Source organism: Flavobacterium sp. Leaf359 (assembly GCF_001423985.1).
Lineage (GTDB): Bacteria > Bacteroidota > Bacteroidia > Flavobacteriales > Flavobacteriaceae > Flavobacterium > Flavobacterium lindanitolerans.
The window spans coordinates 451,552-566,894 of record NZ_LMPW01000001.1; the positions used below are offsets into that span (position 1 = coordinate 451,552).

The 115,343-nt window shown below is 37.7% G+C and carries 93 protein-coding genes, 1 tRNA gene and 1 other RNA gene (1 of these 95 running past the window's edge); 36 read left to right on the plus strand and 59 right to left on the minus strand.

Annotated features, from left to right (window positions below):
• On the minus strand, positions 1 to 820 hold an 820-nt coding region (locus ASG38_RS02025), incomplete at its 3' end, for a sensor histidine kinase (protein WP_162239637.1).
• Positions 821 to 995: 175 nt separating this feature from the next.
• Here ASG38_RS02025 and ASG38_RS02030 point away from each other — a divergent pair.
• Complete coding sequence (locus ASG38_RS02030; RefSeq protein WP_056066402.1) at positions 996 to 3,371, plus strand: outer membrane beta-barrel family protein; 2,376 nt, start codon at positions 996 to 998, stop codon at positions 3,369 to 3,371.
• Between the two features lie 128 nt (positions 3,372 to 3,499).
• Here ASG38_RS02030 and ASG38_RS02035 read toward each other — a convergent pair whose 3' ends face one another.
• Complete coding sequence (locus tag ASG38_RS02035) at positions 3,500 to 4,717, minus strand: hypothetical protein (protein ID WP_056066405.1); 1,218 nt, start codon at positions 4,715 to 4,717, stop codon at positions 3,500 to 3,502.
• 242 nt (positions 4,718 to 4,959) lie between these two features.
• Positions 4,960 to 6,405, minus strand: a complete 1,446-nt coding sequence (locus tag ASG38_RS02040) for a PLP-dependent aminotransferase family protein (RefSeq protein WP_056066408.1) — start codon at positions 6,403 to 6,405, stop codon at positions 4,960 to 4,962.
• An 86-nt stretch (positions 6,406 to 6,491) separates the two neighbouring features.
• Here ASG38_RS02040 and ASG38_RS02045 point away from each other — a divergent pair, with 86 nt between their 5' ends.
• A complete protein-coding gene (locus tag ASG38_RS02045; protein WP_056066411.1) occupies positions 6,492 to 6,938 on the plus strand; it encodes a GNAT family N-acetyltransferase in 447 nt (148 codons plus the stop codon).
• Between the two features lie 49 nt (positions 6,939 to 6,987).
• Here ASG38_RS02045 and ASG38_RS02050 read toward each other — a convergent pair whose 3' ends face one another.
• Positions 6,988 to 7,623 carry a hypothetical protein gene (locus tag ASG38_RS02050; protein ID WP_056066414.1) on the minus strand — a complete coding sequence of 212 codons (636 nt, stop codon included), beginning with the start codon at positions 7,621 to 7,623 and terminating at the stop codon, positions 6,988 to 6,990.
• 78 nt (positions 7,624 to 7,701) lie between these two features.
• Positions 7,702 to 8,274 carry a Crp/Fnr family transcriptional regulator gene (locus ASG38_RS02055; RefSeq protein WP_056066417.1) on the minus strand — a complete coding sequence of 191 codons (573 nt, stop codon included), beginning with the start codon at positions 8,272 to 8,274 and terminating at the stop codon, positions 7,702 to 7,704.
• A gap of 154 nt (positions 8,275 to 8,428) precedes the next feature.
• On the opposite strand from ASG38_RS02055, the gene ASG38_RS02060 reads away from it, so the two are divergent.
• Positions 8,429 to 9,715, plus strand: a complete 1,287-nt coding sequence (locus ASG38_RS02060) for an erythromycin esterase family protein (protein WP_056066419.1) — start codon at positions 8,429 to 8,431, stop codon at positions 9,713 to 9,715.
• A gap of 98 nt (positions 9,716 to 9,813) precedes the next feature.
• On the opposite strand, the gene ASG38_RS02065 is transcribed toward ASG38_RS02060, so the two are convergent.
• A complete protein-coding gene (locus ASG38_RS02065) occupies positions 9,814 to 10,725 on the minus strand; it encodes a ClpXP adapter SpxH family protein (protein WP_056066751.1) in 912 nt (303 codons plus the stop codon).
• Between the two features lie 239 nt (positions 10,726 to 10,964).
• Between ASG38_RS02065 and ASG38_RS02070 the strand changes: the two genes are divergently transcribed.
• On the plus strand, positions 10,965 to 11,330 hold the full coding sequence (locus ASG38_RS02070; RefSeq protein ID WP_056066423.1) for a helix-turn-helix domain-containing protein: 366 nt from the start codon (positions 10,965 to 10,967) through the stop codon (positions 11,328 to 11,330).
• Between the two features lie 48 nt (positions 11,331 to 11,378).
• Here the strand turns inward: ASG38_RS02070 and ASG38_RS02075 are convergent, their stop codons facing one another.
• From ASG38_RS02075 to ASG38_RS02090, 4 genes are all read right to left on the minus strand, one after another.
• Complete coding sequence (locus tag ASG38_RS02075; protein ID WP_056066427.1) at positions 11,379 to 11,675, minus strand: hypothetical protein; 297 nt, start codon at positions 11,673 to 11,675, stop codon at positions 11,379 to 11,381.
• A gap of 36 nt (positions 11,676 to 11,711) precedes the next feature.
• Positions 11,712 to 13,223, minus strand: coding sequence for a S41 family peptidase (locus ASG38_RS02080; RefSeq protein ID WP_056066429.1), 1,512 nt, complete (start codon positions 13,221 to 13,223; stop codon positions 11,712 to 11,714).
• Positions 13,224 to 13,251: 28 nt separating this feature from the next.
• Entirely contained in the window at positions 13,252 to 13,800 is a 549-nt protein-coding gene (locus tag ASG38_RS02085; RefSeq protein ID WP_056066432.1) for a GNAT family N-acetyltransferase, read from the minus strand.
• Positions 13,801 to 13,941: 141 nt separating this feature from the next.
• Positions 13,942 to 18,129 carry a fibronectin type III domain-containing protein gene (locus ASG38_RS02090; protein ID WP_056066435.1) on the minus strand — a complete coding sequence of 1,396 codons (4,188 nt, stop codon included), beginning with the start codon at positions 18,127 to 18,129 and terminating at the stop codon, positions 13,942 to 13,944.
• A gap of 566 nt (positions 18,130 to 18,695) precedes the next feature.
• On the opposite strand from ASG38_RS02090, the gene ASG38_RS02095 reads away from it, so the two are divergent.
• Positions 18,696 to 19,241, plus strand: a complete 546-nt coding sequence (locus ASG38_RS02095; protein ID WP_056066438.1) for a hypothetical protein — start codon at positions 18,696 to 18,698, stop codon at positions 19,239 to 19,241.
• Positions 19,242 to 19,581: 340 nt separating this feature from the next.
• On the opposite strand, the gene ASG38_RS02105 is transcribed toward ASG38_RS02095, so the two are convergent.
• The 3 genes from ASG38_RS02105 to ASG38_RS02115 form a co-directional block, all read right to left on the minus strand.
• Positions 19,582 to 21,036: a S41 family peptidase gene (locus ASG38_RS02105; RefSeq protein WP_056066444.1), complete on the minus strand. Its 1,455-nt coding sequence runs from the start codon at positions 21,034 to 21,036 to the stop codon at positions 19,582 to 19,584.
• 210 nt (positions 21,037 to 21,246) lie between these two features.
• Positions 21,247 to 21,570 carry a nuclear transport factor 2 family protein gene (locus tag ASG38_RS02110; RefSeq protein WP_056066447.1) on the minus strand — a complete coding sequence of 108 codons (324 nt, stop codon included), beginning with the start codon at positions 21,568 to 21,570 and terminating at the stop codon, positions 21,247 to 21,249.
• Positions 21,571 to 21,588: 18 nt separating this feature from the next.
• Positions 21,589 to 22,383 (minus strand): SDR family oxidoreductase, encoded by a 795-nt coding sequence (locus tag ASG38_RS02115; RefSeq protein WP_056066448.1) that lies wholly within the window; start codon positions 22,381 to 22,383, stop codon positions 21,589 to 21,591.
• A 124-nt stretch (positions 22,384 to 22,507) separates the two neighbouring features.
• On the opposite strand from ASG38_RS02115, the gene ASG38_RS02120 reads away from it, so the two are divergent.
• The 8 genes from ASG38_RS02120 to ASG38_RS02160 all read left to right on the plus strand — a co-directional run bounded on the left by ASG38_RS02120 (position 22,508) and on the right by ASG38_RS02160 (position 34,148).
• Positions 22,508 to 22,873, plus strand: a complete 366-nt coding sequence (locus ASG38_RS02120; RefSeq protein ID WP_056066451.1) for a helix-turn-helix domain-containing protein — start codon at positions 22,508 to 22,510, stop codon at positions 22,871 to 22,873.
• Between the two features lie 257 nt (positions 22,874 to 23,130).
• Complete coding sequence (locus tag ASG38_RS02125; RefSeq protein WP_056066753.1) at positions 23,131 to 24,528, plus strand: MFS transporter; 1,398 nt, start codon at positions 23,131 to 23,133, stop codon at positions 24,526 to 24,528.
• A gap of 398 nt (positions 24,529 to 24,926) precedes the next feature.
• A complete protein-coding gene (locus tag ASG38_RS02130; protein WP_082482129.1) occupies positions 24,927 to 25,982 on the plus strand; it encodes a two-component regulator propeller domain-containing protein in 1,056 nt (351 codons plus the stop codon).
• On the plus strand, positions 25,982 to 27,034 hold the full coding sequence (locus ASG38_RS02135) for a two-component regulator propeller domain-containing protein (protein WP_056066457.1): 1,053 nt from the start codon (positions 25,982 to 25,984) through the stop codon (positions 27,032 to 27,034). Before ASG38_RS02130 ends, ASG38_RS02135 begins: the two co-directional genes overlap by 1 nt.
• Positions 26,973 to 28,892 carry a serine hydrolase gene (locus ASG38_RS02140; protein WP_056066460.1) on the plus strand — a complete coding sequence of 640 codons (1,920 nt, stop codon included), beginning with the start codon at positions 26,973 to 26,975 and terminating at the stop codon, positions 28,890 to 28,892. The genes ASG38_RS02135 and ASG38_RS02140 overlap by 62 nt, the downstream gene beginning before the upstream one ends.
• A 259-nt stretch (positions 28,893 to 29,151) precedes the next feature.
• Positions 29,152 to 29,880, plus strand: a complete 729-nt coding sequence (locus tag ASG38_RS02145; RefSeq protein ID WP_157485978.1) for a hypothetical protein — start codon at positions 29,152 to 29,154, stop codon at positions 29,878 to 29,880.
• A gap of 18 nt (positions 29,881 to 29,898) precedes the next feature.
• Complete coding sequence (locus ASG38_RS02150; protein ID WP_056066467.1) at positions 29,899 to 30,525, plus strand: hypothetical protein; 627 nt, start codon at positions 29,899 to 29,901, stop codon at positions 30,523 to 30,525.
• Between the two features lie 446 nt (positions 30,526 to 30,971).
• Complete coding sequence (locus ASG38_RS02160; protein ID WP_056066472.1) at positions 30,972 to 34,148, plus strand: DEAD/DEAH box helicase; 3,177 nt, start codon at positions 30,972 to 30,974, stop codon at positions 34,146 to 34,148.
• Positions 34,149 to 34,288: 140 nt separating this feature from the next.
• Here the strand turns inward: ASG38_RS02160 and ASG38_RS02165 are convergent, their stop codons facing one another.
• The 4 genes from ASG38_RS02165 to ASG38_RS02180 are packed head-to-tail and all read right to left on the minus strand — an operon-like array spanning position 34,289 to position 39,833.
• The gene (locus ASG38_RS02165) at positions 34,289 to 35,161 is read right to left on the minus strand and encodes a hypothetical protein (RefSeq protein WP_056066476.1); all 873 of its coding nucleotides are present in this window, start codon (positions 35,159 to 35,161) and stop codon (positions 34,289 to 34,291) included.
• Between the two features lie 23 nt (positions 35,162 to 35,184).
• On the minus strand, positions 35,185 to 36,387 hold the full coding sequence (locus tag ASG38_RS02170) for a hypothetical protein (protein WP_056066479.1): 1,203 nt from the start codon (positions 36,385 to 36,387) through the stop codon (positions 35,185 to 35,187).
• Between the two features lie 12 nt (positions 36,388 to 36,399).
• On the minus strand, positions 36,400 to 38,109 hold the full coding sequence (locus ASG38_RS02175) for a UvrD-helicase domain-containing protein (RefSeq protein ID WP_056066481.1): 1,710 nt from the start codon (positions 38,107 to 38,109) through the stop codon (positions 36,400 to 36,402).
• Entirely contained in the window at positions 38,109 to 39,833 is a 1,725-nt protein-coding gene (locus ASG38_RS02180; protein ID WP_056066484.1) for an ATP-dependent endonuclease, read from the minus strand. Before ASG38_RS02180 ends, ASG38_RS02175 begins: the two co-directional genes overlap by 1 nt.
• A 312-nt stretch (positions 39,834 to 40,145) precedes the next feature.
• Here ASG38_RS02180 and ASG38_RS02185 point away from each other — a divergent pair, with 312 nt between their 5' ends.
• The gene (locus tag ASG38_RS02185; protein WP_235498547.1) at positions 40,146 to 40,910 is read left to right on the plus strand and encodes a hypothetical protein; all 765 of its coding nucleotides are present in this window, start codon (positions 40,146 to 40,148) and stop codon (positions 40,908 to 40,910) included.
• 157 nt (positions 40,911 to 41,067) lie between these two features.
• Here the strand turns inward: ASG38_RS02185 and ASG38_RS02190 are convergent, their stop codons facing one another.
• The 11 genes from ASG38_RS02190 to ASG38_RS02240 form a co-directional block, all read right to left on the minus strand.
• Positions 41,068 to 42,288 (minus strand): site-specific integrase, encoded by a 1,221-nt coding sequence (locus ASG38_RS02190; protein ID WP_056066490.1) that lies wholly within the window; start codon positions 42,286 to 42,288, stop codon positions 41,068 to 41,070.
• A gap of 438 nt (positions 42,289 to 42,726) precedes the next feature.
• A tRNA-Ser gene (locus ASG38_RS02195) sits at positions 42,727 to 42,811 on the minus strand.
• Between the two features lie 157 nt (positions 42,812 to 42,968).
• Entirely contained in the window at positions 42,969 to 44,105 is a 1,137-nt protein-coding gene (gene ribB, locus ASG38_RS02200) for a 3,4-dihydroxy-2-butanone-4-phosphate synthase (RefSeq protein WP_056066492.1), read from the minus strand.
• A complete protein-coding gene (locus ASG38_RS02205; protein ID WP_056066494.1) occupies positions 44,105 to 45,565 on the minus strand; it encodes an LptF/LptG family permease in 1,461 nt (486 codons plus the stop codon). Before ASG38_RS02205 ends, ribB begins: the two co-directional genes overlap by 1 nt.
• A gap of 7 nt (positions 45,566 to 45,572) precedes the next feature.
• Positions 45,573 to 46,217 (minus strand): outer membrane lipoprotein carrier protein LolA, encoded by a 645-nt coding sequence (locus ASG38_RS02210; protein ID WP_235498549.1) that lies wholly within the window; start codon positions 46,215 to 46,217, stop codon positions 45,573 to 45,575.
• 1 nt (position 46,218) lies between these two features.
• The gene (locus ASG38_RS02215) at positions 46,219 to 48,699 is read right to left on the minus strand and encodes a DNA translocase FtsK (RefSeq protein ID WP_056066500.1); all 2,481 of its coding nucleotides are present in this window, start codon (positions 48,697 to 48,699) and stop codon (positions 46,219 to 46,221) included.
• A gap of 40 nt (positions 48,700 to 48,739) precedes the next feature.
• Entirely contained in the window at positions 48,740 to 49,114 is a 375-nt protein-coding gene (locus tag ASG38_RS02220) for a diacylglycerol kinase family protein (RefSeq protein WP_056066505.1), read from the minus strand.
• 14 nt (positions 49,115 to 49,128) lie between these two features.
• Entirely contained in the window at positions 49,129 to 49,626 is a 498-nt protein-coding gene (gene tpx / locus ASG38_RS02225; RefSeq protein WP_056066507.1) for a thiol peroxidase, read from the minus strand.
• A 775-nt stretch (positions 49,627 to 50,401) separates the two neighbouring features.
• Positions 50,402 to 50,659 (minus strand): hypothetical protein, encoded by a 258-nt coding sequence (locus ASG38_RS02230; RefSeq protein ID WP_056066510.1) that lies wholly within the window; start codon positions 50,657 to 50,659, stop codon positions 50,402 to 50,404.
• Between the two features lie 30 nt (positions 50,660 to 50,689).
• On the minus strand, positions 50,690 to 50,998 hold the full coding sequence (locus tag ASG38_RS02235; protein WP_056066513.1) for a co-chaperone YbbN: 309 nt from the start codon (positions 50,996 to 50,998) through the stop codon (positions 50,690 to 50,692).
• Positions 50,999 to 51,068: 70 nt separating this feature from the next.
• A complete protein-coding gene (locus ASG38_RS02240; RefSeq protein WP_056066516.1) occupies positions 51,069 to 51,704 on the minus strand; it encodes a peroxiredoxin in 636 nt (211 codons plus the stop codon).
• Positions 51,705 to 52,000: 296 nt separating this feature from the next.
• Here ASG38_RS02240 and ASG38_RS02245 point away from each other — a divergent pair, with 296 nt between their 5' ends.
• Positions 52,001 to 53,935, plus strand: a complete 1,935-nt coding sequence (locus ASG38_RS02245; protein WP_056066519.1) for an amino acid permease — start codon at positions 52,001 to 52,003, stop codon at positions 53,933 to 53,935.
• A gap of 52 nt (positions 53,936 to 53,987) precedes the next feature.
• Here ASG38_RS02245 and ASG38_RS02250 read toward each other — a convergent pair whose 3' ends face one another.
• Positions 53,988 to 56,171: a DPP IV N-terminal domain-containing protein gene (locus ASG38_RS02250; RefSeq protein ID WP_056066522.1), complete on the minus strand. Its 2,184-nt coding sequence runs from the start codon at positions 56,169 to 56,171 to the stop codon at positions 53,988 to 53,990.
• A 579-nt stretch (positions 56,172 to 56,750) separates the two neighbouring features.
• Positions 56,751 to 57,974 (minus strand): aminotransferase class V-fold PLP-dependent enzyme, encoded by a 1,224-nt coding sequence (locus tag ASG38_RS02255; RefSeq protein WP_056066525.1) that lies wholly within the window; start codon positions 57,972 to 57,974, stop codon positions 56,751 to 56,753.
• Positions 57,975 to 58,142: 168 nt separating this feature from the next.
• Here ASG38_RS02255 and ASG38_RS02260 point away from each other — a divergent pair, with 168 nt between their 5' ends.
• The 7 genes from ASG38_RS02260 (at position 58,143) to ASG38_RS02290 (ending at position 66,703) form a co-directional block, all read left to right on the plus strand.
• Positions 58,143 to 58,601, plus strand: a complete 459-nt coding sequence (locus tag ASG38_RS02260) for an Lrp/AsnC family transcriptional regulator (protein ID WP_056066528.1) — start codon at positions 58,143 to 58,145, stop codon at positions 58,599 to 58,601.
• Between the two features lie 92 nt (positions 58,602 to 58,693).
• Positions 58,694 to 60,049, plus strand: coding sequence for a Na+/H+ antiporter NhaA (gene nhaA / locus ASG38_RS02265; protein ID WP_056066531.1), 1,356 nt, complete (start codon positions 58,694 to 58,696; stop codon positions 60,047 to 60,049).
• Positions 60,050 to 60,168: 119 nt separating this feature from the next.
• Complete coding sequence (locus tag ASG38_RS02270; RefSeq protein WP_056066533.1) at positions 60,169 to 60,381, plus strand: hypothetical protein; 213 nt, start codon at positions 60,169 to 60,171, stop codon at positions 60,379 to 60,381.
• A 193-nt stretch (positions 60,382 to 60,574) separates the two neighbouring features.
• Positions 60,575 to 61,981, plus strand: coding sequence for a dihydrolipoyl dehydrogenase (gene lpdA, locus ASG38_RS02275; RefSeq protein ID WP_056066537.1), 1,407 nt, complete (start codon positions 60,575 to 60,577; stop codon positions 61,979 to 61,981).
• Between the two features lie 115 nt (positions 61,982 to 62,096).
• Entirely contained in the window at positions 62,097 to 63,383 is a 1,287-nt protein-coding gene (locus ASG38_RS02280) for an anthranilate synthase component I family protein (RefSeq protein ID WP_056066756.1), read from the plus strand.
• A 39-nt stretch (positions 63,384 to 63,422) separates the two neighbouring features.
• On the plus strand, positions 63,423 to 64,727 hold the full coding sequence (tilS, locus tag ASG38_RS02285) for a tRNA lysidine(34) synthetase TilS (RefSeq protein ID WP_056066540.1): 1,305 nt from the start codon (positions 63,423 to 63,425) through the stop codon (positions 64,725 to 64,727).
• On the plus strand, positions 64,724 to 66,703 hold the full coding sequence (locus ASG38_RS02290; RefSeq protein WP_056066543.1) for a protein-disulfide reductase DsbD: 1,980 nt from the start codon (positions 64,724 to 64,726) through the stop codon (positions 66,701 to 66,703). The genes tilS and ASG38_RS02290 overlap by 4 nt, the downstream gene beginning before the upstream one ends.
• 113 nt (positions 66,704 to 66,816) lie before the next feature.
• Here the strand turns inward: ASG38_RS02290 and ASG38_RS02295 are convergent, their stop codons facing one another.
• Together ASG38_RS02295 and ASG38_RS02300 are read right to left on the minus strand one after the other, a co-directional pair.
• A complete protein-coding gene (locus ASG38_RS02295) occupies positions 66,817 to 68,175 on the minus strand; it encodes a CoA-disulfide reductase (RefSeq protein WP_056066546.1) in 1,359 nt (452 codons plus the stop codon).
• A gap of 66 nt (positions 68,176 to 68,241) precedes the next feature.
• Positions 68,242 to 69,444 carry a GAF domain-containing sensor histidine kinase gene (locus ASG38_RS02300; protein ID WP_056066549.1) on the minus strand — a complete coding sequence of 401 codons (1,203 nt, stop codon included), beginning with the start codon at positions 69,442 to 69,444 and terminating at the stop codon, positions 68,242 to 68,244.
• Between the two features lie 202 nt (positions 69,445 to 69,646).
• On the opposite strand from ASG38_RS02300, the gene ASG38_RS02305 reads away from it, so the two are divergent.
• Entirely contained in the window at positions 69,647 to 71,182 is a 1,536-nt protein-coding gene (locus tag ASG38_RS02305; RefSeq protein WP_056066551.1) for a YifB family Mg chelatase-like AAA ATPase, read from the plus strand.
• A 7-nt stretch (positions 71,183 to 71,189) separates the two neighbouring features.
• On the opposite strand, the gene ASG38_RS02310 is transcribed toward ASG38_RS02305, so the two are convergent.
• The 7 genes from ASG38_RS02310 to ASG38_RS02340 form a co-directional block, all read right to left on the minus strand.
• Positions 71,190 to 71,723 (minus strand): GNAT family N-acetyltransferase, encoded by a 534-nt coding sequence (locus tag ASG38_RS02310; RefSeq protein WP_056066759.1) that lies wholly within the window; start codon positions 71,721 to 71,723, stop codon positions 71,190 to 71,192.
• A gap of 74 nt (positions 71,724 to 71,797) precedes the next feature.
• A complete protein-coding gene (locus ASG38_RS02315) occupies positions 71,798 to 74,224 on the minus strand; it encodes a glycosyl hydrolase family 28 protein (RefSeq protein WP_056066554.1) in 2,427 nt (808 codons plus the stop codon).
• A 60-nt stretch (positions 74,225 to 74,284) separates the two neighbouring features.
• Positions 74,285 to 75,145, minus strand: a complete 861-nt coding sequence (locus tag ASG38_RS02320) for a neutral zinc metallopeptidase (protein WP_056066557.1) — start codon at positions 75,143 to 75,145, stop codon at positions 74,285 to 74,287.
• A gap of 94 nt (positions 75,146 to 75,239) precedes the next feature.
• Complete coding sequence (locus tag ASG38_RS02325; protein WP_056066560.1) at positions 75,240 to 75,614, minus strand: hypothetical protein; 375 nt, start codon at positions 75,612 to 75,614, stop codon at positions 75,240 to 75,242.
• A gap of 27 nt (positions 75,615 to 75,641) precedes the next feature.
• The gene (locus ASG38_RS02330) at positions 75,642 to 76,466 is read right to left on the minus strand and encodes an N-acetylmuramidase family protein (RefSeq protein WP_056066565.1); all 825 of its coding nucleotides are present in this window, start codon (positions 76,464 to 76,466) and stop codon (positions 75,642 to 75,644) included.
• On the minus strand, positions 76,463 to 78,610 hold the full coding sequence (locus ASG38_RS02335) for a hypothetical protein (protein WP_157485979.1): 2,148 nt from the start codon (positions 78,608 to 78,610) through the stop codon (positions 76,463 to 76,465). Before ASG38_RS02335 ends, ASG38_RS02330 begins: the two co-directional genes overlap by 4 nt.
• 79 nt (positions 78,611 to 78,689) lie before the next feature.
• Positions 78,690 to 80,699, minus strand: a complete 2,010-nt coding sequence (locus ASG38_RS02340; protein ID WP_056066571.1) for a hypothetical protein — start codon at positions 80,697 to 80,699, stop codon at positions 78,690 to 78,692.
• A 280-nt stretch (positions 80,700 to 80,979) separates the two neighbouring features.
• Between ASG38_RS02340 and ASG38_RS02345 the strand changes: the two genes are divergently transcribed.
• The 4 genes from ASG38_RS02345 (at position 80,980) to ASG38_RS02360 (ending at position 83,546) form a co-directional block, all read left to right on the plus strand.
• Positions 80,980 to 81,492: a hypothetical protein gene (locus tag ASG38_RS02345; RefSeq protein ID WP_235498550.1), complete on the plus strand. Its 513-nt coding sequence runs from the start codon at positions 80,980 to 80,982 to the stop codon at positions 81,490 to 81,492.
• A gap of 110 nt (positions 81,493 to 81,602) precedes the next feature.
• Positions 81,603 to 82,139 (plus strand): hypothetical protein, encoded by a 537-nt coding sequence (locus ASG38_RS02350; RefSeq protein WP_235498551.1) that lies wholly within the window; start codon positions 81,603 to 81,605, stop codon positions 82,137 to 82,139.
• Between the two features lie 86 nt (positions 82,140 to 82,225).
• Positions 82,226 to 82,903 carry a sensor histidine kinase gene (locus ASG38_RS02355; RefSeq protein WP_235498552.1) on the plus strand — a complete coding sequence of 226 codons (678 nt, stop codon included), beginning with the start codon at positions 82,226 to 82,228 and terminating at the stop codon, positions 82,901 to 82,903.
• Positions 82,890 to 83,546, plus strand: a complete 657-nt coding sequence (locus ASG38_RS02360; RefSeq protein ID WP_056066579.1) for a response regulator transcription factor — start codon at positions 82,890 to 82,892, stop codon at positions 83,544 to 83,546. Before ASG38_RS02355 ends, ASG38_RS02360 begins: the two co-directional genes overlap by 14 nt.
• A gap of 58 nt (positions 83,547 to 83,604) precedes the next feature.
• On the opposite strand, the gene ASG38_RS02365 is transcribed toward ASG38_RS02360, so the two are convergent.
• The 5 genes from ASG38_RS02365 to panB all read right to left on the minus strand — a co-directional run bounded on the left by ASG38_RS02365 (position 83,605) and on the right by panB (position 88,790).
• Positions 83,605 to 84,405, minus strand: a complete 801-nt coding sequence (locus tag ASG38_RS02365) for a hypothetical protein (protein ID WP_056066581.1) — start codon at positions 84,403 to 84,405, stop codon at positions 83,605 to 83,607.
• 58 nt (positions 84,406 to 84,463) lie between these two features.
• A complete protein-coding gene (locus ASG38_RS02370; protein WP_056066584.1) occupies positions 84,464 to 85,789 on the minus strand; it encodes an aldehyde dehydrogenase in 1,326 nt (441 codons plus the stop codon).
• Between the two features lie 11 nt (positions 85,790 to 85,800).
• Entirely contained in the window at positions 85,801 to 87,138 is a 1,338-nt protein-coding gene (locus tag ASG38_RS02375) for a DUF5723 family protein (protein ID WP_056066585.1), read from the minus strand.
• A gap of 88 nt (positions 87,139 to 87,226) precedes the next feature.
• On the minus strand, positions 87,227 to 87,916 hold the full coding sequence (locus ASG38_RS02380; RefSeq protein ID WP_056066589.1) for an RluA family pseudouridine synthase: 690 nt from the start codon (positions 87,914 to 87,916) through the stop codon (positions 87,227 to 87,229).
• 55 nt (positions 87,917 to 87,971) lie between these two features.
• Entirely contained in the window at positions 87,972 to 88,790 is an 819-nt protein-coding gene (gene panB, locus ASG38_RS02385) for a 3-methyl-2-oxobutanoate hydroxymethyltransferase (RefSeq protein ID WP_056066593.1), read from the minus strand.
• Positions 88,791 to 88,900: 110 nt separating this feature from the next.
• Between panB and ASG38_RS02390 the strand changes: the two genes are divergently transcribed.
• Positions 88,901 to 89,362, plus strand: coding sequence for a nuclear transport factor 2 family protein (locus tag ASG38_RS02390; RefSeq protein ID WP_157485980.1), 462 nt, complete (start codon positions 88,901 to 88,903; stop codon positions 89,360 to 89,362).
• A 1-nt stretch (position 89,363) separates the two neighbouring features.
• Here the strand turns inward: ASG38_RS02390 and ASG38_RS02395 are convergent, their stop codons facing one another.
• The 10 genes from ASG38_RS02395 to ASG38_RS02435 all read right to left on the minus strand — a co-directional run bounded on the left by ASG38_RS02395 (position 89,364) and on the right by ASG38_RS02435 (position 99,933).
• Positions 89,364 to 91,094: an ATP-binding protein gene (locus ASG38_RS02395; protein ID WP_056066598.1), complete on the minus strand. Its 1,731-nt coding sequence runs from the start codon at positions 91,092 to 91,094 to the stop codon at positions 89,364 to 89,366.
• A 119-nt stretch (positions 91,095 to 91,213) separates the two neighbouring features.
• The gene (locus ASG38_RS02400) at positions 91,214 to 91,570 is read right to left on the minus strand and encodes a four helix bundle protein (protein WP_056066601.1); all 357 of its coding nucleotides are present in this window, start codon (positions 91,568 to 91,570) and stop codon (positions 91,214 to 91,216) included.
• Between the two features lie 58 nt (positions 91,571 to 91,628).
• Positions 91,629 to 92,759: a sensor protein KdpD gene (locus ASG38_RS02405; RefSeq protein WP_056066604.1), complete on the minus strand. Its 1,131-nt coding sequence runs from the start codon at positions 92,757 to 92,759 to the stop codon at positions 91,629 to 91,631.
• Between the two features lie 18 nt (positions 92,760 to 92,777).
• The gene (locus tag ASG38_RS02410) at positions 92,778 to 93,863 is read right to left on the minus strand and encodes a porin (protein ID WP_056066607.1); all 1,086 of its coding nucleotides are present in this window, start codon (positions 93,861 to 93,863) and stop codon (positions 92,778 to 92,780) included.
• Positions 93,864 to 93,865: 2 nt separating this feature from the next.
• Positions 93,866 to 94,426 (minus strand): K(+)-transporting ATPase subunit C, encoded by a 561-nt coding sequence (locus ASG38_RS02415; protein ID WP_056066610.1) that lies wholly within the window; start codon positions 94,424 to 94,426, stop codon positions 93,866 to 93,868.
• 12 nt (positions 94,427 to 94,438) lie between these two features.
• The gene (kdpB, locus tag ASG38_RS02420) at positions 94,439 to 96,484 is read right to left on the minus strand and encodes a potassium-transporting ATPase subunit KdpB (RefSeq protein ID WP_056066612.1); all 2,046 of its coding nucleotides are present in this window, start codon (positions 96,482 to 96,484) and stop codon (positions 94,439 to 94,441) included.
• A 17-nt stretch (positions 96,485 to 96,501) separates the two neighbouring features.
• Positions 96,502 to 98,190, minus strand: a complete 1,689-nt coding sequence (gene kdpA / locus ASG38_RS02425) for a potassium-transporting ATPase subunit KdpA (RefSeq protein WP_056066614.1) — start codon at positions 98,188 to 98,190, stop codon at positions 96,502 to 96,504.
• Positions 98,191 to 98,193: 3 nt separating this feature from the next.
• Positions 98,194 to 98,307 carry a potassium-transporting ATPase subunit F gene (locus ASG38_RS17320; RefSeq protein WP_082482130.1) on the minus strand — a complete coding sequence of 38 codons (114 nt, stop codon included), beginning with the start codon at positions 98,305 to 98,307 and terminating at the stop codon, positions 98,194 to 98,196.
• A gap of 48 nt (positions 98,308 to 98,355) precedes the next feature.
• Entirely contained in the window at positions 98,356 to 98,637 is a 282-nt protein-coding gene (locus tag ASG38_RS02430) for a hypothetical protein (protein WP_056066617.1), read from the minus strand.
• Positions 98,638 to 99,036: 399 nt separating this feature from the next.
• Positions 99,037 to 99,933 (minus strand): winged helix-turn-helix domain-containing protein, encoded by an 897-nt coding sequence (locus ASG38_RS02435; protein ID WP_056066620.1) that lies wholly within the window; start codon positions 99,931 to 99,933, stop codon positions 99,037 to 99,039.
• Positions 99,934 to 100,105: 172 nt separating this feature from the next.
• On the opposite strand from ASG38_RS02435, the gene ASG38_RS02440 reads away from it, so the two are divergent.
• Positions 100,106 to 100,648, plus strand: a complete 543-nt coding sequence (locus ASG38_RS02440; protein WP_056066622.1) for a hypothetical protein — start codon at positions 100,106 to 100,108, stop codon at positions 100,646 to 100,648.
• Between the two features lie 56 nt (positions 100,649 to 100,704).
• Here the strand turns inward: ASG38_RS02440 and ASG38_RS02445 are convergent, their stop codons facing one another.
• Together ASG38_RS02445 and ASG38_RS02450 are read right to left on the minus strand one after the other, a co-directional pair.
• Entirely contained in the window at positions 100,705 to 102,057 is a 1,353-nt protein-coding gene (locus tag ASG38_RS02445) for a sigma-54 dependent transcriptional regulator (protein ID WP_056066626.1), read from the minus strand.
• A gap of 120 nt (positions 102,058 to 102,177) precedes the next feature.
• Positions 102,178 to 103,602 carry an L-serine ammonia-lyase gene (locus ASG38_RS02450; protein WP_056066628.1) on the minus strand — a complete coding sequence of 475 codons (1,425 nt, stop codon included), beginning with the start codon at positions 103,600 to 103,602 and terminating at the stop codon, positions 102,178 to 102,180.
• 238 nt (positions 103,603 to 103,840) lie between these two features.
• On the opposite strand from ASG38_RS02450, the gene ASG38_RS02455 reads away from it, so the two are divergent.
• From ASG38_RS02455 to ASG38_RS02475, 4 genes are all read left to right on the plus strand, one after another.
• Positions 103,841 to 106,342 (plus strand): M14 family zinc carboxypeptidase, encoded by a 2,502-nt coding sequence (locus tag ASG38_RS02455; protein ID WP_056066631.1) that lies wholly within the window; start codon positions 103,841 to 103,843, stop codon positions 106,340 to 106,342.
• Positions 106,343 to 106,383: 41 nt separating this feature from the next.
• Positions 106,384 to 107,358, plus strand: coding sequence for an endo alpha-1,4 polygalactosaminidase (locus ASG38_RS02460; protein WP_056066764.1), 975 nt, complete (start codon positions 106,384 to 106,386; stop codon positions 107,356 to 107,358).
• Between the two features lie 144 nt (positions 107,359 to 107,502).
• Positions 107,503 to 109,395: a molecular chaperone DnaK gene (gene dnaK, locus ASG38_RS02470; protein WP_056066637.1), complete on the plus strand. Its 1,893-nt coding sequence runs from the start codon at positions 107,503 to 107,505 to the stop codon at positions 109,393 to 109,395.
• Between the two features lie 119 nt (positions 109,396 to 109,514).
• A complete protein-coding gene (locus ASG38_RS02475) occupies positions 109,515 to 110,150 on the plus strand; it encodes a hypothetical protein (protein WP_157485981.1) in 636 nt (211 codons plus the stop codon).
• A gap of 42 nt (positions 110,151 to 110,192) precedes the next feature.
• Here the strand turns inward: ASG38_RS02475 and ASG38_RS02480 are convergent, their stop codons facing one another.
• Together ASG38_RS02480 and ASG38_RS02485 are read right to left on the minus strand one after the other, a co-directional pair.
• Positions 110,193 to 110,876, minus strand: a complete 684-nt coding sequence (locus ASG38_RS02480; RefSeq protein ID WP_056066644.1) for a carboxypeptidase-like regulatory domain-containing protein — start codon at positions 110,874 to 110,876, stop codon at positions 110,193 to 110,195.
• Positions 110,877 to 110,882: 6 nt separating this feature from the next.
• Positions 110,883 to 111,944 carry a glutaminyl-peptide cyclotransferase gene (locus tag ASG38_RS02485; protein ID WP_056066766.1) on the minus strand — a complete coding sequence of 354 codons (1,062 nt, stop codon included), beginning with the start codon at positions 111,942 to 111,944 and terminating at the stop codon, positions 110,883 to 110,885.
• An 89-nt stretch (positions 111,945 to 112,033) separates the two neighbouring features.
• Here ASG38_RS02485 and ffs point away from each other — a divergent pair.
• The 3 genes from ffs to fsa all read left to right on the plus strand — a co-directional run bounded on the left by ffs (position 112,034) and on the right by fsa (position 113,788).
• An RNA gene (gene ffs / locus ASG38_RS17325) (signal recognition particle sRNA small type) lies at positions 112,034 to 112,132 on the plus strand.
• Positions 112,133 to 112,259: 127 nt separating this feature from the next.
• Complete coding sequence (locus ASG38_RS02490; RefSeq protein ID WP_056066647.1) at positions 112,260 to 113,063, plus strand: SDR family oxidoreductase; 804 nt, start codon at positions 112,260 to 112,262, stop codon at positions 113,061 to 113,063.
• Positions 113,064 to 113,131: 68 nt separating this feature from the next.
• Positions 113,132 to 113,788 (plus strand): fructose-6-phosphate aldolase, encoded by a 657-nt coding sequence (gene fsa, locus ASG38_RS02495; protein WP_056066650.1) that lies wholly within the window; start codon positions 113,132 to 113,134, stop codon positions 113,786 to 113,788.
• Between the two features lie 157 nt (positions 113,789 to 113,945).
• Here the strand turns inward: fsa and ASG38_RS02500 are convergent, their stop codons facing one another.
• Positions 113,946 to 115,343 carry the 3' portion of a thioredoxin-like domain-containing protein gene (locus ASG38_RS02500; protein WP_056066654.1) on the minus strand. Its footprint extends 12 nt past the window's final position, so the window shows 1,398 of its 1,410 coding nt (coding positions 13–1,410); its start codon lies beyond the right edge, outside the window; it ends in the stop codon at positions 113,946 to 113,948.

The following is a 115,343-nucleotide window of genomic DNA, read 5'->3' on the forward strand; positions in this document are numbered from 1 at the left end:
GAATACCGTGTTTAAAGCCATTTTCTACAAACGGAATCAGTAACAAAGGAGGAATGCGGCATTCCGGATTTTCGATATTTTTCTTAAAAAACACCTGCGCATCGCCTGAAATCCGCATGGTTTCTAAAGCAATAAAATTTTCTATGTAGGCTATTTCACGTTGCAATGCAATAGTTTCATTTTGGCTCTCATAGGTCATATAACGCATGAGTCCGCTCAATTGCTCAACAGCCGGAAGTGCTTTTTCTGATTTTTCGAATATCAGATAATAAATATTGTTCAGGGTATTAAATATAAAATGCGGATTGATTTGCGATTTCAGGAAATTGATTTCGGTCTCCCGCTTGCTTTCCAATAAAGCGAGTTGCTCTTTTTGCAGGCGTAACATGTTTACAATAAACCATAAGACAGAAGAAGCCATAATAGGAAGGCTGCTGTACGCTAAATTATCATAGATATAGTAAGTAACGGTTACTCCTTTGTAATAATTATGGAAACCAAACAGAATGTCAAACAAAACTTCTTCTATCAAATAGCGCATTCCGATAAAAATGATAAACAGGGCCAAAAATGACAATGCAATGCGTTTTACATTTTTTACATCAAAAAACTTTGGCATAAATACTAAGTAATTCAGGTAAAAAACAAAAATATAGATTGCTGTAAATGAGAGCATCAGGAGATATTCCGGTTTATTGAAATCGAAAGCCAGTATTGGAAAAGAAATTTTTTGTTGCTTAAAGTCGAATACAGTCAAATCCTGCATTATATAATACAACCAAAACAAAAGGTGTAGCAGAATCACATATTTTTTTTTCATTTCAGGGCTATTTTTGAGATTGGAAAAGTAGGGCATTACGCAATAAGAAAAAACTTTTTTTCGACAAACACTCCATTTTCTCCGACCAACCCATTGGTCGGATTTTTGACCGGGCTGGTCGAAATAAAAAAAATAAAAACAATAAAAGCCGAAGATTTGCTGAAAAATAATACACATGAAAACAGCATCACATTTTTTAGTTTGGATTTCAATTCTATTTACCACTTCACTTTTTGCACAGACACATGAAATAAAAGGCATAGCACAAGCCAATGGCGAGCCTGCAGCATTTTACGATGTTCTGTTGATAGCTAAAGATACTCTTAGAGGCAAGACTGCCGAAAATGGTTCTTTTGCCTTACAGGCACAAACGGGCAATTACCGTTTAGAGGTTTTGTATTTTGATGAAGTGGTATACAAACAAGAACTTTCGTTAAAGAGCAATACTGATTTAGGAGTGATTGCGTTTGAAAGCAAAACAAAACTCGATGAGGTGGTAATTGAAGCTCCTAAAAAACTGATGGAACGCAAAGCAGACCGTTTTGTATATCATGTAGCCAATGCAACATCATCTACAGGAGGTACTGCTATAGACGCACTCAGAACGACACCCGGTGTTACGGTGACCCAGGAAAGCATCAGCATTTCGGGTAAAAATTCGGTTATGGTGTTAATTGATGATAAGCCAACTTATATGGAACAGGCGGAACTGATGAATTATCTGGAGAGTATCAGCGCGTCGAACTTGTCAAAGATTGAAGTAATTACGACACCGCCAGCCAAATATCAGGCCGAAGGCAATAGCGGCATTATCAATATTGTTACGAAAAAGGTTAAGAAAGACAGTTGGAATGGGTTAATTGGCGGAGCTTATCAACGCGGACATAGAAATACACAACAGTACAATACCGCTTTCAACTTGCAAAAGAATAAGCTCACATTCAGAAGTTCTGCCAGCACAGGAATACGACGTTCATTAATCAATTGGGATAATGATATTTATTACTCTGATGCTTTTTGGCAGAATGAAAGCAGCTCCGATGGTAAAAACCGCTATTTCAACGGACAGTTGGCTCTGGATTATCAACTGACAAAAAAATGGACAATTGGCACAAAAGTTTCTGCCTACACTTCTAAATTTACGGATATGCAGCCACAGCTTACGACTATTTTTGACCAAAAAGGAGGAGCTATTCAGCAATTTATGAAGAATAATGCGACATCAAATGATAAAACCTATCAGCAGATTTACAACCTGTATTCAGAATATAAGCTGGATACTTTGGGCAAAAAAATGATGGTGGATGTTGATTTTGTGAACTATCACACGCCAACTTTTAATCGTTATGCCTATGCCAACTATAATCCGGCAAACGAACTGATTGCCAATTCCCAACATGCCGGTATTAATGATGTCGATATTAGAATACAAAATTTGTCGGCTAAAGTAGATTTTGAATTGCCAACCAAAATAGCCGATTTTACCGCTGGTGCCCGATTTTCCAATTCAAAATCTGATAACCTGATTAATGCTTTTAAACAGGACGAAAACGGTGAAATGGTATATGATACCAATCTGTCGAATTATTTTGAATACACCGAAAAGAATGAGGCATTGTATATTTCCGGAAATAAAAAGTTCAATGATAAATGGAACATTCAGGCGGGCTTACGTTTGGAAGCTACCCAGACGGATGGATATTCGAGAGAGGCCAATAACCGACATAAGAATGATTACCTGAAATTGTTCCCTACGTTGTATATTTTGCACCAGTTTACAGAAGATAAAAGCCTTGGATTCAATTATTCCCGCCGTATCCGCCGTCCGAGTTACGAAAGCCTGAATCCATTCCGTACGATAAACAACGAATTTAGTTACAATGAAGGAAATCCGTTTTTAAGACCGTCATTTACGCATAATTTTGAAGTGACATTTACGTATAAGACATTTGATTCACGACTCAGTTTTTCAAGTATGAGAGATGGCGTAAACCAGGCTTCTATCCTGAATCCGGATACCAAACAGAACAATTATATCTGGATGAATTATGTAAATGAAGACATGCTTAGCTTTACGCAGAGTTATACGGCAAAACCAACACCATGGTGGACCAGCGTAAATAGTCTTAGTTTGAGTTATTCCGAATCCGATATTGCAGTTTCTGACAGGAGAAATAAGGGAGCGTCTTCGTCTTTTTTCACAACCAATGATTTTACCTTAAACAAAAACAAAACGTTTTTCCTGAGTATTAGTTATTTTCAGAATTTTGGAGAAACTTTCCAAAACTCAAGCCTAAAACCGTATGCCAAATTTTATGCGACGGTAAAATACCAAATGCTGGATAAAAAATTAGAGTTAGGCATTAGCGGAACTGATATTTTTAACGGGCGTGAATATTCAAAACAGAATATGTATGGAGTAACTCAGGAATTTAAAAATGTTTGGGACACACAGCGCATCCGTTTTTCATTGACTTATCGTTTTGGTAATAGAAATCTTAAAACAAGCGAACGTCAATCTGGAAATTCTGAAGAGTTAAACAGATTGTAGCCAGAAGTGATAAGAATAACCCGTTGATTTGTCAACGGGTTTATTGCTTTTTCCGTATCGTCAATATATTGTTAGTCAAGGGATTTTGGTCTGGATCTAAATTAATAAGTAAATAAATCTTTTGGTAATTATGGAATAACAATCCATTTTGTTCCGGTACTTTGCACTACTATAGAACCGGTTGCTGAGGTAATAACTGATCCGTCTTTTGTAATATCTGTTCCGGTCGCATTCAGGTTTACAGAACCTCCTGTAACATCGCATACTATATTATAAATTCTTCCAACATTACTGCTGTCTGCTGTTGGAAGTGTTACTGTGATTCCGGAAACAGTATAAAGTACAGTATAATCTTTGTCTGTGAGCGAGTAATTGATATTGGTGCTTTTGATTGCCGCACTAAAAGAACCGGTAATTTGCAGTGTACTGTTTGGGGTTGTGTTGCCAATTCCTACATTAACCGCAGCAGAACCAGTTCCTCCCAATATCAGACTGTTATCTGCCTCAACCGTGGCCATGTAGCCAATAGCGGTTGCATTTTCTAAGTTATTTAGAGTACTGCCCGAAAATGAACCTACAAAAGTATTTCTGTTACCACTTAAAAGAGTTAAGCCGGCATTTTCACCTATACCAATATTGTGCTGACCACCATTTAGCACAGGCAGAACTCCAAAACCAATACCAATATTAGAAAAACTGCCAGTATTGCTTGACAGTGTTTGATTTCCAATGGCAATATTTACACTGCCAGATGTAGTTGCCTGTAATGCATTCCTACCAATGGCTATATTTAATTGACCGCTATCAATATTTGCAAGAGCAGATTCACCCATAGCTATATTGGCGACTCCTGAAGTAGTCTCATTCCCGCCTTCTAAAAAGATGTTTGGAAATAGCGGGTCACTGCTGGTATTCGAAAAATCTAATCTTCCCCGCTGTGTAATTCTTAGGCGTTCCGTATTATTTGTTCTGAAAGTGAGGTCTTGCGCGTCTGTAGTACCTAAAAAGTCCGCGTTGGCATCGGTTCCGGCATTTCCGGTTAATTGCCATCCATTACCGCGACCGTCCATGCGTTGCCATTTTCCAGCCAACCAGTAATAATAGCCAGGCGTAATGTCGGCTACAGTTGCGGTATTGAACAGGAGCAAACCATCTACGTTTCCTGTAGTAATTGTTGAGGTATCTGTTGAACCGGTTAGTGCTACTCTTGGAATCAGGATACCTTTGTCTGTAGCTGTAACATCCAGGGCAGTAGAAGCATCCGGGTTAATTGTTCCGATACCAATTTGGGCATATGCTGTCCCTAAAAAGACTAGCATAAGCATAGTCAAGTAGCTTTTGTTCATGGTTTCCTAAATTTAACTTGATAGTTGTTTGTTGGACAGAGATTATACAATTTCTATCCGTAAAAGTATCCATGAAGAAATCCATGGGGAGTAAGGAAACCGTTGTGTATAGCCATGGGGTAGGTGTATTACACAGCAGGTTAAATATTCTTTAGGGCTACTTTTTTCTATTGTAAAATTAGGAAAAAAATGAAATCACATATTGGGAATTGGATTTTTTTATTTGAAAAACAAGCGAAAATTTAGTTTTTCAATGCTGCTTTTAAACATAAAACAGCTTCCTCAAGTTCTGGTTCATTCATTGAGGCAAATCCAAAGCGAAAGGCATTTTCCTGAGTATGAATCCGTTTGATATGCAATTGATGGATTGATGTTAATTTATTTACAGAAAACATTGGATTTATTTTTATCCAGATTGCCATTCCGCCATCAGGGAGAGAGTAAGAAACAGAGTTGCCTAAATGTTTTTTTAGGAGCACATCCAGATAGTCTCTACGTTGATGATAGCTTTTTTTTGTTTTTTTAAGACATCTGCTCAAGTCTCCGTTTTTAATAAGTTCTGCCAATGCATTCTGCATATATCCGTCGCCTCCAAAGTCAATTTCTTCCCGAAGCATTGTGCATTGTTCAATAAAGTTTTTAGGCGCTATCATGAAACCAATACGTATTGAAGGTCCCAAAATTTTAGAAAAAGAGCCAATATAAATTATATTGCCGTTATGGCTTCCGCTGGCTATAGGCAAATAGGGAGAGGAAGCATAATGGTAATCGTAGTCATAATCATCTTCAATAATAGCAAAAGAATATTGATGGGAGAGTTCCAAAAGTTTCATTCTTCTTTGCACACTCAATGTCACGGTTGTTGGATAGTGGTGATGGGGAATAACATAAACTGCGGTTATTTTTTTCTTTTTGCATATTTTTTCCACTGCAGCCATATCCAGTCCATTTTCATCAACAGCGACTTCAATTAGCGTTGCTTTGGTTCTTGCAAATGTTTTGTTAGCTATAGGATAATCGGGATTACCGGTAATAATAGTAGCGTCTTTATCTAACAGCAATTGCGAAGCCAGATAAATACTCATCTGGGCGCCATGTGTAATTAACAGATTATCGGCTGTGATATTCAGTCCGCGGGTTTTGGATAAATAGTTGACGAGTTCATTTCTTAGTGTCAATGTGCCTTGCGTGGTTCCTACAATAGCATTTTTGACGGCATATTTCCGTGTTGTGTAGGACCTGTATATTTTTAACAGGTCTTCTATGGGTGAAAGTCTTATATCGGGATAGCCGTCATCAATAAGAATTTCAGGAGCGGTTAGTATTTTCTTATCAGACGTTTTTTCTTCTGCTTTATGAAAAGGAAGGCTGAAAGCATTTTGATAGGACGATGAGTTTTTTTCCTGACTCCAGTTCTTGGCTTTTAATACCGGAATCTGTTTCGATACAGTCACCTGTTTTCTTGGAATGACAACTATCCAGTCCTGGGCATGCAGTTCATCATAGGCTGCAATTACTGTTTTACGGTGTACGCCCAGTAATTTAGAAAGCTCCCTTGTTCCTGGCAAGGGAGTTCCGGCTTTTAATGTTCCCGTTCTTATTTCATTGATAATTGAGATGGCAATCTGTCTGTATAAAGGAGTCTTACTCTCTTTATCAAGGGTAATGATATTTTGAAACGGAAACATCTGGACTACTAATTAAGTTAAATCTGGATTACAAAGGTAGTCCAAATTGAAGATACTTTAGCCGGATAATTTAAATACATAACAACATGAATTATCAAATTAAAAAAGCAAGTCTGGAAGACTTGAATGAAACCGCCGTTTTGTTTAATCTCTACAGAGTTTTCTACCGGCAGGAATCCGATTTGGAAAGAGGCAAGACATTTTTAAAAGAAAGGTTCCTAAACAGCGAATCCGATATTTTTCTGGCTATAGTCGATGGTAAAGCAGTGGGATTTGTACAACTGTACAAACTTTTTCATTACACCAAACTACAGAAACAATGGTTATTAAGTGATTTGTTTGTACATCCGGATTACAGAGGGAAAGGACTTTCTGTAGCCTTAATTGACCGTAGTAAACAATGGTGTGAAGAAACCGGGGCTTGCGGATTAATGCTTGAAACAGAAAAGACAAACGATATTGGAAACCAACTCTATCCGCGTTGTGGATTCGAGTATGACGGATTGCATAATTACTACCATTGGTGGAAATAGGTAGAAGAACGGCAGATTAGTAATCTGCCGTTTTTAAATCATTTCAAAATTAGTACTGATAGCGCAGTTTTCGTGCCAATAAAAGTAACGAAGCCGGTACGAAAAGCGAAAGGAAGAGCAAAACAAATTTTATTACAGTAATCCATCCAAGCGACCCGGCTATAAAAGGATGTTGCTTCGGTAATTCGGAAAGGAGATAAAATACAGTTGCATTTTCAAGCATATCAAACCCAAACCATATCCACGGAAGTAACCCGGCTATTTTGAAGAAATATTTTGGAAGTTTTATCCGTTGCAATGTGAATTTGGAAAAAGTATGCAGAAATGCCAGCATAGATAAAGGAAAAACAACATCAATAGTATATGTAAAACGTTTATATACCTGTATTCCTATCTCGGTAAATGACTGCATATAGTGATATACTGCATCGCTCCCGAATATTGGCTTTTTGTCGAATATTTCCAGTCCGCCCAATAACATACTTACCTGTTTGGAGCCTGCGGGAATAGTAAAGGTATGTGTAATCACAAACACGATAAGAAAAATCAGGAAAACCAGTCCCAGTTTTTTTGCGCTCACCTTACCATCTGCAGGTGCTGTATCTTTATTATTACTCAGCAGTATTCCAAAAATAAGACCCAATAGAAAAATTGTGGGTATATAAAATAGGTGTTGAAAAGTCATAACCTTATATTTTTACCGTTTAATGAACACTTCAAAGAACAGTTATTTTTCCGGTAAAAAAATTGGTCTGCACCAACGTCAGAACCGCACGGTATTCATCAGCTTGCTAAAGTTGGTCGGGTCTATTGCCAGATAGGCGGCTATATATTTTTGGGGTACTTGTTGCAATAGGTGTGGACTCCTTTGGCAAAATATCTTAAAACGCTCTTCAATAGTAGTAGAGCGGAGTTCCATCTGTCTGTTGAGAAGACCTATAGACAGGTTCTCAGATAATTTTCGGAATAGCCGTTCTACCTGTCGGGACTGCTCAAAAATTTCCTGTAAAGCAGCATAGCTCAGATAGCTTAACGTACTGTCTGTAATACAGGTTACATTATAGGTTGATGGTTTCTGAAAAATAAACGATTCCATTACCACACAGAGGTTTGGAGGATAGGCAAAGCCCAGAATATTGGTTTTACCCTGTGTATCAAAGTTATACATCTGGATGCCTTTTTCAACAAAGTAGATATTGCGCTGTGTTTCGCCCTCGCACACTATATAATCGCCTTTTTTGAAGTGCTTCGTCTGGAAATCTTTTGTCAGAAGCTCAAAATCACTAGGGGCAAAAACAGGATGTACCGTGCAGAAATAGTTATATAATGAGTTCATAATACAAATTAAAAAAACAAAAGAATCATTACCCGCAATATAGGATATAAAAAGGATGTAAAATTGTAGTTGTAGTATAAATTACTCCTGTTTGCGTATTAGTGCCCAGAAGCAACTTTTTTATTTTTACATTTACCCAAAACCAAAATAAACTATGTATAGAGCTTTTTACTGTTTAGGATTTTTGTTATCGATTAGCTTGAATGCACAAACCAGCAATGTCGTATCCTGGCTAAATACCAACGCAATTGTTGTTGAAGATGCAAATCCTGATACAGAGCTAGTGGCATTTACACAGAATGAACCTCAAGGCTTTAAAGAAGCAAGAATTTATGGGTTTGGTGAAGCTACCCATCATGCTAAAGAATTTTTTGACCTGAAAGCCAAGTTTTTTAAATACCTGGTTGAGCACAATGGTGTGAGGATTTTTATTATGGAGGAAAGTTATCAGGCTGAACAAGCTATTAATGAATGGATAAGTGGCGGTCCTGGAGATAAAGCTAGTCTTATAAAAAATTTTAGACATTTTTTATGGCGTACTACTGAAGTAGCTGATTTGCTGGAATGGATGCGTGATTACAATCAGGGAAAACCCCGGGAGGCACAGATACGATTTTATGGAATAGATAACCAAATGGGAGATGATATTAATAAAAGGCTAAGAAGCTACGTTCAAAAGTATAATATTAATATTGATGAAAACCTGTTAGCAGCAGCAGACAGTTGTTCGGTAGCAGAATATGGGCATGTAAAAATAAAGGAATGGGCAAAGAAAATGCAACCGAAACTACAGCAGTTAACCCAATTGCTAGAACAGGATTCAACACGCTTAAAGGCTGCAAATGCAAATGAATATATTGATATGATGCGAGGGTTGGGCTATCTGGAAGATTATACAGCTTATATTTCATGGCCGGCTGCAGATGTGCGTGATAATGCAATGTATGAGAATGTTTTAAAGATAATGAATATAGAAGTGCCAGATAGTAAGGTATTTATATGGGCACATAATGAGCATATAAATAAAAAAGATTTGGGTATGACGGTACCAAGCTTGGGCAGCAGGCTTAAAGAACACTTTAAGGATGACTATTATGCTATGGGATTTGATTTTGGAAGCGGTAAGATGTTGGGCTTTATTATTAAAAATGAGCAGGTATTAGGATCGGAATACCGTCTACTTGACAAACCTTATAATAAAACGTATGCAGAAACTTTTTTTCAAGCCCAGCCTGATATCTATTTTGTTGATATTGCCACAGCTGTTAAAAATCCTGAGATGAAAAAATTCTTTGGTACTAAAATGAAGCAGCTTTTTATAGGGGGACCAGGATTTGACCCGAAGGACCCGAAGTTTTTTTCAAGAAAATATGAGGAAACCTATGATGGTATTATTTTCTTGAAAAAAATTTCACCTAGTGTTCGTCAAAAACAAACATAGAAACAATTTGTATATTTGGAGGTGTCAGTAAGAACAAAAAACCTGTAAATCTTATGGTTTACAGGTTTTAAAACTAGATTGTGTTTGAGCTTCAGTAACTAATTCTTTTTTGTCCAAATAGAACCATTTTTAGTTGTCAGCTTCTCTAATTTGCCTTTTGCTACAAGTTCATTTAATTGCTTTTCGCTATCTGCTCTTGGTGTTCCGGAAAGTTCAGAAAATTCTTTTGCCGTTAAAGAAGGATATTTTGAAAAAAGCACTTCCCAATTTTTATAATACTCGCTTTTGGTAGCTTTTGAGTGAAGTTTTAAAATAGCACTTTCATAAAATACATATGGTTTTGAACCATAAACGGTTTCCTTCTGTCCTGTTGCATCTATAAAGAAGATAGTTGGAAATCCTCTGACACCATTTTGTTTTGCAAAATGCAAATCTTCCTCAAAAAGTACTTTGGCTTTGCCATTAAAATCGGTTGTAAATTGTTTTACATCCAATCCCACTTTTTTAGCGGCTATTTCTAAATTTTCCCATTTGGCAATGTTCTTTTTTTGCAGGAAAACCATTTCCCGGATTTCCCTTAAAAATTGAATAGCTTTTTCTTTGCCCTGCATTTCTGCGGCTTTAAAAGCTATCGATGGCGGATAGGAGGATGGTAGCGGGTCTTCCAACCAAACATCACCATCAATTGGCATATCATAATAAAGACTCACTTCATCCCAATGATGTGCTACATCAGAAGGTTTGCTGATACCGCCGCTGTTATAGCTCCAATCCGGTAATAAACCACCCATTCGGTACTCAATTTCGATACTATTACCGTATTCCAATTTTAGTTTTCGGATTTGTGGTTCTATTCCCCAGCAAGAAGAACAAATAGGGTCTGTGAAATAAATAACCTTTACTGGTTTTTGGGTGTTTTGCGTTACAACTTTTCCTGATTCTGCATTATCGGGTATTCCACAAATACCTTCAACAGGATCACATAATAGGGGGTTGGTATTGTTTTCCATTTTTTTATCTGTTTGAGCCTGACAACCGAAGTTAGCCAGCATTAATACTAGTACTGTTATAGATTTTAATTTCATTTTTTTTGAATACTATTTCAGAATAGGCTTACAATTTATACCCACAAAACTACGCTACATTCGATGTATATTTGCTATGGGTTTCCCTTTGGAAACTACTTTCCTTTTAGAAAGTGTCTGATGGATTGCATAACTTTGTAAAACATACATTTAATTCAAAAACGATGAAAAAAACCGCCGAAATAAATGCTACACCTATTTGTCAGGTTCGAATGCAAGCTATTAGTGATACGATGAGCCTGTTATCCGGAAAGTGGAAATTTCATATATTGGGAACACTAATAGAAGGCAATACATTGGGATTTATGGACCTGTTACGGGAAATCAACGGAATCGGAACAAAAATGCTCTCAAAGGAACTTCAGGATTTGGAAGTAAATAATTTAGTCAATCGAAGAGTAATGAACACAAAACCAATAACCGTTGAATATTCAATTACAGAATATGGCAAGACACTTTCGCCATTAATTGATGAAATGGCAAAATGGGGAATTGATTACAGGAAGAAGGTTTATTTTCAAGAGGTCTAAGGTACTGAGGCTCTAAGTGGCTAAGGTTAGGTGTTTCATTAATAAATATTATTTTCCTTTATCAGTATAGATTCCTAACGCTCCACTTTTAATATCTTTTAATGTAAGTTTGTTTTCCGTTCCGGGTAAGTAGGTTGTTTTTAATTCTATTATAACAGCGAAAGGCTTTGAGTCTTTATAAATAGTATCATTTTGTATTTTTAAATTTTGATGTTCAAAACTTAAAAAATCTCCAATATGATAACCTCCTGCGTATTTCCAATTGCTGTTTATTTTTTCTTCTCTGGATTCGCAACTGCATAAAGCCAGAAAAAATAGAGTTATAAATAATGTATAAGATTTCATTTTGAGCCATATTGGTTAATGCTTACGGCTAGCTAATTACTTTATCAGTTCCATAGCTTTTTCAAGATCACAATCTTTTTTAGTTATAATGTCTGATGGAGCATACTCCACTTTGTAATCCGGCATAATTCCCCGACCACGAATTGAATTTAGGGCTACAGATTCGACACGCATCCAGGGGAAGTCAATCCTTATCTTGGTGTTTGGTAACGTTAATTCCTGCATGACCATACCATTGCATCCTTCTTCACTGCCGGCAGTTTCTCTCCCAATGAATTTTACATTTTTACGTTGTGATTTAAGCGCTGCTGTAAAAAGAGCACCCGAAGAAAAAGTGGCTCCATCAATTAAGACATATAAATTGCCATCAAAATGATACTCTTTTGCTAACGGAAGCGGACCGTATACTGTGCCCATTGCAGGTGTCGTCTCTACATGATACCATAAACCTTCTTTATTGGTGATTTTATATCCCTGTAAAAAATCATTGGTACGATCTTTATCAAAATAGTTGGCAGACTTATTAAAATCCGGGTTTTGTAACCGCGACTTGACATCTTTAATGATAGAAAAAGGTGAGTCTGCGAGATAGGACAACAATTGAATTGCAACACGGATGTCACCTCCCGTATTGTGTCGCATATCCAGTATCAGATTCTTTATTTTTTTAGACTCGATCTGCTTAAAAGCCTCTTTATAAGTAATGGTGTCCTGATAGGAGAAAGGCTTTGTCTCAAATAATGCAGTCTGAGAATCATTAAAAAACCGAAGCTTAAGATTTCCTGTGTTTTTTGCCGTAGTCCAGTTTGTATAATTATCAAGAAGCGAAGCTTGGGGGTCGTTCAAGATTATTTCATCTGTATCTATAGTCAAATCTTTAAGTTCGCCTTGCCTGGTTCGTATCTGCATTTTATAAGCACCTTTCCAATGGTAATATTTATTGCAGGCGTCCGCAAAACCGCCGTATTCACTTAAAAACAATTCTTTAAAGGTTTGATTATATCCGTCAGTAGAATACAAGTCAAAACCATGTTTGATAATTTCTTTTACAACAACGTCATTGATACTGATAATTTCATCCCCGGTTCGTAATACCTCTGTTTGATGGGTAGTTATAAAAACCTTACCATTAGTGACAAGTACTTCAAATGGTATATAGGCAGGATGCAGACCCTGAGGATCTTTATGTCCTACAGAATGTTTTATCTGTGTATGCCCACATCTTAATTTACAGATAAATGGGTATAGCTGAGAAATAAATTCACTTTCATATAACGGTTTACTGATTGATGAATAGGTCTGATCATAAACTTTGCGGAGACTGTCAGCTGAGGTATAATAATTATATCCCGGATGCATCTCTTTTATTGCCGACCACAGGATAGCCATATCGGCCTGCATATTTTTTACAGAGAGCTTTGTTGCAACACTCTCTTTTTCAGAAGATTTATGACTTCTTTCCTGGCCTTTAACGGGTAGAGTAGCCCCTATAAATAAAGTAATAACGATTATATTGAATAGAGTTTTATATTTTGTGTCTGGTTTCATTATTTAAGGCTATGGTTATTGATAATTCTTATCTGTTTAATTTAGAGTAGATTACAGTGTCAATAAATTCTCCGTTATAAAATTCATTTTCCTTAAAATGTGCTTCCTTAACAAAACTGCATTTTTCCAATACTTTGGCCGACGCTATATTTTCAGGATCAATCATTGCCTCGATAGAATGTAATCCCATTTTAGTAAACCCATAGTCGACAACCCCATTAATGGCTTCGGTAACATAACCTTTTCCATGAAAGTCAGGAAGCAGCATATAGCCAATTTCTGCCCGGTAATGTTCCGGCTTCATACGGAAATAGCCAATAGTTCCTATCATTTTAGGATTGTCTTTCAGCGTAATGGCCCAGTTAATCATCTCATTGTTGCTGATTTTTTCATCCATCATTTTGAAGTGTTCTGTTGCTTCTTCAAGTGATGTAGCTACCGGACGCGGAATATATTTCATGATGTTTGGGTCAGAACGTAGTGCAAATAGTTCATTGACGTCATTTAAATCAGCACGTCGGAGTTTCAGCCTCTGGGTTTCCAATTCAGGAAAATCTGAAAAATTTATGATAAGCATTTTTCGTTTTGTATTTCTGTAAAGTTATAGTTTTTTCGTTTAGAAACTAAGTGGCAGTTCCAAACTTCAACTTGATAGCTATAAAAATAAAACCCCGCTAAAAGCGGGGTTTTAAGTTTAAGCCAGAGTAATTTATAAAAATTAGTTCTTTTTAAGAGCCAGTTTTTTAGTAACACTCTTATTCTGGTAATCTATTTTCACATAATAAATACCTTCTGCAAAACTATCTATCGATAAATCCGATTTTGACAGAGATGGTTTGAAAGTGGTGATTACTCTTCCAAGGTTATCTGTAATTGTAATGTTATCAGCTATTACACTTCCGGTTTCTACAGTAAACTGACCATAACTTGGGTTAGGATAAATAGTAACATTATTTTGAGCAAACTGATCAATACCAAGAGGATTTCTACAAGTAACTGATTTAACTCGAACGGCATCCTGAGAACCACAGTTTGCATTAGTATGTACATAATAACGGATAACACCCACATTGCTGCCAGATGACCAGTTCAATGGCGAAGGTCCGCTTGCCAAAACGGTCATTCCATTATCATCTGTGATAGTAATATAATCCGTTGCTACTGAAGTTGAGAAGGTATATTGCTGACCATAATTGATGTAAATTTTTGTAAACTCACCGGCAAAACCTTGAGAAACTACCTCTGCAGATCCCATACAGGCTATTTGAATTGCTTCTGCAGGATTAGGTCCAAATGTAGCACCATTACATCCAACAGCAGGGATAGCATCAAAACTTCCGCCATAAACCCAGTCTCCTTTTGTAGAACCACAATTAGCTCGTATCCAATAGCTGTAATTTGTTGCAGGACTTAGTCCGCTAACAACCATTGAAGTGTAGTTATTAGAAACCGTATGTGTTGGTGTGCTATTGTATGTTGGAGCAGTATTGCTTTGCACCACATATAAGTCATATCCTGACGAAGGTGTTGGTGATGGAGCAGTCCATCTGATCAGGGCAGAGTTTGATGTTACATTAGATACCGAAACGTTGCTTGGCAGACCGCAACCTCCGATAGGAGTACTGCTGCAGTTAACCGATTTTACTCTGATGGCATCTTCAGCTCCACAGTTTGCATTGCTATGTACATAAAAACGGATAGATCCTACATTGCTTCCTGATGACCAGCTTAGTGGTGTAGTTCCACTTGCATAAACTGTCATTCCAGTAGCATCCGTAATGGTGATATAATCTGTTGCTATTGAACTTGAGAATACATAATACTGACCAAAATTGATGTAAATTTTTGTAAACTGCCCGGCAAGACCTTCAGCAACTATCTCAGGGCTTCCGGTACAAGGGATTTGAAGCGTTTCTGTAGGGTAAGAGCCATATATAGCGCCATTACAACCAACAGCAGGAATAGCATCAAAACTTCCGCCATAAACCCAGTTTCCTCTTGTGGAACCGCAATTTGCACGTACCCAATAGTTATAATTGGTTGCAGGACTCAATCCGGTAATAAGTCTTGAGTTGGTAGAAGACAAGTGTGTAGGATTACTGTTTGCCGTTGGAGCAGTATTGCTTTGTACAACATACAAGTCATATCCCATAGGAGCAGGAGTTGGAGCCGTCCAGATAATTCGGGCTGAGTTTGATGTTACATCGGTTACTGAAAGGTTAGAAGGTGCACCGCAACTTGGGGTAGCGTCAACACACTTGATAGAACGTACTCTATCTGTGTTTGCAGTTCCACAGCTCGCATTGGTATTCAAGTGGTATCTTACAACTCCTGAAGTAGAACCAGAGTTCCAGTTTAAAGGCGTTACTCCGCTAGCCAAAACTACCGTTCCATTCGCATTTGTAATGGTAATATAATCTGTAGCAACAGAACTTGTAAATGTGTACTGTTTGTTATCCATTATATTGACATTTGAATATTCTCCTGCCCAGGAGTCAGAAGCGATTTGTTCATTAGCTCCGGTACACGCTGGCGTGAAAGTTGCATTAGGATACAATCCGTTAGTAGCACCGTTACAGTTTAGAGCAGCAATAGTCGTAAAACTTCCACCAGATACCCATGCACTTTTTGTACCACCACAATTGGATCTGATCCAGTAATAGTAAGTTGTAGAAGCATCCAATCCTCTTAAAACACCCACACCGGCAGTAGTACTTGTAACAGTAGCTGCAGTATTGGCATTTGGTGCCGTATTTGTAGTAACGATATAAATATCGTATGAAGCAGGTGCAGTTGCAGGCGCAGTCCAGGTTAATCGGATTGAGTTTGATGTTATGTTGGTAACCGATAAAGCACTTGGCACACCACAACCTCCTGTTGGAGCATCAACACACATAACAGAACGCGTTCTATTTGTGTTTGCAGTTCCACAGCTAGCATTCGTATTCAAATGATATCTTACAACTCCTGTAGTAGAACCTGAAGTCCAGTTTAAAGGAGTTACTCCACTTGCCAAAACTGTTGTTCCGGCAGCATTTGTAATAGTAATATAGTCTGTAGCAACCGAGCTTGTAAAAGTATATTGCTTATTTGCCACTACATTCACATTTGAGTATTCTCCTGCCCAGCAGTCAGTAGCTATTGGTTCATTAGCTCCTGTACATGCAGGTGTGAAAGTTGCATTAGGATACAATCCGTAGATAGCACCGTTACAGTTCAGGGCTGCAATGGTTGTAAAATTTCCGCCAGATACCCAGGCACTCTTTGTAGATCCACAATTGGATCTGATCCAGTAGTAATAAGTTGTAGAACCTTCCAATCCGCTTAAAACGTCAACTCCGGCAGTAGTGCTTGTAACAGTAGCAGCCGTATTTGCAGTAGGAGCCGTATTGGCAGTAACAATATAAAGATCGTATGAAGTAGGTGCTGTTGCAGGTGCAGTCCAGCTTAATCGGCTTGAATTTGAAGTTATGTTTGAAACCGATAAAGCAGTTGGCACACCACAAGTTGGTTCCGCAGCTGTACATTTTATGTAACGTTGTCTGTTGATGTTTTGTGTACCACAACTTGAATTAGTGTGTATGTAGTACCTGATAACACCAGACGTAGAACCTGAATTCCAAACTAATGGAGAAGGACCGGTAGCTATTGCTGCATTTCCAACCGGATTCGCAATAGTGATATAATCATTTACATTCGAACTTGAAAAAGTATATTGTTTATTTGCCGTTACATTGACATTTGAATATTCGCCGGCATAGGCGTCGTTAACAATCATTTCAAGAGAGCCGGAGCAGGCAGGAGTAAATGTAGTTTGTGGATGAAGCTCTCCAACGGTACATCCTCCTACAACACCACCACATTTAATCGATTTGATTCTTGCTGTATTCTGTGTACCGCAAGAAGAATTGGTATGCAGGTAATATCTGATAGTTGCCCAGTTGGAGTTGTTAACCCATACTAACGGAGTTTGTCCGGAAGCATAAATGGTAGCTCCGGTAGGATCAGTAATAGTAATAAAATCTGTTGATACAGAACTGGTGAATGTGTATTGCTCATTAGGAGTTACATATACGTTTGTATATTCACCTGCATGGGCATCGGCAGCAATTTGCTGAACAGTTCCGTTACAGGTTACATTGACAGTGGCTTCAGGATACAGTCCAAAAGGAGCACCGTTACAGCCTGCAGTACCCGTTCCGGAAGCAGTAGTCGTAAAAGAGCCACCAGGAACCCAAACTCCTCTATCGGAAACACATTGAGTACGTACCCAGTAGTAGTGTGTTGTATTAGGAGCTAATCCTGATACTTGAGCTTCTCTGGAACCGTTAGCCTCCGTAGTTGGAATTGTATTCGTAACAGGAGAAATTCCAGTAGTGTTTACATAAACATCATAGGATGTAATCTGCCCTATAATTTGAGCGTTCCAACTCACTTTACAAGAGTTTGATGTGATATTCGAAACCGAAAGTGTATTAGGCGAATCACAGGAACTGTCTATTGTGGTAGTTTTTAAATATACTTGTCTATCTGTTATATCACCACTCTCGCACTGTGAGCCGGTGTGAATGTAATAACGAATCGTCTGAGGATAAGGAGGTGTAAAGTTCAGACCATTCGAACCCGAGAGTCCGCTCACAAATACCTGTGCACCATTAGCATCGGCAATTGTGATATAATCTGTGGCACGTGTGCTTTTGAATGTATATCGCGTAGCCGTTGAAAATGTTTTTATCAACAGATATTCGCCCGGACGTATCCCATTGAAGATAATACGTTCATTGTTGTCATAAACGGGGGTAATTGCTTGGGAGGAAGTCAGACTTCCGTAAGTGCATTGCGCACTGACCTTCTGGATAAAGCATATAAGTGCCAGAAGGTACAGAAAAGTAATTTTTGTTTTCATAGTTTATATTTAAGGTTTGCTTTTAAATTTTCAGAGGCTAATTTAACCGACGTTATTTTGACCGTAAGGACTTCTAATTTCATAGTTTAGGGTTTTTTCAGCATACAATAATAAATCAAAGAAAAATCATAATCTCAACTGATGTATAAGCGAAGCTTTTTTGGATATTAACGTAGTAATCCGGTGTAGCATCGTTTTATGAAAAAAAGAAGCTCGCATTTTTTTGGACAATTACACTAACATCTGCAAAGAATAGACTGCCTGATTTCAACTCGTTTCAAAGCGACCAGGAAATCAGAAATTGGAAAAAAAAATTTTGATGACCAGAAGTCAGGGGAGATGTCGACAAGAGTTCGGTAGGATCGAAGGGTAGTTTGTCGGATTGATAGGTTTTAGGCATTGGGCTTGTTGATTTGGCTGGAAAATTAATATTAATCTTTTTAAAATGCTAAAAAAATCTTAATAAAATTTGTCAACGACTTAGAGGGGAATTGAGTATTTTAGTTAAATTCGCCAGCAGTCGATATTCGTCTTTCTACAACATATTTCACCATAAAAAATAGTAAATGAAAAAACTGTTATTACTACTTGTAATTTTTCCTCTGTTTGTTTCTTGTAATGATCCAAAAGAAAAAAAATTAAATTGGGATTATCCTGATGAAAACGCAGAAATTAAAACCTTTAATACTAAAGCAATAGATGATAAGGAACTGATTTCACGACTTGAAGAGGATTTCAGAAAGGGAAAGTTTAAAATTGAAAGCAAAGAAGACAAAAAGGAAGAGTCTTTTTCCAACTGCAATGATAATTTAATACTTAAAATCAAGGGTAACGGTATAAGACGTTATTATGTTAAGCGTACCGAAGCAAAACCAAAAAATTACTATCCGGATTTTATGATGTTTATTTATGAGTTTGATAGCGAAGCAGAAGCCGAAGACGTTGAAGAAGAAATTCGGGAAGCATTTTATTCCGGAAATGGATTTTGCAATGGAAAAGGTCATGACTATTTAGTCAGGTATAAGAATAAGGTTGTCCAATTAGCTACTCGGGCCCACATGTTTATGGATTACACAAAAGAGTATGCTGAAAAAATAAAAAGCTATCGTTAGGATTTAAGAGAAAGCGATAAAGTTCTGTAGGGAGTGAGTAATATGATTAAGGTTTTAGTCAAGAATTTACAATAATCGTTTATTAAAATTTGATTTTTTTTTAAAGGCAGTAAGCGGATTTATTCCTATTAGAGATTGAATTTTCATAAAAAAATCAAGTTGACTAAGCAATTAGCTATTGCGATAAACAGCACTTACATGCTACAGTACGGAACAATCGTTAAAAACAATATTAGTACTTTTTTCATAGGAAGAGTTTTTAAAGTTATAGTTGGGAAAATTGCCATTAATTTGTATATATTCGAAATAAACATTCTTTGAACTTCCAATCAGTAAATTGTCAAAAGTCCTGAATATTTTTCCGGATCGTATTGGTTGTAAATTCCATGGATTCAGTAGTATTCACCTTTACATCAGGAATAATTCCGTGCATGTCCTTGTCTGTAGAACCGATAGTGTAGAATTTTTTGGTTGATATAGACAATGGCATTCCGGTAAAAGGGAGTTCAGTCATCACCTTATCCCCATAAGAAACGATCCAGCCTCCGGTTTCTTCACCTATAATAGTTCCCATTTTATAATGCTTGAAGCACTGCGCAAAGTTTGCAGCCGACGAAAATGTCCTAAGCCCTGTCAACAGATAAATTTTCCCATTAAAATGGACCGGATTATCATAGGGAATGATTAAATTTTCATTTTTAAGGTTTTGCATATTCCCATCTTTTTGATCTGATAAAAACCTAAAAGTTTCGCAATAATTGCTATCCTGACTGCATTTCTGTTTGTAGAAATCTTTTTGAAGTTTGCTGTATTTTACTGTTGTAGAAGCATACTGAGTGAATGGCTTAGGGGATAAGTATTTAAGAAGCTGATCTCCCAAAGCAGAATTTCCACCTCCATTATTTCTAAGATCAATGATTAGGTTATGAATGTCTGCTTTGCTAATTGTATCAAATGACTTTTTTAAAAATTGTTTAAAATTTTCTTCACCATCAAAATATCTCACATCCATAATAGCTGTTTTAATATTGGCGTCAATGCGTAGCGAATAATCTTCAGGTATATTTGTTGAAGGCTGTTGAGGCCTTTTTTGATTTTTGGAAAAGTCCATCAATGCCTTGAAGGTTATCGGCTCAATGATTGTATATTCAATTTTATCACCAATTTTATATTTAACATGGAAATCACCTTCAAAATCAAAGTATGTTTTTAATACTATTCCGAAAAAATAAAAGTCGGAACCCATTTTCAATCTGTATTCATTACTTTCTCCGCTGGTATTGTCGATAATCTTCTGAATGATTTGTGCGCTGGTTACATTATTGATACTTATAATTTCAGCACCTGACGGAATTTTGGCTTCCACACCGGCATAGTCGTCAATAGTTATAGACTTGTTCTTAAAATTACAGGTCGCGGAACAGGGAAATAAGGTACTTGATTCCTTTAAAATCAACCTGCCAGGAAATTTGAGAGAGGTGTGTCCATCAGAAAGAGAAGCGACAAGTGGGGCCACAAGCTTATAAAAATCACGGTAATTAAGACTGTCCCTCAGATTTGATTTTATTTGCTTAACATTTTTTAAAAAAATTCTTTTTGATTCGATTGTGAAGGGATCCGGGTGTGTTTCAATAATTGAGTTTACTAAATATTCGAGGTCGGTGCTGAGTTCGCTTTTGGTGAATTTCCTGTCGCTAAGGACATTTTGGGAAAATCCGGTAAAAGAGCAAAATAAGGCAGTTATAGCTACTATAGTTTTTCTTATCGAGTAGGGGTGAGTTGTTTGATTTTTCACGATGATTTTTGATGATGATTTAGCAAATATATGATAAACCACATAATGTTATAGTTTTTGTAAAAGCAAAAAACCTCGTAAATCATAGGTTTACGAGGTTTTTTAATTTTCAGCGGAGAAAGAGGGACTTGAACTATTGCCCTAGAGCTAATTATGAAATTTGTTTTATAATAGATTGCAAGTTCTACATCAGAAGAGGGACTTGGCAATTTACCCCGTTACTTTCAAATGCTGAATTAATCCATCAACAAAATCAAAATGAAATTTTAATACAATCGGACTCCCCGGGAATGTACCGGAACATTCTGCAGATAAAACACTTGAAGTGCCATTTTCAGTATATTCAAGAGGTTTCATCACTGATCTGTATTTTTCGTTTGATTCTTCTATCCAATGCTGGATTTCGACTCTTCCGTTATGCGTTTTGCCCTCATCAAACACCACGGCGGTTTCAGAAAAGCAATTGGTGTAGGCAATGCTATCGAAGCTGTTTTGTGCATTAACCAAGTCTGTTATTATTTTCGGTAAGTTCATTTTTATTTTTTTAGATGATTAAATTGTTGGTACTGTACCACCATCGATTATAAATTCTGTTCCCGTTAAATAATTGGCCCTTGGTGAAACGAGAAAACCAACCAATTCGGCTACTTCTTCCGGTTGGGCGGGCCTACCATAAGGTATTCCTCCCAATGCATCCATGACACCCTGTTGGGCTTCTTCTATGGTACTGTTTGCGTTTCTTGCAATCTCGCCCAGCCACGCTTCCGATGCTGTTGTATTTATCCATCCTGGTGAAACAGTAAGCACGCGAATACCTTTGGGTGTTACTTCATTTGATAAACTTTTACTATAATTGATCAGTCCTGCTTTTGCAGCGGCGTAGGGCAAAGTAGAATCATATAAAGGCAATCTGCCCTGAATTGAGGCAATATGGATAATGACACCGCTTTTTTGACTTATCATTTGTGGCAGAAATCCCCTGTCCAACCGCACAGGAGCCAGTAAATTAGCTTGTAGGGTTGATTCCCAGTCTTCATCGCTCAATGCGGTAAAACCACCGGCGGGTGTTGTTGAAGAACCAAGGTTGTTCACAAGGATGTCAAGCTTTCCGTAAACAGATAACACCTCGCGGATTACCTTTTGCGTTCCTTCTGCCTTACTTAAATCGGAAGGAATAAAATGCAGTCTGCTGTTTTCTTTTTCGGGTGCGTTCCTTGCAGTAATAATAACGGTTGCGCCAGCCTGTAGCAGTCTTTCTGCAATTGCCTTTCCGGCTCCTTTTGTACCTCCGGTTACCAAAGCAATCTTGCCGGATAACTCGTTGTTGAAATTAAATGTTTGTTCCATTGTTTTATATTTTTGTACAAAGTTGGGATGTATATAACTATCTGGCAATAAGGGAAAATCGAATTGCATAGGGATAATTTTTTCCCCTATTGTACAATTTGGAACATTGCACTAGCTTTGCTATATGTACGAGAGAAAAATACCTTTAAATCTGAATTGCGGCCTTGACCTTATTGGCGAAGTCCTTTATGGAAAATGGAAAATGCGTTTGTTGTGGTTTATCAACCAGGGACATAAGCGCCCCAGCGAATTGCAACGTAAAATTCCGGATGCCTCAAGAAGAGTGCTGACGATTCAGCTGAAAGAGTTGGAAGACCATGAATTGATTTCAAAGGTGATCTATCCTGTTGTGCCTCCTAAAGTTGAATATAGCCTGACAGATTTTGGAAAAACGCTGATTCCCGTAATTGCAGCAATTGGCGGATGGGGAGATGAACATGAAGAGCGTTTGCGGTCGCTCATTTTGAAACGTTTAGATTCAAAGTCATGATCAAAAAAAATGGTAAGTAGGCGAAGATTACACTATTTTTTTGCAGAATAGTTTTAATTCCACTTCCCGTAAAACTCTGTTATATCAAAAACGAACGAAACGGTATCTTTTTTAGGAATTGTTTCAATCCAGATAAGATCAAACTTTTTTTGTTTTCATCGCTGAAAATAACCATGTTTGAATTCTTTCATTCTAAATTTCATTGATTATATTTTTTTACAAGCCATTTTAAAAGTGAAATTTAAAATTTGATGCTTATGAGCAAACACATGGACACAGATTCCGTTAAAAGATTTCTTCCATTGATATTAGCAACTGCGATTTTCATGCAGATGCTGGATTCCACGATTCTCAATACATCTTTACCGGCCATCGCCAGAGATTTGAATGAATCACCGCTGGATATGCAGAACGCAATCATAAGTTATGTTTTGACATTGGCTTTGTTTATGCCTGTCAGCGGTTTTTTAGCGGATAAATTCGGGACGAAAAATGTTTTTATTACTTCGTTGTTTATATTTTCTTTGGGTTCGTTATGCTGTTCGTTGTCACAAAATCTAACCCAATTGGTTATTTCCAGGGTAATTCAGGGTGTTGGCGGAAGTTTAATGACGCCAGTTGGAAAATTAGCACTCATCAAAGCATTCAACAAGAATGAATTGCTCAAAGCAATCAATTATGCCATTATTCCGGCCTTGATTGGACCCGTTTTAGGACCTTTGGTTGGCGGATATCTTGTTGATTACTTATCCTGGCACTGGATTTTTCTGATTAATATTCCAATTGGCGTTTTGGGAATTATTTTAGGTTTAAAATATATGCCTAATTACAAATCACCGGTCTTCAATTTTGATTTGAAAGGCTTTCTCATTTTTGCAATGGCGTCTTTGTTACTTTCCATTTCATTGGAATTACTAGGAAATGCGAATAATATTACACCAGTTTTATTAGGGTTTGCTTTCGGTTTTCTGATGTTGTTTTTTTATTACAAACATGCTAGAAAAAACAATAACCCTATTTTTCCTCTTAATCTTTTTCAGGTTCGTACATTTCGAGTTGGAATTTTAGGGAATCTGGCGACAAGGTTAGGAATCAGTTCTATTCCGCTCTTGGTTCCGCTGATGATTCAGATTGCTTACGACCGGTCGGCATTTACTTCCGGCTGGATTGTTGCACCCATGGCACTTACCTCGATTTTTGCGAAATCAGTCGTAATTAAGATTTTGGATAAATTTGGTTATCGCTCAACATTGATGGTCAATACCTTTGTCATCGGTGTCCTGATTTGTTGCCTGGCAATACCGGGTATTCACCATTCCATTTATTGGTATGTACCGATACTGTTGTTGCTTGGATTTTTCAATTCAATACAGTTCACGTCAATGAATACGATCAGCATTGCTGACCTTAGAACTTATCAGACGAGTAGTGGTAATTCTTTGGTTTCTGTCAATCAGCAATTTGCAATAGGATTCGGGATTGCATTTGGACTGATTATTCTGAAATTTTTTGAAGGCGATACCAAGCTCATTCATAACGAGATTCACAATGCTTTCCGATATACATTCCTCGTAGTCGGTTTTCTCACGATTCTGTCCGGCCTGGTTTTCCGGAGACTTAACTTCAGAGACGGCGGTAATCTGAACCCGGTATAACTGACACGCTATTGGAGCGATTACAAGTTGATTCAACGATACTTACAATAAATTAGAAAGTCAAAATATTTTATTTGTAAATATGCCACATCCTGTCTATTTGAGGCAATTTTAAATCTCTATAGGACATGAAAAGCATTGGGGAAAACCACCCTTGGACACTAATTTAAACGAGAGAGTGCTATCATAATCAGTCAAATGGACTCCTTCAACAGAACCGCCTTAATAGGCAAGTTTAAAGATTAATAAATCCGATTGCTTTTAGAAAGCTAAAGCTTTTAAAGATAAATAATAGCGCCAATGCAACTACATGTATAGTATTTTTATAATTTAGGTACGCAAATAAATAAGTTATCAGCTATTCTACAACAGCCATCACTAACCCATAAACAACCCTAATGAAGTTAACAACATTCTTATCTTGTAGTATTCTATCCATTTTGACTTCATGTAATGGACGGGCGTCCAATTCGAAGAACCAATCTGTCGTTCCAAAAGAAATAAATGTAAAGGGTGACACTGTAAAAGAACCTGGAAGTAGTATTATGGTAATTTACCAAGACAGGAAAAATAACTATTGGTTTGGTAGCTGGAAAACAGGAGTGTACAAATATGACGGTAAAACTTTGATCAATTACACCACAAAACACGGTTTGTATACCGATAGAGTTGATGATATCAAAGAAGATCAATCGGGTAATCTCTATTTCTCGGGTATGAACCCGGATGCTACTATCACAAAGTTCGATGGAAAGTCATTTACCAATATAAGGGCAACCCCAAGTGATGAATGGAAACTGGAAGCGAGTGATTTGTGGTTATTAAATCCCCAGCAGGACAAACAAAAAGTTTACCGCTTTGACGGAAATAGGTTTTATGAGCTGACTCTTCCAAAGCCTCCGCAACTGAACCATCCATTTGATGTTTATAGCATTTATAAAGACAGGAAAGGTAACATTTGGTTTGGTACCAATCCGGTAGGAGTATGTCGTTATGATGGAAAATCATTTGAATGGATTACAGAAGAAGATGTGACAGAATTTCGCGATGGAGGGAAAAACGGCGTGCGGTCCATTACGGAAGACAAAAATGGCGATTTTTGGTTCAATACAGAAAACCGTTATAGTGTTTATGACAGCATAACTTTAAAAAGCAATAAGTTTTATACCAGGCACGAAAGCATAGGCAGTTTAGATGGGAAAAATACAATTGGTCTGAATGAGTACCTTTCAACGGTAAGAGACAACGATAATAATTTGTGGTTTGTAACGTATCGTGATGGTGTTTGGAAATATGATGGAACAAAAATTACGCACTATCAAGTTCAAGAACAATCAACAAATATTAAATTATTCAGTATTTACAAAGACAACAAAGGCGACCTCTGGCTTGGAACACACGAAAATGGTATCTATAAATTTAATGGAAAGACATTTGAAAAGTTTAAACCCTAATGACGAAAAAAATAAAATTGATCTATCTGCTAACCCTATTGACACTAAATTTTTCTTGCGTTGAAAAGAAATCAACAGAAAAAGAAACGAACAGGCCTGAATTGGTAGTAAACCAAAAAACCGATACCTTAAAATTTACTTCGGGAATACGTGCTATTTTTCAGGACAGTAAAGGCAACTATTGGTTTGGAAGCCATAATGAAGGCGTAAGTGTTTATAATGGAAAATCATTTGACTACTTAACAGGTTTACCGGACAATCAAATCCGTTCCATCCAAGAAGACAAGAATGGCAAAATCTGGATTGGTACTTCAAAAGGAGCAAGTGTGTATGACAAAGGAACGTTGACTAATTATCCGATAAAAAACAACGAACCGAAACAAGAATGGAATGAAACCAATGGCGATTTATGGTTTTATGCAGGTGAAGAAGATGGAATATACCGTTTTGATGGGCAGCATATGAACTATCTGATTTTTCCAAAATCCAAAAATGAAAACCCGGATAATGCTTATGGTGTTACGGGTATCTCAAAAGATAAAGACGGTAAAGTTTGGATGGCAACCTATGCAGCACTATTCAGCTATGATGGTAAAATGGTAACTATTTTTGACGGCAAGAAGTTAAACCTGAAAGATAATGAGCTATTGCATATCAGAAGTGTATTGGCAGATTCAAAAGGACGGATTTGGATAGGGAACAATGGAATTGGCGTTTTGCTAGTGGAAGGCAATACCGTCATAAATTTTTCTGAAAAGAATCATTTAATCCATCCGACAAGCCAAAGAAGAGGAGGTAAATCACAACCAGGCACACTTGAGCACGTTTTTGCCATTGAAGAAGATGCAGAAGGCAACATTTGGTTTGGAGATCGGGATACAGGAGCCTGGAAATATGATGGCAAAAAGTTGACTAACTACCAAATTGACCCAAAATTGAACACTCAAATGATTTGGAGCATTTATAAAGACCAAAACAAAAACTTGATTTTTGGAATGGCAGAAGGTGGCGTTTATAAATTCAACGGTAAAACATTTGATAAACAATTTTAAAAATATAAATGCAAAGCAATGGTTTCGTAAAATGATTGGGTCCCTTTTTTTAAAGTTTGTTATGGTAGTTAAAAAAAATCTAACATTCAATCCGCTGTTTGTATTTGATAACCTTAGGAAAAATTTTTGCGATATGAAGATGCTGTTATTGTTCTTTGTGCTAATTACCTCCAGTGCTATTGCGCAACAACCGACTGATCAAACCGATCTTGTCAAAACTTCGGAACAATATTTTAACGAAAAAATGGCATCTGACCAAATTGTCGGACTGAGTGCTGCAATCATACTAGACGGTAAGGTCATCTGGAAACAGGGGTTTGGTTATGCCGACAGGGAAAACAAAATTGCGATGACGCCGCAGACGGTGGTCAATATCGGTTCCGTCACCAAAACCTTTACCGCATTGGCCCTAATGCAGCTTTACGAACAGGGGAAGCTTGATATCAATAAACCGTTAAAAACCTACCTGCCCCAGTTTAACCCGATGGCAGGGCCGGGCATCAACCTCGACAAAATTACGGTGAAAGCGGTAATGACCCATACTTCGGGCATCCAATCAGACATCTGGAAAAATTCTGACCTGGAAAGCGGAAAATATACTGATATCCCTGACTTTGTTAACCATACCTATTTGTTATACCCAGCTGGTATGGTAGGGCTTTATTCTAATGCGGGCTATAACCTCCTAGGTAATGTTATTAAGGCCATCAGCAAAGAGGACTACACTGATTATATTCACCGCCATATCCTTGATCCATTAGCGATGTCTCACAGCGGATTCGCTATGGACAGCTTGCGTAATCGGAGCGATATATATGCCTACGGGCAGAAATTCAAGGCGTTTGAACTCCGTGATATCGCTTCTGGCGGTATCTATGCGGACTTGAATGACTTTATCAAATACGCAACTGGCTTGCTGAAAGCTTACCGGGGCGAAACCAATTCTTTGATTAAAGCGAGCACCCTTCATCAGATGTTCAGCCTCCAGAATGCTTCCGTCCCGATAGAAACCAACAAAAAAGGTCTAGGCTGGTTTATGTTCAAAAACGACTCAACCTTTGCCGTTTACCATGCGGGCAGTGCCGGTTTTGCCCATGCCAAATTGCTGCTCTTTCCCGAAAAGAATGCTGCTGTTGTCGTGATGACCAATACAGCCGAGGGCGGACAGGCTGCAGAAGACTTTTGCTTTAAACTACTGCCAAAGTTCGGCCTGCGTATTTCTGATCTATTTCCCGCTCCTATAACAGGTTCAGTCAATGACACTTCTGCTATTGTTCAGCTATCGCCATCAGCGCTAAAGAAACACGTGGGCAGCTACGCCAAAGCAACGTCTTATGCGACTATTTCCGTAGCGGATAAATACCTTAAGATGAGTGAGAACGGTAAAAGAACCATCTTAAAGCCGCTCAGCGCAAATCAATATGTGCCTTATGAGATCATCGGCACTGATACGCTAATGAAAAAAGATGGACAGCGCTTTTTCTTTACCAACATCAAGGGGTATCATTATCTGATCCAGCGCAGGGGCGAAAGGGAGTATAATTGGGGGTATCAAATGAAACCGGTTGATGTCAGTCATTGGCAGAATCGGACAGGATTATACCATCAATACGGTTACCAAATGCTGATCGGCGACAGCAAGTTTAAAAGCATTGAACTTTATATTACCCCTGATCGTGTACTGATGTGCCGGCTCAAGACGATGGGCAGTACCAATGAAATCCCTTTAGATGTTATCGACAATAACCACGCCCTTTCTTCGGGTGTTAATGCTGGATTTGGGGGTTTTACGGTTACCTTTAAGGCAAATAATGGGGAGCAGTTGGTAGATTTTGCTGGTATTACATTCCGGAAATAATGTAAGCCTTTGGTGAACTGCATCTTTGTGAGTTATATTTTTTTATAAGTTTGAAAATCAATCTCAACTAATTGTGTGGTCAGCAATGTGCTTCATAACATGTTTCAGTAGGTACATCATTCTACCTTGTGCATTTGGGAGACATGGACAACTTCGGAAATCGTGTATAATAAGATTGTTAAGATTTTAAGGAAAGATACTCAATTGCACAAATCTCTAAAGAAAAAAACAAGAACCGATAACCATTATCACAAAACGTATGAAAACTAAAATTAGCTTATTGTTATTATCATTGTGGTGCAACGCAGGCATTTTGTATGCACAAACAGAAAAATTTGTTTGGGGCGAAAAAGAAAAGCTTGAGAAAATTAAAAAACTGCAAGACAGCACCCAATGGGATAAAGAAATGTTCCAGGGCGATTTAACACAAACCCGCCCAAAACTAGAACAAGACGGAATGAATTTTGGGGTTTTCCCGGGCTTTAAGTACAAGCAAGGTTTAGGTGCCGGTACCAATGCAGAACGCAACTATTTTGGCAAAACCCTTTATTGGAACTATTTCTTTGGCGAAAAAAATAACGTTAACCAGGAATACCTGAAAGATAAAAACAGCGAAGTATTTTTCACCATTGTGATATTGACAGATACGCTTGATTTCTCCAACGAAAAGTACAATATGGCTTACAATGTGGTTTCCAGAAACTACCCCGATAAGCTTGGAAACGGCTTGCTAAAAACAAAAAATAACTCTATAGAATATACTGCATTTCTTACCGGCGATAGAAAACAGTTTGCATTGGTAAATTTAAGGCTATTTGACCTTGACCAGGGAAGACTTATTTTAATTGCTCCGCAAAAAGATGGTTCGCTCCGTTCTATGCAACTGCAACTGCCTTTAACCGAGTACGAAAAAATCAACGACCACATCCGTTCGGTTATTAAACAAGATGAGGTTAAAAGTTTCTTTTTGGCAAAAGGTAATATTTAATTGTAAAGTAACTTGAAAATGAAATTCGCCCTTATACTTTTCTGTTGCTTATCGTTGCAGACTTTCGCACAAATCAAAATCCCTAAAGGATATAGCGAATTAAAAGAAAGCCCTGCCAATGGTAGAAAAATTGATAAAGTCACCATTTTGTTTGACAATGATGCTATAAAAGATGTTTTAATGCTCATTAAAAACGATACGGCATTTTCAAGCTACAAACTGTTGATTTATTTATCAAGCTTTCAAAAACAATTCGAGGTTGAATTATTCAGTACCAATGATTTTAGCATTTATCCCGTTCAGCTTAAATCAAATAAAAACACCGTGCAATTTGGGTATTTCGAAGACGGCACAGCTACCTTTGGCAGGTTTGTTACATTAAGGTTTAATGCAACAAAAAATAAAATACAGGTAATAGGTTATGATATTGGTTACAAGGCATCACCAACTGAGCATATCGATAAATCTTACAATTTGCTAACCGGAAAATATATTGTAAAAAGAACCAATATAAATTTAAACGGTACAAAGAAAACACAGGAATTTTCAGGTAAGAATGATGTGTTTAAAAACGTTGTCTTTATTGAAGATTTAAAGGAGAAAATGTACCGAAATTTAGATGACGTTGGTAGTAAATACGAGTAAAATTTTATCAATAATAATTCTTCGGAATTAGAATTACCACAGAATAGAGAGGAATAAATTTAACCGACCTCTGTTACAGGCTTTTACGAGGCTATTTTCAAAGATGAAAATTAAATTGCCACGATTTTGCCATAGAATCTTTTTTAAATAAAAAATGCTACCAAACTTGGTAGCATTTAATTTTTGCGGAGAAAGAGGTACCGCTAACCATATATAGATCCCAGCAATTACTGGTGTTTTAAGCATTTTTTTAAACTTGGTACACCCATAGGTACAGTACAAATTTAACTCTCAAAATTTTCCGTAAAAGTATAAAATTTACATCAAAAAAGGCAGTAATATCCTCTTTAATTTATTGACTTTTTATTTGTTTTTATGGTTAATATCTTAATTAGCAATAGTGTAGGTAAATTTTTAATTTAGCAGAACCAATTAACTTTCTAACGATGAACCAACCACAACAGTTTAGCCTCGAAATACCATTTGAGGCAAGTTTTAAATTAGATGAACCGCTTTATTATTTTAAAGATTCTAAGGATTGCGGCAGCTTTCGCCAAGTTGCCCTAAAAGCTGGATCGCACAATTTAACTTTAACCCATAAGAAAGATTCTGTTTATCTAATACACGATGTTGAAGGAAATTCCTTTACAGCTTCGGTTACTTTCAAACAAGGGATTTATAAATTCAGTGGCTTGGCCGAACATTTTGTTGAATATTCAAAACAAGATTTTAATTTATACAGGAATGGAACAAATGGTTATTCTTTAAGACCTGCTCAGTCTGGAGCTTTGTATTCTCTATTATCCCATTGGTCATTGAGCTATGATGCATGCACTATCGTACTGCCTACCGGTACTGGAAAGACGGAAACCATGCTGGTAGCTGTATTAGCTGATAATGCTCAGAGAGTATTGGTAGTCGTACCAACAAAGGATTTAAAAAAGCAGTTGTCTCAAAAATTTGAAACTTGGGGTATGCTGCGACAACTAGGAGTAATAAGTGGTGCAACTCCAAATCCAAAGGTGCTTATATTAGATAAAATTATTTCCAGTCCTAAGGATATATTAGATATACAATCGGCAGAAATAATTGTAACGACTCCCGGATTGATTGCGAGGGCAAGTTTCTCAACACTGGAAGCATTGAAAGGTACTTTTTCTCATATTTTTTTTGATGAAGCACATCATGTTGCAGCTGCGGGCTGGAAAAGAATAAAGACACAATTTGAAGATTCAAAAATTGTGCAATTTACGGCAACTCCATTTAGAAATGACAAGAAGCCGATAGAAGGAAAAATTCTCTATAATTATTCTTTGGCAAGAGCATTAAAGGACAATTGTTTTTCAAAAATTTCTTTAATATCAGTCGATGAAAGACATCCTAAAAGAAAAGATAAAGCAATCGCTGACGCCGCAATACAAAGACTTAGAGAAGATAGAGCAAATGGATGGACCAGGCATAAGGTTATGGTCAGGACAGAAAAGAGCAAACATGCAGAAGAACTATATAAGAGCTACAAAGAGTGGTTTCCTGATGAGAGAATTGTTGTTGTTCACAATGAAACAAAAGGACAGGCAAAGATTGTTGAAGAGATTAAAAGAGGTTTGTATGATATTGTAATATGTGTGGATATGCTTAAAGAGGGCTTTGACTATCCCGATTTTAAAATTGCAGCTGTGCATAAGCTACATAAATCTTTGGCGGTCCTGCTACAGTTTATCGGTCGATTTACCAGGACGCAAGAAGGTTTGGGAGATGCCTCATTTGTTGTAAATTTTGCAGATGAAAACTTGTCTGTAGAATTGGAGAATTTATTACAGGAAGGTTCTGGATGGGAAGAAGTTATCAGCGAAATAGCTGATGCTAGAAAAGCTGATGCCGAATCTTTATTATCTTTTTTACAGGGATGCAAACCTTTTTCAGGTTTTGATTCTCCTGATACAGAATTAAACCCGAAGCTTGTTTATCCTGCCTTGAGCTGTATGTGCTACAGAGCAGCGAAGGTTGATTGGAATAATTTTAAGCTTGCATTCAATCTTTCTAAATATGCTCTTACCCAGCCGTATTATAACCCTGATGAAAATGTTTTTTATTTTACCACTCAGAAAAGAGAGAAAGTAAAATGGGCCAGAACAGATAAGCTGCGTGATCAGACTTGGAATTTGATAGTAATGCATTTTGATGCTGCGTCGCAATTACTTTATATCGGATTTTCAGAAAAAACTCTTGAAATAGATAAATTAGTAGAATGCCTCACTGAATCTAAACCAGAACGCATATCTGGAGATCCTGTTTTCAGAGCATTTGACTCTATAAATCGACTAAGTATAGTACATGCAGGTATTTTTAAGCCGGCTAGTCATTTGCACCGATATTCAAGATTAAGCGGCTCAGATGTTACAACAGAACTAAGCAGATGGAAAAGCGGGACAAGATGCCAGAAATCCGATTTTGTAGGAGTGGGATTTAGAGATGGTTTTCCTGTGAGTGTAGGCGCGTCGGTTAAAGGTAAAATTTGGAGCCCGGCAAGAGTTGGGGATTTAAAACAATGGAAATCTTGGTGTATTCAGGTAGGTAAACTTATTACTGACGAGTCAATAGATTCGAATAAATTACTGGAAGATTCTGCTGAAAAGACTGAGTTAAAGCTTTATCCTGAAAACTTAATTGTAATGGCTTGTGATTGGTCAGAGGAACTTTATGATAAAATACATAAAATTACAGTGGGTGCAGGTTCAGTTTCTTATCTGCTTAGTGAGGCATATATCAAGCTTTTAAGCGTTAAGGATGATAGAGCTCAGTTTGTTTTTTATTTGCAGAATGAGAAAATAGAGTTTACCATCAGGCTTGGAGGCGAAAGAGGTCATAGTATCGAGGGATTGGAGAAGACTCATTTTTTTGTGGAAGGATTAAGAAGTGAGCCAATGGAGTTAAAAGAATTCTTTGAAAAGTATCCTCCTACAATGTTCTTATTAAATGGAGACACTATCTCGGGGTGTATTTGGACTCAATATACGCAAGTTGCAACTGTCAGGATTCCTGATGACAGAATTGAATCTTTAGCGTGGGAAGAGGTGCAATATAGTACTGAGTCGATGTATAAGGGCAGTTTGAAGCGTGAAAATTCTGTGCAGGAATATATGATGAAAAGATTAGTTAATCAAGGAGCAAAAGTAGTTTTTAATGATGATAATTCTGGAGAGTCGGCTGATATAGTTGCAATATTTCATGATGCAGATATCATCAGATTTGAAATGGTTCACTGTAAATACTCAAAAGTCACTGCTGGTTCCAGACTCTCAGATTTATATGAAGTCTGCGGACAGGCAATTGTATCCTTAAGATATAAATGGAAACCAGAAGAGCTGTTAAAGCATATGGAAAGGCGTGATAATACAGGTGTCTTAAAAGGAAGAAGGTTTTATTATGGAACTAAACCTGATATTGAGAATATAAGAAAAGCACTTCGATATAGTGAGGTAAAGTTTGAATTTGCAGTTGCACAGCCGGGTGTAAATATTAAACAATTAAACGATGAAATGACTGATTTTTTAAGTTCTGTCTATTCAACGATTGTTGACATGACAGAGACCAAATTAAAATGTTATTTTAATACTAAATAGATAATTTCTTGATAGAGGGCAATGGAAGCTATTTTGTGAAATACTTTTTTCTGAACCAGATAAATGAAGCAGTTTTTGGTAATTTAGTCCGATGCTCGGAAGTTATTTTATTTACAAGGTGCGTGTGTTCTGTTTTAATTTTATTTACAGCAGTAATCTTTATCTTCAGAAAAACACCAATGAGGAATCTCCAGACGTATGGCTTTATCCAGTTGAATTTCGCCGCTACAAGACAGTTCCTTAGGGCCATACATCTGATCCATTTTGGCATCCATTACATAGAAGTCGCCAAAAATGCTGTCACATTTATAGCAGCCGAAGGACATATATGATTTATCAACTGTATAGCTGTGCCTTTCTTTGATAACAGCAGATCTTATATCTAAATCTTGGTGTTCGGCAGCAATTTTTTTTGCCAGTTGTATGATTTCGGGTATGTATTCAACACTGCTGGAATCCCAGAGTGCTTCTTCAGGATGTATCTCAGCCCCGCAGGAGGAATAGAAAGGGCTGTCCACAAAATACAAATGATTTAATTCCCTGCATTTCCAACAGTGCATTTCGTAAAACACAAGGGTTACGGACTGATTTAATTTTGTTTTTGCTTCTCGGTTAAACTGTATATTATCTAGTATGAAATTCTCCAGAAAAGTTTTCAGGGGAAGTTTTTTTCTGGTTCCCAGGTTGACCAATAGTGATGAATCTTTATCTTCTTCAACGTAGAAAACAGGAAGATCATTTCTTTCCTGAAGGAGTTTTGGAAGCGGATTTTCAAAAAGCCAGCAAGCCGATATTCCGTCCCTTATATATTTTGACTGTCTTTGGAGTGTCTTTGACAATGACTGTCGGCTCAACTGGATTTCAAAAGCAACAGGCCTCACAGGGTGTGGCACAAAGACATCTGCTCTCCAGTCAGAACCTTTATATTCTTGCAGAGCTTGAATTCCTGCAGTAGTGCATGCTGAAATAATTTCCTTTTGTATGCGGTCATGTTTTGACATCTGATTTTTCATTTCATCTAATATTTAATATTTTATCAGTCCATATTTGAGGATACTCTGAAAATATCTTCAATTTCGTGGTTTAGTACCTCACAGTACTTTTGGCATATAAACTCCTGATAGGTTATGCTTTGCAGTTCCATATCATATTTGGAAATTGTATGCAGCCAGAGAGATCCGCTTACCGCTGAGCCTAAATCCTCACTAAGCAGGTATCTGTAAAATTTGTTATCACTTTTATATGAGGCTACCCGTGCAAATCCTGAGACATCAAAATTCAGCTTTTTTTCTTCGGTATCGAGATTATATATTTTAAAAAACTCTTCTGCAAACTCTTTTGCAAGATCGGAACATTTTTTTAATGCGGCTGCAACTTTTTGCTTTTCGGCTTCAGAAATGGTTTCGAAGGTGTGGCTGTAATAAATATCTTCAGGAAGGTCTTCTATATTGCTGATGTGGTGATTATTGATATATTCCACTGCTTTTTCAACAATGAGGTATTTGATATTGTTACAGAATTCCTCACCGCCTTTAGCATAGCCGGAATCCAGCTGATCCTGAACCTCCTGGAATATGTCCTTTGCTTCCTGTTCTGAATTTATAATTAGGATTACTTCCGAAAAGAGCATATCTGAAAAGATGTTCAGGCCATAGGTTATAAAGGAGCTGCCATGATAATCATCATGAACCGTAAAATCTTTCTTCGTACATGCAATTCTCCATTCCCTTTCATGTGTCCAGTCATTTCCTGCTGATAAATCAAGTTTAACATACCTGTACTGTTCGGTAAAAGGCAGAATTTCAGGTTTTAATATTCTTTTTGAAGCGTCGAAATATTCAAATTCATTATCGGATGATAAGCCTGATATAACAGGTCTTCCTCCATTTGTGTAGATTTCCTTTTTCAGTACTGCCACCCCGTATTCTGTAAATCTTGTGCGATCATTTCTAAGATTTACATATTGGAGGAAATTGAGAAGAGGCATCTCGGTAAAGCATATTACAGGGGTGTTTCCATAGATTGTTGACCTTCCTTTTCTGAAAGATAAATCAGCCCGAAGTCCTCCCTCACGTATGATATTGGTTAAAACTTCAAATTCATTATTTAGGTTCTCACCGTAAGTTAAGGGAAGATAATGGTTTTCATCAAAATCGTATTCCTCTTTAGGAAAATCATTTTGATTAGGTTTTCGGACACTGTGTATCATGTATTTGGAAATATCTGTTCTTTGGTTCATTTTGGTATGTTTTTAAAGTAAGATGCAAGGCTGCGACGCTACGGTTAGAAAAGTAGTCCGTTCTCGTGATCTGGTGGCAGCAACCCGCAGCAGATAACGGGATTCGACAATTTCTTTTGCTGATGCCTCATGTCTTACCAAGGGATTATAATAGTCCTCCCAAATGAAAACTTCATCAAATTCTTTGCCTTTGGATTTGTGAAGTGTCATAATATGCAGTCCTCTATAATCAGTCTGGGCTGCAATAAAGTGCTCCTGTACAAATGCTTCTTCAATTGAGGACTTTGCTCCCAGGTATGTGCCTGTACTGCGCCAGGCAGAAGCAAGCCTTTCGCTTAGCAGGGCTCCTTTTTTCAAAAGGCGCAAAAACTTTGCGTCTTCGTAAACATTTTTCAAATAAGGACTTTGACAGTTTTGAAAGAGTCGTCGTATGGCGAGCCAGTCTTCTTCGGGAATGCCGGACAAGACAATTTCCTCCCTCGCTGCCAGCAGCTGATCTAATTCCTGAATAAACAAAATTCTTTTGCTTCCTTTTATTTTTCCTGTTCCGATATAATTATCCAGTGCGGTGCTAAATTGTGATGTTTCATTTGATATTTTGGTTCCTGATCTTCCTTTCATATGATTTTTTACATCACTGACCAGTGAAGTAAACCGTGAAATATCCATAGTAGGTTCCATCAGCCCGGCTATTATTATTCCTGCCAGTGCGGGACCGTTCGGATCAATTGCTACTTCATGATAGAGGGGAGGCAGAGAGGTGGTACTGGAAAGATATGATGATGCTGAAAACATCATCTTTTTGGTACGGACCAATACGGCGATAGACCACTGTTCGCCTTTATCTTTCTTCTGACGTTTGATTGCTGTTAATAGATTTATTTTTAGCATCTTATTAGGTTCTGCCCTGTTGAAGGGATAATGCACAACCGCCACATCATTGTATTGTTTCCCGATATTTGCACCCTTTAGGAGGTCATTTCCAAATTGAGTGATATCCTTTCCTGTACTTCGATTATTCTCCTGTTCAAAATCAAAAATTTCCGGATCAAAATTTTTAATAAACTGGTCAATTCTCTCCGTACTTGCCCCACGGAAATCGTAAATGCGCTGTTCGGGATCTGCCAGGGCAATAATGGTACTTACTGTTCCTATTGTCTTAATGAGTTCCCATTCGTTATTGTCGGTATCCTGGAATTCGTCAACTATAATTATAGGGTAGCGCTGTGAAACCAAATCCAGGATTCTTTTGGAGTTTTTGAACATCTCAGATGCGATTTCCGAAAATATGTCAAAAGAAACCTGCCCTTCAGTTTTGAAAAGTGCCATCTTGGCCTGTTTTCTAAGCTCCTTGTCGTCATCCATTTCCGCAAGAAGAGCTGATTCGGCGGCAGGAGTGAGCAACTGCAGGAACTTTCGATTGTTAATGAGATAAGAAAAACTCTGAAGTAATTTCCATATGAATCCGTGGTAGGTGTTGATCTCAATTTTATTTTTGTTTTCAGGGCTGATTATAGAATTTGTATGCTCCTGAATCCTGGAAACTGTAGATCGTGCAAAGGATAAAAACAGAATCTTCTGCCCATTCTCAAGAATTCCGTTATTGATTATAGTATTAGCCTTAACAAGTGAGATCGTTGTCTTGCCAGAGCCAGGCCCCCCCAAGACAAGGAGATGTCCAGAAGCTTCAATAAGTTCGGCCCTTTTCTCACAGATTATCATTAGATCAGATCGATTGTGTCCGTAATTCCTTTTACAGCATCTCTAAGCGTGGCAGGGAATTCGGCTAAGGTACATAAAGCTAGAATATCTGCGGCACTGCCGGAAGCCTTCTGCCATTTGAGGTAGTCAAACAGCTTACTTTTTACAACCTCTTCTTCCATATCTTCAGGAGAGCCATCAAGTTTAAGATGCTGAGGCCATTTTTGCTCAGAAACTAATTCAGTAATGTATTTTTTCAGCACCGAAATGGGAGTCTCAGTAAGTATTAGATTTTCAAAGCCTTTGTAAGCTGATTCGTAAACGTAGCCGGCACTTTCAGTTATGGCTTTTAAGTTTGCAGCATCAGACTGTTTGTCGCAGACTGCGATAGTGGTTTTCCCAAGTTCACTAAAGTACTTTGCAAAGATTGGAATGCTGTTTTCAGACTCTGCGTTAAAAACTGATATACCCATAGCTTCAAATGAGGAATAATTTTGCGGATCGAGCTCGGAGAGGCATCGAGCGGCTGCGTTGTATGCTGAAGCTTCCGTATCGCCTTCTGCGATAAGTACGCGCTTGGCCAAAAGGGATTCAGAGAAACGCATCCTGAATTCCTTGCTATACGCTTTAGGTTTTATATTGGATGGAAAAGTAAGTGGCATGCCTTTCATTATTCCTTTTTTGCGTTCCAGGAGAACGATCTGTTCAGGGGAAAACTCCTCAAGTACAAATGGCGAATGTGAGGTGAAAATAGCTTGTGCAGACTGGTTTCTTATACTGTTGACAATTCTTTTCTGTGTATATGGTGGAATAGCAATTTCAGGTTCTTCCATTGCGAATATAACGCTTTGCTTCAGTTCTGCTATCATTGAAAGCAGAGCAAGCACCATTGTGTTTATGGTTCCTGTTCCCTGGTGGCTGAAAGGCACATGATAATTACCGGAACCTGAAGACATAAATACAACTAAAGTTTTGCGCAGGTGTTCTCTGGTCAGGTTTGAAACCCGCAGATGCGGCTCGGAACCCCAATCGGTAGGTACAAACTGTTTAAGTGATTTCTGTACGCTGGAAAGGATTTTATTGACTTCATCTTCAGCGCCGGAATTCACTTCGGTTTCCCTGAGCTGCTTGAGTATGCTTTCCCACATCTGGGGACGCAGTTCCTGAATGCGAAGTATGATATCAAGCAGTGATCCCCTTTCAAGGCTTAAAGCCCTCGTGCCTGTGCGTAATGCTCTGAGATAAAGAAAACCGCAGTCACGTTTATCGCTTTTGGTAAACCTTGTTTTGGCTTCTTCCGGAGAGCAGAAGAAGGTTTCCCCTGTGAAATCATCTTCTTCTATATCATATTTGCCTGAAAATTTGACCCTTATAACTTCTTCTACAGCAATATCATCTAAGAGATCCAAAGGGCCGCTTTCAACTAAGCTCAGGGTATCGTGGTTCCAGAATTCCAGATTGTTCATAAATTTTCGTTTCTGTTCCTGGGACAGTGCTCCGATGATAATTTCAATTTCAATTGGCACAGGACCATCCTGATTTAAATAAATTCCTTCAAAAAAATCATGTTCGTTAATAACCGGCATTCTTGAAAGCCTGTCAGGTCCCAGAACCAGATCTACGGCTTCAAGCACAGTAGATTTGCCGGTATTGTTATCTCCAATTAATACCGTATGGCCGGAGAGAAGCACTTCTGCATGATTAATTCCCCGAAAATTACTTATCGATATTTTTATTAGCTTCATACTTTGCGTTTTATAAATATGGAGTTAAATTTAATTTGTCTGCATTCAGCATTATTACGGTTTTCCATAACCGAAGCTATAATGTTTATGAATAGATGTAAATTTATCATATTTTCACTAGCACTAAGCAGAAATTCTTACAAGATAGAATCGAAAAGATAAAATCAGGTATAAATACCTGGATACGATATACTGATCAAATTATTATATTCCGATTGTTTTTGGGAACAGAATTACAATATATTACTAACTATATTACCAGTTGTTATGTTTGGAAATTTTACTATCGCTGACCGGGTAGCATATGAGTTTATGAGAATTGATTTAAGATGCCGAAGAGAGCTTCAGGGTGGCAGGCTTGTCTCTGAAAGGGATTATGTAACTGCTTTGGGAACAAGGATCCGGGACGGTTTTTTTCATGAATTTGACTGTTATTCCCAGACGCTCAGACCTTCAGATGAACAGGGAAACGGAGCCGATGGAATTATTGTTTTCAGATATGAAAATCAGGTCAAGATTGGAGTTTTTGAAGCCAAAAGACCCCAGCTTTCTCATTTGGATTACCGCTGGGATGAGCTTTCGTCCAGGAACTTATCGCATTTTACCGAACAGATAGAGAACCAGCGTAAATGGAAGGATGTTTTTGCTGTGTGGGAGATGTTTTTAAACGAATTGCCGGACAATGATCTAAGTCCGCCTTTTGAACCTTTTGGAAGTACATGCATATGGCATTCCGATGCCTACAGATTTGCAGGAAGGAACGGGCTTTATACAAGACCTTGGAGAACAACCGATCTCAGCGCTCTGGCAGAAAAAAGCAGTATAAATATTTATAAGGTTGTATATGATATTATCAGCTGTAAGAAAGGCAGACCGCTTTCAATAAACCCTTCCGATGACAGTGTAACGGTTATCAATCCTGGAGATAATGATATAACAATGGAAGTTCCATTGCCGCTTCCCAGAGAATTAGATTATGATCCAAGAGTCGCAGCTTTCATGGAAAAAAACAGATTTGAAAGCTATACCTATTTAAATCTTTCCAAAGGATTTGACGGTAAGGTTATTTTAGAATAAGAATAGTTCAGTTCTATATTTATTAGGTAAATGATAATAAAGGCCTTGATTTTATTTACAAAGGATAGAGAAAGTCAGAAGCCCGCAAAATCGACAAGATACTTCGCGAAAACGAATGCTAAAAAGGATTCCTTTGGGAATCCTTTTTTTATTAATATTACTTATATAGTTCGATGACCTTGTGCATATCGTTCATGACGTTATGGTCTAAGACTTTTGCATAATGCTGGGTTTGTTTGATATTAGTATGGCCCATCATCGAAGAAACATTTTCAATACGTACACCGTTTCCGAGTGTAACGGTAGTGCCAAATGTATGCCTTGCCACATACCATGTGAGATGCTTTTCAATTCCACAGATATCGGCAAGCTCCTTTAGGTATGCATTCATTTTCTGGTTTGAGATGGTTGGTATCAGAGCTTTCTGCTGCCCCGAATACTTTTCGATGACTTTAAGGGCAGGAGGCAGGACAGGTACATTAGCTCTTATGGATGTCTTGGCTCTGGTGGTGATCAGCCAAAGCTCTCCATTGTTTCCTTTAAGAATATTTTCCTGAGTAAGCTTTGCAGCATCTACAGGGGCGTAACCTGTATAACAGCTAAATAGAAAAATATCCCTAACCTTGCGCAGTCTTTCAAAAGAAATGGTTTTATCCTCAATCATTTTAAGTTCGTCCTGAGTCAAAAAAACAGCATCCTTAATGCTTAATCTGCCTTGATAGACGTTAAAAGGATTTTTATCCAATAGGTCAAGTTTAATGCAATGATTGCATGCAGTTTTATATGATTTAATATATTTTACTACAGAGTTGTTTTTAATGCCCTTACGGCCTTTGTAAATGCTGTCATAAGTTAAATATTCTTCCAGGTTGTGGACAAAAGCTCCATTTACATCGGAGGTATTTATATCATTTAAATGATAATGTTTCGCGATAAAGTTTTTTAGTAGGTCTTTTGCCCTTTCATATTTCTGAAGAGAGGCTGGTGAGCGGTCTCCTGCATCAACTTTCTTTTTAAAGTAAGAGTTGTGCTTATCCATTACTTCCATCATTGTCAAAGGATTTTTTTTTGCTGAAGCTTTGCCGGAAAGTTCTTTTTTCAGCAGAGATAAAGAAACTTCAGGATCAATTTTATAAAGTTCGTTGAATTTTTTCTCTACGGCCAGCTGGAAAATATCAAGTGCATTTTTAATGACTTTTTCTTTTTCAATCTTCAATACGTTTCTCAGTTTGGCTGTTTGCTGCCATCTCTCCAGAGAAATTGATTTTCCTGTTGCGATAGCGGTTTCTTGTGTTTTAAAGCTAATTCTCGCAAAGATTGGAGCTTCACCCATTTTATTAGCTTTTTGTGCTTTGATGTAGAAAATTACTTTTACCATGACTCATCGTTTTTTCTAATTAATAAAATTGAATAAAAACTATGAGAGTCTCCTTTGTTTTAAGGTAATTCCACGGGAATTCCCAGATTTTAGTGTACCTATTTTTGAAAAAAAAGCTTCAAAAATAATGGGTACACCAGCAGGTACACTGTACTATGGTGTTTAATGTGCATTTTGACCAGCAGATACAAATAAAAAAAGCCTTTAAAAACTTAATTTTAAAGACTTTTTAACTTTTAAAGCTTCTCTCGAAACTCGTTTTGCGGAGGAAGAGGCCCCGCAGTCTTTATTTTGATCCCAGTAAACACGGGCATTAAACAGCATTTTTTAGAACAGGTACACCTATAGGTACAGTTTTTTGTAAAAGCAGAAAAACCTTTAAATCGTGAGATCTAAAGGTTTTTGTTTTTTGAAAATTTCTTTCGAAATCTCATCAAGCGGAGAAAGAGGGATTCGAACCCCCGGACCTGTTACAGTCAACAGTTTTCAAGACTGCCGCAATCGACCACTCTGCCATTTCTCCAGTATGTTGCTATCATTTCCTGATTGCGAGTGCAAATATAGAAACCTTTTTTGAGTTTCAAAACATTTTGAAGGTAAAATTCAAAACATTTTTCAGCAACATTTTTAATTATTTCATTTTCTAGTGTTTACATCAAAAATAAAATTCATTTATTTTTTTAGAATTCGACGTATTCCATGATTTCCAAACCATATCCAATCATACCGACACGTTTCGTCTGCTCTGAATTGGATAATAAACGGATGTTGGTGATGTCGATATCATGCAATATTTGTGCGCCAATACCAAAATCTTTGTTGTCCATTTTTACCTGTGGCGCCTTAAAGACTCCTTTTTCCTGTAATCCTTTTAGTTCTGTGATACGATTCAGGAGTTCAATAGGCTGGATCTCCTGATTGATGAACAGGATGGCACCTTTGCCTTCTTCATTGATACGTTGGAACATTCTTTCCAGTTTTTGGTCCGGATCGTTTGTAAGCGTACCTAAGATGTCATTATTGACTTGTGTGGAATTAATACGGGTCAATATTGATTCTCCAATATTCCAGCTTCCTTTGGTAAGGGCAAGATGGACTTGCTTATTTGTGGTTTGTACATAAGCTCTAAGTCTGAATGTACCAAAACGGGTTTCAATTTCGAAATCTTCTTTCTTTTGGATAAGACTGTCGTGCTGCATTCTGTAAGCCACCAAATCTTCGATAGAAATAATTTTCAGGTCGAATTTTTTAGCCACTTCAAAGAGCTGTGGCAAACGTGCCATAGAACCATCTTCGTTTAGGATTTCCACAAGTATTCCGGCTGGTTTTAGTCCGGCAAGACGTGCCAGGTCGATAGCAGCTTCTGTATGTCCGGTTCTTCTTAAAACACCGCCTTGTTTTGCCCTTAACGGGAAAATATGTCCCGGACGTCCCAAATCTTCCGGTTTGGTATTATCGTCAACCAAAAACTGTATGGTTTTGGCACGGTCATGTACGGAAATTCCAGTAGTACAACCATGACCTATCAAGTCAACAGAAACCGTAAATTGGGTTTCGTGTAATACCGTATTATTGGTAACCATCAGGTTGAGGTCTAATTCCTTGCAGCGGGCTTCGGTTAGCGGGGCGCAAATCAGCCCACGACCATGCGTTGCCATGAAATTAATCATTTCAGGCGTCACTTTTTCTGCAGCGGCAATAAAATCGCCTTCATTTTCACGATCTTCATCATCAACTACAATGATGATTTTTCCCTGACGGATGTCTTCAATCGCTTCTTCAATAGTATTGAGCTTTGTAATTTTATTCTCGGACATTATTTAGGTGTGTTGTTGTTTTTAATTCTGAATAATTTTTGGAATCCTTTCTGGATAGGAGAGAGGATAATATCCATATTAATCAATCCGATGTCGTTTGTAGCCCTGTAAGTCAGTAAGACGGCTAAAGGGGACAAAATAAATGAGGACATCCAGGAACCCAAAAATGGTGGAATTCCGTTTTCCTGAGCCAGTTTTCGGCCAAAGGTATTGATAAAATGGAAGGTGATAAAAATGAGGACGGCAAATACGATTGGCAATCCCAATCCTCCTTTTCGGATAATCGCGCCAAGAGGAGCTCCGATAAAGAACATCAATATACAGGAAAAAGCAATGACAAATTTTTCATACAAAGCCAGCCAGTGGTTATTGATGTTTTTTTGCTTTAATTCCATTTCCTGTTTTGTGCCTTCAATAGAGAATTTAGCGCTTTCAAGGTTACTTATTGCAATTTCCAATGCTCTTGATTTGTCGGCTGTTGATAAAATGCTTAAAGGATCTGTTATGTTAGAATCTTTTTTAGGTTTGCTGATGGCAGCTGCTGCATTTGGATCTCTAAAATTAATAATCCCGCTTCTCTGGTAAATATTTTCTGCAAAGGAAACCAAATCCTTATTGAAGTTTTTATGAAGTGAATCCAGAGTGTAAGTAAGTTCACTTACATTAAGCATGGCATTGGTATTCGTAATATTCGATTCATCTTCCACCGTATTCAGTTTGGACAAATCGATGTTGATGATGTCCTTTTTAAAGGAAGCTTTTACAAAAGGCACTCTGTTGCGCTCTTCGTATTTCTTAGGGATAATATTTTCGTAATAATTGCCGTCAAACAAAATCATTTGCAGCATGGTAGATTCTTCCTGATTTACCAATAAGCCATTTTTGGCCTTGATGACAATATTGTTTCCAATACCATTCGCCGCTTTTTTGTGAATAGTTACTCCGCTCAATTTTTCGCCTTTGTCTCCCGATTTTTTGTTGACTTTGATATTGTAATCGCCTACGTCACTAAATTGTCCTTCTGCAATAGCCATAGCAGGTTTGGTCTGGACAATGTCTCTACGAAGATTCAGGAACTTATATTCTGCTGACGGAATAATATTGTTGGCAAAAAAGAAGGCTATGATACTTAAAAAGACAATAAATACCATCAGGCTTTTCATCGCTCTCTGGAGCGAAATTCCTGAAGATTTCATGGCAGCAAATTCATAGTTCTCTGCGAGGTTCCCGAAGGTCATGATAGAGGCCAGTAATATGGAAAGCGGCAATACCAAAGGAATCATCTTAGGAGAATAGAACAAAAGGAATTTTACGATTAGAAGAACATCCAAATCTTTTCCGGCCAATTCTGCAATAAAAAGCCAAACTGCCTGTAGGATAAAAATGAAAAAGAGGATTACAAAAACCGTAGCTAATGTCTTCAGAAATGTCGTTAAAATGTATCTGTCAAGAATTTTCACCGATGTATCAATCTAGTTTGTTGATATAGTAATTAGGGTATTTACTTTCCGCAAAGGTAAATTGATTTTTTGATAATGGCTGATTGGTTTTAAAAGAATTAACAGTGATTGTAGTTTTTGAGCCGTTCTTTCCTATTTCCATAAGATTGTAGATATGTTTGGTCTGAACATCAATACCCAAATAGATTTCTTTTCTTTCGTCTTTAGAGCTTGTTGGAACCAGCTTCACATATTGGATTTTTCTACCGCGAACGTTTTGCAGGATGTCCCAGGAATATTTGAATCCGTGATTGAAAAAAGTCAGCATTTTGGATGGCGTTACCGCATCTTCTTCATTTTCGTCAAATTTTGAAATGCTTATTTCTTCATCTTCGGGAACAATATTATATATTTTTTTTCCGTCATAAATTTTGGTCACTCCCATGAAGTTCAGGACATATTTATTGCCCTGCATGATAACATTTCCTTTGCTTTCCTGATTCAGGTTTTCCTTTGGATTGGTAAGGGAATATTTAAAGTCAATAGCAATATTATCATAGCTTTTTACTTTGGCAGATACTTCATCCAGCAGATTTCTGGCTTTTTGGCTGTTCTGCGCCTGAAAGGTAAAGGAGATAAAAAATAATGCAATAACGGGTAATAACCTTTTCATTTTAAAAATCATTTTGCTCATTGTTAAAGAATTGGTCAAGAGAATTCAAGTCAGGAATATTAACGGTTCTGGCTTTACTTCCTTCAAAAGGGCCAACAATTCCGGCGGCTTCCAATTGGTCAATTAATCTTCCGGCACGGTTATAGCCCAGTTTCAGCTTGCGCTGTAATAAGGAGGCTGAACCTTGCTGTGCTGTAACAATGATTTCGGCAGCTTCCCTGAACATGGAATCTCTTTCGCTAATATCCACATCAAGTTTAATGCCATTTTCTTCTCCGATGTACTCGGGAAGCAGGTATGCGTTAGGATAGGCTTTTTGTGCACCTATAAATTCGGTTATTTTTTCTACTTCCGGAGTGTCTACAAAGGCACACTGCACACGGATAACGTCATTTCCGTTGGTATATAGTAAATCTCCACGGCCAATAAGCTGGTCGGCACCCTGAGTGTCCAGAATAGTTCTGGAATCGATTTTTGAAGTAACACGGAAAGCAATCCTTGCAGGGAAGTTTGCTTTGATTATACCTGTAATAACGTTAACGGATGGTCGTTGCGTTGCAATAATCAAATGGATTCCGATGGCCCTTGCCAACTGTGCCAGTCTTGCAATAGGAGTTTCGACTTCCTTGCCGGCTGTCATAATAAGATCAGCAAATTCATCGACGACCAAAACGATATAAGGCAAAAACCGGTGTCCGTTTTCAGGATTTAATTTTCTTAATTTAAACTTTTCGTTGTATTCTTTAATATTACGCACCATTGCGTCTTTTAATAAAGAATAACGGTTATCCATTTCAACGCAAAGGGAATTTAGTGTATTGATTACTTTGGCATTATCTGTTATGATGGCTTCTTCCGTATCAGGAAGTTTGGCCAGGTAATGGCGTTCTATTTTATTGAATAGCGTAAGCTCGACTTTTTTAGGGTCTACCAAAACAAATTTTACTTCCGCCGGGTGTTTTTTGTAAAGCAATGACGTCAATACGGCATTTAAACCGACAGATTTTCCTTGTCCGGTAGCACCCGCCATTAAAAGGTGAGGCATTTTTGCCAAATCGACAACAAATGTTTCGTTGGAAATTGTTTTACCAAGTGCAATAGGAAGTTCCATTTCGGCTTCCTGGAATTTTGCAGCCCCAATAACGCTTTTCATAGAAACCATAGTCGGATTCTTGTTAGGCACTTCGATACCAATTGTTCCTTTTCCCGGAATAGGCGCAATGATACGGATTCCCAAAGCAGATAATGATAAGGCAATATCGTCTTCCAAACTTTTGATTTTTGAAATTCGGATACCGGCTTCCGGAACAATTTCATATAATGTTACAGAAGGACCAACCGTAGCTTTGATTTGGGCAATTTCTATTTTATAGTTTCGTAAGGTTTCAACAATCCTGTTTTTGTTTTCTTCAAGCTCTTCCTGATTGATTGTAATTCCACCATTTGAATATTCTTTCAGGAGGTCCAGTGTTGGGAATTTGTAATTCGACAGGTCTAAAGTAGGGTCGAATTCTCCAAAATCGGCAACCAGTTTTGAAGCCAGGTTTTCTATAACCGTATCTTCATCAGCAAATTTTTCAATTACGAAAGCGTCGTCGTTTGTTTCTATAATTTCCGGTTCGTGCGAATGTACCGGAGCTACCGGAGGCTTGACGATTGGCTCGATGGTAATATGTGAAGGATTATTGATGGTAGGTTTTAGCGCTTCCTTATTGATTTCAAATTGGGAAAGCGGTTTTAGGGTAGGTTCTTCAATTTCCTCGTCCTCTTCTTCAATAATATCTTCTTCTTCGATAATATCCTCTTCCAAAATTTCGTCTGTCAGTTCCTGTACGGCTACAGGAGCTGCAACAGATTCAGCCACGGCTCTTTCTTCTGCTTTTCTCTTTTTTTCCTCGAAATAGTTTTTGATAGCATCCGGCGAAACTTTCATTTTGAAAATCAGGTAAACAAGCAATCCAAAAACCAATAGGAGTAGGGTACCGGCTTTTCCAAGATAATCCTGCATGAAAAGATTCATTTCAAAGCCAATAACACCTCCCAGTTCAGGTAGGAAATCGGCAAAGAATCCAAATAATATGGAAATGATGATAATGGCAAACAAATCCCAAAACCAGGTGTTTTTAAGTTTTTTTACAGGCAAATCTAAAATAAGATACATTCCGGTTATGAAGAATAACCGTACCAAAAGAAATGAGGCTACACCAAATCCCTGGTATAAGAATAAATTGGCAAGGTAAGCGCCAAATTTACCTAACCAGTTTTGAACTTCTACGGAGCGGTCTGCCAATGCATCCACAGCGCTCTGGTCGTATTGACCGTATAGGAAAAAGGATATAAAAGCCAGCAAAAGGGCAACAGAAAACAAGACTAATAAAGCTCCGAAGATTACTTTGTGTTGTCTTGTCAATTTCCATGTTTTTTTCTCAGAAGACTGAGAATCCTTCTTGCCGGGAGTTTCTTTTTTTGTCGTTTTAGCCATTAAAAGAGGAGATGATTAGATGTAAAAATAAATAAATTTTCTACAAATTTTGAAATTTCGGTATATATATAATGAGGCCGACAGCGATGGCGGCTACCGCAGCAAAAAACACGGCTCCGGCAGCAACATCTTTTATAAAACCAATTTTATCATGAAAATTGGGATGAATAAAATCGGCTATTTTTTCCACAGCCGTATTCAATCCTTCGATACTTAAGACCAGCCCAATTGCCATTGTCTGGAATAGCCATTCCGTTTTGGAAATATTAAAATAGAATCCGGCAATTGTGATTGCAATTCCCAGAAAGAATTGGACCATAACGCTATGTTCGGTTGAAATTAGTTTGTAAGCACCACGAATAGCATACTTAAAACTTTTTAGCCGCCCGGTTACAAAAGAATGGTCTGTCTTCATATTTGTATTATAATTTAAAGTACGGCCAATGCACTTTCATAATCCGGCTCGTTGGCAATTTCAGAAACCTGTTCTGTATGCAGCACAGTACCGTTTTCGTCAAGAACAATAACCACACGGGAGTGCAGGCCTTGCAAAGTGCTATCTGCAATTTCCAATCCGTAGGCTTTTCCAAAACTTCCATCTCTGAAATCAGAAAGGCAGATTACATTATCCAGTCCTTCAGCACCACAGAATCGTTTCTGAGCAAATGGAAGGTCTCTTGAAATACAAAGTACAGTAGTATTCTCCAAACTGCTTGCCTTAGCATTAAAACTTCTGACAGAAGTAGCACAAGTGGCTGTATCGATACTAGGGAAAATGTTCAGCACTAATTTTTTTCCTGCAAAATCAGATAGGGATACAACGCCTAAATCTTTATTTACTAATTTGAAATCAGGTGCTTTTGAACCTACTTTAGGTAATTCACCGCTTATTTTTATTGGATTTCCTCCTAATGTTACTGTTGCCATTTTTTTAAATTTTATAAGGTTCAAAAGTATGAAAAATATATTTGTTAAAAGGAGTGATGTTAAAAAACTCTCATGGTATATGGAACCGGCGGGGATTTGGTGACGGCTGGAAAAGTGATTTGAAATGTTTGAATTGGTGATATAGAGCTGCTCTCAATTCGGGTTTGTAGCAGTGAATCAATATAAAAAGCCCATTGCAACAGCAATGGGCTTTGGACAGAATTATTTATTTGCGCTTACGATTTTGTTTAGCTTCTAATTTTTGTTTTATTTTTTCTTGTTTCTTTTCTTTTAAATCAACTGTCGGAGCTTTTAAATTTTTTCCTTTAGCCATGATAATAACTTTTTAAATGTTATGAAATAAAATTCTTGTATCAGGGGAATATAAAACCTATAGAAAAATATACCTGCGAGTAAGCGGCGGGCATAGCAATGCCCACTAAAAAATTAGCGGTATAGATTCAGGTTTTTAAGCACACTCGCGGGTGCTTATAAATTCGGGAAGATGATTTTTGATTTGCGGATTAGAGACTTCTCAGCCATCAAATAGCCGGACTCTACAAGATGCGGTATCTGTAGAATAGAAAAACTTTTTATTGGAAACATTTCACCTGTCATAACAAAAAAGAAACTTTCTAAGCTTACCCTACAAACATATTGTTTTTTAGGAACATTTCAAACTTTAAAAACTATAGTAGCACTTTATGAAAATACAGAAGTAATAAACAAAAAAAAGCCCCCGTAAAGAGAGCAAATTTTATAAGGCAAAAAGGATTTATTTGTCAATGGAACCAAGAACCCGCTGCATAAACTTATTGAGCGCTTCCTTTTTATCTGTACCGTCTTTAATCATCTTGTTGACTTCAAGAGCACCGTACATATTAGAAATCAATTCCCCGATAACATCCAGTTCTTCATCCTTGAGTGACGGGACTTCGGTCAAAGCTTCAAGCACTTCGATGGTTTCAATTATATAATCCTGGTCATTTTCTTCAATAAATTGAGTCAGATGTTTGATAACGGGTAATTTCATGTTTGATTTCTTAAATTTTTAATGGTTCAATTAAGCTATTTCATTTACCAATTCTGATAAAACTTCTGCTTTATTTGTTTGCGTCTGGTTTACCAACTGTCCGTTTACGAAAGTCGCAAAAGTAGGCAGATTGGAAACGTTGGCTAATTTTCTGGATTCCGGTGAATTTTCAGCATCTACCAAAACGAAAGTGATATTTTCGTTTTCTGAAGCCAGTTTTTTGAATTTTGGCTTCATGATACGGCAGTTTCCACACCAGGAAGCAGAATATTGCACGACAACTTTTTCGTTAGAATTTACTAAATTCTGTAGTGTGTCTTCGTTTAAATCAATTAACATAGCAATCTTTTTTTGTGTTTATAAATTGCCGTCTTTAATAATGTCATAAAGACGGCAATTGAAATTGTTATTAGTTATTCAGGTAAGAAGCAACACCTTCTCTTGTAGCAAACATCGCTTCTTTTCCTTCTTCCCAGTTAGCAGGACATACTTCACCTTTAGTTTGTACGTGAGTATAAGCATCAACTAATCTTAAGTATTCAGCAACGTTTCTTCCCAATGGCATATCGTTTACGCTTTCGTGGAAGATTTTCCCTGTCTCATCAATCAAATAAGTAGCTCTGTAAGTTACGTTTGAACCTTCGATGATTACTGAATCTGTTTCTTCGCTGTAGCTAGTAGACTCTATGTCCAAGATTCCAAGGATGTTAGCAAGGTTACGGTTAGTATCCGCTAAGATAGGATAGGTTACACCTTCGATTCCCCCGTTGCTTTTTGGTGTATTCAACCATGCAAAGTGTACTTCGTTAGTGTCGCAAGAAGCTCCGATTACGATAGTGTTTCTTTTTTCAAATTCTGGCAGTGCAGCCTGGAAGGCGTGTAGTTCTGTTGGGCAAACAAAAGTGAAATCTTTTGGATACCAGAACAATAATACTTTTTTGTTATTGTTTACTGCTTCTTCAAAAATGTTGATTTTTAGATTATCACCCATTTCTGAGATAGCATCTACTGCAATGCTTGGGAATTTTTTTCCTACTAATGACATAATATATTTGGTTTAAAAGTTATTTTTTTATTTGATGCAAAACTACACTTATGATTTACTTTCACACATAGAAAATTATTATATATATTTATTTATCGATAGTTTAAGGCTATTGTTTTGGGTAGGCTGAGAATCTTCTAATTTTTGATTTCTATTTTTATTGAATTCGCAGTTTTGGCATTTTTCTTTTTCATAAATCCTATTATTAAGTTTGGTTTTATATATTTGTTTTTGGTTAAATTTTAAACCACAGAAATAGATTCTTCACAAAATCAATTAAATACGCACTTCCATATATGAGTTTTTCCAGTTTATTCAGAAAGAAAACAGTACAGGATATTTTAAAGCAGGTTGAAAAAAACGAAATAGACGGACACAGTTCATTAGGAAAACACCTGACAGCCAGAGACCTGACGGCTTTTGGAATTGCAGCCATAGTTGGTGCCGGAATTTTCAGTACTATTGGAAAAGCCAGTGCTGATGGTGGTCCGGCAGTTATCTTTTTATTCTTGTTTACGGCCTTAGCCTGTAGTTTTGCAGCCTTTGCCTATGCTGAATTTGCTTCAATGGTGCCTGTTTCAGGTAGCGCCTATACGTATTCTTATGTTGCTTTTGGGGAATTGATAGCCTGGATTATTGGTTGGGCACTGATTATGGAATATGCCATCGGGAATATTACCGTAGCCATATCGTGGAGTGATTATTTCACCGGACTGCTCGAAAGCGGTGGTCTCCATCTGCCGCAATGGATACAGATGGATTATCTCACAGCTTCTAACGGCTATGCAGAAGCAACTGCCTTAATGCAGGGCGGGAAATCATTCGCCAATCTGGATGCAGGATTACAGGATGCTTATACAGCCTGGACAACTTCGCCTGTAATAGGTTCTTTTCATCTGGTAACAGATATTCCTGCCTTATTCATCATCGTTTTGATAACTGCTTTGGTATACAGAGGAATGAAAGAATCCAGAAATGCCAGTAACCTGATGGTTGTTGTCAAGCTATGTGTCATACTTTTGGTAATTGCTGTAGGTGTTTTTTATGTAGATACGGAAAATTGGAACCCGTTTGCTCCTAATGGGGTGAATGGCGTACTGAAAGGAGTTTCTGCTGTGTTTTTTGCCTATATTGGTTTTGACGCTATTTCTACTACGGCTGAAGAATGTAAGAATCCGCAGCGTGACCTTCCTAGAGGAATGATGTGGGCTATTATTATATGTACAATTCTGTATATTGCTATTGCGCTGGTATTAACTGGTATGGTAAAATACAATTCCCTGAATGTAGGTGACCCTTTGGCTTTTGTGTTTGAAAAGCTGGATTTGAAGTGGATGTCAGGAATTATAGCGGTAAGTGCCGTTGTAGCTATGGCCAGCGTATTGTTGGTATTTCAGATGGGACAGCCAAGAATCTGGATGAGCATGAGCCGCGATGGTTTGTTGCCACAGAAATTTTCAAGAGTGCATCCTAAATTCAAGACGCCATCTTTTGCAACCATCGTAACCGGTTTCGTGGTTGCTATTCCGGCTCTTTTCCTAAACCTGACCATGGTTACTGATTTGTGCAGTATAGGAACATTATTTGCTTTTGTACTTGTTTGTACGGGTGTACTTGTATTGCAGAACAAACCAAATATTCCACGAGGGAAGTTCAAAACGCCTTATATCAATTCCAAATACATCGTTCCTGTTTTACTGCTTGCAGGTATTGTTTATTCGTTTACCTACAACAAAAAGAACACGATGGATTTTATAACGAATGTACCGCAGATTAACAGTCCGGCTTCCATCGTTACTTCTCTTAATAAAGCTGAAACGGAAGAAGTATATAAATTTCTGGTTGAAAATCACAAAGAAAGGGTATTTAATAAGACTACGGATTTAGAGCAGATACTAAGCGATTTTCAGGAAAATGAAACAGAATACATTGCTGTTGTAGAATCGCTTCCCATAGATAAATCATTGAAATATGAAACAGGTTTTGCCTTATTCAAGCACAAAATACCGATGTGGATTTTCCTTACCGTTTTGGTAGGACTGGCTGTGTGGGCATTCCGCCAAAATCTATCACTCATTCCATTATTGGGATTAATTTGCTGTTTGTATATGATGGCAGAATTAAGTGTCTGGAACTGGATTTACTTCTTTATCTGGCTGTTAGTTGGATTGGCAATTTACTTTGGCTATAGCAGAAAACACAGCAAACTGAATTTTATAAAGGAGAATTAAAGATAAAAAGAAAGCCGGCTGATTAAGCCGGCTTTCTTTTTATTAATGGAAATTATTTTTTCAAATACAGGAAGAAATAATCTGCAATCTTTTGATTCAAGTGGATTCTGTCTCTACCGCTAACATTGTGTTCGTGCGTAGGGTATAAGAAATAATCAACCTGTTTTCCTTCTTTGATACACGCCTGGATAAATTCCATGCTGTTTTGCTGTACAACAACCGGGTCTTGTGCTCCGTGAATCATTAACAGATGCCCTTTCAATTGTTTGGCTTTGTTGATAACGCTTGCTTTTTCATAACCTTCAGGGTTTTCCTGCGGCATATCCATATATCTTTCACCATACATTACTTCATAGTATTTCCAGTCGCAAACAGGACCTCCGGCAACGCCTACTTTGAAAACGTCATTATGGTTCAAAAGGAGGGAAGTAGTCATAAAACCTCCAAAACTCCATCCGTAAACCCCGATTCTGTCCTGGTCAACAAAACTTTTTGATTTAAGAAATTCGATTCCTTTCATCTGGTCTGCCATTTCGTTTTGTCCCAGATTTCTGTGAATAACATGCTCAAAATCTCTTCCGCGTGCATCACTTCCTCTGTTATCGACCGTAAAGACTACAAATTCATTTTGTGCCATAAAGAAATCAAACAGACCCGCTCCACCAAGCCATTCATTTTGTACCAACTGTGCATGAGGTCCGCCATAAACATATACCATTACAGGATATTTTTTAGTAGCATCAAAATTAGCAGGATAAATCAAACGACCATTCAAAGGTGTTTTGCCATCGGCAGCAGTTATTTTTACCAATTCCATTTTTGGAAGATTTGTTTTTCCCAGGTAAGGATTGGTTGCTTTAATCAGATTGGTTGATTTGTTTGTTTTTAAATTTACAATGGCCACTTCATTAGGAGTAGTCACATTGGTAAATTGGTCGAGCAATAAGGTTCCGTCACTGCTAATGCTACCGGCATGCATTCCGGATGTAGTTGTCAATTGTGTTGTTTTGCCTGATTTCAAATCCACTTTAAAAAACTGTCTGTCCAGACCGTTGTTTGATGTTCCGATGTAGAATACGTTCTTTCCTTCTTTATCAAAATCCAATAGGCTGGTAACCACAACATCATTATAGCCCAGTTTTCGAACCTGTTTGCCATCTGTATTGTAAAGATACAATTGCTCAAAACCGTCCTTTTCACTTCGGTATAAAAATTCTGTTGCAGAATTTGGAAGGAAAGTCAGGTCGTGTAACGGCTCCACATAAGTAGAAGCTTTTTCTTCAAATAACGTTTTTACTAAAGTTCCCGTTGAAGCATCATATTTGTTTAATTTCAAATGATTCTGCTCTCTGTTTAATACGCCAATATAAACGAATTTCCCGCTTGGGTCCCATGTAATACAGGTCAGGAACTGCTCTTTAGGTTCTCCGGTTTGCAATGTTACCGATTTCTTAGCATTTACATCATAAACCACAAGAGTTACTTCCTCACTTTTCATACCCGCCATTGGGTATTTGATATTTTTATTGGCCGCAATTCGCGCACTAAAATCAGTAAGCGGATAATCGGCAACCATTGTTTCATCTTTTCGGTAATAAGCCAGCTTGTCATTTTTTGGACTCCACCACATTCCACGGTTGATTCCAAATTCCTGTCTGTGTGTATAATCGCTTCCGTTTACTATTCCGGCATTTTCATCAGAAGTAACGTTAGTTGTCTGCCCTGAATTGGTAGTAATCTTAATGTTATTGTTATCTAGCCAGGCTGCATATTTTCCATCTGACGAAATAATCTGGTTTCTTCCATCTGAAGAAAAAGCAATGCCATTTCTGACTTCTTTTTTATCAACATCAAATTGGATAAGATATTTGGAGTTCTTTCCGTCTACTTCAAATTCCAATGTGCTTTTGTCAATCCACGTATAAGAATACGGGAACATTCTCAATTGAAATTCATCAGTAGAAAATTTGTTTTTCAAGGCTGTCTGAAGGTCGGCTTTTGTCAAAACAATTGTTTCTGTCCAATTGCCTTCTTCGCTTTTAGAAACCAGCTTTGAATAAGAATTATCCAGATAGGTTATGGCTTTGGTGTCTTTTCTCCATTTTGGAGCAACCAGGTTTTCAACGGCAAAGTTTCGATATTGTCCAAAAGTAGCCTCTTCAATAGTAAGGTTCTTTTGGGCATAAGCGACAATCCCAGCCAGAAGGAAAGCCGATAAAAAAGATATTTTTTTCATGTTGTTAAAATTAAAGTCGCTAATTTACTCAAAATAGTAGTCGTGGAAATGAAAGATTGTTACAAATATTCCTTAAAAAAGGTAATGCCATCTTTGACCTTATAAGATTTTGATTTTTTGAATACATAAACTAAAGATTACACGGATATTGCAGAATATTAAGATGTAGTTGATAATACATAAAACCGGTCTAATCCGCGTTCCTGATTATGCTGAAATCAAAAAGGCATGCCACAGATTGCAAAGATTATCCCAGATTTTTTAAGAGACGGATGGAAATCAGCGAAATCAGCGTCATCCGCGTTCTTAAATTATAAGTAATCAAATATATACGCCACAGATTGCATAGATTAATACAGATTTTCAAGAGATGGATGGAAATCCGTGAAATCCGTGTTATCCGCATTCCTAAAATTATGCAGAATCAAATATATGCCACCGATTACCTAGATTATCCCAGATTTTAAAATAAGTGAAAATCTGAGGAATTAGAGAAGTCAGTGTTCTAAAGAAGAAAAAAATGCCTTTATAATTCCAGATTGGAACTAAAAAGGCATCACGGTTTATTTAGGTTGGTTATTATGCTAAAGCCATAGACTTATCCAGTATTCCTAAGTCTTCCATACAGGTTCTCATCATAGAATAAGTTCTTTCAATATCATTGTCCAATCCGATTGAAAAACGGATTAATCCATCGGTCAATCCCATAGCAGCCTGTTCTTCTAAAGGAATTTCGCTTGATGTAGATGTTCCGGGAGCACTGAACAAAGTCTTGTAGAATCCTAGACTCACGGCCAGATATCCCAGATTTCGCTGTTGCATCAACTCCATCAGTTCATTTGCCTTATCAAGCGTACCTACATCAATTGTCATCATTCCTCCAAAGCCATATTCAGGATTAATCATGTTTTTGTATAATTCGTGGCTCGGATGGCTTTTTAGTCCCGGGTAGACTGTTTTCAATCCATCTTTCTCAAACTTTTCAGCAAGATAAAGAGCATTGTAGCTATGTTGTTTAATACGTATATGCAATGTTCTTAGATTTTTCATCACGCTGGCAGAACGAAGACTGTCCATTGTAGGTCCTAAAAGCATACTCGCACCATTGTTTACATTTTTCAGGCTATTCACAAATTCCTGAGAAGCACAAACAACACCGCCTACGGTATCACTACTTCCGTTAATGTATTTTGTTAAACTGTGTATTACGATATCGGCACCCAGTTTTGCAGGAGCAACAGACAATGGCGAAAAAGTATTATCGACTACCAACTTGATATTGTGTTTTTTGGCAATCTTAGCTAAACCGGCAATATCAGCCACTTCAAGAAGCGGGTTACTCACAGTTTCACAGTAAAGAACTTTAGTGTCAGGTGTAATAGAAGCTTCAACAATATCCAATTTTGTAATGTCTACAAAAGTTGTTTTGATACCAAATTTAGGAGCAAAATTCTTTAAAAAGGCATAAGTTCCTCCGTAAATAGTTCTGCTGGAAACAATATGGTCACCATTTCCGCACAATTGCAATAAGGTTGGTGTAATCGCACCCATACCGGAAGCCGCTACATTTGCAGATTCTGTACCTTCCATAGCAGCCAGAGCCTTGTCGAGATACAGGTTGCTTGGAGAGGAATGGCGTGAATACAGGTAACACCCTTCAGCATTGCCTTCAAAAGTGTCGAACATTGTTTTTGCCGATAAAAAAGTATAAGTAGAAGAATCAGATATAGAAGGGTTTACGCCTCCAAATTCTCCAAAATATTGTAAGTCCTGAATATTGTCTGCCGGATTAAAATCTTTCATAATATAATGATAGTTAATAGTAAAATAAAAACCAAAAAAACAATCAAATAAGTAAAAAATCAATTATATATTTAAAATTTAGAATATTAAACTATAAATTATAATTTTGATAGTTTTTTAATCTGAATTGTATTGTAAAATATTATATCAACCGAAAATCCATCAATTATGACATTAGATACTATTGACAAAAAACTTTTAAAACTGCTGCAGGAGGATTCCAAGCGTACTACCAAAGAACTTTCCCTAAAGCTGGACCTTTCCGTTACAGCCGTTTATGAACGTATAAAAAAACTGGAAAGGGAAGGAATCATAAAAAAATATGTAGCTCTTCTTGACAGAAATACTATCCAAAAAGGATTTGTTGTTTTTTGCCACTTGAAATTGATGCAGCACACCAAAGAATTTATTTCGCAATTTGAAAAAGAGGTCGTACAGCTCAATGAAGTTCTCGAATGTTTTCATGTGAGCGGTGATTATGACTACATACTTAAAATTTGTGTGGAAAATATGGAAGAATACAGGGAATTTATGGTTACGAAGCTTACAAGTCTGCAGCATATTGGCAGTACGCACAGTATGTTTATGATTGGAGAAGTCAAGAATACTACTGCTTTTGTCTTTTGATTTCAAAAAGCTAAATAAATGCTAATGTACTTGTAAATCATTGGTTTTTAAATGTTAAAAATCTATTTTTGAGAATAACCAAAAAAAATTACATGCAGCATCAATTACAACAGACTACAGTTGACAAATATATAATCAATCCGTTAAAATCTTTTATAAGCAATTCTGTTATGGGTGGTGTGGTGCTTTTGGGTGCTGCCATTATTGCTATAATTTTAGCCAATTCACCCTGGTCGGAATCTTTTTTAGGATTTTGGAAAAACAGAATATCGATTGGATTTAATGATACTGTTTTTTTAGATTATGATTTGCATCATTGGATTAATGATGGTTTGATTTCTATATTCTTTTTTGTTTTGGGACTGGAGTTGAAAAGGGAAATGGTGGACGGTCAGTTATCAGGTTTCAGAAATGCAGTCCTGCCTATTATAGTTGGGATTTCCGGAATGATTTTTCCCGCACTTATTTTTTTTCTTTTTAATGGATCTGATACCCAGGCCATCAATGGATGGGGAATTCCTATGGCTTGTGATATTGCATTTGTACTTGGGATTTTATACTTATTGGGAGATAGGGTTCCGGTGTCTGTGAAGATTTTTTTTACGGCTTTTGGAATTGTAGATGATATTGGTGCTGTTTTGATAATTGCCCTTGTTTACACAAACGAAATATCGATGTGGAGCCTGGGATTAGGATTGCTCTTTTTTCTACTGCTGATTTTAGCCAATAAAATAGGGGTAAGGAGTACACTCTTTTATGGTATTGTAGGTATTATTGGTGTATGGATTCCATTTTTACTTTCAGGTGTCCATGCCACAATAGCGGCTGTATTAGTAGCTTTTACCATTCCTGCTACTACTAAAATAAGTGAAAAAGGTTTTCTGTCTAAAATCAAGTCGTATTCAGGTGAACTGGATAAAACAGAATCACTTTCAGGGGTTACCTTGACGAAAGGACAGTTAAACATCATAAAAAAAATGAAGTCGATGACAAAACATGCAACTCCACCTTTGCAACGTCTTGAACATAGCCTTCATCCTGTCGTTTCATTTATCGTCATGCCCATTTTTGCTTTGGCAAATGCCGGAGTTGTGTTTGATATTGACTTTGCAGATTTGTTTTCAAATAATATATTTTTGGGTATAGTAACAGGACTGATAGTAGGGAAGTTTCTCGGTATTTTTGGAATTACGTTTTTGTTGCTTAAACTGAAATTGGTAAAGCTTCCAAAGAAAATGACAGTGAACCATCTTTTGGGTATAAGTGTTTTATCCGGTATTGGTTTCACGATGTGTCTTTTTATAACAACACTTGCTTATGACAACCCGCAACATGTTACACAAGCTAAGATAGCCATATTTGCCGCTTCTATAATTGCCGGAATTTTAGGGTATATTTTACTTAATCGAAAGCCTAAAAACGAAATAGGAAGTATTAGTGCTTCATAAGTAATAGACTATATTATTCATGTTTATTTTGTTAAAGTTTTGAAATATGTGGGAAATCGTAAAAATAAAAAAACGTAAATCCTTATATTTGAGATTATTAACTTAACCACATTATTGTTATGAAAACAAACATTTTAAACATCGCCGGAGTAGCAGTACTCTCAAAAGAAAATTTAAAAGCAATTACAGGACAAGGGTCGGTAGATTTGGATACTTCCATCGATTTATCTTTATGCGGCTGCTCGTGCAGCGGTGCCGTGACAGGTCCTAAGTATTGCATCTATTATATTGCCTGCCCGCAAGTCTATACCTGCGACCAATCGCCAATATAGCAGATAATAAAAAATTAAAAGAACTGCCCGGGAGAAATTCCGGGCTTTTTTTATTGACTGAAATTACTTGTATGGTATTTAAAGACGAATAAAAACAGTAAGAGAATTTTTAAACAGCCAAGCGCTTCCTAGAACAAAAAAACTTCCTTAATTTTGTGTCACAAATTTTTAAAAACACAAAAAAATATATATCATGAGTTCATTTGACGTAGTCGTTATAGGTTCAGGTCCTGGTGGATATGTTGCTGCAATCCGAGCTGCACAATTAGGTTTTAACACCGCAATCATTGAAAAATACAGTACTTTAGGAGGAACTTGCCTGAACGTTGGATGTATTCCGTCAAAAGCATTGCTTGATTCTTCGCACCATTACTATGATGCCGTTTCGCATTTCAAGGAACACGGAATCGAAATAACCGGAGAAGTAAAATTCAGCATTGAACAGATGGTTGCCCGCAAAGGAACCGTGGTAGACCAGAACGTTTCAGGAATCAAATATCTTATGGATAAAAACAAAATTACTGTTTTCCAGGGAGTTGGTTCTTTTGAAGATGCAACGCACATCAATGTAACCAAAGCCGACGGTTCATCTGAAACTCTTGAAGCAAAATATACGATTATCGCAACCGGCTCGAAGCCATCTACCTTACCGTTTATCAAAATTGACAAAGAAAGAATCATCACATCAACAGAAGCTTTGAATTTAAAAGAAGTTCCTAAACACCTGATTGTTATTGGTGGTGGTGTTATTGGTTTGGAATTAGGGCAGGTTTACCTGCGTTTAGGAGCACAGGTTTCTGTAGTAGAATATCTGGACAGAATCATTCCGGGTATGGATGCCGGTTTGTCAAAAGAATTGACAAAAGTATTGAAAAAGCAAGGAATGAAATTCTATACGTCGCACAAAGTAAAATCAGTTGAAAGAAACGGAGATGGTGTTCAGGTTCAGGCTGAAAATGCAAAAGGCGAAACTATTACTCTTGATGGTGATTACTCTTTAGTATCAGTAGGACGTCGTCCTTATACTGACGGATTAAATGCTGAAAAAGCAGGGGTGAAAATTACAGAAAGAGGCCAGATTGAAGTAAATGACCATTTACAGACTTCGGTTCCGAATATTTATGCAATTGGTGACGTAATCAAAGGTGCCATGTTAGCGCATAAGGCAGAAGAAGAAGGTGTATTTGTTGCAGAAACTCTTGCCGGACAAAAACCGCATATTGATTACAACCTGATTCCGGGAGTTGTTTATACCTGGCCGGAAGTTGCCGCTGTTGGAAAAACAGAAGAGCAATTGAAAGAAGCAGGAGTAGAATATAAAGCAGGAAGCTTCCCATTCAAGGCTTTAGGACGTTCGCGTGCTAGCGGTGATACAGACGGTTTCGTGAAAATCCTTGCCGATGCTAAAACAGATGAAGTTTTAGGAATCCATATGATTGGTGCAAGAACTGCCGATTTGATTGCGGAGGCAGTTACAGCAATGGAATTTAAGGCTTCTGCTGAAGATATTTCAAGAATGAGCCATGCTCACCCAACCTATGCTGAAGCTGTAAAAGAAGCGGCACTTGCTGCAACAGACAACAGGTCAATTCATATGTAACAGAATCTAATTATGATAAAAAAACCCGCTTTCAAAAGAAGCGGGTTTTTTCATACCTGATATAGCGATTATTTTTCACAACTAAATCGTAATTTTGTCTCCAAATAAAGCATTCTTGAGAACATCCATCATTATAGAGGTCCAAAACCCAAAGGAATTTAAACAGCAGCTTTTAGGCTGGTCCGAACAATTCCGCGAAGCCCTTTTTTTAGACAGCAATGACTACCGTCAAAATTATACGTCTTTTGATGCAGTGCTTGCCGTCGATGCTTTTACGTTAATCCAGACAGACGAGCATAATGCTTTTGAAGACCTGAAACAATACCAGCAAACGACTAAAGACTGGCTTTTTGGCTATCTTTCGTATGATTTGAAAAATGATACGGAAGCCTTAATATCTGACAATTTTGATGGCTTGCACTTTCCTGACCTGTTTTTTTTCCAACCTAAAAAACTTTTCTTTTTGAAGGGCAATCAGTTGGAGATTTGTTACCTGAATATGTGTGATGATGAAATAGAGGAGGATTTGGAAGCAATCAACAAACAGGTTACTCTGGTTAACGCTGCACAAAAATTAAAAATACAGCAACGCATTTCTGAACAGAGCTATTTGCAAAAAATTTCAGAGATGCAGCAACATATCCATAGGGGAGACATATATGAAGCCAATTTCTGCATGGAATTTTTTGCAGAAAACGCAACAATTAATCCTATAGCAACTTATAAAAGTCTGAATAAGATTTCGGAACCGCCTTTTGCCGTATTTTTTAAAAACAACAAACAGTATCTTTTATCGGCTTCACCGGAAAGATACATAAGGAAAGAGAAGGATAAGATTATTTCGCAGCCTATTAAAGGAACGGCAAAAAGACATCCCGATTTTCAGGAAGACGAAGCCATAAAGCAAAGGTTATTATCCAATGAAAAAGAGCGTTCGGAAAATATCATGATTGTTGACCTGGTGAGAAATGATTTGTCGAGAACGGCTGCAAAAAATTCTGTAGAAGTGGAGGAACTTTGCGGGGCTTATACCTTCAAACAGGTGCATCATCTGATTTCAACAGTTGTTTCCGAAGCAGATAAAGAAAAATCTGCTGTAGAAATTATCAGGACAACATTTCCTATGGGAAGTATGACGGGAGCGCCAAAAATCTCTGCAATGAAAATTATTGAAGACCTGGAAGAAACCAAACGAGGTCTTTACAGCGGGGCTGTGGGGTATTTTACACCAGAAAACGATTTTGATTTTAATGTTGTCATACGTAGTATATTGTATAACCAACAAAACGGATATGTTTCCTTTTCTGTTGGCAGTGCCATAACAGCGTTATCGGTTGCTGAAAAAGAATATGAAGAATGCCTGTTGAAAGCAAAGGCCATGCGTGAAGTATTGGAATCGTAAGGTGCTAGGTATTCATTTTTCCTTTTTATATCTTTGGAAATGCTTTTAAAATTTCAAAAACATTTAGCTGAAAACCTTCCTTTCTTAAAAGAAAAAAAACTGTTATTGGCACTTAGCGGAGGTCTTGACAGCATGGTTTTGGCACATCTTTTAAAAGAATCGGGTTGTACTTTTACAATGGCACATTGTAATTTTCAACTTCGCGGAAATGAAAGTGATGGGGATGAAAAATTTATCATAGATTTTGCTTCACAAAACAAAATTCAGTTATTTGTAACCCGTTTTGATACAGAAAGTTTTGCTACAGATAATAAACTATCAATTCAAGTAGCGGCACGGCAACTTCGCTACATTTGGTTTTATCAGTTGCTTGAAGAAAACAAGCTCGATTATATACTAACGGCACATCATCTGGATGACAATCTGGAAACTTTCCTGATTAATCTGACACGAGGCACAGGACTGGATGGATTGACAGGAATCCCTGCCCAAAACAACAGGATTGTACGTCCGCTTCTGAATTTTAGCCGGGAAGAAATCCGAAATTTTGCCGTTGAAAATAAAATTGAATGGAGGGAAGACAGTAGTAATGCATCCGACAAATACCTCCGGAATAAGCTGCGTCATGATATTATTCCAATCCTGAAAAGCCTGAATCCTTCTTTTTTGGATTCTTTTCAGGATACTCTGAATAATCTGCAACAGGCAAAATCATTGGCAGAAGATGCTTCGGTTTTGGTTTATAAGCAGGTCGTTTCTGAAAAAGAAAACCAGAAGCATTTCAATATTTCAGAACTGAAAAGACTGGCTAATTATAAGGCCTATTTGTATGAATGGCTAAAACCTTTCGGATTCAGAGCGTGGGAAGATATTTATGAACTCACAGAAGCCCAATCCGGAAAAATAATTCTCTCTGAAAACTACAGGCTGCTGAAAGATAGAGAATATCTGATTTTAGAGCCTATCAAAGAAAAAGATTCCGGCATTTATGAAATAATTGGCAATGAAATCAAGACGCCCATACCTCTGAAAATCTCGGAAACAGACCAAATAATAAAGGCTTCAGATACTCACCGGATTTATGTAGATAAAGAAACGTTAAAGTTTCCGTTGCATATTAGAAAATGGCGGGAAGGTGACTATTTTTGTCCGACTGGAATCGATGGAAAAAAGAAAGTCAGCAAGTATTTTAAAGACGAGAAAATGTCTTTAAGCGAAAAAGAAAATACATGGCTGCTGATTTCTGACAATAAGATAGTCTGGATTATAGGAAAACGTTCAGACCGTAGATTTTATGTAAGCAATACAACTCAACAAATATTAAAAATAGAAATCCTGAAATGAAAAAAATAAGCCTCCTGCTGTTCTTCTTCTTCGCCCTTGTTTCTTCTCATGCGCAGATTTTAGACCCTGTAAAATGGACTTCCAAAATAGAAAAACTATCTGATACAGAATATGAAATGACTTTTGACGGTGTGATTGAACCGGAGTGGCATATGTATTCTCAATTTACGCCAGAAGGCGGTGTAAATCCATTGGAAGTATTGATGAATAATGGTGAGGGTAATTTTGAGGCAACAGGTAAAGCCGAAGAAAGTAAAACCCGTACTGAATTCAACGATATTTTTAAAATAGATGAGATCTTTTTCGAAAATACCGTACAGCTAAAACAAAAGATTAAGATTACTAATAAAGACAATAACCTTGTACAGATTGAACTGTCGTATCAGGTCTGTAAAAAGGTCTGCATCCAGCAAAATAAATATTTTGAGTTTGACCTGAAAAATCTCACTGCCCAGGAAGTAAAGACGTTTTCTGAACCGGTAACAACCAAAGCCGAAAAAAAAGCAGAAACCGTAACCACTCAGAAACCGGCAAAGGAAACTGAAAAAGGACTTTTGACTATTTTCCTGATTGCTTTTTTCTCTGGTTTTGCAGCCTTACTGACACCTTGTGTTTTTCCAATGATACCGATGACGGTAAGTTTCTTTACAAAACAAAGCAAAACCAAATCCCAGGGAATAAGAAATGCTATATTATATGGTGTTTCAATTATTTTAATTTATGTCATATTGGGTTCATTGGTTACTGCAATTTTTGGAGCAGATGCATTGAATGCCCTTTCAACCAACGTATGGTTTAATATTATTTTCTTTATTCTGCTGGTATTTTTTGCTGCTTCCTTTTTAGGTGCTTTTGAAATTGTTTTGCCGAATTCATGGGCTAATAAAGTAGACAGACAGGCAGACAGAGGAGGTTTTATCGGAATCTTTTTTATGGCGTTAGCCCTGGCAATAGTTTCTTTTTCCTGCACAGGACCAATTGTAGGGTCGCTTTTAGTCGAAGCAGCTTCTAAAGGCGGTATCGCGCCTATTGTGGGTATGGTGGGATTCTCATTGGCCTTAGCGCTTCCGTTTATGCTTTTTGCCTTATTCCCGGGATGGATGAATTCACTTCCAAAATCAGGCGGATGGTTGAATACGGTTAAAGTTTCGTTAGGATTCTTAGAGTTAGCCTTTGCATTTAAATTCCTTTCAAAGGCAGATTTGGTAATGCAGACTCATTTACTGGAAAGAGAAGTTTTCCTTGCCATATGGATTGCCGTGTTTGGTGCCTGGGCGTTCTATTTATTCGGAAAGATAACATTGCCGCATGATAGTCCGCTGACCCATATTTCTGTAGGCAGGTTTTCATTAGGTCTTTTGGTATTATCGTTTACGATTTACCTTATTCCGGGACTTTGGGGTGCCCCGTTAAAAATTATTAGCGGTTTCCCTCCGTCTATAACTTATAGCGAGTCACCGTATGGAGTTGGAAACTCAAAAGGAGGAGGGACTTCTTCCGGCGAAGCACTTCCCGAAGGTGCAAAATTAGCAGTTCACGATATTGTTGCTTTTACAGATTATGACCAGGGTGTTGCCTATGCTAAAAAAGTAAATAAACCAATTTTATTGGACTTTACCGGATTTGGCTGTGAAAATTGCCGTAAGATGGAGGACTTTGTATGGTCTGACAATAATATCCAGTCTATTCTAAAAAATGATGTAGTGTTGATTTCCTTATATGTGGATGAAAAGCAGGAACTCGCAGAAGCTGAAAAATATGTTTCTAAAGAAACCGGAAGAAAAATCAAAACTAAAGGTAACAAATGGAGTGATTTTCAAATCACAAGATATAAGGCAAATGCACAACCGTATTATATTATTCTGGATTCAGAAGGAAATGATTTAAATGAGCCTGTAGGATATACTCCCGATAAAGAAGAGTATGAAGCCTGGTTAAAATCAGGAATTTCAAAACATAAAAAAGGGGGATTGTAAAATCCCCCTTTTTTTTTAATTTTTTTATCGATTATCCGAAACTTTATATCAGGATAGATTTCATAATTCATACTTTTTGCTTAGCGACTCAGCGTCTTTGCGAGCAACTGTTTTTATTCTTGGTTACCAATTAGTTTCCGTGCAGCAATCTGCACCGGGTCCCAAACAGGAGAGAAGGGAGGCGCATAGGATAAGTCCAAATCGATAATGTTTCTCAAGGTGAGTTTATTCGTAAGTGCGACTGCCAGCACATCAATTCTTTTTGCGGCGCCTTCTTCACCAATAATCTGTCCGCCAAGCAGTTTTCCTGTGTTCTTTTCGGCTATAAGTTTTACACAGATATCTTTGGCATCCGGATAATAATGGGCTCTGGTTTTGGATTGTATGGTTGCCGTTATGTAGTCTATTCCTAAAGTTTTTGCTTCTTTTTCCAGTAGTCCGGTTCGGGCTACTTCATAGGAGCATATTTTACAGACGGCTGTTCCTACAATTCCGGGAAAAGTAGCCTTTTGCCCCAGAATGTTTTTTCCGGCAACTACACCGGTTTTATTCGCTACGGTTCCTAAAGCTACATGAAAAGGTTTTTTGCTTACAAGATGGTACGTTTCGGCACAATCACCCGCAGCCCACACATTTCGGATATTGGTTCTTTGTGTTCTGGAAACTTTAACGGCTCCTTTTTCAGACAGGGCAATCTTTGAATTTTTTAGAAAAGCAGTATTTGGGCTTGTTCCCATTCCTAAAATGACCATATCGGCTTTCAGTTTCTGCTTATTCGTCACAACCGCAGAAACGGTATCGTCTTTGACTTCAAAGTGCCTGAGTTCTTCTTTAAGATAAATAGTGACTCCCAAATTCTCCATAGCCTCACGAATGGTCTTGCCCATGTCAGGGTCAAGGGTGTTCATGATTTCTTCGGAACGATTAATTAAGGAAACTTTGAGGCCTTTGATAAGAAGGGCTTCGGCCATTTCTAATCCAATATAACCGCCACCAACAATGACTGCGTGTTTCGGTTTCTTATTTTCTATATAGTGATTGATTTTTATACCGCTTCTTAATGTTGAAACGCCAAAGACGCCATCAGCATCCCTGTTTTCTACTTCAGGACAATACGCTTTTCCTCCGGTAGCAATCAGCAGCTTGTCATAATTTTCCCAGAATTGTGTTTTTTCAAGACTGTTTTTAACCAAAACTCTGTTATGGTCTGTGTCTACTTCAAGTACTTCATGCAGTATACGCGCATCAATATTATATTTCTTTTTGAATTGTTCCGGCGTCCTTATAATGAGTTCATCGGAAGAACTTACTTTTCCTGAAATAAAATACGGAATGCCACAAGCGGAATAGGAGGTATATTCCGATTTTTCAAATACGATGATCTCAATTTCTTTGTTTTCCCGTCGCACTTTCGAAGCGGCGCTCATTCCGGCAGCATCGCCGCCAATTATAATAAGTTTCTGTTTTTTCATAAAATAAAATCAGCCAAGATGCTTAAATGTAAACATTTTGGCTGATATAAAAAAGATAGGGAGAGATTACTTTTTGAGGAATACTTTGAATCGGGTTCCTTTCCCTAATTCCGATTCAATTTCTATTTTTCCGTTTAACTTCTGTACCATTTTTTGTACGGTTGAAAGTCCTATTCCGGTTCCTTTTGCTTCGAAACGGTCTGTTTTTCCTAAAGTTTCAAAAATGTTGAAGATTTTGTGATGGTTGGCTTTATCGATACCGCAGCCATTGTCTTCAATAGAAATAATATTAAAATCTTCTGTTTCAGAAAAATCAATATGGATGATGCCTTTTGGCTTATCGTTGTATTTTATACTGTTGCTGATAAGGTTATAAAAAATCTGTCCCAAAGCCATTTTATTGGAACGAATCTTATGATTCTTTTCGGGGAGTATGAACTGAAATTCATTTTTAGTATCCAGTATATCAATGAGATATTGCATGAAGTCATTGAGCCTGATATTTTCATTGGCAATAACCTGTTCGTTGTCATATTTGTAATACTCTAAAATGGCATCTACCAGTTTTTTCAACTCTTCGGATGATTTGTAAATATAACCCAGCATCTGCATTCCGTCTCCGTCAAGCTGGTCATGATTGCTTTCCTGAAGTAACCGGGTCAACATCATGATATTGTTCAAAGGAGATTTGATATCATGTGAAACGATAGAAGCAAATTGCTCCAGGTCTTTATATTTGGAAAGCAGCATGTTGTGGTTTTCCATTAATTGGAAATTCTTTTTCCTTAATTCCAACAGATTGATAACCTGATTGGCTAATTTTTCTAAGGCCAGTAGTTGGAAATTATCCAAATTTCTCGGTTGGTTGTCAATAACGCACAACGAACCTAAAGCATGGCCGTTCGGATCAACTAAAGGCACACCTACATAACAACGAACGTTAGGATAACCAATAACATTAGGGTTGTCATAAAAACGGTCGTCTTCAAGCGAATCTGACACAATCATCATTTCGCGTGGATTATTTAATGTATGGGCACAAAAAGAAGTATCTCTGGCTCCTTCTGAAAATTCAAGGCCAATTTTTGATTTGAACCATTGGCGGTCTTTATCAACCAGTGTAATGGTTGAAATAGGAGTATGGCAGATTTCAGAAGCGAGTTTGACTATGTCATCGAAATCTTTTTCCGGAGCGCTGTCTAATATTTTATAAGCCAATAAGGCATCAAGACGCTCCTTCTCATTGTGTGGTATTTGAGGAAAAATCATTGGAAGCGAATAAATAGGTTATATTTTACTTATACGAAAAAAATAGGTTAATGGTTTTTTAGTTTTTTAATAAATGATAAAAATATTCTATTTCTAATTTGGTTCGACATTTATTATGGAGTTTAACAGATTTGTGCCTAAAATTTTTCCTGTTTCCAAATAAGAAATTTAGTATTTTAGCTTAATTAATTTAGTATACGCCATGTTAGTAAAAGTTTATGGAAGCGCCGTTTTTGGCGTAGAAGCCACAACAATCACCATTGAAGTAAATATCGATAAAGGTATAGGCTACCACCTGGTAGGATTGCCGGATAATGCCATAAAGGAAAGCAGCTATCGCATTGCTGCGGCATTAAAAAATAACGGCTACCAACTGCCGGGAAAGAAAATCACGATTAACATGGCTCCGGCCGATTTAAGAAAGGAAGGTTCTGCTTACGACCTGACTTTGGCTATTGGCATTCTTGTGGCATCAGGTCAGTTACAATCTGATGAGGTGGACCGTTATGTTATTATGGGAGAACTTTCGCTAGATGGAAGCCTGCAGCCAATTCGCGGAGCTCTGCCCATTGCAATCAAAGCTAAAGAAGAAGGTTTTAAGGGCTTTTTTCTGCCAAAACAGAACTTAAAAGAAGCTGCAATTGTTTCGGACCTGGAAGTATATGGTGTTGAAAATGTACAGGAAGTCATTGATTTTTTTGAAGGTAAGGGAAATATAGTTCCTGCCGTTTTTGATACCAGAGCGGAGTTTTATAAGACTTTAGAATTTCCGGAGTCTGATTTTAGCGATGTAAAAGGGCAGGAGTCCATTAAACGCTGTATGGAAATTGCAGCAGCAGGAGGACACAATATTATATTGATTGGTCCGCCAGGTGCCGGTAAAACAATGTTGGCAAAACGTTTGCCCAGTATTCTACCACCTATGACTTTACGGGAAGCACTTGAAACCACAAAAATTCACAGTGTAGCGGGAAAAATAAAAGAAGCCGGATTGATGAGCCAGCGACCATTCCGAAGTCCGCACCATACCATTTCTAATGTGGCATTAGTTGGAGGAGGAAGTTACCCACAGCCCGGAGAAATTTCAATGGCACATAATGGCGTATTGTTTTTGGACGAATTGCCGGAATTCAAGCGGGAAGTATTGGAAGTCATGCGTCAGCCTTTGGAAGACAGGGAAGTTACTATTTCAAGGGCAAAATTTACCATAACCTATCCGTCATCGTTTATGTTGGTGGCCAGTATGAATCCAAGTCCGAGTGGTTTTTTTAATAATTCGGAATCTTCCATTTCATCATCGCCTCATGAAACGAGCCGCTATCTGAATAAAATTTCAGGACCGTTGCTGGACAGGATTGATATTCATATTGAAGTAACGCCGGTTCCTTTTGATAAACTCTCTGAAGAAAGAAAAGCAGAAAGCAGTGCCAGTATCCGGGAACGGGTAATCAAGGCAAGAGAAATTCAGGTATTTCGGTTTTCGGACTATGAAAAAGTAAATTACAATGCCCAGATGTCAACCCGACTGATTCGTGAGTTTTGCCCGTTAGACGAGAATTCGAAGGAATTATTAAAATCGGCTATGGAAAGGTTGAATCTTTCCGCCAGAGCCTATGACCGGATATTAAAAGTAGCCCGTACGATAGCTGATTTGGAAAGTGCAACAGACATAAGTTCGCACCATATAGCGGAAGCCATTCAATACAGGAGTTTGGATAGGGAAGGTTGGTTGGGGTAATATGGCATTAAGTCAAATCTATTTCAAGATGGATATCAAGAGGTTCAAGCTTAAATAAATCGGAATCAATTTCTTTGGTTATAACAGCACCTTCATTTCTATAAAAATCAATGGTTGCCTTCGTTGGCGTAGCAGAAATGTAGAGTTTTTTTGCTCCAAAATCCAATGCAATTTTTTTGCATTCCTCAATCAGTTTGTGGCCAATTCTTTTTCCTCTGTAATCAGCACTGACATACAGAATGTCCATCTTGCAATATTCTGAACGGATTCCTCTTTTTTTGTTTTCAACGGAAGCTACACCTGCAATCGTATCGTTGTCAAAAGCACCGATAACTTTTCCTCCTTCTTCAAGAATACGGTTCTGTGAAGTGATAATATATTCCAGTTCTTTAGGGTCAAAAGCTTCCACAACACAATATTCGGGTTTGAGAATCAGCGCTCCATTTACATATTTGTAAATTTCGTAGATTATTTCTGAACGATTAATCTCTTTGATTGTAATTAGTTCAGCTTTTTTTAGTTCTCTAAAAGTAAGTTCCATGCTCATTTTTCAAATGTAACACTTATAATAAACTCCGACAGGGTTTAAACCCTGTCGGAGTTTTATACTTCAATTTATTTTATAAATTTATTTGAATAAATGATTTGGCCGTTATCTTCAATCGTTACTAAATAGAGACCATTTGCTAAATCACCAACATAGATTTGGGAATTTTCACTGTCTATTTGCTTAGTGCTAATTGTTCTTCCTTGAATATCCACAAGTTTAAACGTTGCATTCTTAATTCTAAGATTGTTAATGTTTATATAGTCAACTAAGGGGTTTGGATAAACATTGATGTTTTTTGGATTGGTATCTTTAAGTTGTTTACGAAAAGCAATTGGTGGACTATATGGAGTAAATTTCCATTGTTGACGAGGTTCATTATCAATTTTAGGCAATGCTACTAAATAGCTATTGGTTTCGTCAGAACGGTGCAAATAACCTCTTGTATAGACATTGTTTATTTTGTAACCTGTAGTATTGTCTCCAACTATTTTCCATTCCTGGGCAGTCATAGTAAGTGGATCCAATGTTTGTATATATCTTCCCTGGCAATTGACCGCTTGAAGGTCAAGTGAATTGTGAAGGTATTTATCAGTATCATAATTTTGTATTTTGTAATGTCCTGTTCCCAAATTGATCACTTCCCAAACTTGATTGTTCGAATAAGAACTGCCTGAAATAGTTGTTGAATTGACATAAGGAAGGCTTGAATTTTTTTGAAGGTATTGATTGTTGTCGAAATTGCTTATGGTGTATAGTCCGGAGGCTAAATTCATGGAAAAATTATTCGCTTCCTGAAAAGTAATGTTATAAGCATAATTATTAGTATTGAACATGTTGACTCCACCAACATTATAATCCGATAGTTCCTCTATTAATACGCCATTTACTGTGAAATTTTCAAAATGTACACCATTGACAAACCTTTCACAGTTAATTCCTTTTATTGAGGAAGGTTTTTCACCACTTCCATTATAGCTTAAATTTTCAAAACGGATATTCTCAACTGTTTTACCATCAGTCATTGCAGCACCAACACCCCCGCTTTCAACATTTACGGATAATAATCTGCCATTAGAAAAATCTTCAACCCGAATGTCTTTAAATAGAAAATTATTGCACTTATTTCCATCGGAGCAATTAATAGATATCGCTCCTAAAAAATCTCCTGCATCTTCACGAACAGTTCCATCCGGATCAATCCAAAGTTCGTCATGCTCTAAAATATCTATATTATTAAAGAATAAATTGTAAATGTCCAGGCCTTCAATGCCATCTCTTTCTTCATTGCCATGCCAGCCTATTTCTATTGGATGCGCTTTATCAGCGTATAAACTTGTGTTTTTTACGGTTATATTTAATGCAGGTCTGTTTAGATAAGTTTCTTCCCAACTTGGTGGAGTATATCTGGAAGCGTATATGGAAATACAATCGTCTGAGGTTCTTAGAAAACAATCGTCAATTTTGACATCAATACATCCTTTCATATGGATACCATCACCCCATCTAGCTCTTGTAAATGCTTTTACGTTATTTATTTCCACATTAGTGTTATCTCCTAATAACATATTGACATCTTGTGAATCATTGAGGGTCACGCCATCAATTGAGATAGTATCACATCTGAAAAAGGTTATAGGCCTGATATAGTCATAATTGTTAAAAACTTCATTGTATTGTTTTCTATAATTGGTCAAATCGATGATACCTCTGCCATATATTTTAACGTTGCTTACATCTTCACCTATGATTCCGCCTTTTAAGATACCGCCACCTTGAATATATATTTCGTCATTGTCCAGTAGTTTTATTCGGGCTTTATAATTTGAATAATCTTCGGAAACGGGTCTTACAATTAAAACCGCTCCAGGCATTATATGGATTTTTTTATGTTGAGTATTTAGGCTTAAATCATATTCATGTATTCCCGGTGGGTAAACATGTACATTGGGTCCGGTTGGAACAGGGTAATTTAAAATATTATTAGCAAAAAGGTGTAAGCCACTGTATCTATCACCTAAAAGTTCAACTGAAAATTTTCCAGGTTCTGTTAAAGTGAAAGTAATTTTATCATTACTAACTGTAGGAATAATGTTTTTAGATATTGGTCTTATTAATACATCATTGGAATTGTATGGTGTAGGTCCTGAATTCCAAGTAATTTCAACTGTTACAGAACCGCTAAAATCAAAATTAACAAATGAAGACATATTGCTTTTAGTCAAAGTTCCATGAGTATTATTTACAAAAGTACTATAGACAAATAAATTCTTCCATTCAGATGAGTTTGTTTCTTTTACCCTGACAGAATATCTGGTATTTCTACCTACATTATAATTTGCAGGTGTAATTCCTGTCAGACCCGTTAAGGGTGCATCTAGAGGGGGGTTATCCAGTACTAATGTGTCTGGAGGATTGGCGTAGGTAATTAATTGAGAAAACGCATTTAGTGTCATAAAGCACATTAGCAGTGCTAAATAGATAGTTTTTTTCATGTTTGTTAAAAGATTTTGGTGTATAGTTATTAAAAAAGGATTCAACAGAATCCTTTTCTTTTATCGTATTTCAGCAAAAGTATCACCTTGCTTTATGTCTCCGGTCTTAAATCCTTTGTTAAACCAATACATCCGTTGTTCTGAAGTTCCGTGTGTAAAAGAATCGGGAACAACCTGTCCTTGCATTTTCTTTTGAATGGCATCATCACCAACAGCATTCGCGGCACTTAGGGCTTCTTCAATATCGCCGGGTTCTAAGATTTGATTCATTTCTTCGTTATAATGTGTCCAGACACCGGCATAGAAATCAGCCTGAAGTTCTAAGGCTACGGAAAGTTTGTTGGCTTCGGCTTCACTTAGTCCTTGCTGCATCTGTCTCATTTTGGCTGAGGTTCCTAAAAGCGTCTGTACGTGATGACCAATTTCATGCGCTACTACATAGGCCACGGCAAAATCGCCGCCTTTGGCCCCAAATTTTGATTTTAATTCGTCAAAGAAAGTCATGTCCATATACACCTTTTGGTCACCGGGACAGTAGAATGGGCCGGAAGCAGAACTGGCACCACCGCAGGCAGTGCTTACCTGTCCGCTAAACAAAACCAATTTTGGAGCTTTGTAAGTCCAGCCGTTTTCTTTGAAAATTTTTGTCCAGACATCTAAATTATCTATAAGCAAGGCATTTATAAATTCTCCTTCTTCTTTTTCTTTGGCAGTCAGTTCTCTGGATTCTGTTGGGGCTGACTGTCCCTGCTGCATTTGTTCTAAAATAGGAGCAAGATTTTGGGCACTTTCGCCTCCAAAAATGTTAATTAATAAGATGATAATTCCAATAAGTCCACCTCCGGCAACTACTTTGCCAGTTGAACCAAGACCTCGTCTGTCTTCCAGGTCATCACTTTTTCTTCTGCCTTGCCATTTCATGATTTTGTGTTTTTATACAAATTAAATACATTTTTGAATAAAAAGTAAATAATTATGAGAATGGAATTAGAAATCTTTTTTATTTGTTAATTATTCAGCTAATAAGATATCGGTTCCAGACCTGGTCTCCTAATTTCTGTATGCCATAACCTAAATTTTCAGTTTCTATTTTTTGGGAGGAATTATCTTCAAATGTCAAATGGAGGCATATTTTTTGGTTTTCTTCACAGACATTCCATGTGCCCTTATATTCCTGGGTGTTCTTATTGGGCAGGTAAAGTCCTCCGCCAGATACGCTGCTAAAGGATTCCAGAATATAGAGTACGGTAAAGTCCGGATATAAAAAAAGGGCATATTTTGTTTCTTCATACCAGCCGCCGCCGGAATAATCTCTGTCGCTGTTTGCTTTTTCAAAACGCAAGACTCTATTGGATAAAGTGGCAATCATTTGGTTTACAGATGGGTTCATAGTATACGGTTTTATTTTTTTATTGTTTCAAGAAGAATATCTGGCATATGCTTTCATCAGCTTTTCATCATATCTGTTGGTTTTATAGCCTTTTCCGTTGTACCTAAGAGCAAATTCTGCCCAATTCTTGTTTTTTAGTAGCCTGATAAGATTGTTTTGTTCCAGAAACAGTCCGAAAGCTTTTAAGTGTTCACCTTCGTTTAGGTACATTTTCTCTACAAATTCGTCTATGCTCGCATAGCCTAATGATGGAGCGTTGAATCCCATGATTTGGTACAATCCCCAGGAAGCCGAACAGTAAGCTGCTTCCCTAAAAAGAACATCGGGGTTAAGGTCGGCGGCTTTTTCCAAACGGTCATATTCACCTGAACCGCCTACATAATATTTTTTAGTATAGTTTTGATATAAAATATTTTGAGTGTCATTATTTACATAATTACTACAATTGATATTTCTCTTGTCCAATTCTCTCCAAAAGACATGTCCTTCAAATAAAATCTTTGGGCGTCCGTCAACAAGAAAACCTTTTCCGCCGCTTTCTACTTCATTGACTGCTTTTACAATGGCAAGTTCCAGATTGTGAAAACCGGCAAAATCCATAAGATTCTGTTCTGAAAGCAGTTTGTTGTTGGAAGCATATCCAACATTGGCAATCTCTAAGAGTCTGGACCAGGTTTTAATCCCGACAATTCCATCCACAACCAAAGAATGGCTTAGCTGGAAATCTCTTACGGCCTTTTCGGTGTCCGGACTGAAGTAATTGGATACCAGTAAGGGATATCCTAGTTTTTGCAGGAGTTCATTCAGGTAATTCACTTCTGCCGACTTTGTTCCTAATCGAATTGTTTTCATTGGTTAATGGTTATTTTAGATGAGGTGGAGTAATCAAATACATGATTTTGCGATTTGACAAGGTTGTCGTTCTTGTCAAAGTAGTTTACCTTATAGGATAACAGCGTATTGGTTGAAATGCTGTTCTTGACGATAAAATTGAATAATACCGGAATAGCAAATTCAGCTTTTAATTTTTCAATGGTGAATCGGCTTCCGGTTTGTTCCACAAGCAGTTCCATAGTGATTTTGGAAGTGGCAGTTTTCTGTTTTTTGATTTCAATTTGCAGGTAGCGGTTGTAGCTGGTGGATTGGGAAACAATCTGGCTGAATTCGGAACTGATATCTTCAATACTTTCAAAATCAAAAAAAATATTTTTTACCGTAGATGATTTGGTATTAGGATTTAAGGCGATACTATCTAAAATCTTACTTTCACTACTGATTAAGTCAGGAAATTTGTTGAAATAGGTGCTGTTGAAATAGGCAGTATTTTCATTATTGACAAACAAGACGGAATTAAGCCTGCATTTTGAGATGGACTTGTTACTGATTTTAATTGTTTTGGAGGTATTGTCAATGACAGATTCAATCATTTCACCAATCGTTTTTTCCAGATTGAGTTCAATAATGCTGGTGTCTTTGATTTCTTTGTGCCTGAAATTGATATTTGCGAATTGGGATATGGTGTTGTTCAGGGCATTAATCAATATACTGGCTTCCGAAAGGTTTTCCGTTGACAGATTGAACAGGAAATGTTTGCCGTCTGTAGAGATATCAGACTGTTGCAGGAAATAATTACCACTGATTTCATAATTGGATTCGATGTCATTAGGAAAAAGAAACTGGACTTTTTCAAAATAATCGGTCTTGTCGCCGTCTATATAGTTGTTTTGCAGCAATTCAATTTTCAGTTTCGCCAAATCAAATTCGGACAGGTTGGGCCCTAAGGCAAACTGAAAGTTGATTTTAGAGATTTCTTCCTGGGTACTCGTTCCGTCTTCATAAGCATGAAATATGGTAGAAATACAAGGTTTCATGGTATCGAGGTCGCGTGATAGCCCGTATGTTTTTGAGATAAGCAAAAAGGTGTTGGGTTGTAATGTGGATTTGTAGATGGAAAGTTTGCTGAAATGGATTCCCGGAACAAAAATTTGTTTGAATTGGGAAAAATCTTCGTTGAGATTGAATGGATTATTGATAAAACCGCCACCAATGGTTTTATAAAGGCTTGTAGCAGTATCTGAAGACAGAGGATAATTCAACGTTTTGTTTACCCGCAGGAGAAAAGTACTTTTTACCAGTTCTGCCTGTACATCCGTATTCAGGTGGTTTTCCTTTTGAATTTCCAATATCGAACGTCTTGAGATTATGGTATTCGGGGCATTTGATTTGATGACGAGCGGATTGCTTAGGATGGATGTTTTTGGTGTCCTGATGTTTTCTGTTCTTGGTTCGTTTCCGAAGAATTTCAGGTTTTTTATGGAACCGATATTCCGGGCTACTAAAAAATTCTTCCTGAATTTGGAATAGCCTTTAAATTCAAAAAACAGGTCGATACTACTTTTGAGGTTATTGATTTGGGTAATCAGGTTAAGAAATGCGATTTTGACAGCTTCATCCTTTAAATCAAACTGGATTTCATTTTTTTCGGGTGTTACTATGCCGTTAATTTTGATGCTGTCGTCTTTTATTTTGAGGTTTAATACAGCTTCCTTCAGGTTTAGGGTGATATTCTTTTCATTGGCTTTTAAAGGCTTGTTTTTGATGGTGTATTTGAGCGTCACCCTTCCCATAAGTCCGCTGTTTTTTCCGGATTTATCCAATACATTTTCATAATAGAAAAGCGTATTGTTGTTTGGTGCTATTTCAATTTCGGGGAAAAGCAGGGTGATATTGCTATCGCTATAGTCTTTAAAAGAGGCACTTTCATCTATTGCTGTATCTCCGTCGATTAAAGGAAAATAGCTGTTGATTGGAAGGATACCTATGACAGGTCTGTCAATATTGATAGAATGGATAATAGGATGTTCAATAACAGTGAAAGGTGTATCAGGACTTACCACCGTAGTAAATGAGTTACTCGGCTTTGCGGGTTCCAGATTGAATCGATTGGTAGGAACCAGTTTTGTCCCTTCCAGTTTAAAGGTTTTTAAGTCAGGCATGATTTCTAATTTTGAGAATCTTTGGGTTTTAGTAAACAAAAGGGACATTTGTCCCTTTTGTAACTGTTTAAAAAAAATACTATTCCATGAATGGAGCTCTTATTTTTTCGATGTCGGCATTTTGCGCATCGGTTCCTGTTGGAATTTCAAATAAGATATCACCTTCCAGATAATCTATTTTTTGGTAATCTGTTGAAATGGTAACCTTTTTAGCTTTTTTACCAATCTTGCCCTTACAGGTATATTTTACCTTGTATTCTGTAGGCTTGATGTTATAGTCTAATTCATACCAGGCCTTATAAGGAAGCATTTCCTCATAGTTATCTGCTGTGAATTTGAACTTTTTAGTTGCCATTTTGTCTGCTTTAAATGTGACTTCCAGCGTATCTGATTCAAACAATTCTTCAGTAGACAGGTTGTAATTAATCATGTTCTGAACCAATAGCGGAATGAAGATTTTGGTACCTTCAAATTCATATTCATTGACAGTGTCTTTCAGTTTTACCCGTTTGTCTTTTTCATACATGATATTCTGTCTTACCTTAACTTTGCTTGCTCCGTTGTTTTTTACGAAGTCAAAAACGAAAGCATTTTTTTCTTTGGATTTGTCGTTCCAGGTAGCAGGGAAGATGGCATCGATTTCTTTGCCGGCTCTGCTTGTGGTTTTTACATACGGAGTGCCTTCCGGAGCAATCATTCTTCCGGAACTTTTCCAGATAATTTTCCCTTTAGAATCCGGATAGCCCACTTCAATAGAAACCTGGCTTACAGGACTGTCATTGACGATGTCGCTGTCTTTGTCTAATTTGATTAATCCTCCGTTCAAAGAAGCAATTACCTGAACTTTTGAAAAATCTTCATCTAATTGGATTTCAGAGATGTATTTTTTCAGTTCTGTTTTGGCTTCAGTTCCGGACTTTAATGTAAGAGGAGTAAGGTTACCGCTGATTTTTGAGCTTAATACTTCAATAGAAGAGAATCGGATACTGTCTGTGAAATTCACTTCTCTAACCTGTTGCCCGGACTTTAAGCTGAATCCCATACTGGCTCCCTGGTTCCAGATATTAAGAAGTTTTTCCGATTCTGAAGTTTCACCTCCAAAATTCTTATCGGTTGGGTCCAGTATCTGCTTTCTCAACAATTCAAAAGCAAAGTCTCTGGCCTTTGTCATCAGCTGTTCTTCCACTTTTTTTCTTTCGGCATCAGAGAACTGATTATCTGTAATGATTTCGGTTGTGATACCGCCTTCTGTTACAATTTTTTCATATTCATGTTCCCAGTTGACACGGAACCAGCTGATTCCTGCACTGAATTTGGAAGAGAAATAGTTGTGTACTTTTTTGGCATTTACAGTAACCTTGATTTCAGTTGTTGGCATATAAGCTTTATACTTTATATTGTTTTCAACAACCAGGTTATTGGTACCATTTTCTAAAGCACTTCTAACCAATGAGGCACTGTTTCTTCCCATTAAGATAGAAAGGGCATTATCGCCAAGTCCAAAAGTGGTTCCGCTGCCTTCTCCCTGAATATTAAATGACCAAGGGTTGGAGCCTCCAAAAGGATTGCTTTGGGATTTTTCACCCACTACGTGCATGGCAATAGTGTTTTCCGTTAGCTGTATCGGCCTTACGTTTGTAGCGTTAAAATCTTTATCGACACCTCTCAGGAAAGAGAAGAGTCCGAATAGTTTTGAAGTTCTCTGGCTTTTGTATTCGGCATCCAGTTTAATCTTTAATTTGTCGATTGCTTTTTTTAGCAATGCTTCCGGCAGGTCAATAGTACTGGTAAGTGTTGTATAGGCTCCTGCTTCTTCTTCAAGTCCTTCGGCACCAATTACAGTAGTACCATCTGCTTCCGATTTGAATACCTGCATAGAGAATTTAAATCTTCCGTCAGGATGTTTGGATAGTCTTGGATACTTCGGATAATAATAGAACTGCATTGGCAATCCGTTATCTCTTAAAAGCATGTTGTTCGGGTCTGGAGAAAAAAGGACTGCGAAATCTGCTCCATCTTCTTTCTCCAAAAGAATTTCTACGGTTCCGGCTCCAGCGTGTGGGTAGCCAAGAGGGGTTACTTGTGACATTTTTTTTAATTTAATTATTAGATTCTTACTCTGTTAAGGTTTTTCAGATTACACCTTGTCTTTTAGCTAAAAACCGACGGTGTAAAATTCTTATTTGGCAATTAGCTGTAAAAGAGCTTATTGCCTGATTTTTTTAAGATTATTTCCTGTAAATTTATTGTAGCGCTTTTCCCGGTTGGGAGAGGAAGAAAGGCTTGCTAAAAAAGGGTAATTTTCCCCTTGCGATATTTTCCTAATTGAGATAGTTTTGGCGATTATTAACAACTTAAACTTGAAAAACATGAAAAGCTCAAAAACTATTTTTTTAGCTGGATTATTTTGTTTAACTTTTTTCTTTCAATCGTGTAGTGAGGATAGAATTTATGACAAGCCAACACAGTTGATCTCTAATGAGTTGGCTACAGAGATGCATATGAATTACAATTCAAAAGCGGTGCGCTCAAAAGCTGAGGATAGTATAAAAGAAGATGCGAATGCAGTATGGTATTCTGTTGAAGAATTGGAAAAGTATATCAATTATATCAAGACAGAAGGAATTAATAAGGGATATAAAGTAGATGGAATCAGATTGTATCTGGGTAGATATCCTGATGACCCGAAATATGCTGAAAAAGCGGGGATGACCACTATATTTTTATCACCAACGGGTGCTAAAACCGATATGCAGAAATCCGGGATGCTGAATGTTTCGACTATGCAGGAAGAGCCTCATTATGATATAACCGATCTTTCAGTGATGAATTATGGTTCAATGGGTAACCCTCCTAAAATGACATATCCTTTCAAAAAATAATGTTAGAGGACTTAAGATTTTATTGCATTTACTTGGCTTTATTAGCGGGAATAGTAGGATTGTTGTTTTACAACAAACTTCCCGGTAATAAGGCTAAGTCCTTGCTAGGTATGATCTTTTTTTCTGTCCTGACAGAGTTTGTAGGCAGCAATCTCACCCGATGGACCGGATGGATTAATTATGGTGTGTATAATTTTTATATGCTCGTTAGCCTTTCTTATTATCTGCTTCTTTTAAAATACCTGTTAGTCCAACGCAGCCATAGAAGATTAGTTGATGTATTCCTGGCTGTTTTTATACTCTTTTATTTCGCTAATTTTATTTTCATCCAAAAAAATATTTCAGAAACATTTACCTATAGTTTTACATTGGGAGTGCTGTTTGTCTTGCTAATGTCCTGTCTGTATCTGGTTGAAATATTTAATTCAAAAAAAATATTGAATTTCAGTAAATCGGTTTTTTTTTGGTTTATCTTAGGCGTCCTGCTTCTTCACGTCCCTTATTTGCCTTTTATGCTGGCTATTAAGTGGTTCCTGATAGAAAGTAATGAAAGTGTTTACAGTCTTGTACTGTTCATTCTCAATGTCTTGATGTATGGTTGTTTTATAATTGGATTTATATGGAGCGAAAAGAAATACAATTACTAGTTATTTCATTAAGTATTGTCTTCTTTACCTTACTGGTGTTAATTTTGGTGCTCTTTTTCTATTTCCACAAGAAAAAAACCAATTTTTTGATTGAAAAAATGGAAGCCGATCTCCATTTTCAGTCAGAATTGGTGAAATCAAGGATAGAAATGAAGGACCAGACACTGACAGAAATCAGCAGGGAACTTCACGATAATATTGGTCAGATTTTGTCTGTTGCCATTATGCAGGTCAACATGTACATCCAAAATCAGAAAGCCATGACCAAGGAGGAACTCGACGACCTGAAAAACATTTTAGGAAAGTCGTTAGATGAAATCAGAACCCTGTCAAGGATTATAAATAAGGATAATTTACTGGAATCCAATTTTTTAGAGGCCATACAACTGGATTTGGACCGTATCCGGAAATTAAAAAGAATAGATTGTAATTTTAGCATAAATGGTGATTTTCCTGAAATAAACGTTGAACACGAACTGATTATATATCGGATTTTTCAGGAAGCGATTCTCAATATCTTAAAGCATTCCCACAGTGAGATTATTGATTTTCAAATAGACTGCCTGGACCATGACAATATTAAAATCAAGCTGATTGACCACGGAATCGGCTTTAATTCAAAGAAGAAAAGCAGCGGTTCGGGATTGAATAACATACATGTCAGGGCTAAGCTCATTGGAGCTTCTGTTTCCGTAACATCTGATAGTTCAGGAACTGTGGTACTGTTTACCTATCCTAAAAGAATTAATCATGAAAACGAATAGAAAAAATAAGGTTATCATCGTAGACGACCATTTGCTGTTTTCACAATCTTTGAAATTTCTGATTAATAGTTTCAGCGATTTTGAAGTCACACACAATTTTGGAAACGGCAAAGAGTTCATACAGTTTCTTCAGGAAGAGGAAAATCTGGACATAGAAGTTGATTTGATACTGCTAGATGTAAATATGCCCATTCTTGACGGATTGGCAACTATGGTCTGGCTAAAGGAAAACCGACCGGATTATAAAGCCATTGCACTTTCTGTTAATAATGAGGAAGATATCATCATACAAATGATTAAAAACGGAGCCAAAGGCTACCTGCTAAAAGACACAACGCCACAGATTTTTTATGATGCCTTGAAAACTGTCATAGAGAAAGGATACTTTTTTACAGAAATGGTTTCCGGTATTTTGGTCAACAGAATCGATAATGAGGACAAAAAGCTAGAATTTAAGGAAAAAGAACTTGATTTTATTAAAAGGGCCTGCAGTGAGAAAACCTATAAGGAAATAGCAGATGAAATGTGCCTTAGCCCCAAAACAATAGATGGTTACAGGGAAAGTATTTTTGCCAAACTGGAAATAAAAACAAGAATCGGACTGGTTTTGTATGCGATTAAAAACAAAATCGTTTGTGTGTAAAACAAAAAAAAGCTCCATCATTTAATGGGGCTTTTTTTGTTTATAGAGTATAAATCTTTTAATAATCTGATGACGAATTTCCTATTTCTTCCAGTTCATTTTTTTCGTCAATACCAATGACATTTGTATAAATCATGTATTGTACAGAAAAAACCAGCGGGATAGTGAAAAGGATACCAATACAGAAAGCAAAAACTCCTAAACCGGCCAGAATTACTGCGACAATCATGAGAGCCAACAGCATAAAGAAATTTCTTGAAACCAGCATCAGGCTCGCCTGTATCGCTTCAAAAGCTTTTAGGTTGCCAAAAATAATCAGCGGGGTAGTGAATAGGGTCAATAAAATGATGATATAACTAATAACTGACCCAAGAATTGTGTTTCCGGTTAATTCCAGGGCAGTACTGATACCGTTACTGCAAAATCCTATTAAAATACCAGCAATTATAATTTCTTTTAGGTATTCGCTTTTGTAATAATAGAAAAGCGTAGAAAAGTCAAAATCTTCTTTTGCATCGGCATGGTGAGCAACCCGCAATATACCCGCATAAAATGGCTTAATAAGTGCGACAGCGATTGCACCCCCAACAAGAGCAACAATGATTCCGGCAGCAGAAAAATTCTGGATTTGAAAATCGGCAATATCCCGCCCAAAAGTACTCAACCCGATGAATATAGCGGCAAGTCCCATTATTATTGCAAAGAATACGATGGAAAGAAGTAATACTCCGGCTCCGGCAATCCACACAATTTTCTGATAATTATTTAAGGCTTGAGAAAGAATCTCTCCAAATTCCAAAGGATAACCACGTTGCTTGATTTCTTCAATCTTTTCTTTAGTCGTAGTAATTTTTTGCATAAATAAGTTTGTCAATTATTGCGCGAAAGTAATCAATATTTTGGAATTATAAACTGAATCAGAGCCATTTCAATAGTTTTCGGATTACTTTCAGTTTATTTCCATAAGGGGCATAACGCAGCGGTATATCAAGCCATGTAGCTTTTTTTACGATAGCCTTCTGGTGTGAAAATGTATCGTAGCTTTTTTTACCGTGATAGGCGCCCATACCGCTGTTGCCAACTCCACCAAATGGCAGCCTTTTGTTTGAAAAGTGTACGACAGTATCGTTAATGCATCCGCCACCAAATGAAAATTTCCGGATAGCGCGTTCTGCAAAAGCTTTGTCATCTGTAAACACATATAACGACAGCGGTTTTTCATATTTTGAAATTATTTTTTCCAGGTCGCTTTCATTTTCATAAGAAATCAATGGGAGCAGTGGCCCAAAAATTTCATCTTTCATGATGGCACTGTCGAAAGAAGGTTCGTCAATAAGTGTTGGCGCAATGTAAAGACTTTCTTCATCGTGGATTCCTCCTGTGATTGTTTTTGCTTCATCTATCATTCCAACCAGTCTTAAGAAATGCTTTTTGTTTATGATTCGCGTAAAATCAGGTGAAAGCTTAGGGTCTTCGCCATAAGCATTTATAATTTCCTGTTGCAACAGGCGGATGAATTTTGTCTTGACTCCTTTGTGTATGAGAAGATAATCAGGAGCAATACAGGTTTGTCCGGCATTGATAAATTTCCCCCAGACAATACGTTTTGCTGCGATTTGAAGATTGGCATTTTTGTCAATTATACAGGGATTTTTACCGCCCAGTTCCAGAGTTACAGGCGTAAGATTCCCGGCTGCAGCTTTTGCAATTTCTTTTCCAACGGCCGGACTTCCTGTAAAAAAGATATAATCCCAACGTTTGGCCAGCTGGCTTTTGGCAATTTCTGCATCTCCTAAAACGGCCACGACTTCCTTAACATCAAAAGTTTCCCGTATGATTTTAGAAATTAAGCTTGATGTATGGGGTGTTAATTCAGAAGGTTTGAGAACAATGGAGTTACCAGCCGCATAGGCCGCAATTAACGGACAGATAGCCAGTTGGAAAGGATAATTCCACGGAGAAATAATCAGTGTTTTTCCATAAGGTTCTGTGTAGATATAATCAGAAGACGGAAAATTAAGAATAGATGCCCGGACTTTTTTAGGTTTAGCCCAGGCATGGATATTTTTTATGGTATCTTTCAGGTCAGATTGCACTACATTTATTTCAGTAAGATAGGCTTCAAAAGCCGGTTTTCCGAAGTCTTTATGCAGTGCCTCTATAATATCATTTTCATGAAGTGAAATGACATGAGAGAATTTTTTAAGCTTTTCTTTTCTTTGATTGATTTCTTGATGGTTCATAATTTTAAAAATTATTGCAATCCGAAACGGAATCCGAGGTAAAAATCTGCCTGTTCTCCGTCATTAATCAAGGCAGTAACCACTGAACTTGACCCTATAAAGAAACCTCCGGCTCTGAATCCCAATCCTGCTGTGAATCCTGAAATTTCATTTGACGCTAACGGAGCAAATACTTCAAAACTTTCTCTGGAATATCGTGGTGTAACCGAAATCACGTTTTGAGCCGTAACCTGGTCGTCTTTGTTATCCTTATTGAATTTTTGCTGTCCGAATACGGTAACGTAGAAATCAGGAATAATTTTTACGTCAGCATAAGCAGAAAAAACCGTTGGAAGTTTTACTTTAAAATCGCTGCCATTGGAAGTAGCAGTCAGATAGCCACTCGAAAGCAATATTTCTTCAATTTCCTTAAAGCTGCTTACGCTTTCAAATTGGTTCAGGTTGAGCGACTGTCCGGCAGGGATATTTAGTTCGTAATTGTTGTTACTGTTGTTATCGGATTTAAAAGTCATGCTTCCAATGTTGCGTACGGCTGCTCCGGCATTGATTTTATAGCCGTCATTATCGTCTTTCCATTGGTAGTTCACTCCCAAATCTGTAGCAAAGCCATTTAATTTTCCAAAAAGAGAACTGGTATAATTGCCAAAATCTGAAAAATCGTCTGCCAAATCTCCTGAATAAGAAATGTTCATTCTTGCTGAAGCATCTGTCATATTCACATTTCCAAGATTGTTTGTGATGGTCCCGGAGAATTTGTCAAGACCTAAATTCGCATAGGAGCCGGGAAAGAGGAGTTTTAAGGTTACGCCCACACTCAACTTGTGTTCCTCTGTTTCATATACATTTCTGGCAACTCCAAAGGCCACTTCGCCCCAGGTGGTTCCGTTGGCGCGCTGATTTTTATCACTTTGGATAGTTGAGGCACCAAAAATACTGTTCAGGGCTCCATTGGTAACGGCATCTCCAATTGTTGGGTCAACATCGGTGAAATTTACTTTTCCATAAGCTTTAGTGCTGAATGAAAAAGCCCATTTTTCTATTTTCATTGCAAAGGCCGGGCCGTATACTTCGCCATCAAAACGGAGGTCGACATCCTTGTTTCCTTCAAATAGCTTTTGTTCCAAATCATCACCGCTAACGAGGTCATCAAAACCCAATCGGTTGTTGGAAAGGTTAAAACTCAAGGAGAATACCCCGACTTCATATTTTGTTTTCAGGTTGGCAAGTTCGGCGGGGTTTGTACTTGCATTTAATAATCCGCCTCTTCTGGAAGTGGTAATTCCGGAAAAATGGTCCTGAGCGAAAGCACTCGTGCCAATCAGTAGGCATAATAAGATTGGTAATTTCATAGGGAAGTTTTTTTAAGTTAAATGTATAGATTTTTTGTATTGGGGATACTAAATTAACGTAAAAAAAGAATCATTATTCTTAAAAATATCAGATTGCTTTCCAAATAGGGTCATTAGGAACGGGTGCGGTTATTTCTAACACCTCTTTGGTAACGGGATGGGTGAGGGTGAGTTTGCGGGCGTGCAAATGAATGCCACCATCAAGATTGCTTCTGTCGGCACCATATTTCAGGTCGCCCTTGATTGGGCTTCCAATAGCCGCCAGTTGTGCCCGGATTTGGTGATGGCGTCCGGTATGCAAATTAATTTCCAGAGCATAATAGTTATTGAGCTCGCGGATTATCGTGTAATCTAAGCTTGCTATTTTACTATCAGGAACTTCTTTGCTATGTGCTTTTGAAGTGTTGTTCTTTTCATTTCTTTTCAGATAATGAACCAGCTTTGCCGAAGCTTCTGCGGGCTTATTTTTGACAACAGCCCAGTATGTTTTTTGCGTTTCCCGGTTTTTGAACAAATCATTGAGCCTGGAAAGTGCTTTGGAAGTGCGGGCGAATACTACGATTCCGGTTGTAGGCCTGTCCAGACGATGGACAACACCCAGAAAAACTTCGCCCGGTTTATTGTATTTTTCCTTGATATATTCTTTTACTACATCGCTTAGGGGTTTGTCGCCTGTTTTATCTCCCTGAACGATGTCGCCTACACGTTTGTTGATGACAATAATATGATTGTCTTCGTGCAGTACCTGAAGATTATTTTTTGTAGAAATGGTTTTCATTGTTTTTTGAAAATTAGATTTCGGCGACTTGGTAGTTCAAATAATCAAAAGACAATTAGTATTGTTCTTTTTCGCTAGGGAAATCGTGTGACTTCACGTCGGTAACATATTTTCCAATAGCATTGGTCATGTCATCATATAAATTCATGTATCTTCTCAAAAATCTCGGGCTAAACTCATTGTTCATTCCAAGCATGTCATGGATTACCAAAACCTGCCCGTCAACGCCACCGCCGGCACCAATTCCAATTACAGGAATGGTAATGCTTTGTGCTACTTTTTCAGCCAATTTTGCAGGAATCTTTTCCAATACCAATGCAAAACAGCCTAGTTTTTCAAGTAATTTGGCATCTTCCAATAGTTTTTCGGCTTCGGCATCTTCTTTGGCACGAACCGTATAAGTTCCGAATTTATATATAGATTGTGGTGTGAGCCCCAAATGTCCCATAACAGGAATACCGGCATTGAGGATTTTTTTGATGGAATCTTTGATTTCGCTTCCGCCTTCTAATTTTACGGCATGGGCACCACTTTCTTTCATGATTCTGATAGAGGAACGTAAGGCTTCTTTTGGGTCAGACTGATAGCTTCCAAAAGGCAAATCCACTACAATTAAAGCGCGTGATGCTGCCCTGACAACACTGGAAGCGTGATAAATCATTTGGTCAAGGGTAATTGGCAGGGTAGTTTCATGACCCGCCATTACATTTGAGGCAGAATCGCCAACCAGAATTACGTCAACACCGGCAGTGTCGACAATTTTTGCCATAGTGAAATCATAGGATGTGAGCATTGAAATTTTTTCGCCATTGGCTTTCATTTCAATCAGCGATTTGGTAGTGATTCTCTTATAATCTTTTTTTGCAACAGACATAGTGTAGGAATTAGAAGATGTAAATGTACAAATTGCTTTATTTACCATTGCCACACAACCTAATAATTTTTTATGCTAAATTTATATCCTAATAACCAAACATGACCATAATGCGAAAATTAGTACTATTCGTTTTCTTTATTTCCTTAGTTTCTTTTGTTTCCTTTGTTTCCTTTCAGCCATTAATGGGACAGGAAGCTGAAATCCGCGAATCGATACAAACTTTTTTTGAAGGTATACATTCCAGAGATAGCCTGAAAATTAACTCTGTGAGTGATGAAGACCTGATGCTACAGACTGTAGTGCAAAGTCCGAGAAGAAACAAGCTTGTAGTCACAAAAGCGGCTGATTTTAAAAGATATGTTGCAACGATTCCTAAGGAAACCAAATTTGAAGAACGGTTGCTTTCCTTTACTATTAAAGTTGATGGTGGAATGGCTCACGCCTGGATACCTTTTGAATTTTACATCAATGGCGAGTTAACCCATAAAGGTGTCAACTCCATTCAACTGATCAAGAAGGAAAACCTATGGAAAATCATTTACTATGGAGACAGTAAAATCAAGATTTGAGTTAATCATTGCTGATTTTGAGCGTGACGACAAATTCACTTCCGAATCCTAAGTTACTCTCAACGGAAATTGTACCGCCTTGCGCTTCTATTAACTCCTTGCTGATGGCGAGTCCGAGGCCGGTTCCTTCTTTCTCCGAACCCGGAATGCGGAAATATTTATCAAAGATTTTGTTTTTGTACTGTGGAGAAATGCCTATTCCGTTGTCTTTGACAGTTATCATCAGTGCATTTTCTTTGGCTTCTGCGGCAATGAAAATGGTTGAGTTTTCATATGAATAGCGGATAGCATTTGAAATGAGGTTCGTAATGACCCAGGTTGTTTTTTCCTGGTCGGCTTTTATTTCAGGCAACAATTCGGGAACAGTCAGGTTAAGGCTAATCTTTTTTTGTTCTGCCAGTATTTTTGTAGCTTCTACTGCATCAGAAATGATTACATCGGGATTACAGTTTTCTATTTTGAGTTGTGTTTTTCCGGTTTCTACCTGGGTGATGTCCAGCAGTTCTCCTGTAGTACGGAGTAATCTTTTAGCATCGTCCTTAATGCTTGAAACCAATTGTTTCTGCTCATCGTTTAAATTACCGACACTGCTATTTTCCAACAATTGCAGGCTCATTTTCATTGAAGCGATTGGTGTTTTGAATTCATGCGAAACCATAGCTATGAAGTTGGTTTTGGCAAAATCCAATTCTTTATAGGCTGTGACGTTGCGCAGTATGATAAATGAACCAATATGTTTTTTTTCTTCTTCGCCTGTTGGAAGAACAAGTATAGGTACTATTTGTTTTTCGAAGTAACTTTCTTTATTATCTGCATAGATTTTAAGTGTTTGCTGAGACTTTTCGATGTTTCCAACCATAAGATGCTGTAATAGTGAACGGACAAGGTCGTTAGAAACAGCAATTTCGGTAGCAGCTTTACCGATAATATTCTCTGCTTTTAGTCCCGAAATTTTTAAGGCTTCTTCATTGGCAAACAGAATAAGGTTTTTGTCATCAAGTCCAATAACGGGGTCTTGCATATTGTTGATTAGCGTTTCAACCCGTTTTTTCTCCATCATGAGTCTGGCAAGGTTACTGTCACTATATTCCTGAAGCTTTTCTGCCATTGTATTGAATGACCTGGCCAGATTTCCAAATTCGTCATGCGTTTCAAAATTGACCCGCTGCGAATAGTTTTTTGCGGCAATCTGACGGATACTTTCGGTGAGGTCTTTTATAGGATTTGCAATATCGCTTGGCAGGTTGACCAACAGGATTAAGGCAATCAAAAAACAGGTAAGTCCGGTAATCGAAATCCAGAGTATGGCACTTTCTGTTGTTTTTTGTGCTACAATACTTTTCCTTTGGATAGCATCCATGTTGATTTTCATGATATCGTTAAGGTCTTTCCGAATCTGAAGCAGGATAGATGGTTCTTCGGGTCTTGATTGCCATGCTTTTACATCTTCTGTTAAATTTTGGGTAAGTTCTTTTTCGCCTATTTCAGTGATGTTTTTGCCTTGCAATTCCAGAAAGTGATTAAAATTTTCGAAAGATTGTTTTTCACCTTCAATCTTGTCGAGCTCTTTCATCATGTTCCGGGAATAGTCTAAGGAATTGTAATTGGCAACAAGAATATTTTCAGTATCACCGGCAATGGCATGCACTTGTCTTACCGCCAGTGCAGTGAGCAATATGATGAGTAAGAAAAGAATCCCGAGGCCCAGTCTTAATTTTGTTTTTATACGCACGGTTTGATAGTTTATAGTTTTTTAGTTTATAGTTTTTAGTTGATAGTGTATAGTTATTAGTCTAAGGTCTTTCATTTTTCGACTTTCGACTTTCGTCTTTTGTCTTTTGACTTTTGACTTTAATCTGTGTTTGTTCGGGATGTTTTTATAATTGAGGTTAGTATTTTTATCAGTTCGATACTTTCTGAGTGAACGGATTGGTATTCTTTTTCGGACAGGTAGTTTGTTTCAAAAAGCAAACGTAGCCAATATTCGGTTTCCTGGGCTTCTTTTAGTGATATATTCATCTTGTTACTAAAGTCTTTTTTTGAGGGAGCCTGCAAAGCCTCACAAATATTTGCTCCAATTGAAGTACCGCTTCTAACCAATTGTTTTGACAGTATAAATTCTTTTTTATTTTCTGAAATATGTTGGTATAACCTCACAATTCTTACGGCAAATACAAACGATTTGTCCTTAACAATACTATTTTTCATGATCTCTTTTTTTCTGGCTTAAACTAACTATACACTATCCACTAAAAACTATCCACTATCAACTAAGAATAATCAGGTCAATTTCACTCGAAGATAGCTTATTTAATAATTGTTTGAAAGCACTTGTAGAAAGAATAATTTTCATCAGGTTCATTTTTGGTTTTCCAATGCATACCGTAGTAATACCTTTGCTTTCAGCCTGTTCTATAATGGCTTTGGCAATCCGGGTATGTTCAATTTTGATGACTTCGGCACCCAGTTCTGTAGCCAGTTTAAAATTATTGATTAGATGTCTTTGTTTGTCTAATGCAATTCGGTCTGCACTTTCATGTGGAAGCTGTACATATAAGACATACCATTTGCTGCTGTTGTAATAATTAGCCAGACGTGCGGTTTTGCGGATAACCTTTTTTGCGGTGGCTTCGTTACTGCTAATACAAGCCATGAATTTTTCATGACGGGTGTTTTTGCTTTTAGGAACTTCAATTTCGACTTTTCGTTCAACCTGGCTGGCCACTTCTTTTAAGGCCAATTCTCTTAATTGCAGTATGTGCTCGCTCTTGAAAAAATTCTTAAGTGCCATTTCTATTTTTTCAGCCTTATAGATTTTTCCTTCTTTTAGTCTTGTAATCAGTTCGTCAGCCGTAAGGTCTATGTTTACGACTTCATCTGCCTGTGCCAAAACACTGTCAGGAATTCGTTCTTTGACTTCAATTCCTGTGATGTGTTTTATTTCTTCATTCAGGCTTTCAATGTGCTGGATATTCACTGCACTGATTACATTGATTCCGGCTTCTAAGATTTCAAAGACGTCTTGCCAGCGCTTTTCATTTTTGCTTCCCTCGATGTTAGTATGGGCCAGTTCGTCAACAATTACTACTTCCGGACGAAGGCTGATGATGGCCTGAACATCCATTTCTTCCAGTTCTTTGCCTTTGTAGAACAAATAACGTCTTGGAATTACAGGAAGTCCTTCCAAAAGGTCATGTGTTTCTTTGCGATTGTGTGTTTCTATAAAACCTATTTTGACATCGATTCCATTTTTTAGGAGGGAATGGGCTTCCTGAAGCATGCGAAAAGTTTTACCTACACCGGCACTCATGCCGATGTAGATTTTAAACTTTCCTCTCCTTGATTTTTGAATCAGGTTTAAAAAATGCTGTACGCTATCTTCTCTTTTGCTTTCCAAAATAAACAGGCTTAGGTTTTAGAATGATATGGCAAGCGAAGTTGCCGCTGAAAAGTTTTGTTTGGCGGGATTACCATTTTCAGTAAAAATTTCATCCTTGCTGCTTAGATTTCTGGCTTCGATTCTCCATACAACATTGTCATAGATATTGTAATCGAAGTTGACAGAATAGCCAAAGGTTTTAAATCCGTTTGGTGTTTCTGTTGCAATAATGACCCCATTTTTGTCTGCATAATATTCTCCTCGTGCTGCAATATGGATTTTGTCGGAAACTTTATATCTGGCAATCAGAATAGGAGAGTACCATGAATTATAACTGTTGCTTCCTTTTTCCTTTTGTTCAGCACCAAGGTCAAAACCGGCAGTTAGTCCCCATTTTTCATTTAACTGAAAAACACCGTATAAATTGTGAAAATAACGCATCCTTTTATCAGTATCGGGTTTGTCGTTTCCAATGAAAGAACTGCTGTTCAATAGGATAGCCGCGTTTGGTTTATAGGTTAGTTGATGTCCAAAAGCCAATGTTTTATTACCGTCAATCCGTTTAATTCTTTGCCATCCGTTTAAAAGGAGTCCGCTCACAAACCATTTCCCATTGTCTGTAGTATAGGATAGTTTTGCGCCACTTTCATAATAAGGCGAATTGTCTGCCTGGATGCTACGTGTCAATGCCCAGCAATCTTTACTGATGGCACTTTCAAAACCAATGTGTGAGGCAAAAATCCCGGCATCAATCCAAAGATTTTTGGTTTTTGAGAGTTTTACACCGGCATTAGCTTCATAAATGTTTTTCATAATGCCTTCTTCGGTAGCAAGATTGGCATTGCCATAAGTTCCTGCCATGATTGCCAGGTTAGCCCTGACGTTTCCTTTTTCATAGTTGGCTTTGACAAATCCAAGATTTAAAGAAACTTCATTATGCCTGTTATGGGAATATACGAAACCAGGTCTGGTATTGTTTTCAGGCGCGCCGAAATCGTATAGGTAATAGATTTCGGCATAGCCTGATATTTTTAGTGGTGATTCAGGAGTTTTTATAGTGTCTTTCTGTGCCTGTGCAAGAGAGACCATTGCGATAAAAGCTGCAGTAGCTAATTTTTTCATTGTTATTTGAGTTTATCGAGAGCGAGGTTTAGTTGTAATACGTTAATTTTTTCTGGTCCGAACAGTCCTAAAAGCGGCTTTTCAGTATTTTGGGCAATAAGGTCTTCCAACTTTTTTTCTTCAATGTTTCTTGCTTTTGCAATACGCTTGATTTGGACTTTTGCACCTTGTACGGAGATATTTGGGTCTAATCCGCTACCGCTGGCTGTGACCATATCAGCCGGAATTTCATTAGCTTTGATTTCCGGATTCTGGATTAGGAAAGTGTCAATCCTTTTTTGGACTTCGGCCAGATATTCCGGATTGCCTGGTCCTTTGTTGCTTCCTCCTGAACCTGCTGCATTATAGTTTACGGCAGAAGGTCTTGAGTTAAAATACCGGGCATCAGTAAAGGATTGGCCTATATTGCTATAGAATTTTTTTCCATTGCTTTCCGTCATGATTCCCTTCCCTTGGTTGGGAGCCATTTGTGCTATTCCAAGAATAAACAGTGTATAGAGTCCGGCAAAAAAGACAAGTGTAACCAGTGTTAACTTTACTCCAATCCATAAATAATTTTTCATTTTGCTATTAGTTTAGATGAATAATGTAACTATCATGTCGATGATTTTTATTCCGATAAAAGGAACAATGATACCGCCTAATCCATAAAACAATAAGTTTCGTCTTAATAGGGCAGAAGCACCGATCGGTTTATATGTGACTCCTTTTAAAGCCAGCGGAATCAAAAACGGAATCACAACTGCATTAAAGATAACTGCCGATAGGATAGCGCTTTCCGGGCTATGCAGGTGCATGATATTTAAACCTTGCAGCGCAGGAATTGCGGTGATGAACAGGGCAGGAATGATGGCAAAATACTTGGCAACGTCATTAGCGATACTAAAAGTGGTCAATGTTCCGCGTGTCATTAATAATTGTTTTCCGATTTCTACAATTTCTATCAGTTTTGTAGGGTCGTTATCCAAATCCACCATATTTCCGGCTTCTTTGGCAGCCTGTGTTCCGCTGTTCATGGCAACGCCCACATCGGCCTGGGCAAGAGCGGGAGCATCATTTGTCCCGTCACCCATCATGGCAACCAGTTTCCCTTTGATTTGCTCATTCTTGATGTAATTCATCTTGTCTTCGGGTTTGGCTTCCGCAATAAAATCATCCACACCGGCTTTTTCTGCAATAAATTTGGCTGTTAATGGGTTGTCACCTGTAACCATTACGGTTTTAACACCCATTCTGCGCAGTCTTTCAAAACGTTCCTGTATTCCGGGTTTGATAATATCCTGTAATTCGATTACTCCTAAAACCTTATCATTTTCAGAAACCACCAGAGGCGTACCACCATTGCTGGAAATCTCAGTAACTCTATCAGATGTGTCATTTGGAAAAGTATTTCCTGCTTTTTCGCTTAATTTTCGGATAGCGTCATAAGCCCCTTTTCGGATTCTGGTACCATCCGGAAGTGTGACACCGCTGCTGCGTGTTTCTGCCGTAAATTTTATCAGCGTGGCACCTTCTATAGAAAGGTTTTTTGTAGCCTCTTTTCCTGCCAATTCAATGATTGATTTGCCTTCCGGTGTTTCGTCAGCTAAGGACGATAGAATACTGGCCTTTATAAATTCCTGTTCGGATATGCCAGCGGTAGGATAAAATTGCGTTGCTTTTCTATTTCCAATTGTAATCGTTCCTGTTTTGTCTAACAGCAATACATCAATATCACCCGCAGTTTCTACCGCTTTACCTGATTTTGTAATGACATTGGCACGCAAGGCGCGGTCCATTCCGGCAATACCAATGGCAGATAACAATCCACCAATAGTTGTTGGAATCAAGCAGACGAATAAAGAAATAAAAGAAGCGATGGTTATAGTGATATTGGCATAATCAGCAAACGGTTTTAAAGTCGTACAGACAATAATAAAAACTAAGGTAAAGCCTGCCAATAAAATAGTCAGTGCGATTTCATTAGGTGTTTTTTGTCTTGAAGCACCTTCAACTAATGCAATCATTTTGTCGAGGAAGCTCTCGCCCGGTTCAGTTGTCACCCGAACTTTAATCTTATCTGACAAAACTTTTGTACCGCCTGTTACGGAACTTTTATCTCCGCCCGCTTCGCGAATTACCGGAGCACTTTCACCGGTTATGGCACTTTCGTCAATAGTTGCCAAACCTTCAATGATTTCTCCGTCGGTTGGAATAGTATCGCCGGCTTCACAGATAAAGATATCGCCTTTAACCAGGCTGGAGGAGGGAACAATCTGAAGTTCGTCTACATACATTTCTCCAACAGGGAAGATTTTTTTGGCAGGTGTTTCTTCTCTTGTTTTTCGAAGGCTGTCCGCCTGGGCTTTACCTCTTGCTTCCGCAATGGCTTCCGCAAAATTAGCAAACAATAATGTGAATAATAAGATGATAAAAACGGTAAAGTTGTACACAAAACTACCTTGTGATTGCTCACCTGTCAATATCCATAAACAAACGCAGAGCATGACTACTGTTCCGATTTCAACCGTAAACATAATCGGATTGCGGAACAGGTTTGCAGGATTGAGTTTCAGGAAAGACTGTACGAATGCTTCTTTGAGCAATTCTTTCTGAAACAGTGATTTATTTTGAGTTTTCATTTTTGAAAATCATTTGATTAATAAAGCGTGAAATATTCTGCTATAGGTCCTAAAGTGAGGGAAGGGAAGAAGGAAAGCGCTGCAATGATGAAAATAACAGCAAATACCATTAATCCGAAAGTTGAAGTATCTGTTTTTAAAGTTCCTGCACTTTCCGGAATGTGTTTTTTAGAAGCAAGGATTCCGGCAATTGCCACAGGACCTATGATGGGAAGGAATCTGGAAAGCAGCAATACGATTCCTGTTGTAATATTCCACCACGGATTATTATCGCCCAAACCTTCAAAACCACTTCCGTTATTGGCCGCAGATGAGGTGAATTCGTATAAGATTTCACTAAATCCATGAAATCCCGGATTGTTCAATGTGCTGGCACCTTGTTCTGGAAATGCTGTTGATAACGCAACTCCAACCAATATTAAGAAAGGATGCAGTAAGGCAATAATCATGGCGATTTTCATTTCGCGGGCTTCGATTTTCTTACCCAGAAATTCAGGAGTTCTGCCTACCATGAGTCCGCTTATAAAAACAGCAAGGATAATAAAAATGTAAAAGTTTAATATCCCTACACCACATCCTCCATAAAAGCAGTTAATCATCATGGCAAGTAACTGGTTCATTCCGGATAGGGGCATGGCACTGTCGTGCATTGAATTGACAGAACCTGTTGAGATAACGGTTGTAGCAATGCTCCAATATCCGGATGCGGCAGCTCCAAACCGTACTTCTTTACCTTCGGTAGCGCCGGAGGTTGTATCAATTCCCATTTGCGCTATGGCAGGGTTTCCATTCATTTCTGTAATTACGGTTGGAATAGTCAACGCAAGGAATCCGACTGTCATTACGCCAAAAATCATCCAGGATAGTTTTCTTCTGTTTAAGTAAAATCCTAAAGCAAACACCATGGCAAATGGAATAATCATCTGGGCAATCATTTCAATAATGTTGGTCAGGTAATTAGGATTTTCAAGTGGATGGGCTGAATTGGTACCAAAAAATCCTCCACCATTTGTTCCCACATGTTTTATGGCGGTGAATGCTGCAGCTGGTCCGGTTGATACTTCAACAGAATCCCCCTGAAGCGTTGTCATTGCCTGTTTCCCTTCAAACGTCATTGGAGTTCCGTTAAAAAGCAAAATAGTTGCTACGATTACGGAAATAGGCAAAAGAATACGGGTACAGGACTTGATAAAGTAATTGTAAAAATTGCCCAGCGTTTCCGTTGTTCTTTCTTTTAATGCATTGAAAAGTACAGCAGCTGCAGCCAATCCGATTCCCGCCGAAACGAATTGAAGGAACATTAAAAACAACTGACTTAAATAACTGACTCCGGTTTCTCCGGAATAATGCTGCAGGTTGCAGTTTACTAAAAAGGAAATAATGGTGTTGAAAGCCAGGTCAGGCGTCATATTGGGATTGTTATCCGGATTCAACGGCAACCAACCTTGACAGAGAAGCACAATCATTCCTAAAACAAACCAGACAACATTAATGGCAACCAGCGCAACCATGTGCTGTTTCCAGTTCATTTCTTTTTTAGAATCGATACCGCTTATTTTATAAAATAGTTTTTCAATGGGCTGAAAAACTGGGTCCAAAAAAGTTTTTTGCCCTGAATATACTTTTGAAATGTATTTTCCTAACGGTATTGCCAGAAGCAGTGTCAGGACAAACATGGCTATAATTCCTGTAATTTCGGTATTCATGGTTTAAAATTTTTCAGGTTTAAGTAAGACGTAAACGATGTAGGCAAAAACAGCCAGAGCAATAATTAATAAGGCTATCATAATTTTAGATTTTATCGAAATAGTAGATGGAAACATAGAAAAGGGCAAAGCAGAGCAGCCCTGTGATGGTGAGAATGGCGACTATCATACTCCGGAAGCATTAATTTGTTTGACATATTCTTTGTGAAGCGCAATTGGTAGTAGTCTCGATGTTTCCAACCGGTTTATTTCCATATAATGCGATACGGAAAACAGATAGACATTGGTGATTGCGTTTTTCATTTCGTTATTGCCCTTGATGAGCAATTCCTCGGCAAGTGCAAGGCATCTTTTAGTACGTGCCATTTTACCGAGCTGGAGGCTGCTGATGGTTATTTCGGCAAGGCGCTCCATTTTTTTGATTAGGCTATCATTGAAATTTCTCATAATGATTAAGATATTTTTGATGCCTTATGCCAAATTCAGAACCAATTTTTGGGCAAACTGTGTAAACCCTTTAGTATCTAGGAATTATATTTTTTTGGACTGTAACCAAAAAGAAAAACCCTATCAAAACGATAGGGTTGGTACTTTCAAAACGATAGGTATTTAATTTTTTTTAGATGATTTTGGAGTAGTTTATACCAAACCAAAGAATAGTAGAGTTAGCCACAGATTAAAATAATTAGACAGATTTAAAGAATCCATATAAGGATGAAAGAAAACCAAAAAAGGCTCACTTTCATAACGTTTTAATTGCTCACAGAGGCGCAGAGCCGCAAAGCATGACAAGTTATAAAACCTACATGTAGTATCTTTTGGTGTAAAGTTTTCGATAATCAATCTTTAAGACCTGATCTCAAGCTTATATCCTTTGCCGCGTATAACAACGATATTGATGTTGGAGTCCAATTCCAATTTTTTTCTAAGTTTTGAAATGAACATATCCAAACTGCGCCCCACAATAACACCTTCGTCTTCCCATATTTCTTTTTGCAAACGACTTCTTTCTATAGTTTCATTGGGTGATAATGCGAAAATAAGCAGTAGACGGGTTTCTGTTCCTGTTAAGTCTATTGTCTTTTCGGTTGTTGTCAGTTTCCGATTCTTAGCATCGAACAAAACTGAGCCTAAAGTGAAGGTGTCGGTATTTTTACTGTCGGGTAATGTTTTTCGCTTTCGTGTTGTACCAGATTTAAAAAAAAGAAAACCAACCAATGCTAAAAACGGCAGGCCGGCGAAAAGATACCCGTTCTTTGCCTTATCAATGACTTTCTGCTTGAATTTAATGTTGATTATGTAACATGCTTTGGGTTGTATTCTGCCTATACAGGGTATGTTGTCCTCTTTTCTGTTTTTGGATATGGCATATCCATAAGCTACATCGGAATTACCACAGTTTATTACATTAACAACATAATCGGATGTCAAAGGGTCATTAGCCAACAAACGCCGGGTTGTATTCGCCAGGGAGTCCGGTTGAAAACTAAATTCCTTTTCGAAACTAATCTGGTATTCATTTTCTGCAATCTTTTTTACCGGAAGAACTCTCGATACACTGTCTCCGGATTGTAAAAGTAGTTCATGTCCGATTTTGCGAAGCAAAACTTCCCTTCTGGCGATATTAAAATCGTCCTTATCCGCCATACTGAAAGTTGCGAAGATTACTAAGATAAACGAAAGTAATGCCAATAAAAACAGATACTTACGTTTTCCCGAGAAGAGATTTTGGCTATCTGACATAACTATTTACGATTTATTTACAAAGGTTACAATTTAATTTACAATCTAAATCCCACAAGCCAAAAAATAACAAAGTAGATTCGCTGAAATAATTTTGATAGGGCATGAAAAACAAAAGAAATGCCTTAAACGAATTCTGATTTATCAATGTTAATTAAAACTACAAAAAAACATGAAAAAAGTTATTTATGCGCTGATTTTACCTCTGGTTGTGGTATGCGGACTAGTATTTACTAATTGCGAAATCAAAAAAGAAATTTCTAAGGAGCCAGACCCAAAGCTACTCTCTGCTGCAGATATGAAAGCCGAAAGGGAAAAATGGGAAGCTACCCCTGATGGAATAAAGCTCAAAGAATGGGAAATGTCTCCCGAAGGTAGAAGAGTGCTTGCCAGTACTGCTAAAATAAGGAGTCATGTAAGTTATTTTGCCAATATGGATGCTGTTATAACTTCTCTTTCCCTTCCGCCAGGCTCACGATTAGGTTTTGGAGTGATGGCTGGGATTAATGATGACTATTATATTCTCAGTTTTGGGACGGAAAATTCTAATGAATTTCAGGAATTACGAAGCCTGAAAGTTAACGACAAAATTATTATTAGAAGCAATTCGGTGTCATATGCACCCAAATATGCCTATCCAATTGTGTCGGTTGACTATGTAGAACGAGATGGTAAAGTAATTTATAAAAGTGCCTCTCGCAAAGACGGTTGCTAAGTAAATAAATTTGAAATACGCATACCTTGCCGGTAGTATATCTGTAACCAATATATCTAGTTGATTTTGTATTCTTCCAGTTTTCTGTATAGTGTTGTCAAAGCAATATTCAGCAGTTTTGCGGTTTCGGTTTTGTTATGGTTCGTATAGTTCAATACTTTCTGGATATGGATTTTTTCGGCAGAAGCCAGAGAAAAAGCAGACAATAGAGGAGATTCTCCAGAAGTATTGGCTGTTTTTAACTGCTGTATTTCCATAGGAAGGCAATCGGTTGTCAGAATGGCTTCTGTTTCCAGAATAACGCTGCGTTCCAATACATTTTTTAGTTCACGTATATTTCCCGGCCAGGTATGCAATTTTAGTAACTGCACAAATTCATCAGATAGTGCCTTGATTTTTTTATTGGTTTTCAGTGAAAAGAAATTCAGAAAATGTTTGGCAAGCGGTTCAATATCAGTAACGCGTTCCCGCAAGGCAGGCAATTGGATTTGGAATACGGAAAGACGGTAGAACAAATCTTGCCTGAAATGCCCTGATTCAATTTCTTTAGGCAAATCTCTATTGGTAGCAGCTATAATCCGTACGTCAACTTTGGTAGGTTTGCTTTCACCTACTTTCAGGAATTCGCCATTTTCAATGACACGTAACAGTTTTGCCTGAAGGTCGAGTGCCATTTCGCCAACTTCATCTAAAAATATGGTTCCGCTATTGGCTTCCTCAAACAATCCTTTTTTGTCTTTTGTAGCACCTGTAAAAGAGCCTGCCAGATGACCGAACATTTCGCTTTCGAGCAAATCATGACTAAAAGCCGAACAGTTTATGGCCACAAAATTCTGATGTTTTCTTGAACTTGATTGATGGATAGCAGCTGCAAATACTTCTTTTCCAGTACCAGTTTCTCCGGTTAGCAGCACAGTAGTATCTGTAGGTGCTACTTTTTTTGCCAGATTGATAGATTGCAATAACGGTTTGGAATCGCCTATAATGCCATCAAACGAAAGCTTATCTTCGAGTTTGGCTTCTAACTGGGCAATACGTTTTGTCAGGTTTGCCTTTTCAATAGCCCGATGAAGCAGCGGGATAATTTTATTATTATCATCACCTTTTACGATATAATCAAAAGCGCCATTTTTTATAGCTTGCACACCATCAGGAATGTTTCCGTAGGCGGTAAGCAGAATCACTTCGGTTTGCGGTGATTTTTCTTTTATGGCTATGGTCAGGTCAACACCATTTCCATCGGGAAGCTTGACATCGCAAAGCACAACATCAAAAGCATGCTGTTCTATCTTTTTTAGTCCGGATTTGCAGTCGCCGGCTTCAATGACTTCAAAACCTTCAAGGCCGATAATCCGGGCCATGAGGCTTCTTAGTTTTTCTTCGTCGTCAATGATGAGAATTTTTTTCAAGCGAAAAAGGGAATAAGAGTTTAAGCAAAATTAGTGTTTTGCGGAATTGGTTTTGCAATAGGGTATAAATAAAAACAACCTGAAATTTCAGGTTGCTGTTACTTTTATCTTGCTGTCTTTTTAGCAGTCGGCCATATTCACACTAATAGCCAGTCCGCCTTCTGATGTTTCTTTGTATTTCGTATTCATGTCTTTTGCGGTTTCCCACATGGTGTTGATTACCTTGTCTAAAGGAACTTTGGCATTTTTAGGGTCGGTTTCAAGAGCCAGTTCCGCTGCATTGATGGCCTTGATGGCACCCATCGTATTTCTTTCAATACACGGAATCTGTACTAATCCCCCAATTGGGTCACAGGTCATTCCCAAATGGTGTTCCATGGCAATTTCTGCGGCCATAAGTACCTGTGCCGGACTTCCTCCCATTAATTCGCATAAGGCTCCTGCCGCCATAGCGGAAGAAACGCCTATTTCTGCCTGGCAACCTCCCATAGCGGCTGAAATGGTAGCTCCTTTTTTGAAAATACTTCCAATTTCTCCGGCTACCATAAGGAATTGCTTGATTTCTTTTTCTCCTGCCTGATGGTTTTCAATAACCATATAATACATCAATACGGCTGGAATAACTCCCGCACTTCCGTTAGTAGGAGCCGTTACGACTCTTCCCAAGGAGGCATTGACTTCATTGACAGCCAAAGCAAAACAGCTTACCCATTTCAGGATTTGGCGGAATTTTACTTCCGTTTTGCGGATAGTTTTCAGCCATTCCTGTGGCGTACTGTAATTTGCCAGGCCAATAAGGTTCTGGTGCATATCAAAAGCCCTTCTGCGAACGTTTAATCCTCCTGGAAGAATACCTTCGGAGTGACAACCAATATACATGCATTCCAGCATCGTATTCCAAACTCGCATCAATTCATTGTGGATATTCTCCTCAGTACGCATTGATTTTTCGTTTTCATAAACGATTTCGGAAATGCTTTTATTTTCTTTGACTGTATAGTCGAGTAATTCTACCGCATTTTGTATTGGAAAAGGGAAAGCACATTTAATGATTTCCTTTTTAGCGGCATTTGTTCTTTCTTCCTTAACTACGAAACCGCCACCAATAGAATAGAATGTCGATTCGTATTCGCCATCCGGCGTATAGGCCGTAAATGTAAAACCGTTAGAATGGAAAGGCAGGAAGTTTTTATTAAATACGATATCCGTTTCCATATCAAATGCTATCATTCTTTCGCCAGCCAAATGCAACTGCTTGTTTTTTCTTATTTCAGAAATGGTCTTGTCGATACTGTCAATAGGAATGTATTCCGGGTCTGCGCCGGTAAGCCCTAGCATAACCGCTAGATCAGTTGCATGGCCTTTTCCGGTTAGGGAAAGCGAGCCAAACAAATCTACTTTAATCCGGATTACTTTGCTTAATATATTTTCTTCACGAAGTTCATTCAAAAAACGTTCTGCACCACGCCAAGGCCCAAGAGTGTGAGAACTTGAAGGTCCGACGCCAATTTTAAGCATATCAAATACCGAGATACATTCTTCCATAATTATGAGAGGCAATTTTATGCAAATATATATTTTTTACGATTGCGAAAACGTTGTAAATTTATTAAATGTACAATAGTGGTGGGGCATAATTGCTTACCTCATAGAAATAGTGAAATAAGAGAAGTCGATTATGCGAATTCTTCGTTTTCTAACAAAATTTAGTATCCACGTTAGTAACTTTTAAGTTCTAAAGGTTAATTTCCTACATTTGAAGCACAAACACTTAAACAGTTTTATGAAAAAGCTACTTTTTGCTTTCTTGCTAGCTTTCAGCCTTTCAGGTTATGCCCAACTTAAAAGCCCTGCCGATTTTTTACCCGAATACGGGAAACAGGTAAGCTTTTATCATGGAATAGAAACCTATTTTAAATACCTAAAAGAAAATTCAGAATATATAAAACACGAATCTTACGGTTTTACTTCGCAGGGAAGAAGCCTGAATGTGTATTATATTTCTACCCCCGAAAATCTTAAGAATCTGGAAGCTATACGCGACTATCATTTGTATTCTATAGGTATGACAGACAAAAAGCCTGCTGCAGAAACAGAAAAGGCCATAGTCTGGTTAAGTTTTAACGTACATGGCAACGAAATAGGAGCGGCAGAAAGCTCAATGAAAGTAGCCTATGAGCTATTGAATCCGCAGAATACAATAACAAAACAATGGCTTGAAAATACAATCGTGATACTGGACCCATGTCTGAATCCGGATGGTTTTTCAAGATATGGAAACTGGCTTCGCGACATATCGGGTAAAAACCTGCATCCCGAATTGACAGACCGTGAGCACATAGAGCCCTGGCCGGGAGGAAGACAGAATCATTATGCCTATGACCTGAACAGGGATTGGGCCTGGCAGACTCAGGTTGAAACCCGGCAGCGAATGGTTTTGTATAACCGCTGGATGCCGGAAGTGCATGTAGATGTTCATGAAATGGGCTATAACGAGCCATATTTTTTTCCTCCGGCTGCGGAACCATTCCATGATTTTATAACCAAACCGCAACGTGATTTCCATAATGTGATAGGAGAGAATACATCTAAAAAGTTTGATGCTGAAGGTTGGAATTATTATACCAGAGAGCGTTTTGATTTATTCTATCCGAGTTATGGCGATACTTATCCTAGCTTTAACGGTGCGATAGGAATGACTTATGAGCAGGGTGGAATAGGAGCGGGAAGAGCCGTTTTAATGCAAAATGGTAATATATTGACCTTGCAGGACCGTATTAACCACCATACAGTTGCGGTATTGACTGCCGTTGAAACCGCTTCCGGCAGAAAAGAAAAGCTAATAGCTGATTTCAAGGCTTATTTTAAAGACAGCAGGCAAAATCCTAAAGGAAAATATAAAACCTATGTTATAAAAAATGATGGTAAGGCCGAACAGCTTGCCGTAATGCTAAAGCAGAATAACATCCAATTTGCGTATGCTGACGAAACAAAAAAACTTTCAGGCTACCATTACCAATCAGACAAAGAAAAAGCATTTTCTGTAGAATCGGGAGATATGATTATACAGGCAAGTCAGCCAAAATCTGTCCTGACGCAAGTGTTATTTGAACCTTACCAGAGATTATCGGACAGTCTTACCTATGATATTACGGCCTGGGCTTTACCTCACGCTTTTGGAATAGAAAGCTATGCTCTTAAAAATGCTTTGGTTATAAAAACAAGGGAAAGCAAAATAAGCAATACCAAAGTGCTTCCTGAAAGGGCTTATGCTTTTTATATTCCCTGGAACAACAGGACTTCTGCAAAAATTGCAGCTTCTTTACTAAAGAAGAATGTTAAGGTTCGTTATTCGAAAAAAAATTCGGCTTTTGGAGATATAAAGCTAAACATGGGAGATTTGATTGTTTTAAAATCGGACAATACAAAGCTTCCCGAATTTGAAAAAACAATGGCCGGACTTTTGGCAGAAAAAAATGATTATAGTGTCATTAAGAGTGGTTTTTCTACGGGCGGAACCGATTTGGGTGGCGAAAACTTCCAATTGCTGAAAGCACCAAAAATTCTTCTTTTAAGTGGGAAAAATGTCAGTCCGACAGATTTCGGACAGGTTTGGTTTTATATGGACCAGATTATAGATTATCCGGTAAGTATTTTGGATGCGGATTATTTAGGAATGATTAATCTGACCGATTATAATACCTTGATTTTAGCCGATGGATGGTATGATTTGTCAGACAGTCAGAGGAAAAGTATTGACGATTTTATCTCAAAAGGAGGTAAAACAATTGCTATTCAAAATGCTTTAAGTTTATTTGAAAACAGGGAAGGTTACAATTTGTCACAGTTTGCAACCAATGAAGAAAAAGACGCTGCCAAAAAACAAAGTGATGAGGAAGCATTGACATCGCGTTTTAAGGAATACCAAAAAACGGAAAGACGTTCTGTGTCAAATGGTGTTCCGGGTGCCATAATAGAAAATGTGTTGGACAAAACCCATCCGCTTTCTTATGGATTGGGTGACAAATATTATAGCCTGAAAACATCCGACAAATATTTTAAGGTTCTTAAAAATGTATGGAATGTGGCCTATGTTCCGGAAAATTATAAAAGTTACGGATTCATTGGTGCCAACCTGAAAAAGAAACTGGGGAATACGGTTTCATTTGCCGTAGAACCGGTTGGCAGGGGAAAGGTGATTTATATGGTCGACAATCCTCTTTTCAGAGGGTTTTGGGAAAATGGAAATTTACTGTTTAGTAATGCTTTGTTTTTAGTTGATTGAGACTAAAAAACAGATACTACCGTTATCATATAAAAAAATACATGAAAAAGTTAGTCCTGTTGGCAATAGCATTGGCCTTTTTGGGTTGTGACAAAGATAATGACGCAACGGCTCCTGATGTCGAAAACCGTGATTTCAGACAAGACATGCGTAATTTCGTTATCGGAATTAGTCAAAAGGCAAAAAGTATTAAGCCCGGTTTTGCTGTCATCCCCCAAAACGGAATAGAACTGGTTACTGTGAATGGAGAAGCCGATGGCAGTCCGTCGCAGGATTACTTAAATGCTATTGACGGAAACGGTCAGGAAGATTTGTTTTACGGATATGATAACGATGACCAGGCAACACCTACAGGTGTTTCAAACTATCTGAAAGGCTTTTTAAATGTCTCCAAAAGTAACAGGAAAACTATATTGGTCACAGATTATTGCTCCACACCTTCAAAAGCCAGTAACTCCTATCAGGTCAATGCTGCAAACGGTTATATTTCCTATGCAGCTCCAAAACGCGACCTGACTGCAATTCCGGCCACGGCTCCCAATAACTCCAATGACGCAGTAATTGCAAACCTGTCACAGGCGAAAAACTTTCTTTATCTTATAAATTCAGAGAATTTTACTTCAAAGCTGGCATTTATCAATGCGGTAAAGTCGACGAATTATGATGTAATCATTATGGACCTGTTTTTCAACGAAGAACAGTTTACAGCCGTAGAAATTAATCAATTGCGTAATAAAGCCAATGGAGGAAAGCGGATGGTTATCTGCTATATGTCAATTGGAGAATCTGAAAACTACCGTTATTATTGGCAGCCCTCGTGGAATACCTCTAAGCCGGTTTGGATGGCTACCGAAAATCCGGACTGGTCGGGCAATTTCAAAGTAAAATATTGGAATGAAGACTGGCAGAAGATTATTTATAAGAATGATAATTCCTATCTTAATAAAATTATGGACGCCAATTTTGACGGGGTCTATTTAGATATTATTGATGCCTTTGAGTATTTTGAAAGATAAAAGTAATGATGTCATCTTGTCAGATTTAAAAATGTCAATTTTAACAAAAACTGACAATTTTAAAGATTTTAACGCTTGGCATAAAGATTGTCTACTAGTTCACGAGTTTATAAAACTAGTAAAAAACAAAATACATATAAAAACATGGGTAAAATAATCGGAATTGACTTAGGAACAACGAACTCTTGCGTTGCTGTAATGGAAGGTAGCGAGCCAGTTGTAATCCCTAATGCTGAAGGAAAAAGAACAACGCCGTCAGTAATTGCATTTGTTGATGGTGGTGAAATCAAAGTTGGTGACCCTGCTAAAAGACAAGCAGTGACCAATCCAACTAAAACTATTGCTTCTATCAAGCGTTTCATGGGAAATAAATTCTCTGAAAGTAATAAAGAAGCTCAAAATGTTGCCTACAAAGTAGTAAAAGGTGATAACGATACGCCACGTGTGGATATTGACGGACGTCTTTATACGCCACAGGAATTGTCTGCAATGACACTTCAAAAAATGAAAAAAACAGCTGAAGATTATTTAGGTCAGTCTGTAACAGAAGCGGTTATTACAGTTCCTGCTTACTTTAACGATGCGCAACGTCAGGCAACAAAAGAAGCTGGTGAAATTGCCGGTTTGAAAGTAATGCGTATTATCAACGAGCCTACTGCAGCTGCATTGGCTTATGGTTTGGATAAAAAAGGGAAAGACCAAAAGATTGCCGTTTACGATTTAGGTGGTGGTACTTTTGATATTTCTATCCTTGAATTGGGTGATGGAGTTTTCGAAGTATTGTCTACTAACGGAGACACGCACTTAGGAGGTGATGACTTTGACCAGGCTGTTATTGACTGGTTGGCAGAAGAATTCAAAGCTGAAGAAGGTTTGGATTTGCGTCAGGACCCAATGTCATTGCAACGTTTGAAAGAAGCTGCTGAAAAGGCAAAAATTGAATTATCATCTTCTGCTCAGACAGAAATCAACCTGCCATATGTTACAGCTACGGCAACAGGACCTAAGCACTTGGTAAAAACATTGACCAGAGCTAAATTTGACCAATTGACAGATAGTTTGGTTAAGCGTTCTATGGCTCCTGTAGCAAAAGCGTTAAAAGATGCTGGATTAAGCATTTCAGATATTGATGAGGTAATCCTTGTAGGAGGTTCTACACGTATTCCTAAAATTCAGGAAGAAGTAGAGAAATTCTTCAACAAAAAACCATCTAAAGGAGTTAACCCGGATGAGGTAGTAGCTATTGGTGCTGCTATCCAAGGTGGAGTTTTGTCTGGAGATGTAAAAGACGTATTGTTGTTAGACGTTACGCCACTTTCTCTGGGTATCGAAACTATGGGTGGTGTTATGACAAAATTGATTGAGTCAAACACAACAATCCCAACTAAAAAATCGCAGGTATTCTCTACTGCAGCAGATAACCAGCCATCGGTTGAAATCCACGTTTTGCAAGGAGAAAGAGCTTTAGCGGCAGATAACAAAACTATCGGACGTTTCCACTTAGATGGAATTCCGCCGGCAGGAAGAGGAATCCCTCAGATTGAAGTAACTTTTGATATTGATGCTAACGGTATCATCAAAGTTTCTGCAACCGATAAAGGAACCGGAAAATCACACGATATCAGAATTGAGGCTTCTTCAGGATTGACTCAGGAAGAAATCGAAAGAATGAAAAAAGAGGCAGAAGCTAATGCAGATTCTGACAAGGCAGCTAAAGAGAAAATTGAAAAATTGAACGAAGCTGACAGCATGATTTTCCAAACTGAAAATCAGTTGAAAGAATTTGGTGAAAAACTATCTGAAGGTAACAAAGCAGCTATTGAAAGCGCGTTGACTGATTTGAAAGCAGCTCACGGAAGCCAGGATTTAGCAGCTATCCAACCGGCTTTAGACAAATTGAACGAGGCATGGAAAAATGCTTCTGAAGAAATGTACAAGCAAGGTGATGCTCAGGGAGCTCCGCAGGATGCACAACCGCAAGGTGATGCTAACGGTGGTGACAACGTTCAGGATGTTGACTACGAAGAAGTGAAATAATCACTTTTAGATTATATTTTAAAAGCGCAGGATTCATAACCCTGCGCTTTTTTTGTTTCATACTTTTAACAATTATGGTTTTATATTTTTTGTATTTTAGGCTTTCTAAAAAACAAAATATGAAAAAGACCTTATTTTTAATACTGATCCTGTTAACGGCATCTTTAAGTTATGGACAGAAAAAAGGAGCCAAAAAGAAAGCTCCTGCAAAGCCGGCTTCTACAGCACTGGCAAAAGCAGATAACCTTACGGCCGAAATCGTAAAAGGAAATTTTTACCTGTTCATTAATAATAAAGCTAAAAAAGACACCATAGGCATCAAAACTGTTGACGAAAACAGCCTTCCTAAGAATTGTGCCATCAAAGGCTTTTCTGCAAAAGGAACGCCATTATACCTGCTAACCTGGACGGAAGAGCAAACCACTAAAACGGATTTAAAAACAGAAGTACGCAGTACGTTATTCTCTGAAGTATATGATGTAACCACAAAAACAAAACTATTTTCAAACCAGCAAACGACCACCAATATCACAGAAAAAGTATTTTTGGATAGGTTGAAAAATGCTTCCGAAACACAGGAAAAGGTAAGGAGGGAAGGTTTTGAATTTTCGCTGACGCCTGACGGTGATATTGTCCAAAAGAACAAAACACAACAGAACACGTTTACATTTAATGCCTCGGAAAAAAAATATGTTGACGGAAAAACAACAAGTGTGGCTCCGGCTTCAACACCCGCCAAGAAAAAGAAGGCCTAACCAAGTATAAAAAACCGAGCTACATGCTCGGTTTTTTATTTTTTATCTGAAAAGATTTCCTATGGAATGGAAAATTCTTCCGAAGAAGGTTCTTCGGACTATGATCTCGCCCGCAAGCATTTCGTCTGTTGTTTCTAATTTGACAATAATCGTTTTTTTAGAATTAACCATAACTGACGTCTCCTTATAACCTACATAATGAAACTTCAATAAATCTCCTTTGCTAGCCTTAATTGAAAATTTACCATCAAAATCTGTCTGTGTGCTAATTGATTTGCCTTCTATTGTAACAGAAACACCAGGTATAGGCAATTTATCTAGTTCAAATACAAATCCTGTAATTTCTATATCAGGAACAGAAGAATTGTCGATTGTTTTTTCAACATTGTTTTTTTCTTCTGTCTGTTCTGTCTTTACATTTTCCTGTGCGTAAATCTCCTGGTTTCCCAAGCTCAAAAAACTCAATATTCCTGAAACTCCTGCTATCCAGATACTGCTTTTCTCTTTTGGTACTCTCAGGTCTTTATTGAGTTGTGATGCCAAAAAACGTCCGCATATATTGGATTCTGAATTGATTTTGTCAATAAGCTGCCTGTCAGAAAATAGTGTGAAATCATATACCGTTTTCTGGCACGAATTGCAGAACCGCCCTTTTTCGGCAACAGTCATCTCATGCCAGTTTTCATGGCATGGCTTTGGGATAGATATATTGACTTTGCCGGACATACAAGCTTATTCCGAAACTTTGATTTCAAACATTTTGTTCCATCTTTTTCCGGTTACAAAAAGTGTTTTGGTTTTTGGATTGTAGGCTAATCCGTTTAATACGTCATTACCTAAATCGTGGCCCATCATATTTACTTTTGTCTTTAGCTCTCTCAGGTCAATAATACCTTCTACAGCTCCGGTTTTTGGATTGATGACAGCAACAGCGTCTTTTTGGTAAACATTTCCGTAGATTTTCCCGTTAACCCATTCCAATTCATTCACCGCTTTTATTTTGCTGGATTCAGAATATACATTGATATAATCTGTTTCTTTCATAGTTTCCGGGTCTAACACCCAGATTTTCTCTGTTCCGTCAGACTGGTAAATCTGCTTTCCGTCATTACACAATCCCCAGCCTTCTATATTTTTAAAGTAATTAAAAGTCCTGATTTGTTTTAGATTATCGGCATTGTAGATAAACCCTGTATTTTCCTGCCAGGTTAATTGATATACCTTGTTGTTTAAGATGGTAATTCCTTCTCCAAAATATTTACCTTCAAGATTAACAGACTGGTAGGCTTTTCCGGTTTTGTAGTCTGTTTTTAGCAATTTGGAAGTACCGCGTTGTCCGGTTCCTTCAAATAAAGTATCTCTGTAGAATTCCAATCCTTGTGTATAGGAAGTTTCGTCATGGGGATAGGTGTTTACGATGGTATAGGAAAGTAATTTTGGTTTTACATTGGAAACGACTTCAATACGGGCATCCGTTTCTGCATTTTGTCCTTCATAATAAACGATTGCCTTTATCTGCTGGTACCCCAATTTAGAATCGGCTAAAGGAAAATCGAACTTATTGTTTCCTTTAACGCCGCCAACTCTTTTTTCATTTATATAGTAGGCTATCGAATCGATAGTCTTATTTTTGTCGTTGTTCAGAACCAAAGAAAGCGATTCCTGAGGCTGATAAGTCGCTTTTAAGCCCGATTGTTCTATGCTGAATAAATTTTTTTTATCTATTTCTTTATCTCCGCAGGATACAAGTACAGTTCCTAATAAAATGAATGCTAATAGTTTATGTTTTTTCATTGTTTTAAAATTGATTATGACAATATACAACCTTTATTTTATAACCGCCAAGGGCCTTGCAAAAATATAAAATGTTTGTATATTTGCACCGGCAAGTCCTACACGACCAGCTCCTGCAGACTCCCCCAGGGTGGGAACGCAGCAAGGGTAAGCGGTTGTAGCGGTGCGATGTAGGTCGCTTGCCATTTTTTTAAATCTTCCCTTTGAGGAGGATTTTTTGTTTTTAACCCTTTCAGGGTTTTAAACCCTGAAAGGGTTTGGATAAAAAATAAACACTAAATTTGGCTTCAATTTCTAAACTTCTAAGAAGTCAAAATGTCTAAAACTATATTAATTACAGGCGGTTCGTCAGGAATCGGAAAATCAATAGGGGATTATCTGACCCAAAAAGGCTATACAGTTTTTGGTACTAGCCGTAATCCGGAACGTGTTACAGATTCTAAATTTCCTTTAGTGGCTCTGGATGTGAGAGATGCTGAAAGTATTAAAAAAGCAGTTTCAGAAGTCATACGGAAAGCAGGGAGACTGGATGTAGTCATCAATAATGCCGGAGTTGGAATTACGGGACCTTTGGAAGAAATCCCGACTTCTGAAATCAAAAACAATTTCGAAACCAATTTTTTCGGGCCAATTGAAGTCATGAAAGCCGTATTGCCACAAATGCGTTCCCAGAAATCGGGTTTAATCATTAATGTAACTTCTATAGCCGGTTACATGGGATTGCCGTACAGAAGCGTTTATTCGGCTTCAAAAGGAGCATTGGAACTAATTACCGAAGCCCTGCGTATGGAAGTCAAAAATTTTGGTATAAAAATTACCAATATTGCTCCCGGAGATTTTGCAACCAATATTGCTTCAGGAAGATTTCATGCACCTCTGATTAAAGGTTCGGCTTATGAAAAACCTTATGGAGATACGCTTAAAATGATGGACGAGCATGTCGATTCAGGAAGCAACCCCGATATGATGGCAATTGCTGTTGCAAAAATCATCGAAACTCCCAATCCGAAAATCCATTATAAAGTGGGTGTTTTTATGCAAAAATTTTCCATCGTATTAAAACGGGTATTGCCTGATAAAGTTTATGAAAAAATGCTGATGAACCATTATAAATTGTAATTTTGCAACCGAATTTTGAGTTTTACCTCATTACTTTAAGCAGAAACACACAAATTAAATTATAACAAATGAAATTTTTTATCGACACGGCTAATCTGGCTCAAATCAAAGAAGCACAAGCACTTGGTGTTTTGGATGGTGTAACTACAAACCCTTCATTGATGGCGAAAGAAGGCATCACAGGAAAAAATAATATTTTAAAGCATTATGTAGATATCTGCAATCTTGTAGATGGTGATGTTAGTGCCGAAGTAAATGCTCTTGATTTTGAAGGCATGGTGAAAGAAGGTGAGGAGTTGGCCGAATTGCACGAGCAGATTGTTGTTAAGTTGCCAATGACTAAGGAAGGTGTAATGGCCGCAAAATATTTTTCTGATAAAGGAATCAAAACAAACGTTACTCTGGTATTTTCTGCCGGACAGGCTATTTTGGCTGCTAAAGCAGGAGCTACCTATGTTTCTCCTTTTATTGGTCGTTTGGACGATGTTTCTACAGATGGTTTGAACCTGATTCAGGAAATTCGTGAGATTTATGACAATTATGGTTTTGAAACAGAAATCCTGGCTGCTTCTGTGCGTCATACAATGCACATCGTTAATTGTGCCAAGATAGGTGCTGATGTAATGACAGGGCCGCTTTCTGCTATTACAGGACTGTTGAAACACCCTTTGACAGATATCGGATTGGCACAGTTTGTTGCTGATTTTGAAAAAGGAAATAAATAATAGAATTTATCAGATATAAAAAATCCCGCAAAAGCGGGATTTTTTGTTTGTAGTATTTAATTTTTATTTGCCCAACGGAGTTTTAGTTTTACATTAAGAAAGCTTCTGATGGACTATGTGTGAGCTTAGCGTCTCTGCGACTTCGCGAGCTTTTTTATTATTTCAGATAGTCAACAAATTTAACGTCAAACAGATTTACAAAAGCATTATTAATAGTTCCGTCCGCATTTGTGATGATGGCACGGTGTATTTTCGTAATCACCCATTTCTGTTTTAGTTCTTCAAAATCCTTTACCCGGAATTCTTCGATTTTATCAAATTTGTATTTCGAAAGATTATTTTTCCATTTTGACTGGTTATCATCAACATTGATAGCAATAAAATTATAACCGGGATGTTTGGCCTTTAATTCCATAGCTTTACGGTGTGCCGTTTCGAAATGGGATTTTGCATTTTCAGTCCAGAAAAAAATAACGGTTTTGCCTTTAATAATATTTTTGCTGTTTACTGTTTCTCCATTAAGGTCTATCAGGTCCACATTAGGTAAGGCATTGTCATTTTTCAGCATCTGAATTGCATTCCCTATTTTGATAATTTCGTTCTGGTTTCCCTTATCGGTTGACAGTTCGTTATATCGGTCAAGGAATTTTTTGTTGTTCAGTATGTGCTGGTCTTCCAATAGATAGGCGAAGGCAATATTGTCGAGAATGGTATTTTTGATTTCCGGATTTTTGAAAAGCGTATCGGCAATATTCAGCTTGGTGATGTTCATTTCTAAAGCCTTGTCTTCAGGTGAAGCATTATCGTCGGCTTTTTCCATTGCCATATTATTCAGCATGTAGGTAAGATATTTTACAAAAGGCGAGAAGTTTGTCAGGCCTTTATTATTGTAATCAATCTCATCGCGGTATTCATAAAAATTCTTTGGAAGTTTTTCGCTGATATTTTCTCCGGTTCGTATTTCGTGTATGACCGGATAAATTTCTTTTTTGGTATAGTAAGGGAAATCGAGAGAAGCCAGTGCATAAGTATCAAAATCGTCGCTCCATTTCAATAATTCTTTTTTTGAATTGTAGTAGCTTTTTCGGGAATGATAGGCAGAATCGATGTATTTTGTAAACTTATTGATGTCATAGTCAAATACGGTAAACATCTTGTCCCGGTCTTCCTCATTCTTAAGATACATCTCCATCAGGAAATTATTCTTTTCTTCTCCGCGTCCGCAAAATACGACAGATTCGTCAAAATCATTTGAGTTCATGCGTACCATAATACTGTCGTTCTTATCAAAATAAACGTATTGGTATTCCGGCTCATGTTTAAAAGTATACAATCCGGGAGCCAGGGAATCAAATTTTTTGAAAAACCTATTGTTTCGGTCCAAAGGAATAGTGTCAATAACCTTATTGTCCTTAAGAAACAAAACGTAGCGGTTTAGTGGATTTGAAACCTCTCCGCCAAAGTAAGCAGTGAAATTATCGCTTTTGAATTTCTTTTCACACGAGCACAGTGACAGCATGGAAAGAAAAGAAAGCGATACGATTTTGAAAACTTT

Bases quoted from the DNA above. Each gene is read 5' to 3' on its own strand.
- ASG38_RS02040 (WP_056066408.1), bottom strand. From the start codon at position 6,405: ATGTTTCCGTTTCAAAATATCATTACCCTTGATAAAGAGAGTAAGACT.
- ASG38_RS02220 (WP_056066505.1), bottom strand. From the start codon at position 49,114: ATGAAGACAGACCATTCTTTTGTAACCGGGCGGCTAAAAAGTTTTAAG.
- ASG38_RS02260 (WP_056066528.1), top strand. From the start codon at position 58,143: ATGACATTAGATACTATTGACAAAAAACTTTTAAAACTGCTGCAGGAG.
- ASG38_RS02240 (WP_056066516.1), bottom strand. From the start codon at position 51,704: ATGTCATTAGTAGGAAAAAAATTCCCAAGCATTGCAGTAGATGCTATC.
- ASG38_RS02300 (WP_056066549.1), bottom strand. From the start codon at position 69,444: ATGATTTTTCCTCAAATACCACACAATGAGAAGGAGCGTCTTGATGCC.
- ASG38_RS02295 (WP_056066546.1), bottom strand. From the start codon at position 68,175: ATGAAAAAACAGAAACTTATTATAATTGGCGGCGATGCTGCCGGAATG.
- ASG38_RS02135 (WP_056066457.1), top strand. From the start codon at position 25,982: ATGACGAAAAAAATAAAATTGATCTATCTGCTAACCCTATTGACACTA.
- ASG38_RS02160 (WP_056066472.1), top strand. From the start codon at position 30,972: ATGAACCAACCACAACAGTTTAGCCTCGAAATACCATTTGAGGCAAGT.
- ASG38_RS02095 (WP_056066438.1), top strand. From the start codon at position 18,696: ATGAAAAAACTGTTATTACTACTTGTAATTTTTCCTCTGTTTGTTTCT.
- ASG38_RS02440 (WP_056066622.1), top strand. From the start codon at position 100,106: ATGAAAAAAGTTATTTATGCGCTGATTTTACCTCTGGTTGTGGTATGC.
- ASG38_RS02345 (WP_235498550.1), top strand. From the start codon at position 80,980: ATGAAAAGCTCAAAAACTATTTTTTTAGCTGGATTATTTTGTTTAACT.
- ASG38_RS02380 (WP_056066589.1), bottom strand. From the start codon at position 87,916: ATGAAAACCATTTCTACAAAAAATAATCTTCAGGTACTGCACGAAGAC.
- ASG38_RS02365 (WP_056066581.1), bottom strand. From the start codon at position 84,405: ATGCAAAAAATTACTACGACTAAAGAAAAGATTGAAGAAATCAAGCAA.
- ASG38_RS02045 (WP_056066411.1), top strand. From the start codon at position 6,492: ATGAATTATCAAATTAAAAAAGCAAGTCTGGAAGACTTGAATGAAACC.
- ASG38_RS02165 (WP_056066476.1), bottom strand. From the start codon at position 35,161: ATGAAAAATCAGATGTCAAAACATGACCGCATACAAAAGGAAATTATT.
- ASG38_RS02115 (WP_056066448.1), bottom strand. From the start codon at position 22,383: ATGGAACAAACATTTAATTTCAACAACGAGTTATCCGGCAAGATTGCT.
- ASG38_RS02485 (WP_056066766.1), bottom strand. From the start codon at position 111,944: ATGAAAAAACATAAACTATTAGCATTCATTTTATTAGGAACTGTACTT.
- ASG38_RS17320 (WP_082482130.1), bottom strand. From the start codon at position 98,307: ATGTTTCCATCTACTATTTCGATAAAATCTAAAATTATGATAGCCTTA.
- ASG38_RS02030 (WP_056066402.1), top strand. From the start codon at position 996: ATGAAAACAGCATCACATTTTTTAGTTTGGATTTCAATTCTATTTACC.
- ASG38_RS02450 (WP_056066628.1), bottom strand. From the start codon at position 103,602: ATGGAAGAATGTATCTCGGTATTTGATATGCTTAAAATTGGCGTCGGA.
- ASG38_RS02360 (WP_056066579.1), top strand. From the start codon at position 82,890: ATGAAAACGAATAGAAAAAATAAGGTTATCATCGTAGACGACCATTTG.
- ASG38_RS02150 (WP_056066467.1), top strand. From the start codon at position 29,899: ATGAAATTCGCCCTTATACTTTTCTGTTGCTTATCGTTGCAGACTTTC.
- ASG38_RS02310 (WP_056066759.1), bottom strand. From the start codon at position 71,723: ATGGAACTTACTTTTAGAGAACTAAAAAAAGCTGAACTAATTACAATC.
- ASG38_RS02130 (WP_082482129.1), top strand. From the start codon at position 24,927: ATGAAGTTAACAACATTCTTATCTTGTAGTATTCTATCCATTTTGACT.
- ASG38_RS02255 (WP_056066525.1), bottom strand. From the start codon at position 57,974: ATGAAAGATTTTAATCCGGCAGACAATATTCAGGACTTACAATATTTT.
- fsa (WP_056066650.1), top strand. From the start codon at position 113,132: ATGAAATTTTTTATCGACACGGCTAATCTGGCTCAAATCAAAGAAGCA.
- kdpB (WP_056066612.1), bottom strand. From the start codon at position 96,484: ATGAAAACTCAAAATAAATCACTGTTTCAGAAAGAATTGCTCAAAGAA.
- ASG38_RS02075 (WP_056066427.1), bottom strand. From the start codon at position 11,675: ATGAAATCTTATACATTATTTATAACTCTATTTTTTCTGGCTTTATGC.
- ASG38_RS02180 (WP_056066484.1), bottom strand. From the start codon at position 39,833: ATGAAGCTAATAAAAATATCGATAAGTAATTTTCGGGGAATTAATCAT.
- ASG38_RS02070 (WP_056066423.1), top strand. From the start codon at position 10,965: ATGAAAAAAACCGCCGAAATAAATGCTACACCTATTTGTCAGGTTCGA.
- ASG38_RS02455 (WP_056066631.1), top strand. From the start codon at position 103,841: ATGAAAAAGCTACTTTTTGCTTTCTTGCTAGCTTTCAGCCTTTCAGGT.
- ASG38_RS02210 (WP_235498549.1), bottom strand. From the start codon at position 46,217: ATGAAAAGGTTATTACCCGTTATTGCATTATTTTTTATCTCCTTTACC.
- ASG38_RS02035 (WP_056066405.1), bottom strand. From the start codon at position 4,717: ATGAACAAAAGCTACTTGACTATGCTTATGCTAGTCTTTTTAGGGACA.
- ASG38_RS02245 (WP_056066519.1), top strand. From the start codon at position 52,001: ATGAGTTTTTCCAGTTTATTCAGAAAGAAAACAGTACAGGATATTTTA.
- ASG38_RS02190 (WP_056066490.1), bottom strand. From the start codon at position 42,288: ATGGTAAAAGTAATTTTCTACATCAAAGCACAAAAAGCTAATAAAATG.
- lpdA (WP_056066537.1), top strand. From the start codon at position 60,575: ATGAGTTCATTTGACGTAGTCGTTATAGGTTCAGGTCCTGGTGGATAT.
- ASG38_RS02145 (WP_157485978.1), top strand. From the start codon at position 29,152: ATGAAAACTAAAATTAGCTTATTGTTATTATCATTGTGGTGCAACGCA.
- ASG38_RS02080 (WP_056066429.1), bottom strand. From the start codon at position 13,223: ATGAAACCAGACACAAAATATAAAACTCTATTCAATATAATCGTTATT.
- ASG38_RS02120 (WP_056066451.1), top strand. From the start codon at position 22,508: ATGTACGAGAGAAAAATACCTTTAAATCTGAATTGCGGCCTTGACCTT.
- ASG38_RS02430 (WP_056066617.1), bottom strand. From the start codon at position 98,637: ATGAGAAATTTCAATGATAGCCTAATCAAAAAAATGGAGCGCCTTGCC.
- kdpA (WP_056066614.1), bottom strand. From the start codon at position 98,190: ATGAATACCGAAATTACAGGAATTATAGCCATGTTTGTCCTGACACTG.
- ASG38_RS02400 (WP_056066601.1), bottom strand. From the start codon at position 91,570: ATGAAAAATAGTATTGTTAAGGACAAATCGTTTGTATTTGCCGTAAGA.
- ASG38_RS02060 (WP_056066419.1), top strand. From the start codon at position 8,429: ATGTATAGAGCTTTTTACTGTTTAGGATTTTTGTTATCGATTAGCTTG.
- ASG38_RS02065 (WP_056066751.1), bottom strand. From the start codon at position 10,725: ATGGAAAACAATACCAACCCCCTATTATGTGATCCTGTTGAAGGTATT.
- ASG38_RS02350 (WP_235498551.1), top strand. From the start codon at position 81,603: ATGATCTTTTTTTCTGTCCTGACAGAGTTTGTAGGCAGCAATCTCACC.
- nhaA (WP_056066531.1), top strand. From the start codon at position 58,694: ATGCAGCATCAATTACAACAGACTACAGTTGACAAATATATAATCAAT.
- ASG38_RS02215 (WP_056066500.1), bottom strand. From the start codon at position 48,699: ATGGCTAAAACGACAAAAAAAGAAACTCCCGGCAAGAAGGATTCTCAG.
- ASG38_RS02435 (WP_056066620.1), bottom strand. From the start codon at position 99,933: ATGTCAGATAGCCAAAATCTCTTCTCGGGAAAACGTAAGTATCTGTTT.
- ASG38_RS02235 (WP_056066513.1), bottom strand. From the start codon at position 50,998: ATGTTAATTGATTTAAACGAAGACACACTACAGAATTTAGTAAATTCT.
- ASG38_RS02050 (WP_056066414.1), bottom strand. From the start codon at position 7,623: ATGACTTTTCAACACCTATTTTATATACCCACAATTTTTCTATTGGGT.
- ASG38_RS02460 (WP_056066764.1), top strand. From the start codon at position 106,384: ATGAAAAAGTTAGTCCTGTTGGCAATAGCATTGGCCTTTTTGGGTTGT.
- ASG38_RS02055 (WP_056066417.1), bottom strand. From the start codon at position 8,274: ATGAACTCATTATATAACTATTTCTGCACGGTACATCCTGTTTTTGCC.
- ASG38_RS02170 (WP_056066479.1), bottom strand. From the start codon at position 36,387: ATGAACCAAAGAACAGATATTTCCAAATACATGATACACAGTGTCCGA.
- ASG38_RS02125 (WP_056066753.1), top strand. From the start codon at position 23,131: ATGAGCAAACACATGGACACAGATTCCGTTAAAAGATTTCTTCCATTG.
- ASG38_RS02175 (WP_056066481.1), bottom strand. From the start codon at position 38,109: ATGATAATCTGTGAGAAAAGGGCCGAACTTATTGAAGCTTCTGGACAT.
- ASG38_RS02415 (WP_056066610.1), bottom strand. From the start codon at position 94,426: ATGAAAAATTATTTATGGATTGGAGTAAAGTTAACACTGGTTACACTT.
- ASG38_RS02410 (WP_056066607.1), bottom strand. From the start codon at position 93,863: ATGAAAAAATTAGCTACTGCAGCTTTTATCGCAATGGTCTCTCTTGCA.
- ASG38_RS02090 (WP_056066435.1), bottom strand. From the start codon at position 18,129: ATGAAAACAAAAATTACTTTTCTGTACCTTCTGGCACTTATATGCTTT.
- dnaK (WP_056066637.1), top strand. From the start codon at position 107,503: ATGGGTAAAATAATCGGAATTGACTTAGGAACAACGAACTCTTGCGTT.
- ASG38_RS02320 (WP_056066557.1), bottom strand. From the start codon at position 75,145: ATGAAATGGCAAGGCAGAAGAAAAAGTGATGACCTGGAAGACAGACGA.
- ASG38_RS02185 (WP_235498547.1), top strand. From the start codon at position 40,146: ATGAGAATTGATTTAAGATGCCGAAGAGAGCTTCAGGGTGGCAGGCTT.
- ASG38_RS02370 (WP_056066584.1), bottom strand. From the start codon at position 85,789: ATGAACCATCAAGAAATCAATCAAAGAAAAGAAAAGCTTAAAAAATTC.
- ASG38_RS02335 (WP_157485979.1), bottom strand. From the start codon at position 78,610: ATGCCTGACTTAAAAACCTTTAAACTGGAAGGGACAAAACTGGTTCCT.
- ASG38_RS02340 (WP_056066571.1), bottom strand. From the start codon at position 80,699: ATGTCACAAGTAACCCCTCTTGGCTACCCACACGCTGGAGCCGGAACC.
- tpx (WP_056066507.1), bottom strand. From the start codon at position 49,626: ATGGCAACAGTAACATTAGGAGGAAATCCAATAAAAATAAGCGGTGAA.
- ASG38_RS02250 (WP_056066522.1), bottom strand. From the start codon at position 56,171: ATGAAAAAAATATCTTTTTTATCGGCTTTCCTTCTGGCTGGGATTGTC.
- ASG38_RS02330 (WP_056066565.1), bottom strand. From the start codon at position 76,466: ATGAAAACAATTCGATTAGGAACAAAGTCGGCAGAAGTGAATTACCTG.
- ASG38_RS02290 (WP_056066543.1), top strand. From the start codon at position 64,724: ATGAAAAAAATAAGCCTCCTGCTGTTCTTCTTCTTCGCCCTTGTTTCT.
- ASG38_RS02490 (WP_056066647.1), top strand. From the start codon at position 112,260: ATGTCTAAAACTATATTAATTACAGGCGGTTCGTCAGGAATCGGAAAA.
- panB (WP_056066593.1), bottom strand. From the start codon at position 88,790: ATGTCTGTTGCAAAAAAAGATTATAAGAGAATCACTACCAAATCGCTG.
- ASG38_RS02085 (WP_056066432.1), bottom strand. From the start codon at position 13,800: ATGCTTATCATAAATTTTTCAGATTTTCCTGAATTGGAAACCCAGAGG.
- ASG38_RS02375 (WP_056066585.1), bottom strand. From the start codon at position 87,138: ATGAAATTACCAATCTTATTATGCCTACTGATTGGCACGAGTGCTTTC.
- ASG38_RS02390 (WP_157485980.1), top strand. From the start codon at position 88,901: ATGCGAAAATTAGTACTATTCGTTTTCTTTATTTCCTTAGTTTCTTTT.
- ASG38_RS02325 (WP_056066560.1), bottom strand. From the start codon at position 75,614: ATGAACCCATCTGTAAACCAAATGATTGCCACTTTATCCAATAGAGTC.
- ASG38_RS02315 (WP_056066554.1), bottom strand. From the start codon at position 74,224: ATGAAAAAAACTATCTATTTAGCACTGCTAATGTGCTTTATGACACTA.
- ASG38_RS02480 (WP_056066644.1), bottom strand. From the start codon at position 110,876: ATGTCCGGCAAAGTCAATATATCTATCCCAAAGCCATGCCATGAAAAC.
- ribB (WP_056066492.1), bottom strand. From the start codon at position 44,105: ATGTCCGAGAATAAAATTACAAAGCTCAATACTATTGAAGAAGCGATT.
- ASG38_RS02305 (WP_056066551.1), top strand. From the start codon at position 69,647: ATGTTAGTAAAAGTTTATGGAAGCGCCGTTTTTGGCGTAGAAGCCACA.
- ASG38_RS02475 (WP_157485981.1), top strand. From the start codon at position 109,515: ATGAAAAAGACCTTATTTTTAATACTGATCCTGTTAACGGCATCTTTA.
- ASG38_RS02230 (WP_056066510.1), bottom strand. From the start codon at position 50,659: ATGAAATTACCCGTTATCAAACATCTGACTCAATTTATTGAAGAAAAT.
- tilS (WP_056066540.1), top strand. From the start codon at position 63,423: ATGCTTTTAAAATTTCAAAAACATTTAGCTGAAAACCTTCCTTTCTTA.
- ASG38_RS02270 (WP_056066533.1), top strand. From the start codon at position 60,169: ATGAAAACAAACATTTTAAACATCGCCGGAGTAGCAGTACTCTCAAAA.
- ASG38_RS02110 (WP_056066447.1), bottom strand. From the start codon at position 21,570: ATGAACTTACCGAAAATAATAACAGACTTGGTTAATGCACAAAACAGC.